Source organism: Rhizobium sp. NLR16a, from assembly GCF_017948245.1.
In the GTDB taxonomy this organism is placed as follows: Bacteria; Pseudomonadota; Alphaproteobacteria; order Rhizobiales; family Rhizobiaceae; genus Rhizobium.
In genome coordinates, this window is sequence record NZ_CP072865.1 from 286,066 (window position 1) to 392,500 (window position 106,435).

Genomic DNA, 106,435 nt, shown 5'->3' on the forward strand with positions numbered 1-106,435 from the left:
GCCGAATTTCGCGCCAACCGGCTGGAAGAGGTCAATCGTGAGGTATCGCGGCGGCTGGTGACGGCCATGGAGACGATCCGCGCGGTTCTGGACCGCTGATGAGAGAGAATTTGATATGGCGCAGGTGACGGTAACGATCGACGGCAAGGCCTATCGCATGGCCTGCGAGGAGGGGCAGGAGGATCATCTGACCGATCTCGCCACGCGTTTCGACCGCTATGTCGGCCATCTCAAGGGCCAGTTCGGAGAGATCGGCGATCTCAGGATCACCGTCATGGCCGGCATCATGATCATGGACGAGATTGCCGAGCTGACGCGCCGCATCGCCGGGCTGGAAACCGAGCTCGAGTCGCTGCGCGGCAACCGCGACACCGTGCTTGCCGCGACCGCCCGCACCGAGGAAACGTTGGCGGCAGCGCTCGGCGAGGTTTCGAGCCGTATTCGCGGCATCACCGACAAGCTGAATGGCCGGGCCGCACCCGAACTCAATTGATGTCAATTAAATAAAAACGGCTGGCCGTCGCCACTGGCGCGTCGATGCAAACGGCCTTATATATCGCGATGCGGTCTGCGCCTCTCGACAGGAACCACAATCCCTGGGGCCATACTCGATCCAAAGGGAGCTGTCCCTGTCCGGGCTCGTGGGCCTGGACACACGGTGCCCACCTACGTTTGTAGGCGCCCAGGATCGTAAACATCCATCGGTCGTCGTGGATCGCACCTTTTCCTTTCATCGTTGAAGACGAAGCCGGGTGTATAGGGCGAACGCGGCTTGCGCGTCCGCCCCTCGTGGCGCGCAGTTACTTCTTCAAGCCGGGAAGCGTCACCTGGAAGACCTGGAACATGGTGTCGACATCGGCGCCGCCGTCAGCCTTATAGGCTGCGCCAACCTGGAAGCCATCCTGCGTCAAGAAGTCGTTGTCGTTGGCGACGAACAGGAAGTAATCGTCCGGCAGCTTCGTGTCGAGGACACTTGCCAGACCCATCGCTTCCCATTTTTCCGATAGATCGTTCCTGTCGTTCGGCGCACCGTTGTGCAGGCCGAAGCGGCCAAGCTCGGCCTCGTCGTTGAGGTCGATGAACGGTGTCAGCGTAGCCGGTGTGAGCGACGGGTCGAGGACACCTTTCGGTGCAGCCGCCTTGCCGGCGTCGAAATCGCTGCCGGCGATATCGGTTGCGGCGGATAGGTCGACGATGTCGATCTTGCGATACAGAGACGTGTCGCCCTTCACGCCCTGGCCGTTGCCGCTGTCACGGGCAAGCATCAGGAAGGTCTTGTCGGAAAGGGCGACGATCTCGCTCTCGGCGGCGATCGTCGTCTTGCCCTTAGCGTCCTTGAAGATCGGCAGCGGCACGACATATTCGTGCACCAGCTTCAGATGATCGGGATCGGCGGCGTCATAGATCATGGCGCGGGTATTCTGGCGGGTCGAGCCGGAATCGCCGCCGTCCTGGCGGGCCGCCGACTGCAGTACGGCAACGATAAACTTGCCGTCGGGCGTCATTGCCATGCCTTCGAGGCCCTGGTTATTCTGGCGGCCGGTTTCGGGGTCCTTCGGATCGGGAGCGGACCCGCCGGGACCGGGATTGTTTGAAGCGAAGCTCAGCGCGCCCTTGCGCATCGGCAGAAGCGCCTTGGGCGGCTGGGTGGCTGAAAGCAAGTGGCCATCGGCGGAGAAGCGATAGATATAGGGGCCGTATTCGTCGCTGACGAACATAGTGCCGTCGGCCATGCGGATGATCGCCTCATCGTCGAGGGCGATCTTGCCGTTCGCCGCCTGCGGCAGCGGCGGGAAGTTGCCGGCAGCGGCGCGGACGCCGGATTCCGGGTCGAGACCGGTCGTGTCCGCGCCCTTGTCGTCAACAAAGAGCATGGACTCGACGAGTTTCGCCTCGACGCCCGATTGCTCATTGCCGGCCTCGGGGGTCGCGCCTGGCGCTGTCGGGGTCAGAATGATCGAAAGGGTGTTCAGGCGCGGGCGGTAGTCGACAGTGCCGGCGGCATTGTAACCGCGGTCGGGCAGCAGGTAGAGCGTGCCCCTATAGCTGGCGCCATCCCGAGTCCAGGCGGCGGGGTCGATCGCCATCCCGGAGCCGGAGCCGAAGGTTTCACCGAATTTGTCGCGCTGGTTGGCCGGAATGCGGCCGACGCCGACCAGGCCCTTATTGACGAAAGTGGCGGAATTCTCCGACCTTGCCAAGGCGGGAATGGCGGCGGATGCTGCGAAAACTGCGGCGAACAGCCGCGATGCATATGATCTGACGTTCTTCATGAAATAGCCTCTCGGTCAAAAGCGTTCCTGCAACGGTTCCCGCCCGCAAGCTGGACACCGTTTCGAATGACATTCCTCGGCTTTGGGATCGATTCCTCAGAACCGAACACACCCGGATTTCGCCCCTATCCCGGCTAAACGTCTAGGATGGGATCGTGATAACTGGATGACACCCTCGGAGCCTGCAATCAGCTCATTGCCTAATCGACCGGATAGGGTCCTTCGGCGAATACTTCCTCGTGGTAGCCCTTGGAGCCGACATCGATCGCCAACGGGCTTCGCCATTCGCGACACTCGCGCAGGCAATCGAGCACGAAGCGGAAATCATAGCGCGGCCGCCAGCCAAGTTCGCGCCTTGCGCGTTCGTTGACGTAGACGCGATCGAGCGTCGGGAACATTTTCCAGCCGCGTTCGGCGTAAAGCGTGTTTGCACCTGGAAACAGCCGCTCGACGACAGCAGGCGCATCACGCCTGAGCTCTGCGCGATCGCCCGGTAGAAAGGGCGTCGTGGCCGAGATGATATAGCGGCCGAAGCCGATTGCCGGCGCCTTTTCGAGCGCCAGAAAATGGGCGTCGACCACGTCGCTGATATCGACGCGGCGATGAAGCAGCTCGTTGGCCTGCGCATTTCCCGCCGAATAGCTGTTGCGAATCTCGGGATCATCATCACTTTCGGGAAAGAAGCGCGACGTCCTGAGGATGACGACAGGCAGGCGGGATTTGCGGGCGAAGAGTTCCGAAATTCCTTCGGCAGCGAGCTTTGTCACGCCGTAGATATTCTTCGCGACAGGAAGCACGTCCTCGGTGACCCACGCTGCGGGCTCGCCGGCCGCCGGCGTCAACGCCGCGCCGAAAGCGCTGGTGGTGCTGGTGAAGACGAAGCTTGCAACGCCCGCGGCAGTCGCCTCTTCGAGCAGGTTCAGCGTGCCGCCGACATTGGTGTCGAGGAAATCGCGATTGCCGTGGGTCGCCACATGCGGCTTGTGGAGCGTGGCGGCATGGATGACTTGGCTGATGCCCGACATCGCTCGCCTGATAAAGCCGCGGTCACCGATGGAGCCGACCATATCGGTAAAAGCCGAAGGCTTGATGTCGATGCCGCGCGCCCACCGGCTCTGAGCACTCAAGCTGCGCATCAGCGCCTCGCCGAGGTGGCCGGCGCTTCCCGTCACCAATATCGTCATCGCGTCGTCTCCTGACTGCGTTGGCGGCGGACGCTATAAAGACCGGTGTCGTGGGACAACGCATAAATTATGCATGGGCATGCAGGAAGGCTGCAGGCTCAGCGGATTGTGGTGACGAGGCGGCCAGCGGTGCCATCGGAAAGCCTGATCCGCTCCCAAGTGACGCGGCCCGGGGTAATCGGCAGGCGCACATTGCCGTTGGCGCCGGTATCGAAGGTCAACGATAGCAGCCTGTCCTCATGCCAGCCGCGCTCCTCCAGAGACAGTTCGGCGGCGGCGATCTCGGCGGAGGCGTAGGAAAAAAGAGAGCGGCCGAGAAAAGCGCCGAGCGGTGCACGCCATTCCGCCTGCCGCGGTCGGGAAGCAGACAGAAGCCGATGCGTGCTATCGCAGATCAGATGCACAGACCGGACGGAATCCTCGACCAGCCGCTTTAAGGCCGCATCGGCCGCAGCATGTTGCGGCGTGGCGAAAATCCGTTCCAGCTTGACGGCTTGGTTGGGCGAGGGATCAAGCTGGCCGCGCTCCCAGCGCGAAACGGTCGCCTGGTTGACGCCGAGGAGTTCCGCGAGGTGTTGCTGCTTCATGCTGCGCAGCAACCGCATGCGGCGTATGCCGGCTCCTGATATCGTCATTTGTCCTGAGCTCCCACGCTTCTTTTGCCAGGATAGGAGTTCGGCGGGCCGGAGGGCAAGCCGATCCTCACGCCGGTCATTGTTCCGGCTAGCCTTCGAGGTCGCTTCTCAGCCGATCAAGGATCGACAGGGCATGACCTGCATAGGCGCTGATCCAACGGTCGTAGATGTGTTTGATCGGCAGACTGTTCAGGTGGTTCCAGCGTTCGCGGCCCTCCTTTCTGGCGACGATCAGCCCCGCTTCCTCAAGCACCTTCAGATGCTGCATCACCGTGCAGCGGTCCATCCCGGAAAACATCTCGCAGAGCGCGCCCGTTGTGCGGGGGGCCTCCTTGAGCAGGTCGAGGATTTCGCGGCGGCGATGATGCGCCAGTGCCTTGAAGACAGGGTCGTCGGTTGATTCGCTTGACATGTTATATTTTTATAACATAATGGCCTCAGGCACAATGGAGAAGAGGAGAAGTGCAATGTCTCTCGGAATCCGCGTTTCCGGCCGGATCGGCCGTCCTGTTGCCGAAGTGTTCGATGCCGTCGTCAACCCGAAGAAACTCAGCAGCTATTTCACCACGATCGGCGGGGCGAGCGCCCCGCTCGTTCAAGGCACGACAGTAACCTGGTGGAAGGATGCGCCGGTCGAGGTTGTCGAGCTTGTGCCGGAAAGCCGCATCGTGCTTCGCTGGGACGGCGGCACTGCCGAGGACAAGACAAGGTATAAGACGCTGGTGGAAATGAATTTCAAGACGCTGGAGGATGGCGGCACGCTGGTGACGATTGCCGAGAACGGCTGGCGCGAGGACGAGGCCGGCCGGCGCGGCACCTATCTCAACTGCGAAGGCTGGACACAGATGCTTTGCAGCATGAAGGCCTTCGTCGAATACGGCATCAATCTGCGCGAGGGCATGTATCTCAGCGAGATGAAAGGCGAGCCGGCCAGCGCCCCGGATGTTTGACGAGGCCTGTCTCGAAGGAGATCGGCGGCCCATCGCCAGACTTTGCTTGCCTGTCACACTGCGGGTGCTAGTTTCCGGAGTCGATACTTCATCTCGGTTTCCAGGAGATTCATTATGCAGCTTGGTATGGTCGGTTTGGGCCGAATGGGCAATTATATGGTCCAGCGCCTGATGCGGGGCGGTCACGAATGCGTCGTCTACGACACCAGGCCGGAAAGCGTTGCTGAGCTCGCAGGTCTCGGCGCGACCGGCAGCGCTTCGATGGAGGAATTCGTCTCCAAGCTCACGCATCCGCGTGCGATCTGGCTGATGCTGCCGGCGGCGATCGTCGACAAGGTGCTGGCCAGCCTGGTGCCGCTGCTTCAGAACGGCGATATCGTCATCGACGGAGGCAATTCCTATTACCACGATGACATCCGCCGTGGCGCCGAACTCATCACCAAAGGCATCCATTATGTCGATGTCGGCACCAGCGGCGGCGTCTTCGGCCTGGAGCGCGGCTATTGCCTGATGATCGGTGGCGAGAAGGGCACCGTCCAACATCTGTCTCCGATTTTTGCGACGCTCGCCCCCGGCGTCGGCAAGACGGAAGCATCGCCGAACCGCACCGCCGAAGCGGCGGCGGCCAGCACGGCGGAGCAGGGTTATCTGCATTGCGGCCCACACGGCGCCGGACATTTCGTCAAGATGGTGCATAATGGCATCGAATACGGCCTGATGGCTGCCTATTCCGAAGGCCTCAACATTCTGAAACACGCCAATATTGGCGCCGCCTCGCACGATGCCGATGCGGAAACCGCGCCGCTCGCCCATCCCGAACATTTTCAATACGACTTCAATCTGCCGGATGTCGCGGAAGTCTGGCGCCGCGGCAGCGTCATCACCTCCTGGCTGCTCGATCTCACCGCCGATGCCCTGCATGTCGACCCCGCACTTTCGAAATATGCCGGCCGCGTCTCGGACAGCGGCGAGGGCCGCTGGACGATCATGGCGGCAATCGACGAAAGCGTGCCGACACCGGTGCTGAGTGCGGCGCTCTACGGCCGCTTCTCCTCGCGCGACAATGACGAGTTCGCCAACAAGGTGCTGTCGGCAATGCGCGCGGGTTTCGGCGGCCACGTGGAAAAGCCGGCGCCGAAATCCTGAAGGCCAGGTCACTCCCTTCACTGAGCAGAAGGCGACCGTCACCCGTAAATGGCGGGCTTGACGGCCGGCCTCGGTAGGCGGCGCCAGCGGTCTTTCCTGGCCATCGGTATGGCTTTCCTACCGCTTGCTGGCGGCAGCAGTCGCGAGTATCCAATGCAAGATGTCAGCCTTGTTTTGTGCAAGCGCGACACTTGATTGGAGGGCGGTCGTGAAGCGTGACAGGGCAGGAGGCTTGAAGGCCGCCATATCGGGCATATTCATTGTGCTTCTTTCCGCGGCTTCGCCCAGCTTTGCCCAGACGCAGCCGGCACAAGCGCAGGCCGCGGCCGCTCCGCCGGCCCAAGTGCGTGAGATGATGCAGCTCATGCAGACGCCCGAGGTCAAGCAATGGATGTCGGCCCAGATGGCGGCGACGTCTGCGGGCGATACAGCGGTGGAAAACCCAGATGTCTATCCTGTCGGGTTTGCTGCAGCATGCCCGTCGTCATGTCTCGATGGTTTCCGATGCCGCGATGACGCTGCCCTTGCAGATCAACAATGCATTCTCGCTGCTTTTCGGCGAAATCGCGGCCACCGGCCGAATGCGTATGGCCGGCCAATTCCTGGCGATCTTTCTGCTGGGCGCGATCATCGAAAGCATTGCCCGCTATGCCTTCCGTCGCCGCCGTCGCCGTCTGGCTGCGATGGCAGGCATGCATCTGGCGCCGCGTGTCATCCCGGCGCTGATCTTCGCGGCGGCGACGGTGCTGACGCTGCTCAGCCTCTACTGGCCGCCGATCAGCCAGAGCATCGCCATCGTCTGCGTCGTCGCACTGATCGTCCAGCGTTTCACGATCTGCCTCGGCGGTGTGCTGGTCGATCTCATCGCACTGGCGCGGGCCGAGGAAGAGCGGCAGGGCATCCCCGCGCCGACCATGCCGGGCCGTGCCATCGCACTCTTCTGGTATCGCCGCTCTGCAACCTTCATCATCTACTTTATCTTCGGCTGGGCGGCCATTCAGTCGATGGAGCCGCTCGGCCTTTCCCCGAGTGCCCGCCTGTTCGTGGGTTACATGCTCGGCATTGGGCTGCTGCTGATCGCGATCGAGGCGGTCTGGTCGCGGCCTCATAAGGACGAGAAGCGTGGTCACGAAATTTCCTGGGCGCTCACCGTATATTTTCTTCTGCTCTGGGGCCTCTGGGTCACCGGCTTCAACTGGCTGCTCTGGCTCGGCATCTATGTGTTGATGCTGCCGCGGGTACTCGCCGTCGCGACGATCGCGGTGAAATCGCTGCGGCAGACCGAGGCGAGTTTCCTTGCCACGCGCCGCATCGCCACCGTGTTGCTCGACCGCGGCGTTCGGGCGCTGATCATCGCAATCGCGGCAATCTGGCTTGGTCGACTGCTTGGCGTCGGGGCCGATACAATGGCCGCCGGCGACAAGATGGTCGACAAGATTGCGCGCGGGGTCATCGGCGGCATTGTCATCCTGCTTGCGGCGGATCTGCTCTGGCACGTCGTCAAAGCCTATATTGACGGCAAGCTGCTCGATTCACCTCTGGACGGTACCGCGACGGACGAGGAGAAGGCCAAACACGCGCGGATCCAGACGCTGCTGCCGATCTTCCGCAATATCCTCGCCGTGGTCATCGCCGTCATCGCGGTTCTGATGGTGCTCTCCGGGCTCGGCATCGAGATCGGGCCCCTGATTGCCGGAGCCGGCGTTGTCGGCGTTGCCGTCGGTTTCGGCGCCCAGACGATCGTCAAGGACGTCATCAGCGGCATGTTCTACCTCTGGGACGATGCTTTCCGTGTCGGCGAATATATCGAAAGCGGCAGCCACAAGGGCGTCGTCGAAGCCTTCAGCCTGCGATCGGTGAAGCTCAGGCATCATCGCGGACCGCTGACAACAGTGCCGTTCGGTGAACTCGGCGCGGTGAAGAACTTGAATCGCGACTGGACGATCGACAAGATCAGCCTCAACGTCAAATACGACACTGATCTCGTCAAGGCCAAGAAGGTGATCAAGCAGATCGGCCAGACACTGCTCGAGAACCCCGAATTCGGCCCGCACATCATCGAGACGCTGAAGATGAAGGGTGTCGAGCAGTTCGGCGAATTCGCGATCGAGATCCGCCTGTCAATGATGACGAAGCCCGGCGAACAGTTTGTTATCCGACGCAATGCACTGGCGATGATCCGCAACGCCTTCAAGGAAAACGGCATCGAGTTCGCCGTGCCGACGGTGCAGGTGGCGGGCGATCGCGAGGCCGATTTGGGGGCTGCCGTCGCGCCTTATGCCTCCCATATGCGAGCCAACGGCGAGCCGGCTGCATGAATGCCGCCACCTGAACCTCATTATCGCTGCAAGGCATTCGCAAGCTTACGAAAATGCAATGTGCCATCACGTATTCCTGCGCAAATTCGCCCCAATTGAGGATGATTGAGGCGCAGGCGGCGGGGTTGGGTAGCGTCGGCATGGCTTCATAGAGCGTATATGCCCGTCATGTTACGTCTTCGAAAAATGATTCCCGCCGAATTGGAAGCTGCGCAGGTACGAGATGTCGGATCACGGCAATTTGGAAGAGATGGAAGCGACGGACGGTTTTTCTTTTCGCACGCTTTTCAGACGTTACAGGACGCCGCTTACGGCAGCCGCGACGCTCATCGTCTTCTGTCTCGTCGGTTATGCGATCATGCAGCTCACGAACGAGGTGCGCTATGACGATGTCGTCGCAGCGCTGGCGGCGACCAGGCCGAGCGCGATCCTGCTTGCTCTGTTCTTTACGGCGCTGAGTTTCCTCTCGCTGGTCTTCTACGATCTCAATGCGATCGAATATATCGGCAAGAAGCTTCCCTTTCCGCATGTGGCGCTGACGGCATTCAGCGCCTACGCGGTCGGCAACACCGCCGGCTTCGGTGCGCTGTCGGGCGGCGCAATCCGCTACCGCGCCTATACGCGTCTGGGGCTCTCACCCGAGGACATTGGCCGGATCATCGCCTTCGTCACGCTCTCCTTCGGCCTCGGGCTCGCGGCCGTCGCATCGATCGCCCTCATCATCATCGCCAGCGAGATCGGTCCGCTGATCGGTGTCAGTCCGTTCCTGCTCCGGCTGGTTGCCGGCTCGATCATCGCCATTCTCGGGGCTGTAATGATTATCGGCCGCGAGGGTCGTGTGCTCGATTTCGGCGCCGTGGCGATCCGCCTGCCGGACTCGCGCACCTGGTCGCGCCAATTCCTCGTTACCGCCTTTGATATTGCCGCCTCCGCGTCGGTGCTCTACGTGCTCTTGCCGCAGACGGCTATCGGCTGGCCGGTCTTCCTCGCCGTCTATGCGATCGCCGTCGGTCTCGGGGTGCTCAGCCACGTTCCGGCCGGGCTCGGCGTCTTCGAGACCGTGATCATCGCTTCGCTCGGCAGCGCGGTGAATATCGACGCGGTGCTGGGATCGCTGGTGCTTTACCGGCTGATCTACCATGTATTGCCGCTGTTGATCGCCGTGCTCGCGGTCTCGGCGGCGGAGTTGCGCCGTTTTGTCGACCACCCGGCCGCCTCCAGTGTCCGCCGTATCGGCGGACGGCTGATGCCGCAGCTGCTGTCGACCCTGGCGCTGCTGCTCGGCGTGATGCTGGTGTTTTCGAGCGTCACGCCGACGCCGGACCAGAATCTGGAATTCCTCTCCAACTATCTGCCGCTGCCGCTGGTCGAAGGCGCGCACTTCCTCTCCAGCCTGCTCGGGCTTGCGCTGGTGGTCGCGGCGCGCGGCCTCGGTCAGAGGCTCGACGGCGCGTGGTGGGTGGCCGTATTCTCGGCCGTTGCCGCATTGACCCTGTCGCTTCTGAAGGCGATCGCCCTTGTCGAAGCTGCCTTTCTCGCGTTTCTCATCTTCGGGCTCTTCGTCAGCCGGCGGCTCTTCACCCGGCATGCGTCGCTGCTCAACCAGGCGATGACGGCGTCCTGGCTGATGGCGATCGCGGTCATCGTCGTCGGCGCCATCGTCATCCTGCTCTTCGTCTATCGCGATGTCGAATACAGCAACGAACTCTGGTGGCAGTTCGAATTCACCGCCGAGGCGCCGCGGGGACTGCGCGCCCTGCTCGGCATCACCATCATCTCCTCGGCGATCGCCATTTTCAGCCTGCTCCGACCGGCGACTTTCCAGCCGGAGCCGGCGACGGAGGAGGCGCTGACGCGTGCCATCGAGATCGTCAGGAAGCAGGGCAATGCCGATGCCAATCTGGTGCGCATGGGCGACAAGAGCATCATGTTTTCGGAAAAAGGTGACGCCTTCATCATGTACGGCCGGCAGGGCCGTTCATGGATCGCGCTGTTCGACCCGGTTGGCGATCATCGTGCCGTGCAGGAACTCGTCTGGCGCTTCGTCGAAGCGGCGCGGGCCGCCGGCTGCCGCGCCGTCTTCTACCAGATCTCGCCGGCGTTGCTTTCCCATTGCGCCGATGCCGGCCTCCGCGCCTTCAAGCTCGGCGAACTGGCGGTGGCCGACCTCCGGACCTTCGAAATGAAAGGCGGCAAATGGGCGAACCTTCGCCAGACGGCGAGCCGAGCCCAGCGCGACGGGCTGGAATTCGCGGTGGTCGAACCCGAGGACGTGAGCGGGATTATCGATGATCTCGCCGCCGTTTCCAAGGCCTGGCTGGAACATCACAATGCCAAGGAAAAGGGCTTCTCCCTCGGTTCCTTCGATCCCGATTACGTTTCCTCGCAACCGGTCGGCATCCTCAAGAAGGATGGCAAGATCGTCGCCTTCGCCAATATCCTCGTCACCGAATCCCGCGAGGAGAGCACGATCGATCTCATGCGCTTCTCGCCGGACGCGCCGAAGGGCTCAATGGACTTTCTCTTCGTGCAGATCATGGAATATCTGCGTAACCAAGGTTTCACGCACTTCAATCTCGGCATGGCGCCTCTCTCCGGCATGTCGAAACGCGAAGCGGCGCCCGTCTGGGACCGTATCGGCAGCACCGTCTTCGAACACGGCGAACGCTTCTATAACTTCAAAGGCCTTCGGGCATTCAAATCCAAGTTTCATCCGCACTGGCAACCGCGCTATCTTGCGGTTTCCGGAGGAGGCAATCCGATGATCGCGTTGATGGACGCGACATTTCTGATCGGGGGCGGATTGAAAGGGGTAGTGAGAAAATGATCAGGACAATCCTTCTTGCCACGGCATGCGTCTGCATGCTCGCGGCCGCACCGGCTAATGCCGCCGAGGAAACCACGCAAAGATTCGAAAGCGGCCTCATCCCATCGCCGCACATCTTCCTGCCGGAAGGGGAGGTGAAGGGCACCGTGATGCTGATCTCGGATGCCGCCGGCTGGGGCGATTATGAGAAGGCCGAGGCGGACAGGCTGGTCGCCGAAGGCGCTGTCGTCATCGGCGTCGACTTTCCCTCTTATATCCAGGCGCTCAGCCGCTACGACGTCAGCCTCAACGACGGCTGCATCTACATGGTCTCGGATATTGAATCGCTGAGCCAGCAGGTGCAGCGCGCGACCGGCAACAATGCCTATCATTTGCCGATCGTCGCCGGCATCGGCGAGGGCGGGGCCCTGGCGCTGGCGATCGCCGCTCAGACGCCGGATGCGACGATCGGTCAGACGCTTGCTGTCGATCCGCTGGCCGGTATTCCGCTGACCAAGGAGCTTTGCACGCCGGCTTCCAAGAAGGTGATCGGCCAACGCACGGTGTATGGTCTCAGCGACGGCGCCCTGCCGGATCCGATCATATCAGTCTTCACGCCTAAGGCTGACAAGGACGGCCGGGCGCATGTCGAGGCGCTGCAGAAAGCCCATTCCGAGATCGAGATCCGCGATTCCACAGACGATGCACAGACGGTATTCGGCGATACGCTCGACGACCTCGTCACCGCTTCCGGCGCCTTCGGCAATCCGCTTGGCCTGCCGCTGGCGGTGCTCGAGGCAACGCCTGCCTTCGATACGATGGCGGTGATCTATTCCGGTGACGGCGGTTGGCGCGACATCGACAAGGAGGTCGGCGGCACGCTGCAGAAGGAAGGCATTCCCGTCGTAGGCGTTGATTCACTTCATTATTTCTGGTCGGAGCGCAAGCCGGAGGAGACGGCCAGCGATCTTTCAAAGATCATCGATTTCTATCGTAAGCAGTGGAAGGTGAAGCATGTTCTGCTCGTCGGCTACTCTTTCGGCGCGGATGTCGTACCCGCAACCTATCAGTTGCTCAAACCGGCCGAGAAGTCCTCGGTGGTGCAGTTGTCGCTGCTGTCGCTCTCGCACCAAGTGGACTACGTCATCTCCGTTCTTGGTTGGCTCGGTCAGAAGACGGAAGGGGCGGGGGGCGATCCCGTCGCCGATCTGAAGAACGTCGATCCGAAGCTCGTGCAGTGCGTCTATGGCAAGGACGATGACGACGATGTCGCCTGTCCGGCGTTGAAGGATAGTGGTGCTGAAGTCGTTGAACTGCCCGGCGACCATCACTTCGACGAAAATTACGACCTTCTCACCAAGACGATCATCGACGCGCTGAAGAGACGTCTGCAGGATTAAGCGCTGCTGCCTTGCGGTATGCTTTGACAGTTCGATTGGCGCATAACCCCAAAATCGATTTCGATTTCGGGTTATGCGTTTAATGCATCAGCTTTTCTTCGCGCCAGCCGAGTTCGGCGAGTTCCTTGCCGCGAAACCGCGCGTCGTCGGCGACGATGAATTCGTCGAGCTGCGGCGGGGCAATGCTGGTGCCGGCAAGCATCGCATGGACCTGGCCGCGATGATGGGTCTGATGCTGGAAAAGATGGGCGAGCACGTCGTCCATCCGCTCCTGCTGAATACGATTGCCGCGATGGAGATTTACGATCGAGATCAGCCTTTCCGGCGTCAGGGCTTCGCAAAGGTCGATCAGGCGCTGATCGACCTTTGCCTGTGCTTGCATCAGTGACTCGACGTCATCGAAGGGTTCGTCCACCTCGAAGGCCTGGAAGCCGAGCGTGCCGCCTTCCATGCCGTCGACATAGAACCAGTCGACCGTGATGATATGATTCAGCGTCTCCTTGATCGACGGAAAGAAGCTCGTGCGCGGCGCTTCGAATTCGCCGGGCTTCAATGCCGCGCAGGCGTGAAGCAGCCGGTGATTGGCAAGGGCGTTGTTATAGGCAAGCTTGCGAAAGGCCCTGGCGGGATCGAAGGTCGACATCGGCGGCTTTCCTCTTCCAGCATTCCGGTGTTTTCAGTCATCGAGATTACCGTCGCGCCAGGCGAGATGACATTGTAGCCCGGGCAGGTTCTCGATTTCATCAGCGATGAAATAGGGCGGGATGTCGAGCGCGGTCAGGGCCGCGCGCGTTGTCGGCACCCATTTGAATTCGAGATGGTTGTCGCCATCTTCGACGCGGTGGATAATTTCATATGGCTGAAAGGGGAAATTCCGGCGGAATTTCCAATCAGCGTTTCCTCCGACGTCCCGCCGATTTCCGCCCGACCGCCAGGAAAGATCCAGAAGGGCTCGTGCACGGCGCGATGAACAAGCACATGCCCATCGCGAAAGCCGAGGCCGGCAATGCGATAGTTGAAACGCGCAGCGCCCTGAGTCAGGCGGATAGGAGTGCGCTTGCTCATGTCGTGCTTATCCGAGATCGATCACGACGATTTCCGGCGGGACGCCGAAGCGCACCGGTGCAATGGAGCAGCCGAGCCCGCCGGAGACGATGATGTTACGCCCCTCCTCGACGATATGGCCATAGGCGTAGCGATTGCCGTAACGCGAGGGGACGATCGGCGATCGGCCGAGGAAGCGGATCTGTCCGCCATGGGTGTGGCCCGACAGCGTCAGCGAGACACGCTCGGGCACGCGCGGAAAGATATCGGGCTCATGGGCGAGCAGGATAACCGGTGCATCGTCGCTAATCTGTGCCATCGTTCCATCGAGGTCGTCGAGGCCGAGCATGTGCGTGCGGTCCCACTTCCTGCCGGGCAGCAGCGCCAGCTGATCTTCGAGGCCTGCGAGCCAGAAGCCGCGGCCGTCCTTTTCGAGCCGAACGGCGCGGTTGCCATAGACCGGGATTCCGACATCGGCGAGCGCCCGATGGCCGAAGGTTTCCATTCCGCCGTTCTTCTGGGCCGTCCTGTCCTCCCACCAGTCGTGGTTGCCCATGATCGCATGGACGCCGAGCGGGGCCTGCAGGGTGGCGAGCGCCTTCGACCATTGGCTCGAATGCACATATTGCGTCACCATGTTCATGCCGGAGGCATAGTCGCCGAGCAGAACGGTCACGTCGGCTTCGAGTTCATTGGCCCGGCGGCAGATCGCGGCAATGCGGCTTGCCGACATCCAGGGTTCGCAGGCATGGATATCGGCGAGCGCGACGACGCGGAGCTTCAGTCCCGGTGTCCATCCCGGCGGCGTCAGCCGGTAACGGGCGATGCCGAACCGCGCCAGCGGTTCATAGGCAAAGGCATAACCGCCGAGCGCCATGACGCCTGCGAAACCGCCGCCAAGAACCTTGAAAAATCCGCGGCGGGTGATCACTCAGTCGTCCTCCTGGAACAGCCGGAACTGCGCAGCCTCCATTTCCTTGGGCGGTTGCATTCCCAGATGTTTCCACGCGATTGCGGTGAGAACACGGCCGCGCGGCGTGCGCTGAATGAAACCCTGCTGGATCATATAGGGCTCGATGATATCCTCGATCGCGTCGCGCGGCTCGGAAAGGCCGGCGGCGATGGTTTCGATGCCGACCGGGCCGCCGCCGAAATTGACGGCGATCATGTTGAGGTAGCGTTTGTCGAGTTGATCGAAGCCGACATTGTCGACCAGCAGGCGGGTCAGCGCTTCGTCGGCGATCTCGCGGGTGACGGCCTCGGCCCGTGCCACCTCGGCGAAATCACGCACGCGCCGCAGCAGCCGGCCGGCGATGCGCGGCGTGCCGCGGGCGCGCCTGGCGATCTCGCGGGCGCCCTCTTCGGTCATCGGCAGGTTCATCAGCCGTGCGCCGCGGCGCACGATCAGTTCCAGTTCCTCGACGGTATAGAAGCTGAGCCGCACCGGGATGCCGAAACGATCGCGCAGCGGCGTCGTCAGCAGGCCGAGGCGGGTGGTGGCGGCGACAAGCGTGAATTTCGAGAGGTCGATCTTCACCGAGCGCGCGGCAGGGCCTTCCCCGATGATGAGGTCGAGCTGGTAATCCTCCATGGCGGGATAGAGGATTTCCTCGACGGCCGGATTGAGGCGGTGGATCTCATCGATGAAGAGCACGTCGCGCTCCTCGAGATTGGTGAGGAGCGCGGCGAGATCGCCGGCCTTGGCGATGACAGGGCCTGAGGTTGAGCGGAAGTTGACGCCGAGCTCCTTCGCCATGATCTGCGCCAGCGTCGTCTTGCCGAGGCCGGGAGGCCCGACGAAGAGCACGTGATCCAGCGCCTCGCCGCGGTTCTTCGCCGCCTCGATGAAGATCTTGAGATTGGCGCGCGCCTCCGCCTGGCCGGTGAATTCGTCCAGCGATTGCGGGCGCAGCGTCACATCAAGATCTTCGCCCCGCTTTTCCGGCGATATCAGGCGGGCGGGCTCACTCATGCTCTCATTCCGTTTTGAAACCTGTTACAGCAATACACCAAACGTCGGGTGCCTCGACACCCATTCATTGGTTTTCCGGTTTTCACCGTGCCAGCTCTTTCAATCCGAGCCTTATCAGCTTGGCGCTATCGGCGCCGTCGCCGGCCGTCTTCATCGCCGCGGCAACGGCATTTGCCGCCTGGTCTCTGCTGTAGCCGAGATTGGTCAGCGCGGACACTGCATCGGCAACCGGTGCGGCGGCGACGCCTTCGCCGAGTTCCTGCTTGAGGCCGATGTTGATTGCCTCGCCGGCATGGGCCGGTGCGCGGTTCTTGAGTTCGGTCACGAGGCGCATCGCCACTTTCGGGCCGACGCCCGGTGCGCGCGAGACGGCGGCGCGGTCCTGCAGGGCGATCGCATTGGCAAGCTCGCCCGGCGTCAGCGTCGAGAGCACGGCGAGCGCCACCTTGGCGCCGACGCCCTGGACGCTCTGCAGCAGGTTGAACCATTCCCGCTCCAATGCGGTCATGAAGCCGAAGAGTTTCAGTTGATCCTCGCGCACATAGGTTTCGATGAAGAGCACGCAGGCTTCGCCCGCCGATCCGAGCTTTGACAAAGTGCGGGCCGAGCAATAAGCGACGTAACAGACGCCGTGCACATCAACGAGCACATAATCTTCGCCGATCTCGTCTATGGTGCCTTTCAGCTTGCCGATCATGAGTCGCGGTCTTTCAAGGGTGCGTTTCGGGCGTAATGAGTTCAACGGAAGGAAAATAGGAACGATAACCGCCGGCATCGCGGGTTAAAATTCTGTAGCCCCTTATCGCCGCATGCGCGCCGATGAGGAAATCCGACAATATCCGTTCGCGTCCTCCGCCCGCGCGGCGGTAAAGCCGGAAGGCTTGAGCCGCGGCAAATGCGGCCGGCCACGGCAGGTTCTCGCGGCGGAATTCATCCTGCGGAAGCAGGCGATCGACTTCATCCACATCGTCATACCGAACGGAAAATTCGGAATAGATGATCGGATTTATAAGGACCGGTCCATCTCTGAAGATATCGAGTATCTTCCGGCGCGACCAATCGTGCCAGTCCGAGCTGATCATGGCCAGATCGACGAGGACGTTCGTGTCGACAAGCGTCGCCATCAGCGATCACGCGTCATCGACATGAGATCTTCGGCATCGATTTCCTGATCGCCGGTTCCCTCCAGACGACGGATCGTCTCGATGAAACGGTCCAGCCGACCTCTATCCTCGACTTCCTGCTTGCCGTTCTTCGGCGAGAGAACGAGCTTGCCGCCCTCAATCGAGAAAATGACCTCGCTGTTGGTCTCGATGCCGGCAAGCTCCCTGAGATCGCGGGGAATAGTGACCTGACCTTTGGATGTGACACGCATTAGAGGCTCCTTCAAAGTAAGAATTATCCTTACCGCAGGAACATGTCAAGAACGCGTTATCCTGCCAACGCTTGGCGCATCCGGTGGCCGCCGCGATTGTGGGCATGGCAAATGGCGATCGCCAAGGCGTCGGCGGCGTCATCGCCCTTGAACTCGGCCTTCGGCATCAGAATCTTCAGCATCATGTGAATCTGCTGCTTTTCTCCGTGCCCGACGCCGATGACCGCCTTCTTCACGGCGTTGGGCGCATATTCAGAGACCGGCAGTCCCGCGCGTGCAGGTACCAGCATGGCGATTCCGCGGGCCTGGCCGAGCTTCAGTGTCGCCACGGCGTCCTTGTTGACGAAGGTCTGTTCGACGGCGGCTTCATCGGGCCTGTGAGCGTGGACGATATCGGCGAGCCCGTCATGCAGCTGGCAGAGGCGGGAGGCGAGGTCCGTGTCGCCATCGGAGGTCACCGTTCCCGATGCCACGAATTTCAGGGAATTGCCTAAAGTGTCGATGATTCCCCAGCCTGTGCGGCGGAGGCCGGGATCAATGCCAATGATGCGAATCGTATTTTGCATGGTTCAACCTATAGCGATTGCGAAATAAGTGCCATCGATATGTGAACAAACCGAAAACACCTGCGGTTTTAGAGCGCGCATTTACCGCGAATTAAAAGAGATGCCTGAATTCTAGTTCATCGAATGTGCGAGGGGCTTCGTTCCACAAGAATAAGTCCCCGATGTTCTGTTGACAGGTCAGCCGGCCGGGGATGCACCGCGTGCCCAGGCTGGCAGGCGCCGTTCAGAAGGGTTCATTGTATATGGCTCAGAGATTTCAGTCCCTGTCCTTCAAGGTCATTGCCACTTTCATCCTGCTGACCGTGCTGTCGATCGCGGTCATCGACGTGCTTGCCTATTTCGCCAGCAGCCGCATATCCGACGAGCAGGCGCTGAAGGCCAAGGAAAGCGTGCTGATCTTCCGTGGCGACATGTTGCAGGACCAACTGGCGCAGCTTGAGAACCAGGCCAATTCCATCGCGCGCATCGAGGCGCTGCAGATGTCGATCACCAGCTTGAAGAGCGGCTGGAAGACAATCCAGAAGACTTCGGGGGATGCCCGCGCCGAGCTGAAGAAGGTTTTCATCACGGGCAATCCCAACCCGGCCGACCAGCGCGAGAAGCTGATGAAGCCGGAAGGGCCGAGCGGGTTCTATTATTCAAACCATGAGCAGACGCAGGGCGAAGTTGCCCGCGACCTCGAAAACACCGCTTTCAGCGATCTGCTGATCGCCGATCTCGACGGTAGCGTGCTCTATTCCTACAAAAAGGACGACGACTTCGCGGAGAATCTGAAGTCGGACGCCTGGAAGACAACCGGCGCCGGCATCGCATTCGCCAAGGCGGTCGAGAATACCGCCAAGGCGACGGATGACGCCGCGCCGACGGGCTTCTCCGGCCTTCGTGTCGATGCGGCAAGCGGTAAACCCGCGATCTTCTATGCCGTGCCCATCGTCAAGCTCGGGGCCGCCAAGGGCATCATCCTGTTCAAGGTGCGCGACGACATCATCTCGAGCATTCTTGCCAAGGGCATCGTGCAGGGCAGCACCGCGCGGGCTGCGATCGTCTCCAGCGATGGCTCCGCTATCGCCCTCGATGCCGGGGGGAAGCTTGCGACCCTCGATGCCACCCCCTTCACTTTCATCAAGGACGCGCTTGCTAGCTCCGCGATGATCGTGGCTGATTTCGACCGGGCGGATGGCGCGGCCCGCGCCTATGTCCGTGGCATCGACTATCGCGGCGACCGCTTCCTCGTGGTCGAGAGCGTCCTGCTCAGCGAGCTCAATGCCGGCTCGATCGAGATCGCCACTTTGCTGACGATGATCGGCATCGGCGTGCTCGTCGTCATGGCCATCGCGACCGGGCTCGTCACCAATTTCCTGTTTTCGCCGCTGGCGCGGCTTGCCGGTGTGACTCGCGACGTCGCCGACGGCAAGCTCGACAGCGAGATCGGCAGCCTGAACCGCAAGGATGAGATCGGCACGATGGCCAACGCACTTGCCCGCTTCCGCCAATCGCTGATCGAAAGCCGCGCACTCGAAGCCGCCAGCGAAGAGACGCGCCTGCAGGCCGAGCACGACCGTCAGCAGAACCTCGCCCATCGCGAGGCCGAAGCGAGGACGCTGCAGCAGGTGGTCGAGGCGATTGACGAGGGGTTGCATCATCTGGCGAGCGGCGATCTCGCCTATCAGATCGATACGCGCTTCCCGAACGAACTCGAAAGCCTGCGCATCAATTTCAACGAGGCACTCGCCACGCTCAGCGAAACCATGACGGCGATTGGCGGTAACTCGATGGCGGTACGCGCCGGCTCCGAGGAGATGCGCACCGGCGCCGACGAGCTTGCCGGGCGCACCGAGCGTCAGGCCGGCTCGATCACCGAGACGGCGAATGCGATCAGCGCCATCACCCAGTCCGTTCGCCGCCAGATCGAGCGGGCAGAACAGGCCGAGCGCATCGCGCGCGACGCCAAAAAGGAGACGACCGGCTCCAGCCAGATCATGCGCGAGACGATCGCGGCGATGGAGGCGATCCAGACCTCCTCGCGCCAGATCAACACGATCATATCGGTCATTGACGACATCGCCTTTCAGACCAATCTCCTGGCGCTCAACGCCGGCGTCGAGGCGGCACGCGCCGGTGAATCGGGCAAGGGCTTCGCCGTCGTCGCCATGGAAGTCCGGGAGCTCGCCCAGCGCTCATCGAGCGCGGCCAAGGAAATCTCCAGCCTGCTGCAGAAATCGACGCATGAGGTCGAAAGCGGCGTTGCACTTGTGGAAAGGGCCGGCGTTGCCCTGACCGGCATCGGCGCCCATGTCGAGGCGATAAACGGGCAGATCAACGAGATCATGGAGTCGACCCGTGAGGAAGCCAGTACGTTGCGTGAGATCAACAGCGCCGTGTCCGAACTCGACGCGATGACGCAGCAGAACGCCTCGATGGTCGAGGAGACGACGGCGGCGATCCACCGGCTGGCGACGGAAGCTCTGGAAATGGACCGCCAGCTCGGCAATTTCACGCTGCCGCAGGGGCAACACAGGCCAAGTGCCGAGGTGCATGTGTTGCGTCGTCACCGCTGAGATGTGCTTTCGCTATTCGACAAGGGCCGCCATCGCGCGGCCCTTTTGTTTGCGTGCACGGTTTGGAATGGGTCAGGCGCCAACCTACATAGACGGCATCGTTCAACAGCCCGGCAGGTTTCCATGGTTCCCTTCTCCATACTCGACCTTTCTCCCGTTGCCGAAGGCAGCACCGTGCGCCAGTCGCTCGAAAGCTCGGCGCGAATGGCTCAGAAGGCTGAAGAATTCGGCTACAAGCGCTTCTGGCTCGCCGAGCATCACGGCATGCCTGCCATTGCCAGTGCGGCGACCGCCGTTGTCATCGGGCATGTCGGGGCTGCGACAAAACGCATCCGCATCGGTTCCGGCGGCATCATGCTGCCCAATCACTCGCCGCTTGTCATCGCCGAGCAGTTCGGCACACTGGAGGCGCTTTTTCCCGGCCGCATCGATCTCGGCCTGGGACGGGCTCCGGGGACGGACATGCGCACGGCACAGGCGCTGCGGCGTAACCTCGAAGCCGGCGCGAACAGCTTCCCGAATGATGTGGTGGAATTGCAGCAGCTTCTCGGTACCCCGCTCGAGAATCAGGCGATCCTTGCGGTTCCAGGCAATGGCTCGCATGTGCCGATCTGGCTGCTCGGCTCCAGCCTCTACAGCGCCCAACTTGCGGCGATGCTTGGGCTTCCCTACGCCTTCGCCTCGCATTTTGCCCCCGACATGCTGCTCGACGCCATCGCGATCTACCGCGAGCGCTTCCAGCCCTCGGCGACTCTCGACAAGCCCTATGTCATGGTCGGCGTCATGGGCGCGGTGGCAGCGACGGACGAGGAGGCGCGCTACCATTTCACGTCCGCCCAGCAGCAATTCGTCAACCTGCGGCGCAATGTGCGCGGTCCTTTCCCGCGCCCTGTCACCGATATGGAGAGCTTCTGGTCGCCGATGGAGAAGATGAACGTCGAACACACACTGCGCTACGCCGTGGTAGGGTCGCCGGCGACGACTGAGGCGAAACTGGCGGAGTTTCTCAAGGAAACGGCGGCCGACGAGGTGATCATCTCGATGCCGATCCATGATGTCGAGGCGCGGCTGAAGTCGGTGGAACTGTTCGCAGGTCTTGGAAATTTCATGCGGGTCGCTGCGTAGGATTGTAAGCGGCGCCCGAGAGACAAAAAACCCGGCGTCGCGGCCGGGTTTTTATGGGCGATCGCTGCAAGGTTCAGGCTGAAAGCTTCGCCAGAACCTCTTCCGAGACCTCGAAGTTGGAATAGACGTTCTGTACGTCATCGTCGTCTTCGAGCGAGTCGATGAGTTTCATCAGCGACTGGGCTTTTTCCTCGTCCACCGGCACGTTGTTCTGGGCGCGCCAGACAGCCTTGACGGTTTCGGCTTCGCCGAGGCTAGCCTCCAGGGCTCTCGATACTTCGCCAAGCGCTTCGAAAGCGCAGGTAATGTAATGGCCTTCCTCGTCGGTCTCGACGTCATCGGCGCCGGCTTCGATCGCGGCTTCCATCACCTTGTCGGCGTCGCCAGCAGAAAGCTTATAGGTGATTTCCCCGACATGGTCGAACGAGAAGGAAACGGAACCGGTTTCGCCGAGGGCGCCGCCGGCCTTGGTAAAGATCGAGCGGACGTTGGAGGCAGTGCGGTTGCGGTTGTCGGTCAGGGCCTCGACGATGATCGCCGTGCCGCCCGGACCATAGCCTTCGTAGCGGACTTCATCATAGTTTTCGCCGTCGGCGCCGGCTGCCTTCTTGATGGCGCGGTCGATATTGTCCTTCGGCATGGACTGGGCCTTGGCATTCTGGATCGCCAAGCGAAGACGGGCGTTCATCGTCGGGTCGGGCAGGCCGGCCTTGGCTGCCACGGTGATTTCGCGCGCAAGCTTGGAGAACATTTTCGACCGCACGGCGTCCTGACGGCCCTTGCGGTGCATGATGTTTTTAAACTGTGAATGGCCAGCCATGGCACCCCTGTTCACGTCTCATTGTTCGGAATGGGCCGCCTTATAAGAGCGAAACGACACCCATTCAAGGAAAAAGCAGTTCGGAACAAAGGCAGGAGGATGACGTTTCAACCGAACTCCACCCAACGGAAAGGAACGGTCATGGCAAGTCTCAGCGAGGCGCGGGAGCAACCAGCTCGTCAGCTTTGGGATCAGGTCAACGATGTTCATGCCGGCATGCTCGGAATTTCCGGGCTTGATATGCACATGCAGCCGATGGCGCCGCATGCCGATCCGACCACCAACACGATCTGGTTCTACACCAAGACCGACGCCGACATCGTGCGCGCCATCAAACCCGGCAGTCGGGCGCATTTCTGCGTCATCGGCAAGGATCACGACTATCACGCCTGCCTTTCCGGCGTCATCGAGGTACGCCCCGACCCTTCCAAGATCGAGGAATATTGGAGTTCGATGGTGGCGGCATGGTATGACGGCGGCAAGAAGGACCCGAAACTTACCATGCTTTCCCTGCATGTCGATGATGCCGAGATCTGGGTTTCGACAGGCAGCACGCTAAAATTCGGTTGGGAGATCGCCAAGGCCAATCTCGATGACGACAAGATGCCCGAGGTCGGCGTCAAACGTCACCTGCAATTTGCTTGATCAGCAAGGTTTGGAGGGACCCGCCGGGCTTTTGCTTTTACTGCGCGCCTTTCATCACATAGATCAGCGGCTTCTTGGGAAGCGTGCGCATGGAGACGGTGAGGCTGTCATCAGGCGCATAAGTGATATCGAAGCCCTTTCCGAACATGGAGACGAAGGCATTGACCGGCGGACCACGGCGGTGCATCGGCAGGATCAGCGACGAGCGCAGCCGCTTGATAACGCGGCTCATGCTGTCGGCGCCCATGGTCAGGCCGCCGTCGACGGGCACCATGACGACGTCAAGGCGGCCGATTTCGGTATAATGGCTATCCGTCAGCTCGTAGTGCAGATGGCCGAGATGGCCGATGCAGAGACCGGCAATTTCGAAGATGAAAATCGAGTTTCCATCCGCCTGGGAGCCGCCGAGGCCGTAGCTGAAGCGGATGTCCGTGGTAACATTGCGGATATAGGCATCGCCGACGACGAGATTGATGCTGGCCTTCTCGCCCGGCACGTCGCTCCAGCCGTGGAGCACATGCTTGATGTCGGGCTCAGGCGTTAGGGTGAAGTGGGTCGTATGAGCTTTGTTCATCGTGACGACATCGGGCGTCGTCGCCGGCCTGTACCAGCCATTATAATCCGTCGCGATGATGATGCCGCCGGGTGTCTCGATTTCGAAGGTGGAATGGCCGAGATAGGTGAATCTAACATCCTCGCCCTCGGACACGGCCGGCACCAGCGCCGGGACGCCAGAAAAACTGGCGAAGGTTACATTGGGCATTTTCTCGGCGATCGCGTGGCACTGGCTGGCTCGCTGGCGCTGCTCCTGTGCCTGGGCAGGATCTGATGCGGGGAAGGCCGCCAGGCATGTGATAGCGAGGATAAGATAATGCGGCTTCATGCCACCCCTCCGGCGCTTTCATTTAGCGGCGGAGGATGCGTCATGAGGTCGCAGCGGTCCAGAGCAGCGATGCTCACAATTGCGTGTTGGAGCGGCTGGATTACCTCCAGAACTCCGGTACCGTCTCCGCCAGCCGCGGCCCGAGCCGCAGCGGCGCGATCTTTTCGGCCAGTCCGGTGGCATCGGAAATCTCCACGCCGACGCCGCAGATCGTCGCCGGCCCGCTCGCCGCTTCCATGCGGCCCTTCGGCATCTTGGAGATGAAGCGGTTGAGCGGCTCCTCCTTGTCCATGCCGAGGGAGGAATCGTAATCGCCGCACATGCCGGCATCCGACATATAGGCGGTGCCGCCGTTCAGGATCTGCGCGTCGGCGGTTGGCACGTGAGTGTGGGTGCCGACGACGAAGCTGGCGCGGCCATCGACGAAATGTCCGAAACATTGCTTCTCGCTGGTCGCTTCCGCGTGGAAATCGAAAATGATCGCATCGGCCTGCTCCTTCAGCGGGCAGGCGTCGAGGATCACTTCGGCCGATTTGAAGGGGTCGTCGAGCTCCGGATGCATGAACACCCGGCCCATGACATTGGCAACGAGCACGCGCGCGCCGTTCCTGGCATAGAAAAGTCCGGAGCCGCGGCCGGGTGTGCCTTGCGGATAATTGGCCGGCCGCAGGAACTGATCATGCCGCCCGGCAAAAGCGACGGCCTCCTTCTGGTCCCATACGTGATTGCCGGTCGTCACCACATCGGCGCCGGCATTGATCGTTTCGAGAAAGATGTCCTCGGTGATGCCGAAACCGCCGGCGGCATTCTCGCCGTTGACGACGACGAAATCGAGCCTGAGGTCGGAGATCAGACCGGGTAGCCGGTCCCAGACCGCCGTGCGTCCCGTCTTGCCGACCATGTCACCCAAAAAAAGCAGCCGCATTCCCTATCCAATCCAAGAGGCAAAAAAGCGAAGGCCGCTTTCTGTCAGGATGGCATCCAGGCTTATGTCATGCGGCTCGTCGGGCACATGTGCCACTTCCTGGCAGTCGAATGCAATGCCGATCAGCTTGGGATGCAGGTCTTTCTCTCTTAGCCGGCTGATGGCGCGGTCGTAGTAGCCGGCGCCGTAGCCGATGCGATGGCCTCTGACATCGAAGGCCGAAAGCGGCACGAGCATGATCTCGGGATCGAGGACGGCCGCGTGTTCGGTGGGGCCGACCGTGCCGAACCCGGTCGCGACAAGCGGTGCGTCTTCCGCCAGTTCGCGAAAGACGATGGTCTGCTTGTCGAGGATCGCCGGCACGCAGAGCCGCGCACCGCGTGCTGCAAAGCGCGCCATCAGCGGCCTGAGATCGGCCTCCGATCGGATCGGCAGGAAGCCGGAGATGATGGTGCCTGGCTCGAAAGCAACCGCCTCGCCGGCGTGATCGGCCATTGCGAGGCTTTTGGCGGTGCGCTCTTCAGGAGTGACGGCATCGCGGGCGGCCAGGCGTTCGTTGCGCAGCTGCGCTTTCAGTTCTTTTGCGGTCATACGATCTGCCGGATTGAGAGGTTCGACCGAGCATAACCGGCCGGAGACCCGATGCAAATGCCGGCTGCGACAGGGCTGCGCCCGTTTCACGTCGTATCGGTCTGCGGTTGCCGATCGTCAGACGAGGATGTCCATCGACTCGGCGCAGATTCGTGTCACGGCGACACCGGCAAGGCAGCCGCCAGCCGCCGCATCGTTTCCTCGAACAAGGGGGCTCCACCTGGCATCCAGCCGAGAGCGCGGATTTTTGCAGTGCTCATCGGATTAAGGGCAGCCTTGTCGGCGGGAGGCGGCAACGCGTGACGACAGCCCGTTTCACGGCGGATAGGCGCAAGAATGTCGCGTGTGTCTACCGATATGTCCGATATGTTAAAGACCTCGCCCGAGATGCGGGTGCTTTCCGTCTCCAGCATCAGTCGCACCGCGCGGCCGATGTCGCGGCCATGAACCTCCGTCCCGGCGCGCGCAGCAACCGGCCGACCGGCGAGATAATCGGCGATGAGACCATCCCATTTGTTCGGCGTGAGATCGCCATAGACACCGGTCGCCCTCAGGCTTACGCCGGCAAAACCCGGCGTCGAGAGATGGCTAAGCGCACCTTCGGCGTCGAATTTGATCTGGCCGTAGAGCGTCTCCGGCTTTGGCAGCATCGTTTCGACAAGCTCGGTTCCCGGTGGGTGGTCGCCATAGGCAGCGCGGCTGGACAGGAAGACGCAACGGCGCGTGCCGGCGCGTTTGGCCGCTTCGAAAAGTCGGACGGTGCCGTCGAGGTTCAATCTCTGGAAGCTCTTGGGATCGTCGCCCTCGCCGCCGCGATATTTGCCGGGAACATGGCTGAAGGCGGCGTGGACGAAGAAATAAGCGTCGTCGAAGACGTCGATCTGATCCTTTTCGGGGTCGAGGGGGAGTGCTGTGAATTCGACCGGGCGGGAGAAGAAGCGCGGCAGCGGCGCCCGGCGCCCGCCGACAATCACGTGATAGCCGGCGGTCAGCAGCTCCTCGACGACGTACCGGCCGACGAGACCCGTTCCCCCGGATACCAATACTTTCATGCCGTCCCTTCCGGATTTCTCAGCGCCGTGATCTCGGGCATATCGCCGCTCTCGTGTATACGGTGCCATAGATCGATTAAAGGTTGTAGCTGTTTTGCCTTGGAATGATCCTTTTCCCACGGTTTCTCATACTGGTAGTGCAGGATCGAAATGCTCTTCCAGTCCCAAAGCTCCGGCATGGTGAACCAGACATATTGCAGCATGTTGAAATAAACCGGCAGGCCGTGCCATTCGGGGAAGAACGTCTCAAGAAAGGTCTGATCGGTGCGTCGCCAGAAGGCCTCCGGCCTGTCGAGGCGTTCGAGCATGTGCCGGAATGTCTCACGCGAGGGCGTGGCGACGAAGACGCCGGAATTCATGCGGCGAAAATCGGCAAGGCTCTCATAGACGTTGGGAGCGGCAGAAAGTTCCGGATAGAGGAAGAGCCTGTCGACGTTCTTCAGCACGAGGGCGTCGGCGTCGATGAAGACGCAGCGCTCATATTCCACCAGCTGCCAGAGCCTGAGCTTGCAGAAATTGTCGAGTGGCGAATGGAAGTCCGGCTTGCGGCCTTTGGTGAAGGGGGCCGCGGCATGGAGATGGCCACGGGCGTGGCGCTCGTTGAAGGTATCGGAGAGGGGCAGGTGCTCGACTTGGATCAGGCGACAGTCGAGGGTCTTGAGCGGGGCGAGGGCGGCCGCGTCAACGCCGCCGGTGTGGAGGACGACGATATCGGCGCCGGTGCCGGTGCGGCGCAGGGAGCGGGCGAGGGCGGTGGCGCCCATGGCATAGTCGGCGTTGGTGACGAGGGTGACGTAGGCTAGTTTCGAGGTAGAAGTCATCGGCGTCGGCCGCTTCCACCCACGCCCTCGTTCCTGTGCCTGTCACAGGAATCCAGCCACGGCGCGTCCGCGCCGTGAATGACTCTCCTGCGCCCAATGACCTGGGCGCGCTGGATTCCTGTGACGTCCCTCGGGCTAAGCCCGAGGAAGGGAATGAGGGGGAGATCGTGGGACTGGCAGGGCTTCAATAGTAAGCCCTCACTCACGATACCGACTTCAGCCGCTTGCCTTCCGGATCGTGATCAATCGTCGCGGCTATGTCCCTGGTCCAGGCGGAGACGGCCGGCACGCGGGAGCGGTCGACGCGATAGGCGAATTTCTTCGCCACGTCGACGATTTCGCCCAGCAGCCCGGCTTCCAGCGTGGTCGGTTCGAGGCCAAGGTCGAGGAACTTTTCGTTCCGGACGATCAGCTCGTTTTCGGCGGCCTCCTTGCGCGGGTTGGGCAGCCAGGCGATCTTGGCGCCGCTCATCCTGGCGATCATCTCGGCGAGGTCGCGCACCCGGTGGGTTTCCGTCATTTGATTGAAGATCTCGACGCGGGCGCCACGGGCGGGCGGGTTCTTCAGCGCCAGCTCGATGCAGCGCACGGAATCCTGGATGTGGATGAAGGCGCGGGTCTGGCCGCCGGTGCCATGCACCGTCAGCGGATAATCGATCGCTGCCTGAATGAGGAAACGGTTCAGCACCGTGCCGTAATCGCCGTCGTAATCGAAACGATTGATCAGCTGAGCGTGGCGGCGCGTCTGCTCGGTATGCGTTCCCCAGACGATGCCCTGATGCAGGTCGGTGATTCGCAAGCCGTCATTCCTGGCGTAGAACTGGAACAGAAGCTGATCCAGGCACTTGGTCATGTGGTAGATCGAGCCCGGATTGGAAGGGTAGAGAATTTCCTGGCTTACCGTCTCGCCCGTCGGCGTTTCGATGCCAACCGGCAGGTAGCCTTCAGGGATTGCCGCGCCGACCGTCGAGTAGCCATAGACGCCCATGGTGCCGAGATGGATGAGGTGGGCGTCGAGATTGAGCTCGGTCAGCGCGTTCAGCAGGTTATGCGTGGCGCTGACATTGTTGTTAACCGTGTAGTTCTTGTGGCGGTCGCTCTTCATCGAATAGGGCGCGGCGCGCTGTTCGGCGAAATGGATGATGGCATCCGGCCGGTGTTCCGAAAGCCATTTCTTCAGAAGTTCGTAATCCTTGGCGAGATCGATCAGATTGAAGTGGATACGGCGTCCGGTTTCGGCATGCCAGATGCGCGTGCGCTCCTGGATCGAATCCATCGGAGTGAGCGACTGAACGCCGAGTTCGGTGTCGATCCAGCGGCGCGAGAGATTGTCGAGAATATGGATATCGTGACCGGCATCGGAAAGGTGGAGCGAGGTGGGCCAACCAATGAAACCGTCTCCGCCCATAACCGCAATCTTCATCGCATCGTCTCCTGATCGGTCGCTTATTATCGGGAATAGTTAGGAATTATGACAATCATTCAATGCCTGCCGGCGGCGCATTCAATGGCTGCCGGCCGGGCATTCAATGCTTGCCTGCCGCGAAGCGTTGCGCCAAAGAGGGCACCTCACTTTGGAGAAAATTATGACGGAACGCCCTTTTTCCATTTCGGGAGAGCTGACGGAGGCTGGACACCGCCTCGTCCAGCGGGTCTATTATGAAGATACGGATTTCTCCGGCCTGGTCTATCACGCCCGCTACCTGCACTTCCTCGAGCGCGGCCGTACCGACTATCTGCGCTGCCTCGGTGTCGAGCAGCGCGAACTCGTCAGCGCCGACGAGGAAGGCCTCGTCTTCGTCGTTCATCGCATGGAGATCGATTTCAAGAGCCCCGCGCGCATGGATGACGTGCTGACGATCCTGACGCATACGGAAAAGGCCGGAGGCGCCAAGATGGTGCTCAACCAGCAGATCCGTTCAGGCGAAAGCCTGCTGATTGCAGCCAGGGTGATCATCGCCGTCATCAACGCCAAGGGGCGGCCACGGCGGCTGCCGGAAACGCTGGCGGCAAAATTCCTGGAAGGCAGCCATCCTTTGTAGTGCCGAACCAGGCCTTGTCAAAACTTGAACTTTATGTGAAGGAATTCCCGCGCCGCAGGATGAGCGCTCTTTCGGCAGCCGGCCCATGCTCCGGTCAAGTAATCCACGGAACAAAATCTTCCGAACGCAGGCTTGCTGTCATAGTCCGGCACTAACGATCTATTAACCATAATAGTGTCTTACTGGGAAAGTCGGAGTTTGTGCGGTGCACGCCTTCCTTTGACCAAATTTGACGGCAAGAAGGCGGAAGAAGAGCTTGGAAGCTTGACCAGGGCTTTGGGCGGCGGTCGCCGGACACTTCTTGCGAGATCATTTTGTGCCGCCCGGTCCAGCGCCGGGCGTTTGGATTCGGGGATTTTGGATCAATGGAACAAGTAGGATTGGCAGCAGCCACGACGGACGTCAGCCTCTGGTCGCTTTTCATGCAGGCCGGCATCGTCGTCAAGCTCGTCATGCTCGGGCTCATCGCAGCCTCGGTCTGGACGTGGGCGATCGTCATCGACAAGTATCTGGCCTATGGCCGCGCACGGCGCCAGTTCGACAAGTTCGAACAGGTTTTCTGGTCAGGCCAGTCGCTGGAAGAACTCTACCGCTCGCTGTCGGAACGCAACAATACCGGCCTGGCGTCGATCTTCGTCGCGGCCATGCGCGAATGGAAGAAATCCTTCGAGCGCGGTGCGCGCTCGCCGATCGGCCTGCAGATGCGTATCGACCGCGCCATGGACGTGACGCTCGCCCGCGAAACCGAATATCTCGGCGCCCGTTTGGGATCGCTCGCGACCATCGGTTCGGCCGGTCCGTTCATCGGTCTCTTCGGCACGGTCGTCGGTATCATGACCTCATTCCAGGCGATCGCCGGCTCGAAGTCGACGAACCTCGCGGTCGTCGCACCCGGTATCGCCGAAGCGCTGCTCGCCACAGCGATCGGCCTCGTCGCCGCTATTCCGGCCGTTATCGCCTACAACAAGTTCTCTGCCGATGCCGGCAAGCTTTCGGCCCGCATGGAAGGTTTCGCGGACGAATTCTCCGCCATACTTTCGCGCCAGATCGACGAGAAGCTGCAGCCGCGCGCTGCCGCTCAGTAACCAACGGAGTATTCTCAGATGGGTATGGCTGTTGGAGGCAATGGCGGCGGGGGCGGCGGACGCCGCCGTCGCGGCGGTCGGAATAAGGCCGTCATTTCTGAAATCAACGTGACGCCGCTCGTCGACGTCATGCTCGTGCTTTTGATCATCTTCATGGTCGCCGCACCGATGATGACCGTCGGCGTGCCGATCGACCTGCCGGAAACGCAGGCCAAGGCGCTGAATTCCGAGACGCAGCCGATCACGATCTCGGTCAAGAACTCCGGCGAAGTCTACCTGCAGGAAACGCCGATCCCGGCCGCCGAGATCGCCGCCAAGCTCGAGGCGATCGCTACCACCGGCTACAATGAACGCATCTTCGTGCGCGGCGACGCGACGGCGCCTTATGGTGTCATCGCCGACGTGATGGCTCGCATCCAGGGGGCCGGTTTCAAGAATATCGGCCTCGTGACGCAGCAGAAGAAGGACCAATAGCGTTCAAGATGAAGACCAGCGTCGTCACATCTGCTGTTCTGCATTGCCTGGTGCTCACCTGGGCGATGGTGTCGCTGAGTGCGCCAGAATCCTTCAAGGTCGAGGATTTCGAGGCGATGCCGGTCGATCTCGTGCCGGTGGAATCGATCACCCAGATGCAGCAGGGCGACAAGAAAGCTCCGAAGAAGGAGACGTCCGCGCCCGTGCCGACGACACGGCCGCCGATCGCGCAGCCGTCTGAGAATGCCGGCGACAACAATGCCGACCTGAAGACGCCGCCGGTCCCGAACGCCAAGCCCAGCAACAGCGAAGCTGCGGCGGCGAATTCGAGCGAGAAGCCACTGCCGACGATCGATCCCAAGCCGAACGACGTCAAGGAAGTCAACAAGGAAGAGACCGAGGTCGAGCAGCCGAAGGAGGTTGCCTCCATTCCGCCGCCAAAGCCCGTCGAAGTGACGCCGCCGCCGAAGCCGGAGGAAAAGCCGCCGGAAGAGCAGGCCAAGCCGGAGGAGCCGCCGAAGCCGGATGCCGAGGCGTTGCCGGACAAGGTACCGACACCGGTCGTCAAGCCGCAGGTAAAGCCGCCTGAGCCCCAAAAAGCCGCCGAGAAGCCGCCTGAGAAGCCTGCGGACGAACCCAAGGCCGCCGACAAACCGACGGACAAGAAGAAGGCCGACAAGAAGCAGGAAGTGGCGAAATCGGCCTCGACGATGAAGAGCGATTTCAATGCCGATGAGATTTCGGCTCTGCTGAACAAGACCGATCCTTCCGCCGGCGGCGCCAAGCGCTCGACGCAGGAGGCCTCGCTGGGGAACAAGAAGAGCAACAGCGGAACCAAACTCAGCCAGAGCGAGGAGGATGCTGTAAAGGGCCAGATTTCGAGCAACTGGAGTGTTGTTTCAGGGCTAGCAGGTGCTAGCGAAGTGCAGCTTAAGGTTCGTTTTCAACTCGATCAGGCCGGCAATGTGGTTGGCGATCCAGAGGTCATTGCGACAGGTGGGCCGGATTCGACACGTCAAGCTCTTAAGAGCAGCGTTTATCGCGCTGTCATGAAATCATCTCCTCTCAAGAACTTACCAGCAGATAAGTATGAGGGCGAGAACGGCTGGAACGAAATGCTTCTTACCTTCGACGCAAGCGATTTTGGAATCTAGATGCTGAGAAGCTTATGCCATCTCCCGAAAGCCATTGGGATACTGACGATGTTCATCGCCACTTTTGCGCTTCCGCTCAGCGTGTATGCCGAGACGAAAAGCGGTGAAGAAAGCGATCAAAAAGCACCGATTTTAACCGTGGCAGTTATCAATGCGATGCGAAATGCCATTCAAAATCGTTTTTTCCTTCCCGGCGACCTAAAGGACGCGGGAACCGTTCATCTAAGCTTTCATGTGCACCTTGATAAGGACGGTCGCGTTATAGGCACTCCTGAGACGGAGGTCAGTGGCGGTAGCGAGCGCACACGGAAAATCATTACCGACGCCGCTCTTCGCGCAGTTACCCGCGCAGCTCCTTACACGATGTTTCCAAAAGACAAATACGATGCCTGGGAGGAAGTCATTTTGAACTTCGACGCCAGCCAACTGAACCTATAAAGTGCTGAAAGGCTTGTTTGACATGGTCAAGTGTTCCCTCATCCGCGCCCTGATGGTCGTCGCCGGTCTAGTCGGGGCCGCAGCCTTTACGACTCCGGCCAACGCTCTTGTCGAGCTCAATATCAACAAAGGTAATATTCAGCCGCTGCCGATCGCGGTGACGGACTTCCTGCAAGGTGATATGGGCGCGCAGGTTTCGCAGGTTATTGCTGCCGACCTGCAGCGATCCGGTCTGTTTGCACCGATCAACAAGACGGCCTTCATCGAGAAAATCTCCAATCCGGACGCGGCGCCTCGCTTCGAAGACTGGAAGGTCATTAATGCTCAGGCTTTGGTGACCGGCCGCGTCACCCAGGAAGCGGATGGCCGCCTTCGTGCCGAATTCCGTCTCTGGGATACGTTTGCCGGGCAGCAGATGACCGGGCAGCAGTTCTATACGCAGCCGGAGAATTGGCGCCGTGTGGCCCACATCATCGCCGACGCGATCTACAAGCAGATCACCGGCGAGGAAGGCTATTTCGACACCCGCGTCGTCTTCGTCTCCGAATCCGGCACCAAGCAGCAGCGCAAGCGCCAGCTGGCGATCATGGACCAGGACGGTTTCAACGTGCGGACGCTGACCGACGGCAGCGATCTCGTGTTGACGCCGCGCTTCTCGCCGAGCCGGCAGGAAGTCACCTACATGTCCTTCGCCAACCAGCAGCCGCGCGTCTACCTGCTGCAGCTCGAAACCGGGCAGCGTGAAGTCGTTGGCAACTTTCCCGGCATGACCTTCTCGCCGCGTTTTTCGCCTGATGGCCAGAAGGTGATCATGAGCCTCCAGCAGGAAGGCAATTCCAACATCTATACGATGGACCTGCGCTCGCGCACGACGACGCGGCTGACCTCGACGGCGGCGATCGATACCTCGCCCTCCTATTCGCCTGACGGTGCACGCATCAGCTTCGAAAGCGACCGAGGCGGCAAGCCGCAGATCTATGTGATGAACGCCGATGGCTCGGGCCAAACCCGTATTTCCTTCGGGGACGGCTCCTATTCGACGCCGGTTTGGTCGCCGCGCGGGGATCTCATCGCCTTCACCAAACAGTCCGGCGGCAAGTTCTCGATCGGCGTGATGAAGCCGGATGGCTCGGGCGAGCGCATCCTGACGTCCGGCTTCCACAATGAAGGCCCGACCTGGGCGCCGAACGGCCGTGTGCTGATGTTCTTCCGCCAGGCGGCAGGCGCGGGTGGCCCGCAACTCTATTCGATTGATCTGACCGGTTATAACGAGCAGCTGGTGAAGACGCCGAGCTATGCTTCCGACCCGGCATGGTCGCCGCTGCTGGAGTAGCGAGTGCATCAATGCCTTTATGTCGCCTCAAAGTCGTGGAAACCGGGCGACACGGGACAAATCAGTAAATTGTTAACCATAATCTTTGAGGGGCGGTTAACCGAGTGCGGTTACTGTCCGGAAACCCTGATGAACTCGCAAGGAGACCGGCCATGAGCCGAATTCATACCCCGGCAATGAGCCGTATGCAGAATTTTGCCCGCAACCCCGTCATGATCGCGCTTGTCGCCGGTCTCGCGCTTGCAAGCTGCGCGAACAAGAAGAACGGCGGCATGCCGAACAGCGCCGGCGACATGGGTCTCGGCGCAGGCGCCGCGACGCCGGGCTCGACCCAGGACTTCACGGTCAATGTCGGTGACCGCATCTTTTTCGATACCGACTCCACGTCGATTCGCGCCGATGCCGCTCAGACGCTCGACCGTCAGGCACAGTGGCTCGGCCGTTATCCGAACTACCAGATCACCGTTGAAGGCCATGCCGACGAACGCGGCACCCGCGAATATAACCTCGCCCTTGGCGCCCGTCGCGCTGCTGCCACCAAGGACTACCTCGCTTCGCGCGGCGTTCCGGCGCAGCGCATGAAGACGATCTCCTACGGCAAGGAACGGCCGGTCGCCGTCTGCGACGATATTTCCTGCTGGTCGCAGAACCGCCGCGCGGTCACCGTGCTCGGCGGCGCCGGCATGTAATTTCCAGTTATAATTGGTTTTACGGAGGCGGTCCCATCCGGGGCCGCCTTTTCTTTTTGACCACACTTTGGCCAGACTCCGTTGCTTTTTGACAGCAATTGGAAAAATCTCCTGTTCGTGCCTCACGGCGCGAAGAATCACTGGGACAGGACGATACATATGAAGAAACTTGTCGTGGCAGGCATGCTGTGCCTGGCGGCTATGACCGGGAGCGAACGAGCGGCTTACTCGGCCTCGTTCTTCGGGCTGCATCTTGGCGGCCGATCCGCGGAACAGCAGCCGGCCCCTCCCGTCGTCAGGGTGCAGAGCGGGGACGCGGAAATCCGTGTGCAGCAGCTCGAAGAGCAAATGCGGCAGCTGAACGGCCGAATCGAGGAGATGAGCTTTCAGCTCCTGCAGATGCAGGAGACGATCCGCAAGCAGCAGGAAGACAATGAATTCCGCTTCCAGCAGCTCGAAAAAACCGGTAGCGGCGGCGGTGGCGCCAAGGCTCCGGTCAAAAAGAGCGAGACCGATGTCGCTCCGGCAGCGTCCGGGAGCGACGACGTCGCCAGGGTGATCCAAGCACCGCAGGGGGCCGAAACGGCTCCCTCCACCGATGTGCCCAGTAATACCGGCCTCGGCCAGCCTCCGAAGCAGCTCGGCTCGATCGACTTCGATCAGAACGGCAACGCGATCGGCGGAAGCGTCGACGAAAACGCCACTATCGGTTCCGCCCCGATTCCCAATGCCAATAGCGGGACGCCGCAGCAGACGGCCTCGCTCGGCAACGAGGCGGATCAGTACAAGTCAGCCTACGGCCACGTATTGTCAGGCGATTACGGCACGGCCGAGCAGGAATTCAACCAGTACATCGCCCGTTACCCGAGCAGTGCGCGGGCGGCGGACGCCAATTTCTGGCTCGGCGAGGCGCTTTATTCACAGGGCAAATACAACGAGGCGGCCAAGACTTTCCTCAACGCGCATCAGAAATACGGTAGCTCGGAAAAAGCGCCGGAAATGCTGCTGAAGCTCGGCATGTCGCTTGCGGCCCTCGACAATAAAGAGACGGCCTGCGCGACCCTGCGCGAAGTCTCGAAGCGTTATCCCAAGGCGTCACGCGCCGTCATAAGCAAGGTTGCGAGCGAACAGAAACGCCTCGCCTGCTGAGGTCTTCCGGAATGTCTCCGGAAGCCGCATCGCCTCGAGAGGCAATCCTTCAGTTTCTCGCATCGCTTCGAAGTCCTGCGCGTATTCTCGTCGCGATCTCGGGCGGCAGCGATTCCAGCGGCCTGCTTCTCCTCCTCGATGAAGCCGTGAAGGCCGCGCCCCATCTTGAAATTTCCCTTTGTGCCGCGACGGTCGACCACGCGCTACGCGCCGGCTCCGCAGACGAGGCGCGAGAGGTCGCAGCCCTCTGTGCATCCCTCGGCATTCCCCATATTATCTCGACATGGCAAGGCGAAAAGCCGAAAACCGGCATCATGGCTGCGGCCCGCGAAGCCCGTTACAGCCTTCTGGCCGAGGCAGCGGAAGCGTTCGGCGCCAATCTTATCGTCACCGGCCATACGCTGGACGACCAGCGTGAAACGCTGCGGATGCGCGGGATGCGAACAGAGCAACTTTCGAGCGGTATCGCCGACGCCGTGCTCTTCGACCGGCGCCTCTGGATCCTGCGGCCGCTTCTTTTTGTCGCGCGGGCGGATATACGCGCTTTCCTGCGGGCGCGGGGCGTGCGGTGGATCGACGATCCGAGCAATGAGGATACCAAGTACGAGCGTGTGCGGATGCGCCGGCAGCTGTCTGCCGGTCCTGCGGCGGAGACGGATATTCGCGCAGTCTGGGAAGAAAGGCTGGCCCTGTCGTCTCGAGCCGCCGAGTGGCTGGATTGTCATTTCCAGCTTCACGGCGGCGTGCTTGGGCAGGTAATGCCCGACGGGTTGCGGCAGGACCATGCGGTCCTCGACTATACGCTCGGCCGCCTGACAGCCGTGTTCGGCGGGCAGCCATTCGCGCCGGGCAGGGTGCAGATGGACCGTGTTCTCGCATTCGCCGCCGGCAGCGAGCCGGGACGGATGACCACCGGCCGAGTGGTGTTCGATCTCAGGTGCGATGGGCTTTATCTGGCGCGGGAGAACCGGGGGATAATGCCGCTGGTGTTGCGGCCGGGGGAGGCTGGGGTTTGGGATGGGAGGTTCCGTGTTGAAAACCGGCTACGAACGACCATGAGGGTGGAAGCTCAGGCCACGCGCTCCGCCCTCATTCCTGTGCCCGTCACAGGAATCCAGCCGCCGCGGGTCGGCGCGGCGAATGACTCATCGATGCGTAACAAGTCTTCTGCGCCCAAGGACTTGGACGCGCTGGAATCCTGTGACGGGCACAGGAATGAGGGAGGGCGGGACAGGGGGCTTCCCAAATCCGCATGGAAACGCGTAATCGAGTCGGCGCCCGCCTTATCCTCAGATGGAGCCTATTTATCTCCAGAATCCGCTTCAATGGTTGAATTGACGCCCTATTTCGCACCCTTCGACCGCTTTTTGACACGATTTGATTTCATCTTTGCCGACAGGCTTTCGGCGGTTTTCGCGATGGCGCCCTATGCGGGGCTGCCTTTAAGAAGTATTGACGGAAAAACCATCTGACTTGGGGGATTGCCTTGGCAATAGCGCGGCGCAACCCTATGTTAGAACCTAATTAAGACGGTCGCCATGAGGCGGCTGTTGCAGTGCTGGGGAGTTCAATGAACCCTAACTTACGTAATTTCGCATTGTGGGCGATCATCGCGCTTCTGCTGATCGCCCTTTTCAGCATGTTTCAGACGGCGCCGGCGCAGACGGGTTCCCGCGATATCCCTTATTCGCAGTTTCTGCGTGAGGTTGATGCGGGCCGTGTGAAGGAAGTCGTGGTCACGGGCAACCGTGTCTCGGGAAGCTATGTTGAAAATGGCTCCACCTTCCAGACCTATTCGCCTGTCATCGACGACAGCCTGCTTGATCGCCTGCAGCAGAAGAATGTGCTGGTTTCCGCCCGTCCAGAAACGGATGGTTCTTCGGGTTTTTTGAGCTATCTCGGCACGCTGTTGCCGATGCTTCTCATTCTCGGCGTCTGGCTGTTTTTCATGCGACAGATGCAGGGCGGCTCCCGCGGCGCGATGGGTTTCGGCAAGTCCAAGGCCAAGCTGCTGACGGAAGCGCATGGCCGGGTGACCTTTGAAGACGTCGCCGGCGTCGACGAGGCCAAGCAGGATCTCGAGGAAATCGTTGAATTCCTGCGTGATCCGCAGAAGTTCCAGCGTCTCGGTGGCAAGATCCCGCGCGGTGTGCTGCTGGTCGGCCCTCCGGGCACCGGTAAGACGCTGCTCGCCCGCTCTGTCGCCGGCGAAGCCAACGTGCCCTTCTTCACCATTTCGGGTTCCGACTTCGTCGAAATGTTCGTCGGCGTCGGTGCAAGCCGCGTGCGCGACATGTTCGAGCAGGCGAAGAAGAATGCGCCCTGCATCATCTTCATCGACGAAATCGATGCCGTCGGCCGCCATCGCGGCGCCGGTCTCGGCGGTGGCAACGACGAACGCGAGCAGACGCTGAACCAGTTGCTGGTCGAGATGGATGGTTTCGAGGCGAATGAAGGCGTGATCCTGATTGCCGCCACCAACCGCCCCGACGTCCTCGACCCGGCGCTGCTGCGTCCCGGCCGTTTCGACCGCCAGGTCGTGGTGCCGAACCCCGACATCGTCGGCCGGGAGCGCATCCTCAAAGTGCATGCCCGCAACGTTCCGCTGGCGCCGAATGTCGATCTCAAGGTTCTTGCCCGCGGCACGCCCGGTTTCTCCGGTGCCGATCTGATGAACCTCGTCAATGAAGCCGCCCTCATGGCTGCCCGCCGCAACAAGCGTGTCGTCACCATGCAGGAGTTCGAGGACGCCAAGGACAAGATCATGATGGGCGCCGAGCGCCGTTCCTCGGCAATGACCGAAGCGGAGAAGAAGCTCACCGCCTACCACGAGGCCGGCCACGCCATCACCGCGCTTAACGTCGCTGTTGCCGATCCGCTGCACAAGGCGACGATCATTCCGCGCGGCCGTGCGCTCGGCATGGTCATGCAGCTTCCCGAGGGCGATCGCTACTCGATGAGCTACAAATGGATGGTCTCGCGCCTCTGCATCATGATGGGCGGCCGTGTCGCCGAGGAACTCACCTTCGGCAAGGAGAACATCACTTCAGGCGCGTCTTCAGACATCGAGCAGGCCACCAAGCTTGCCCGCGCCATGGTCACGCAGTGGGGCTTCTCCGATCAGCTCGGTCAGGTCGCTTATGGCGAGAATCAGCAGGAAGTCTTCCTCGGTCACTCGGTTTCGCAGTCGAAGAATGTTTCAGAGGCGACCGCGCAGAAGATCGACAACGAAGTGCGCCGCCTGATCGACGAAGCCTATTCGCAGGCCCGAACGATCCTGACGGAAAAGCACGACGAATTCGTCGCCCTTGCCGAAGGTCTGCTCGAATACGAGACCTTGACCGGTGATGAGATCAAGGCGCTGATCCGCGGTGAGAAGCCCTCCCGCGATCTCGGCGACGATTCGCCGCCGAGCCGTGGATCGGCGGTTCCGAAGGCCGGCGTGCGGCCTGCCACCAAGGGTGATGAGCCCGAAGCCGGTCTCGAACCGCAGCCGCATTGAAGCTGTGACAGCATCTCGAAAACAGGCCGGATTTCCGCTATGGGAGATCCGGCCTTTTTTATTGGTAACGGGATATAATCATTTTTCTCGCTAATTTACGTGCCGATTGCCGCAATTTGTGGCATTCCGCTGAAGAGAAGCAAGCATGAATCACGCTCCTGGACTGACGACAATCCACTGAAGCCGGATTTGCTTGGAACGATGCGCTGCCTGGAATGGCGCGCCAAAGCGCAGGAGTGCAGATGAAAAGACGCTATTTCGGTACGGACGGTATTCGCGGTCAATCCAACGTCTTCCCGATGACGCCGGATCTCGCCATGCGGGTCGGCATCGCCGCCGGCACGATCTTCCGCCGGGGCAACCACCGTCATCGCGTTGTCATCGGCAAGGATACGCGCCTTTCCGGCTATATGCTTGAGAACGCCATGGTGGCAGGCTTCACGGCTGCGGGCCTCGACGCCTTCATTCTCGGCCCGATTCCGACGCCTGCCGTCGCCATGCTGACGCGTTCGCTGCGCTGCGATATCGGCGTGATGATCTCCGCTTCGCACAATCCTTATGAAGATAACGGCATCAAACTGTTCGGCCCCGACGGCTACAAGCTTTCGGACGACATCGAGGCCGAGATCGAGGACCTGCTCGAAAAGGATCTGAACGCGCAGCTTGCCAAGTCCGACGATATCGGCCGCGCCAAACGCGTCGACGGCGTGCATGATCGTTATATCGAACATGCCAAGCGCACACTGCCGCGCGACGTGACGCTGCAAGGGCTGAGGGTCGCGATCGATTGCGCCAATGGTGCTGCCTACAAGGTGGCGCCCGCCGTGCTCTGGGAGCTCGGCGCCGATGTCGTTACCATCGGCAACGAACCGAACGGCACCAATATCAATCTCAATTGCGGTTCCACCAGTCCCGTCGCATTGCAGAAGAAAGTCGATGAGGTTCGCGCCGATATCGGTATCGCGCTCGACGGCGACGCGGACCGCGTCATCATTATCGACGAGAACGGTTCGATCGTTGACGGCGACCAGCTGATGGCCGTCATCGCCGAGAGCTGGGCCGAGAGCCAGCAGCTGCGCGGCAACGGTATCGTCGCCACTGTCATGTCCAATCTCGGCCTCGAGCGTTTCCTCGACGAACGCGGCATGGCGCTTGCCCGCACAAAGGTCGGCGACCGCTACGTTGTCGAGCATATGCGCCAGCACAATTACAATGTCGGCGGCGAGCAATCGGGACACATCGTGCTTTCGGATTACGGTACGACAGGCGACGGTCTGGTCGCAGCGCTGCAGATCCTTGCCGCGGTCAAGCGCACCGGCCGCACCGTCAGCGAAGTCTGCCGGCGCTTCGAGCCGGTGCCGCAGCTCCTGCGCAATGTCCGCATCAGCGGCGGCAAGCCGCTGGAGGATATTCAGGTACAGAAGGCGATTGCCGATGCCGAAGCCGAGCTCGCCAGAAACGGCCGCCTCGTCATCCGGCCTTCGGGCACCGAGCCGTTGATCCGCGTCATGGCCGAGGGCGACGACCGCACTCAGATCGAGCGCATCGTCAACGAGCTGATCGGGATGATCTCGAATGTCCGGACCGCTGCCTGACACTCTGTGTGAACAGATAATCAAAAGGCCGGTGCGTGAGCGCCGGCTTTTTTGTTGTGCACGTCGGCGGCATGTATCTCTGCTCAAACCATTTTCCGACGCAGTCGATCTTCTGTTTCATGCGACTTCGATGCTTGAAATCAAAGTAAATAAGCGTGGTTAAGCAGCTTTTAACGTTTTCAATTCATTATCCATGCCAAGCGTATCAGATTGGCAGCGACTGAGCCTGCCGACGCAACGGGATTTTGGAGTGAAATCCATGAAGAGAAGCTTGTCCGGCATCCTCGCAGCATTGTTGATAGCGACAAACGCCTATTCCGCGGATCTCGCCCCTGCCGAACCCATCCCTGAACAGCCGCCGGAGGTGGCGGTTGCCGAAGCGACCGGCTGGTATCTGCGCGGCGACGTCGGTTATGCCTTCACCGATCTGCGCGGCGCGCGCTATTTCCAAGGCAGCAACGCCACGGAGGTCGATTTCGACGACGCCGATGTCGACGACGCATGGACGGTTGGCGGCGGTGTCGGTTATCAGATCAACAGCTATCTGCGCACCGATCTGACCTTCGACTATCTCACCCAGGCGGATTTCAATGGCTCGACATCCGGGCAGTGCGGCTTCCCGCTGGTGGATTGCACCTCGCGCGACCGCTCTTCGCTGACCGCCTATACGCTGCTGGCCAACGCCTATGTCGATCTCGGCACCTACGGCTATGTGACGCCGTATGTCGGCGCCGGTATCGGCGGCTCCTACGTCAAGTGGAAAAACCTGCGCAATGTCGCCTGCGCCGATGACGGCAGCTTCTGCGACGACGAGGTCACCCACGGCGGCAAGGGCAACTGGCGCTTCACCTACGCCCTCATGGCCGGCGCCTCGGTCGACGTCACCTGCAACTTCAAGGCCGATGTCGGCTACCGATACCTGCATATCGATGGCGGCAACATGTTCGGCTATGCCGAAAATGGCGGTCCGGGCCGCGACAGGGGCCTCAGCGCCCATGAAGTCCGCGTCGGTGGCCGCTACCTCTTTGGCGGATGCGCTCAGCCGGTCGCCTACGAGCCGCCGGCAATCCCGCTGCAGCAGCCGGTCTACAAGTAAGCCTCTCAAGCCATCGCATCAGAAGCCGCCCCCGCTCCGGGCGGCTTTTTCATTTTTCGCCACCCTGCCTGCGTCAAAATATCTACAGCTTGCGACACTTCGATCTTGACTATGAAGCTTCCGATCCATACACACGGCGGCGGGACACCCTTCCCCAACGAAGGGCTTTCTATCTGAGAGGATAGCATCATGGCGAAGACCGCAAAGCCGGACATCCGTCCGCACAATACCCATTTTTCTTCTGGCCCCTGCTCGAAGCGCCCCGGTTGGTCGCTCGAAGCCCTTTCCGACGCGGCCCTCGGCCGTTCGCATCGTGCGAAGGTCGGCAAGGCCAAGCTCAAGCAGGCCATCGACCTTACCCGTGAAATTCTCGAAGTGCCGGCGGATTACCGCATCGGCATCGTTCCGGCCTCCGACACCGGCGCCGTCGAAATGGCGCTCTGGTCGCTGCTCGGCGAACGCGGCGTCGACATGCTCGCCTGGGAAAGCTTCGGCGCCGGCTGGGTAACCGATGTGGTCAAGCAGCTGAAGCTCAAGGATGTGCGCAAGCTCGAAGCGGGTTACGGCGAGCTTCCCGATCTTTCCGCCGTCGATTTCGACCGCGACGTCGTCTTCACCTGGAACGGCACGACCTCGGGCGTGCGCGTCCCGAATGCCGATTTCATTCCTGCCGACCGCAAGGGTCTGACGATCTGCGACGCCACCTCGGCCGCTTTTGCCCAGGAGCTCGATTTCGCCAAGCTCGACGTCGTCACCTTCTCCTGGCAGAAGGTGCTGGGCGGCGAAGGGGCCCACGGTGTCATCATTCTCTCGCCGCGTGCCGTCGAGCGTCTCACCACCTACACGCCGGTCTGGCCGCTGCCGAAGATCTTCCGCATGACCTCGGGCGGCAAGCTGACGGAAGGCATCTTCCAGGGCGAGACGATCAACACGCCGTCGATGCTCTGCGTCGAGGACTATATCGATGCGTTGCTTTGGGCCAAGGAGCTCGGCGGTCTTCAGAGCCTGATCGCTCGTGCCGATGCCAATGCCAAGGTCATCCACGATTTCGTCGCGGCAAACGACTGGATCGCCAATCTCGCCGTCAAGGCGGAAACGGCCTCCAACACCTCCGTCTGCCTGAAGATCGTCGACAAGGACATCACGGCGCTCGATGACGACGGCCAGGCGAATTTCGCCAAAGGCCTCGTCGGCCTCCTGGAAAAGGAAGGTGTCGCCTATGACATCGGTCATTACCGCGACGCGCCGTCGGGCCTGCGCATCTGGGCCGGCGCCACGATCGAGGCGTCCGACATGCAGAAGCTGATGCCCTGGCTTTCCTGGGCCTTCGAAACGCAGAAGGCGCAGCTTGCTCAGGCCGCCGCCTGACGTGATCGCGTCCGGCTTCGCCACGTCCGGCGGAGCCCAGCATTCCATTTTCATTCATCGCTGAACACTTTTGAAGGAGGCCACAATGGCACCTCGCGTTCTCGTATCCGACGAATTGTCGGAAACCGCCGTCCAGATCTTCCGCGACCGCGGCGTCGAAGTCGATTTCGAACCGCAGCTCGGCAAGGACAAGGACCGTTTGCTCGCAGTCATCGGCAAATATGATGGTCTGGCCATCCGCTCAGCCACCAAGGTGACGGAAAAGATCATCGAAGGGGCGAAGAACCTCAAGGTTGTCGGCCGCGCCGGCATCGGCGTCGACAATGTCGATATCCCGGCCGCCTCGCGCCGCGGCATCATCGTCATGAACACGCCTTTCGGCAATTCGATCACGACCGCCGAACACGCCATCGCCCTGATGCTCGCCGTCGCCCGCCAGCTTCCGGCCGCCGATGCCTCGACGCAGGCTGGCAAATGGGAGAAGTCGAAATTCATGGGCGTCGAGATCACCGGCAAGACGCTCGGCGTCATCGGCGCCGGCAATATCGGCTCGATCGTCTGCTCCCGCGCCATCGGTCTGAAGATGCATGTCGTCGCCTATGATCCGTTCCTTTCCAAGGAGCGCGCGGAGGAGATGGGCGTCACCAAAGTCGAGCTCGACGAGCTTTTCGCCCGCGCCGATTTCATCACACTGCACGTGCCGATGACCGACAAGACGCGCGGCATCCTCAACAAGGAAGCGCTGGCAAAGACGAAGCCCGGCGTGCGCATCATCAATTGCGCCCGCGGTGGCCTGGTCGATGAAGCGGCACTTGCCGAAGCCATCAAGTCCGGCCACGTCGCCGGTGCCGCCTTCGACGTCTTCGAAGTCGAGCCCGCCAAGGAAAGCCCGCTCTTCGGTCTGCCGAACGTCGTTTGCACGCCGCATCTCGGCGCTTCGACGACCGAGGCGCAGGAAAATGTCGCGCTGCAGGTTGCCGAACAAATGTCGGACTACCTTGTCAACGGCGCGGTCTCCAACGCCATCAACATGCCGTCGATCACGGCTGAGGAAGCGCCGATCCTGAAGCCCTTCATCCGTCTTGCCGACGTTCTCGGCGCCTTTGTCGGGCAGGTCACCGAGGAGCCGATCAAGGAAATCGAAATCCTCTATGATGGTGTGACCGCCAATATGAACACACGGGCGCTGACGAGCGCGGTTCTTGCGGGCCTGATCCGCTCGCAGGTCGCCGACGTCAACATGGTTTCCGCGCCGATCATGATCAAGGAAAAGGGCATCGTGCTTTCCGAGGTCAAGCGCGACAAGACGGGCGTCTTCGATGGCTATATCAAGCTGACGGTGACGACCGAAAGCATGACGCGCTCCGTCGCCGGCACGGTGTTTTCGGATGGCAAGCCGCGCTTCATTCAGATCAAGGGCATCAACCTTGATGCCGATGTCGGTTCGCACATGATCTACATCACCAATACCGACGTCCCCGGCATGATTGGCTTCATCGGCACGACGCTCGGCACTGCCGGTGTCAATATCGCCAACTTCCAGCTCGGCCGCGACAAGCAGGGTGGCGACGCAATTGCGCTGCTCTATGTCGACGGCGAGGTGGATGATGGCGTGCTCACGCAGTTGACGGCGCACCAGGCGATCCGCCAGGCAAAGCTGCTGACCTTCAATATCGACTGAGTTTCCTTCCTCCAAGGAAAACAAGAGCCCGGCGCAGGAAACGGCACCGGGCTTTGCTGCGTCAGGAACAGGTTTCAACGGTGCCGACGCCGCCGGACGATCCTGCCGAGACGGGCGGCTTCGTCCTGCGCCTTCGTACGGTGGAGGAAGGCGAGCCTGCTGCCGTCGAAACCCTGGAAGAACTCGTCCCAGGAAATCTCTTCCAGTGGCTCGGAGGAGAAATCGACGCGGACGGTTTCGCTGTCACGCGCGTCCTTTATGCGGGCGGGATGGCCGCCGCGCGCTTCGATCCAGTCTCTGATCCTGGTGTAATCCGTCGTCGTGCCGAACCTGGCCATGAAACCCTCCGCAGCATTCGATTGCGACATTGATCTTCGGCAACGCGTATCCGGCAGAATAGTTCCATAGGGCGAAATTATTTTTTTCACTGTTTGCAGTTGTGCCGGTCAGGCATTCGTTATTTTGAGAATGGCGGCCGGGAGCTGCGTAATTCGCATGGGCTGAAGGAGGATGACATGAAACACTATTCATTCTCGATAATCGGACTGGCGCTGGCGGCTGTCGTCATCGCCAATCCAGGCATCGCATTCGCCTGCAACAAGCTGATCGGCGCCTGAGCAGTACCCCCCCGCTTCCAAGGCGTGGCTTCAGCCGCGCTTGCTTTCTCACGCGATTGCGAGCTGTCCGCCGCCGCCCCTTGCGTCGCGATACAATCCTTTCTATATCGGTCACCTACCGAAAAAGGCGGCCGATCCCGCCTGAGATCAGCAATCCGCCGCAATTGCAGCGCAAGGGCGGGTTATGAGCGCGCAGAATTTGGCACCGCCGTTGAACACACTGGATTTTGACAAGAAGCCGGAAGAGACCCGCGTCGTCGTCGCCATGTCGGGCGGCGTCGATTCCTCCGTCGTGGCCGGCCTTCTCAAACAGCAGGGTTACGACGTGCTCGGCATCACCCTGCAGCTTTACGATCATGGCGCCGCTGTTCACCGCGCCGGCTCCTGCTGCGCCGGCCAGGACATCGACGACGCCCGCCGCGTCTGCGAAACGCTGGGCATTCCGCATTACGTACTCGATTATGAAAAGCGTTTTCGCGAGACGGTGATCAATCCTTTCGCCGAAAGCTACGTGGCGGGCGAAACACCGATCCCTTGTGTTTCCTGCAACCAGACCGTCAAGTTTGCCGATCTCTTGGCGACCGCCAAGGAGCTCGGCGCCGATGCGCTGGCGACGGGTCATTATATCCGCTCGCGACCGAACCCTTCGGATGAGAAGCCCGGCCGCCGCGCGCTTTTCCGGCCGGCCGACGCCGACCGTGACCAGAGCTATTTTCTCTTCGCCACCACGCAGGAACAGATCGATTATCTGCGCTTTCCGCTGGGCGGCCTGCCGAAGGCCGAAACACGCAGGCTCGCCGAAGAGATGGGGCTCGTTGTCGCGAAGAAGGCCGACAGCCAGGACATCTGCTTCGTGCCGCAGGGCAAATATTCCGACATCATCACCAAGCTGAAGCCGAATGCGGCGCTCGCCGGCGAGATCGTCCATCTCGACGGCCGCGTATTGGGAAGCCATGAAGGCATCCTGCACTTCACCATCGGCCAGCGCCGCGGCATCGGCATCGCCACGGGCGAACCGCTTTATGTCGTCTATCTCGATGCCCGCTCACGCCGCGTCATCGTCGGGCCGAAGGAAGCGCTGGAAACGCACCGCGTCTATCTGCGCGATGTCAATTGGCTGGGCGACGTTCCGCTCGCGGAGGCCGCTTCCGGCTGCGGTTTTGCCTGCTTCGCCAAGGTCCGTTCGACGCGGGCACCGGCGCCTGCCGTACTGCATGTTGATGCCACCGGCACCTATGTCGATCTGACCGTCGGCGAGGCGGGTATCGCGCCCGGCCAGGCCTGCGCGCTTTATTCGGCGCCCGGCGACGACGCCCGTGTCTTCGGCGGCGGTTTCATCGAACGCTCCGAACGCGAACCTTCGGCCGAAGCTTCGCTCAAGGCCTTGCTGGCCGGCCCCGTCGCTGCCTGAAACCCATCAGAAACGATGGGCGGCAAAGCTCAGCGTTTTTCTCCATCCTGCGCTTGACACAAAGCCGAAGCGCACCTTATAAGCCGCTCATCCCACGAGCCCGCAGCGCTTCGCGAGCAGGTATCGTTTGACCAGTGGCGGAGTAGCTCAGTAGGTCAGAGCAGAGGAATCATAATCCTTGTGTCGGGGGTTCAAATCCCTCCTCCGCTACCACTTCAACAGCCGACAATTCCGGTCCGGTAATTTCCCTCCAGCGGCGGAGGCGATGACCTCAAACGCGGGGTTCGAGCTGTTCCGGGCGTTTGCTACAATTCGATGACAATCCCTAACGATAAAGCGCGTCGAAGAAAGCAACCATTGGCTCGCAATCAGCACGAAGAGTGAGTCCTTTTATCGCACTGTCGGAGACGGGGACGAAGCTTTGGGCGAAGTAGGTCCAGTTGTACAACCGGTCCCCCTCATCATGCCTGACCACGAGCACTGCGTGAAACGCGAACTGGTAGTCAGTGGAACCACCGCCATTTGTAAACGGTGTCCGCATCCTCAACCCCCCCAATTCAGCCCGTCGGGTTACTGCCTTGTACTGCCCGAGATAATCCTTGGGCACCTGCACGCAATAGGGATGTGAACCGGAGACCGCGAGTGCACGCCACTCCACAATCTTGATGTTGAGGGCGGACCAAAGAAAGAGGGCGGCAATAGGTCCTGCAACCGACGACACAACCACCATGTGTAGCAGTTTGACCGCTCTCTGGCTATCGATCCGGCCTGGCGCGAGCGCAAGGATCGGCAGATCGACCAGCGCAGCCAGCAACAACCAGATGGCGGGACCAAACTGATCTGTCAACAATACCACTAGGCCAACAGCCAGACTTACCCCGAAGTGCACAGCGGCGGCTCGCTTCATTAGGCGAGAAGCCGGTTGATCCAGAATAAGTGCACCGGCCGAAATGGCAAAAGCCAAAAGCGGACCCGAAAACCACAACAAACTAATAAGGACAGGGGTGATGTGCCAACTGTCGTAGGCGATCGGATGGAGTGACCATAGTAAAATCCCTGCCATCAAAGAGACCCAGCCGCAGAGCAGGATTAAGCGGAGTACCGGCAATGGGCTTCGCCATGAAGATATCCCGTGCAAGTCCTGACCAATGGTCATTTGGCCCATCAAGCTTCCCCATCCCCTTCGCCATTGCGTCCAGCTCATACATCGGCAGATAGGTGTTCTACTTCATCCACTCCCGTACGACATACCTGATCGCGTCCTAGCGCGTCAGCACCAATTCACTGCATAGATTACGAATCGCCTCAAGTCGTCGTCGAGGGCGATTGATCCGGCGTTGCGCAGCCGCAAAGCTGCCCGCCGAAGCATGATCTGCAGGTCAGCACGGAAATATCCGCGATCGGATCGGCGGCGTACTCGAGGAGAGTGGGGGGTGTCAGGTGCGCCGAGGACAGCTCTATCTGTAGAGCGCCAAATGCAATATCGGCATCTTCATCGCCCAAAGATGGGATGCGGCAGCGATGATAACGGCCCATGCGGCCAGCGAAAACATGACCGCCGCTAACTTGATCCCGACTGGCTGCATCATTTCCTCCATCCCAGCATGATCGTGCTCCTCCGCACGATCGAAAGCTAGCAGGGTGCAGGTCGATCAGCTATCGCAAGAAATTGCTACCGGATGCCGCTGCGGTGCGCCGGAAAGATGCAAAGTTTTCGTGATGCGACGCTTCTCTCTATCCCTCAAACGACAAAGTAGAAACTGTCGTATTGCGCGCCGAAATAATCGGGACCGCTGTTTTCCGTGACGATCGGTTCGCTGTCGAGCAGGAGGTAATCGATATCGCCGTAGGCGCTGAGGTCGATCAGCTGGGGATTATCGATGCTGTCGGCGGTTATGGTCACGGTTGTGGAGAAGACGATGTTGCCGTTCAGCTGCCCTTCGATCGTCAGGACGTTGTCATAGTTCGATGTTCCGTTGGCAACTTCGAACTGCTTGATCTGGAAGGGGCCGCCATCCGCTGAATAGATGGGGGTCCAGAAGACGCCCCCACCCAGGTAGTGGTTGCCGTCGGCGTCCTCGCGCACTGTCGCGTCGTCGCCGTCTCGCCAGGCGCCCCAATCGAAGCCTTTGTAGCCGGTGGGAAAGTCGCTTTGGCCGACATCCTCGAAATTGACGAAGACGTCGCCGCGTTCCGGCAGATCGATTGCGATACTGAACGCACCGACATCGGTGGCGCCTTTGCCGTCGGATATCTTGAAAGTGAACTTCTCGACGAGCTGATCTCCCGGCCCGAGGGCGGCGACCTCCGGCTTGGAGTGATCGAGGGCGTAGGTGTACGTCCCGTCGGAAAAAATGGTGAGTGTGCCGTATTTTCCTTCGATGATGGTCTTTGTCGGCTGGCCTTCAGGATCGGCCGGCTGCTTGATGCGCTGCCCGTTGACGAAATTCAGGCGCACCGAATCTCCGTCGGTATCGTAGGAGTTTTCGAGAACATCGCCGCTGATCGGATCGTCGAGATTGAAAACAGGCAGGTATACATTGCCCGCGAATGGTTTGTGGTTTGCCATTTCTACCTCCCGGCTAATGTGCTATGTGACTATGCAACCCTATCTGGTGTCTGGCAACGAAAATTGAAGGAGCGTCAGATCAACTCTACCTGTTTAATTCCAGCAGATCTAAATCGCCTGCTGAACAAATATCCAGATAAAGAGATCCAACCGGCACCGACCCTGTCTATCGCCAAGATTTTTTGGCATGCCTTGCGATCACGGCGCTTCGTTCGCTCATGATGTTCATCGCCTCTTGAGGCGATCTCTTGGTTTCTCGCGGACAACCCGTCTTTTCCGGAGAATAATGGTGGGTCAATGATGACATGGTCATGACGATATACTGATTCGCTGCTGGGGGACCTCAAACCAATCCTGGGGGGCGCTTTGGATCCACCGGCAATGCCGCTGGCTCTGCCTCCAACGGGCTCAGTACTAGCTCCAGGCGTCAGTGCAAGCCGCCGACCCCGAGCAGGCTTTCGACCGTTTGATGATCTCTCGACAGGCGTTCCGGCGTGCCTGTCCAGGCCAGTCGGCCGCGTTCGAGGATGATGACGTGATCGGCGAAATCGAGCGCGCTCTGGATGCGCTGTTCGACAAGAAGGATGGTCATATCGCCCTTCTTGGCGAGATCGGCGAAGGCAGCCATCAGTTCCTCGCAAATGACAGGCGCTAGGCCCTCGAGCGGTTCGTCGAGCAGCAGAACGGACGGGCGGCCGAGAATGGTGCGGGCTGTTGAAAGCATCTGCTGCTCGCCGCCGGAGAGCTGGTTGCCGAGGTTTCGGCGGCGCTCCTTCAGGCGCGGGAACATGGCATAGGCTTCCTCCAGCGCCGTCTTCGGCCGCGCCTTCAGACCGACGAAAAGGTTCTCTTCGACCGTCAGCGTGGGAAAGACGCAGCGCGTCTGAGGCACATAGCCGAGGCCCCTATGGGCGCGCATTGCGCTCGGTGCTGCGGTGACATCCGAACCACCGAGGTGGATCTGGCCTTGATACCGCCTGGTCTGGCCGGCAAGCGTTGCCAGGAGCGTGGTCTTGCCCATGCCGTTACGGCCGAGCACGGCTAGACGGGCGCCTGCCGGCACGGTGAAGGAGATGCCTTCGAGCACCCGCGTCGGCCCGTATCCGGCCGACAGGTTTTCAACCTCAAGCGACAGGGCTGGCATTGGCATAGCTCCCGAGATAGGCCTCGCGCACGCGGGCATCCTTGGTGACATCGGCCGGCAGGCCGTCGAAGATGATCGCGCCGGCCGCCAGCACGATGACGCGCTTGGCAAAACGGAAGACGAGGTCCATGTCGTGTTCGATCATCAGGACGGCGAGATCGGCGGGAAGGTCGGCCAGCGCCTGTTCGATTCGGCCGGTATCGCTTTGCGGCACGCCGGCCGCAGGCTCGTCGAGCAGCAGCACCTTCGGCCTCAGCGCCAGCGCCACGGCGATTTCGAGGAGCCGCTGCTGGCCATAGGCGATCTCGCTGACTCTGCGATGCATCAGCGAGGCCAGCCCGAGTTTACCCAGGAGATCGTCGACCTCCGCCATGACGTCGGGCATGGCGAGGAAATTCCCGAACATCTTGCGGGTCTTTCCGTCACGCTGAAGGACGGCGAGCCCCACATGTTCGGCGGGCGTCATATCCTGAAAAAGCCGCGTCACCTGAAAGGATCGGACGAGGCCGCGTTTGACCCTGCCGATCGCATCCACCTTCGTCACCGCCTCGCCGCCGAGGCGAACCTCGCCGGAATCGGGGGAGAGATTGCCGGTGACGAGGTTGACGAAGGTGGTCTTGCCGGCGCCGTTCGGGCCGATCAGCGCGATGCGGTCGCCGGGCGCCATTGCCAGCGAGACATCATTGGTGACGGCAAGGCCGCCGAAGGCTTTCCTGAGATTGGTTACTTCGAAGACCGGGCTCATGCGCGCGTCTCCTTCCGGCGGCAGATCAAGGCGGCGGCCGTTCCGTAGAGGCCTTTCGGCGCAAACAGCACGACGGCGATCAGCAGGGCGCCGACCATGGTCAGCCAGTGAAAGGGGTTGGCGGCCGAGACATAATCCTCGAAGAACATGAAGATGACGGTGCCGGAGAGCGCGCCGAACAGGGAACCGGTGCCGCCGAGCACGAGCATGACAAGCGCTTCGGCCGATTGCGTGAAGGACAGGCTGTCGAGCCCGACGACCTGGGTCGAGATCGCATTCAGCGCGCCGCCGACGCCGGCAACGGCGCCTGAGATCACGTACATCTTGATGAGAGCGGCCTTCGGCGAGCCGCCCATGGCGCGGATGCGCAGCGGGTCTTGCCGGATGCCGCGGCAGAGCATGCCGAAGGGTGAGCGAACCAGCAATCGCAGCAGCATGAAGACGATGACGAGCAGTGTCGTTCCGAAGAAGAAGGCGGTATGGCCGTAGAGATCGAATTCGAAAATGCCGAATATCGGGTCCGGCGCAATGCCGGAAAGCCCGTCGCTGCCTCCCGTCCAGGAGGAGGCCTTGTTGGCAAATTCATGGAAGAGGTGGATGAGCGCAATCGACAGCACGAGTTGCGGCAGCCCATGCGCGCGCAGGATGATCGCGCCGCAGAGCAGCCCGGCAACCGCGCCCCCTGTTATGCCGGCAAGCATCATCAGCAGCGGGTCGTTGATGCCGTAATGCGCCGACAGGATCCCGGCGGCATAGGCGCCGGAGCCGAAGAGCGCGGCATGGCCGAGCGTTGCGACGCCGCAATAACCGGTCACGAGATCGAGCGACAGGACGAGCAGGGCGATCGTGATCATCCGCGTCAGAAGCGCCAGATTGTCGGGTAAGGCGAAATAGCCGATCGCGGCGATGGCCGTGATGGCCGCTACTCCGAGAAGATCGGCATTCACTGCGCGCCGATGCCGGAGGCGTTCGGTTTCGTTGTTCATGACGAGCGTCATCCTATTTCATCCTTCCGGCAAGGCCGCGCGGGAAGATGCAGATGATGGCGATCACGGCGAGATAGAAGAAGAATTCCCCGAATTCCGGCATCAGATAGCGTCCCGTCGTATCGATGGCGCCAAGCAGCAGGCAGGCAATCAGCGCGCCCGGAATGGAGCCGGCGCCGCCGACGGAGACGACGACGAGGAAGGTCACCATGTAACGCAGCGCATAATAGGGCTCGACCGGCAGGAGTTCGGCGCCGACCACGCCGCCGAAGGCGGCAAGCCCGACGGCAACGGCAAAGCTCACCGCATAGATGATCTCTGTGCGCACGCCGAGTGCGGCAGCCATCGCCGCATCGTCGACGGAGGCGCGCAGCTTGACCCCGAAGCTCGTTCGCTCGATCGCGAACCACAGGGCGAGCGCAACGGCGAGGCCGCAGAAGATGACGAAAAGCCGGTGCACGGGAATGGTGCGGAATCCGAGATCGGCCGATCCCTGCAAGGTGCCGGCAAGCGGTATCGTCTTCAGCGTCGGTCCCATCACGTAGTTCGCGATGCCGATGACGCAGAAAGTGATGCCGATTGTCATCAGCACCTGGGTCAGTTCAGGGGCGCCATAGATCCGGCGGTAGAGAAAACGCTCGAGCGGAATTGCGATGATGATCGTGACGACGACGGCCGCGACGACTGCGACAGCATAACTAAGACCGAGGTCACGGGCGGCATAGGAGGCGATGTAGCCTCCGATCATGGCGAAGGCGCCATGAGCCAGGTTGACGACACGCATCAGCCCCATGGTCACGGAAAGGCCGATCGAGATCACGAAGAGCGCCATGCCATAGGCAAAGGCGTCGACGGCGATGCTGAAGACTGTCTGCATGAAGTTACCTTACTTCGATGCGGCGGCCGCGATGCGCGAGACCCCGCCGCCGGTCCGGATGCCGCAATCTTACTTGGCCGCCGCAAGGCCCGGGTCGCTCTGTTTCTCGAACGTCTGGATCTCCTTGTTGAAGTACGTCCCGTCATCGGCCTTGGCGACTTCGCGCAGATAGATGTTCTGAGTAATATGCCGGCTTTCCGGATCGATCGAGACCGGGCCGCGCGGGCTCACCCACGCAAGGCCCTTGACCGCGTCGACCGCTTTCTCGGCGTCCTGCTTGCCGCCCGTCGCCTCGATCATCTTGTAGATGACATACATGCCGTCATAGGCGCTGACCGCAGGGAAGGAGATTTCGGCCTTGTTGCCGATCGCCTTGGCGGCAGCCTCGACAAAAGCCTTGTTCTCGGGCGAGTCGTGCGACACGGCATAGTGGAAGGTCGTCTTGATGCCGAGTGCGGCGTCGCCGAGCGCCGGCAGATCGGATTCCTGCGTCAGATCGCCAGGCGCGAAGAACTTGATGCCGGCGGCCTTCAAGCCGTTCTCGTTATAAGCCTTGACGAAGCCAAGCGTCGTCGGGCCCGATGGCAGGAAGGCGAAGACGCCCTCGGCGCCGGAATCCTTGATGCGCTGCATAATCGGGCTGAAGTCGTTGGTCGCGAGCGGCATGCGGATCGCCTCGACCACCTGACCGCCGGCCTTCTCGAAACCGGCCTTAAACGCATTCTCGGCGTCGATACCCGGGCCGTAATCGCTGACGACCGAAATCACCTTCTTGACGCCGGTGTCGAAGGCAACCTTGGCGATCGGCGTCGAGGTCTGCCATGTTGTAAACGAGGTGCGTACGACAAGCGGGCTCTTGGTGACGATCGCCGAGGTGGCGGCGTTCATGATGACCATCGGCACGTTGCCCTGCTTCAGGATCGGCGTCACCGCCATGGCGTCGGGGGTGAAATAGAAGCCGGCGAGATACTGGACCTTTTCCTTGACGATCAGTTCCTGCGCCAGCGCCTTGGATTGAGCCGGATCGGCCTGCGGCACGTCGCGGTAGACGATCTCGACCGTGTCGCTGCCGACCTTGTTGCCGTTGACAGCCATATAGGCGTCGATGCCGGCCTTGAAGTTCTTGCCCTGGAGCGCGAAGGGGCCGGAGAACGGCCCGATGACGCCGACCTTGATGGTGTCGGCACAGGCGCTGGTGCCCATAAGGATTGCCGCAGCGGCGGCCAGAAACAGCTTCCTCATTCTTCTCTCTCCCTTTTCGGCGTACTCCAGCGCCGTATTGAATTTCAGGTTAGCTTGTCATGCGAAATGGTGATGTAAAATGAAATAAATCCCCAAACACATGATTTGCCGGTTATGGTTCTGTATCGTCCCGACTCTCGCTGTTCACCGGCGTATCGCAGCTTTCATCCCGCAATCTTCGTGTCAGAACGGCAATCCCACGTAGTTTTCCGCGAGCACCGTGGAGGCTGCACGAGAATGCGTGAGATAGTCGAGTTCGGCTTCCTGGATCTTCTGATCGAAATCGCCTGTATCGGGGAACCGGTGCATCATCGTCGTCATCCACCAGGAAAACCGCACGGCTTTCCACACGCGGGCGAGCGCCGTCTGCGAATAAGCGTCGATGCCGCTGTCGGAACCTTCGCGGTAATGTTCGAGGAGCCCGCGGAAGAGGTAATGGACATCGCTTGCTGCAAGGTTCAGCCCCTTGGCGCCGGTCGGCGGCACGATATGGGCGGCGTCGCCGACGAGGAAGAGCCGGCCGAAACGCATGGGCTCGGTGACGAAGGAGCGCAACGGCGCGATCGATTTTTCGAAGGATGGGGCGGTCCTCAATGCCTCGGCGTGATGAGCCGGTAGGCGCCGTCTCAACTCGTCCCAGAAGCGCTCGTCGCTCCAGTCTTCGATCTTCGCGTCGAGCGGGCACTGGATATAGTAACGGCTGCGCCTGGCCGAGCGCATCGAACAGAGCGCGAAGCCCCTCGGGTGGTTGGCGTAGATCAGTTCATGGCTGACGGGCGCCACGTCGGCAAGCAGGCCCAGCCAGCCGAAGGGATAGACCTTCTCGAAACTTCGGATCGCCCGTTCGGGAACGGCTCTGCGGCTTATTCCATGAAAGCCGTCGCAGCCGGCGATGAAATCGCAATCGATGCGGTGGCTGATGCCATCCTTCCGGTAGGTGACGAAGGGCGAGCCAGCGTCGATAGCATGCGGAGCCACATCGGCGGCGTCATAGATCGAAAGGGCGCCACAAGCTTCCCGCCGCTCCATGAGATCGCGCGTCACCTCGGTCTGTCCATAGACGGTCACACGCCTGCCGCCGGTCAATTCGTGAAGGTCGATGCGATGATCGCGTCCGTCGAAGGCGAGCGAGAAGCCGTCATGCGGCAGGCCTTCGGCATGCAGCCTCGCTCCAGCCTTGGCTTCATCCAGCAGCCCGACAGTGCCTTCCTCGAGAACGCCGGCGCGGACGCGGCCGAGGATATAGTCCTTGCTCACGCGGTCGAGGATGACGTTGTCGATTCCAGCTTCGGTCAGAAGTTGGCCGAGCAGCAGGCCGGATGGTCCCGAACCGATGATGGCGACCTGGGTTCGCAAATGCTTCCTCCCTTGCATTTTTGCGTTTTGTCAGATTCTGCCGCGCTGGCCGGATCGCCACAATGGACATTCCAGCCTAAAAATTGCACTAATCGAACATTGGCGCAGGAGGGAGCCGATGAGCAGACACATACCGACCTACGAACTCTACGGCGAAAACATCGGGCGGTCACCGGAATTCTGGTTGCATTGCGAAACAATCCGCTCCCGCAGCAGCCTGCATCAATGGGAGATTCGGCTTCATCGCCACGAGAGCTTCTTTCAGATATTATACATCGAAGCCGGCTCGGGCGATGCGATCTTCAGCAAGAGGAGCCATGCCATCCGTCCGCCGGCGGTCATCACGGTTCCCCCTGGGCTCGATCACGGCTTTCGCTTCTCACGTGATATCGACGGCCTCGTGATCACTATATTGAGGTCCCATCTCAGCCACCCGCCCGGCGAGCGAAGCCATCTCGGCGAGTGGCTGGCGATGCCGCATCTGACGCCGCTCGATCCCGGAAATGCCGAGGCTGCCTATGTCATGCAGACGCTGAGGCGGCTCGGCGACGAATTCGAAAACCGCCGCGGTGGCCGCAACGAGGTCTTGGCCGCCTATGTCGGGTTGGCGTTGCGGCTGACGGCGCGGATTTCCCATGAAGGATATGCGCAGGAGCTTCCGTCAAATGAGAACGAGCGGCGGATGGAGATGCTGGACGAACTGATCCAGCGGCATTTTCGATCGCACAGGCCGGCTTCCTTCTACGCCAGGGAACTTGGCATTTCGTCGACGCATCTCACCCGTATCGTTCGCTCGATGACGGGAAACACCCCGCATGAACTGATCGCCGGGAAACTGATCGAAGAGGCGAAGCGCCAGCTCGTCTTTACCATCGGCAGCGTTCAGGAGATAGGATTTCGCCTCGGCTTTGTCGATCCCGCCTATTTCTCGCGTTTCTTCCTGAAATATACCGGCGAAACGCCGCGGATTTGGCGGATGAACGAAAAAGCTCGGCTTGACCGGCCATAGGGCATTCGGTCATCTCACATCGCGCGCGTCAGTCGCGAATGGCTCACGCCGCCGGCCACGTCCAGTCCCGCACCTCCGGCATGTCCTTGCCGTATTCCCTGACATAGTCGTGATGCTCCGCGAGCTTGCCGTGGAAGGCGGCAAGCGCGTCTTTCGCCTTCTCCTTCAGGCCCGGCACGCGCTCGATGGCTTCGATGGCGAGATGGTAGCGGTCGAGTTGGTTGAGCACGGTCATGTCGAATGGCGTGGTCGTCGTTCCCTCCTCGACAAAGCCGCGGACGTGGATGTTCTCGTGGTTGGCCCGCTTATAGGTCAGACGATGAATGAGATAGGGATAGCCGTGATAGGCGAAAATGACCGGCTTGTCGGTGGTGAAGATCGCGTCGAAGGCCTCGTCGGAAAGGCCATGCGGATGCTGGTCACTGGATTGCAGCGCCAGGAGGTCGACGACATTGACAGTGCGGATCTTCAGCTCTGGAATGGCCTTGCGCAGGAGATCGACGGCGGCGAGCGTTTCCATCGTCGGGACATCGCCGGCGCAGGCCATGACGAGATCGGGCGAGATCGTGTCCTCCTCGTTGCTTGCCCAGTGCCAGATACCGATGCCGGCTTCGCAATGTTTCACCGCCTCGTCCATCGACAGCCATTGCGGCTCCGGCTGCTTGCCGGCGACGATGACGTTGATGCGGTCATAGGTGCGCAGGCAATGATCGCCGACCCAGAGCAGGGTATTGGCATCCGGCGGCAGGTAGATGCGGACGACGTCGGCCTTCTTGTTGGCGACGAGATCGACGAACCCCGGATCCTGGTGGCTGAAGCCGTTATGGTCCTGGCGCCAGACATGCGAGGTCAGCAGGTAGTTCAGCGATGAGATCGGTTTGCGCCATTCGATCTCGCGCGTCACCTTCAGCCATTTGGCGTGCTGGTTGAACATGGAATCGATGATGTGGATGAAGGCCTCATAGCAGGAAAAGAGGCCGTGCCGCCCGGTCAGCAGATAACCCTCCAGCCATCCCTGGCAGAGATGTTCGGAAAGCACCTCTACGACGCGTCCATCGCGGGAGAGATGGATATCATATGGTTCGATATCCTCCATCCACACGCGGTTGGTGACCTCGAAGACGCTGCCGAGGCGGTTCGACTCCGTCTCGTCGGGACCGAAAATGCGGAAGTTTGCCGCCTCCGCGTTGAGCTTCATCGTATCGCGCAGGTAATGGCCGAGGATCTCGGTCGATTGGGCGGCGACGCTGCCGCGCCTGCCGACGTCAACCGCATAGTCGCCTATGGCGGGAACATCGAGCTCCCGGCGCAACAAGCCGCCATTGGCATGCGGATTGGCGCCCATGCGGCGTTTGCCGACGGGGGCCAGCGCCCGCAGGTCGGTTTTCAGCCGGCCGTCGGCATCGAACAGATCTTCGGGATCGTAGCTTTGCATCCAGTCCTCGAGAATCCTGCGATGGCCCTCATTCTCGCGGCAGTTGGAGACCGGCACCTGGTGGGCTCGCCAGAAACCTTCCACCTTCTTGCCGTCGACCTCTTTCGGACCGGTCCAGCCCTTGGGGCTGCGCAGCACGATCATTGGCCAGCGCGGGCAGCCCGCCGCAGCCTTGCCGCTGCGGGCTTGCTCCTGAATCCCACGGATGCGGTCGAAGAGCTGATCCAGCGTCGCAGCCATCTGTTGATGCATGTCGCGCGGCTCATGGCCGTCGACGAAAAACGGCTCGTAGCCGTAGCCTTCGAAAAGACGTTTGAGCTCGTCGTCACCGGCCCGGCCGAGAATGGTCGGATTAGCGATCTTGTAGCCGTTCAGATGCAGGATCGGCAGAACGGCGCCGTCGCGGGCGGGATTGAGGAACTTGTTGGAATGCCAGCTGGCGGCGAGCGGCCCGGTTTCGGCCTCGCCGTCTCCGACGACGCAGGCGATGGTGAGGTCGGGGTTGTCGAAGGCGGCGCCATAGGCATGGACGAGGGCGTAGCCGAGTTCGCCGCCCTCGTGGATCGATCCCGGTGTTTCCGGCGCCGCATGGCTCGGAATGCCGCCCGGAAAGGAAAATTGGCGGAAGAGCCGGCGCATCCCTTCGGCGTCTTCGGTAATATCGGGATAGATTTCGCTGTAGGTGCCTTCGAGATAGGTGTTGGCGACCATTCCCGGCCCGCCGTGACCGGGGCCGCATATGTAGATGATGTCGAGATCGCGGGCGCGGATGAGGCGGTTCAGATGCGCATAGATGAAGTTGAGGCCGGGTGTCGTGCCCCAGTGGCCGAGCAGGCGGGGCTTGATGTGCTCTGACTGCAGCGGCTCGCGCAGCAGCGGATTGGCAAGCAGGTAGATCTGGCCGACCGACAGATAGTTGGCCGCCCGCCAGTAGCGATCGATCAGGGTGAGTTCAGCATCGGTCAGGGCGGCGGCGGTCGAGACATGCTTTTCCATGGGGCTTCTCCCGTTCGAAAACGCGTTCAACGTCAGTTCTAGCCGTTAGCGCGAGCGCGCCATTGATCTGGATCAGCGGACGCGGAGAACGGACAGCGCCTCGTCGGCGATCACCTGTTCTTCGTCCGTGGCAACGACATGGGCGGCCATGCGGCTTTCCCCGGTGCTGATCGTGAATCTGTGGGCGGCGTTGGCCTTTTCATCAATCGAAAGGCCGAGCCAGGACAGGCGTTTCGCCACGCCGGCGCGGATTTCCGGCTGATGCTCGCCAATGCCGGCGGTGAAGACGACGGTATCGAGGCCGCCGAGTGTTACCGCCATGCGGCCGATCTCGCCGGCAATGCGCAGGATGAACAGATCGATCGCCTGGCGCGCTTCCGGCCGTCCGTCCGTCAACAGATCGCGCGTATCGGCGCTGATGCCGGAAACGCCGAGCAGGCCTGAGCGTTGATAGAGCAGATCCTCGATCTCACCCAGCGATCGTTTTCTCTCTCCTGCCAGATGCAGGATCACGCCGGGATCGAGCCAGCCCGGGCGTGTCGCCATCGGGATGCCGTCGAGGGTGGAAAAGCCCATGCTGCAATCGCGGCTGATGCCGTTTTCCATCGCACAGAGGCTGGCGCCGCTGCCGAGATGGGCGACCACAGCCTTTGCCGCATGCGGCGCCTTGCGCGCGAGTTCACTGGCGATGAACTTGTAGGAAAGTCCGTGGAAGCCGTAACGCTTGATGCCCTCCTCATGCAGGGAACGGGGTATGGCGAGGCGGCGCACGAGATCGTCCTGCGTGGCATGGAAGGCCGTGTCGAAGGAGGCTGTCTGGACAAGATGTGGCTTCAGATGGCGGAGCGCGCGGATGAAGCGCAGCGCTTGCGGTTGGTGCAGGGGTGCGAGCGGGATCAGCGCTTCGATCCCATCGGTGGCGGCGTCATCAAGCGCGACGGCGCTCGTGAAGCGCTCGCCGCCATGGACGACGCGGTGGCCGGCCGCGGCTGCGGCCGCCATATCGAAATGATCGGCGAGACGCGTGAAGGTCTCGTCGATGACTCCGTGCAGATCGTCCGTCACCTCCGCCTTCAGCGGCATGTCGAATGTCTGCGATCCCTTGGTCAGGTCAAGCGAGAGCGGCTCGGCGCGGAGATCGATGACGCCCTTGCCGAGGCGTCGTGCCCCGGCGTCATCAATTGAGAAGACCCCGATCTTCACAGTCGATGAGCCGGCATTGAAGGTCAGGAGAAGGTCGGGGAATGACATGTCTTCAGAGAGCCCGCGCAGTCGTCACGATGGGCGAACCTAGCGCCGAAACTCCCGCTGGAAAGGCATCATTTGGCGGTTGCCTTTGCTTCGGTCGATCCCCACGCCTGTCAACCTCGCACGTGCGGTCATTGAGCATTGGCGGCACAATGGCGGCAAGAGCTCCAGCTGCAATAGCCCCCCGTGCGCAACAAGACGGTGCGTGGCGGCCGATCGGGACGCAAAAGCTTGGGTTCTGTTGAAATAAGCTGGGGTCAGGCCGTTGACGCCAGATTGACGTTGCGATCGCGGATGAAGATGCTCGCCTCGGCGGCGGGCATCGCCTTGCCGAAAAGGTAACCCTGGCCGATGTCGCAGCCGAGCTGCAGCAGGAAGGCAAGCTGGCCATGCTCCTCGACACCTTCCGCAGTCGTCTTGATATTGAGGCTTCTGCCGAGGCCAAGCATGGCGCGGACGATTTTTTCCTGGCGTTCGTCATCGCGATAGGTGGCGATGAAGCTTTTGTCGATCTTGATCTTGTCGAAGCGGTAGCGGGCGAGCTGGGCGAGGCTCGAATAGCCTGTGCCGAAATCATCGAGAGCGATCTGAATGCCGGCCGCGTGCAGCTCTTCGAGAATGACGGCGGCGATAGCGGGATCCTGAATCAGCGCGTTTTCGGTGATCTCAACTTCCAGGCGTTGCGGCGGTAGCCGGCTTGCCGAAAGGACCTTGAGGATGCGTGACGTCAGCAGCCTGTCTTCCATCTGCACCGGCGAGACGTTGAAGGACAACGTGACATGCTCCGGCCAGGTGAGCGCATCGCTGCAGGCCTGCGCAAGGAGATCCTCGAACAAGGCGGTGATCATCCCGGTTTCCTCGGCAATGTCGATGAAAACAGTCGGCGGAATGTTGACGCCATCCTCGCCGATCCAGCGCGCGAGGGCTTCGAAACCGCAAAGCTGGCCGGTCTTCAGATCAATCAGCGGTTGATAGAAAGGCTTGATCGCCTTATTGGCGATCGCGGCGCGCAGTCTGGTTTCCAAGGAGGCGCGTTCCGTTACCCTATCCTGCATCGAATTTTCGAAGACGAGATGATGGTTGGGGCCGCGTGATTTGGCCTCATACATGGCGAGATCGGCACGGTGGGCGGCGTCTTCCAGCGGCTCGCTGCCCTCGACCCAACGATCGTAGCCGACGCTGGCGCCGACTTCGACGGCAAAACCATCGATATGAATCGGGCGGGTGACGGCCTGGATCAGCAGCTTGGCGAAGCGCTCCTCGCGTTGTGTCGTCAGGGCAAAGGCGACGACGATGAATTCGTCACCGCCGAAGCGGTAGACGCAATCGGCATTGCCGAGCGCGCAGATGCGTTTGGCAACTTCGACCAACAAGACGTCGCCGCCCTTGTGGCCGACGAGATCGTTGACCTTTTTGAAGCCGTCGAGGTCGACGGAGAAGATGGTGACGTTTTGGTTCCATTCCTCGATTTCGGCCTCGTCGCTTCTGACCGGCCGTGAGAGGATTTTGCGCTCGAAGGCATAGCGGTTCGGCAGCTTGGTCAGATGGTCGTGCGTTGCCGTCCAGTCGGCCTTTGCCTGGGCGGCGGCGCGCAGTTCCATTTCCTTGCGCAGATCGGCAATACGCAGCACCGAGTAGATGAAGCTCATGGTGCCGGCGATGCCGAGTCCCAGAACGAGCTTGTCGGCGCCGTATTCACGGAAAGCGGTCATGAAGGAAACCAGGCTGTCGTCGAACCGCAGCAATGTAGCTAGGAGCCAGAGGGTAATCCCCAAACCGACGATCGACATGCATTGCCTTCCGGCTCTGCTCTGGAAAAACACCGGCATTATGCCTTCTCCAACTCCACCCGCGCCGAGATATCACGAAAGTCTGAAATGTTCGTTGAAACCAGAAGGCGAATTATCGGAGGGGGCGGTTTGCGGTGAGCCGCCGGCAGACGGATAGCGTTGCGATGCGGCCAGGACCGGCACTGCGGCTGTTTCGCCGGTCCCGTTCAGGAAGAATGTTGCTACAGGTGATTGGGCCGAAAAGATGCCCAGAAGAACGAAGGCGAGCGTGCTGACGCATCGCTCGCCTTTTCCAGTGCTTCAGGCGGTGACGATCAGCAGCGGAACGCTGAGGATGAGACCGGCCAAAACCGTGAACGTGGCGACGCGCATCAACCGCAGGCGCCGTGTACGCTCTCCACTCCAATCATATGTCATTCTTCCATCTCCTTGGGACAAGGAAGTAGTCCCCGCAAAACCGGGTTCAACAGCAATGACGCGATTTGCTTGTGCAAGGCTGGATAAAATAAGGAATCTCTAATGCTGGAAGCGCAGCGACCAGCGGCTTCCGTTGCTGGTCATCCGAAGGATGGCGAGTGGCTCGACGTCGCTCAGCCAGAAGGAGGAGGGTGGCGCCTGAAGCACGTGGGCGACTGCAGCCCGGATGACGGCCGCGTGGCTGATGGCGATCACGTGACCGCTTCGGGCGGACTGGGCATCCATCCAGCCAGCGACGCGCTTTCGCAGGTCGAAAACACTCTCGCCGCCGTGAGGGGCCACCCCCGGCTCGGTCATCCAGGCCGTGAGGTTTTCCGGCTCTTCCGCCTCGATCGCCTCGATCGGCCTGCCAGCCCAGCGGCCATGGTCGCAATCTCGAAGCGACGGATCAATCTGCGCTTCGAGACGGAGCGCCTCAGCCGTCTGGAGGGCGCGCATGGCGGGGCTTGTGACAATACGATCGGCGTGGGGGAGGGCGGCCATCCTGGCTGCTTCTTCCACGGCCTTTTCTTCCAGCGGTTCGTCGAGCGGAAACTGGGCCTTGCGGTTCGCCGACGTCGCGCCGTGGCAGATCCAGGTGAGGCGCATATTCACGATTGTTCTGATCTCCGATGACGGGATGGGGACGGCCTTTGCCGGCTTCGTGAAGTTTCGTTGACAGTCTCTTCGGCGTGCAGATATAACCGTGCTGTTGCGGGTTTGGAAGCCGGTGGAAATCCGGCGCGGTCGCGCCACTGTGACCAGCGTGTCGAAACTTCTTCACGCTGGAAGTCAGACCCTGCCGCACAACACTCTTTCGACTGAACGCGTCATTCCGGAGGAATACATGTCTGACACCACTTTCGCGCCTGTCGCGGCGCCGGCGCCGATCCCTGTAGGGGAAATCCTTCCCTGGGCGATCTTCGGCGGTCTGCTGATGCTCATCGTTCTTTATTTCGTCGGCACCGAGGAGGGCGCGATGGCGCTGTTCAACGGCATGTATGTGCACGAATTCGTGCATGACGGCCGCCATCTCCTCGGATTTCCCTGCCACTAAAGCGCATCGCGATCTTTCGGATTCGCTTCTCGCGCTTTAGGTCTTTGTTTTACGCATGTCGTTATCGCAAAACCGCTGCACAGTTTTGCGCGACAAGGGGGAATACTGACATGGTTGGAAAGCTTCTGCTTCGCGGCATGCTCGCGGGCCTGATTGCTGGCATCCTCGTTTTCGCCTTCGCCCATACCTTCGGCGAGCCGCTGGTCGATGCGGCAATCGCCTTCGAGGAAGCGAGCGCCCAGGCGGCGGGCGAAGCTGCCGAACCTGAAATCGTCAGCCGGGCCACGCAGGCCGGCCTCGGCCTTTTCACAGGCGTCATGGCCTACAGCATCGCCGTCGGCGGGCTTTTTTCGCTCGCCTTCGCCTTCGTGCACGGCCGCTTCAGCAGCCTATCGGCGCGCGGCACCTCGGCCGTCATCGCCATTGCCGCCTTCGTGGCGGTCGTGCTCGTTCCCGCCATCAAATATCCGGCCAACCCGCCGGCTGTCGGCAATCCCGATACGATCGGCGCCAGGACCGAACTGTTCTTCCTTATGATCGTTGTTTCGCTCGCGTCGCTGATTGCCGCGATCGCGCTGTCGCGCCGCCTTGGCGAGCGCTTCGGTCGCTGGAACGGCGCGATTATCGCCGGCGTCGCCTATCTCGTCTTCATCGGCTTCGTGCTTTATCTGCTGCCGCCGATCAATGAGGTGCCCGAGAATTTCTCGGCGATGGTGCTCTGGCGGTTCCGCACGACCACGCTCGGAATGCACGCGATCCTTTGGGCAACGCTCGGTCTGGTTTTCGGAGCGCTGGCCGAAAGACGTCTTGCCGCCAAGAGCGGTCTGCGGCCGGCGTTCCGGTGATGCGGCATATCGGCAGGTTTGCTTTTCTCGGTCTCATCGCGAGCCTGTTGCCAATGTTTATCGGAAATGCTCTCGCCCATGGGAGCAACTCTGGCGGCTCTCATCCCGGGCTCGATATTCCGGCAATTTCCCACGGCGAGATGGCGGTCATTTCGGAGTATCGCAGCAGCATCAGCATGCTGGCGTCGCGGGCGGCCGATACGAACGAATCGTTCCGGCGTGTCCTGAACTACTCGGAAATCCAGTATTCCTATTGCCTCTGGGGCCGGATGCCGGGCAGCGTGACGGACGAGGAAAGCCCTTTCAACGAATGCGCCCATGCCTATCTCGCGGCGACGAAAGCCGTGCTGATGGCGATGCGTGAGATGCCGCGAGAGGCACCCGCGGCGGGCGAAATCATCTCGGCCATCGACGCCGACATGGCGGGCCGCGGACTTGCCTTCATCACCTGCCAGTTCAGCGGTGAGGCTTTCAACACCGCCGATATTATCAAGCCGAGCTGGAGCAAGGTGCCGCTTCATCCTGCCAGCATGGCGTCACTGACGGGGTTGGCCGCTCTGTTCGGTCTGGCCGTTCTCGCGCTTCGTCGCGTCTCGCGGCCGAAGGCTCAGTCGTCGGAATAGCGCTGCTCGCGCCACGGATCGCCATACATATGGTAGCCGTTCTTTTCCCAGAAGCCGGCCTCGTCGGCGGCGATCAACTCGATGCGGCGCAGCCATTTGGCGCTCTTCCAGAAATAGAGATGCGGCACGACGAGCCGCAACGGGCCTCCGTGCTCCGGTGTCAGCGGCAGGCCTTCCCAGGAGGTCGCCAGGATCGCATCCTCGGCGGCGAAATCGGCGAGCGGCAGATTGGTGGTGTAGCCGTCGTAGCTCGTCAGCATCACGTAGGCTGCTTCCGGCCTCGGCATGGCGCGATCGAGCAGATCCCGCGTCGAAACGCCGTTCCATTTGTTATCGTAGCGCGACCAGGTGGTGACGCAGTGGATGTCGCTGATCCTGGTGCTCTGCTCGATCGCCTGGAATTCCGTCCAGGTGAGGGTGAGTGTCGTTTCGACCAGGCCGCGTACTTCAAGCCGCCAGCTCCCGGTTGAAATGACCGGTTGCTGGCCGAGATCGAGCACCGGCCAGTTCTTGACGAGGTGCTGGCCGGGCGGCAGGCGCTCGGCCTCGGGACGGCTGATGCGGCCGGTCAGGAACTTGCCCTCGGATGCCCAGCGGCGCTTGGAGTTTGTGAGCTTGCTGTCGGCGGGCGTCTGGTCGTCGCTCATGAACGGGTCTCCTTGCGGTGCAGCAATAGGACATCCGTCCCTGCCGAGTGTCAAGTTTCGGCGAGCTCTTGGAAATCTTCGCTTGCCTCATTAGACTGGGCCGTCGGGCATGCCTTGCTGGGGAGTGAAGGCAGAAAGGGAGGAGCCGGATCTGTCTTCGAGATATCGTGCTACCGCGGCGCTGCTGCTGGTGCCGCTCGTCATCTTCGCCTTCTTCACCTATGGAAGCGCGATTGCGACGCGCGCCTATATGGAGGAGGCTTCCGCTCAGGCGGGAACGGCGCTACGCCTTGCCGTCTCGGCGCTCAGCGGCCACCTCAACCGCTACGAGGCGCTGCCGGCGCTGATCGCCGATCACGACGATATCAAGGAACTGGTCAGCGCGCCCGACGACATGGCACTGCGTGATGCGGCCAATCTCTATCTCAAGGAGATCAACGGGCTCTTAAAATCTTCCGACATCTATGTGGTGAAGCCGGACGGGGAGACGATCGCGGCGAGCAATTACGATGGACCGGGGAGCTTCGTCGGCCAGAATTTCAATTACCGGCCTTATTTCCAGGAGGCGATCGAAGGCCGGCAGGCGCGGTTTTATGCTCTCGGCACCACATCGCTAAAGCGCGGCTACTATTTCTCTGCCCCGATCAGGGTCGGCGCGGATATTCGCGGTGTCATCGTCTTCAAGGTCGATATCGACATGATCGAATCCTCCTGGAGCGGCGGCGAATACAAGATCTTCGTCTCCGATCCCGAGGGCATCATCTTCATGTCCGGCAGCCCGGAATGGCTCTATGGCGCGATCCTGCCGCTGACGGCCGACCGTATCGCCCGCACCGAGGCGTCGCGGCGCTATGCCAATGCGAAGCTGACGGCGCTGCCGGTGACGCGTCATCGCTTCGAGCCGCATGATCTGATGACGCTTGCGAGCGATCGGGGCGCAAGCGAGTATCTGGTGCTGTCGCATTATATGCCGGCCGAGGACTGGACGGTGAATGTGCTGATGGAGACGAGTTCCATCCGCGCCCAGGCGCGCACCGCGCTTGTCGCCGTCTTTCTCATCCTTTGCATCGCAGGCCTTGCTGTGGCGGTCATTCGCCAGCGGCGGGCGCGGCTTGCCGAGCGCATGTTGATGCAGGCCGAAGCGCGGGGCGAGCTGGAGCGGCGGGTGGAGGAGCGCACGGCGGATCTTGCCCGCGTCAACAGCCGCATCGAGGAGGAGATCGCCGAGCGGCGGTTGACCGAGCAGCAGCTTCGCCAGACCCAGGCCGATCTCATCCAGGCGGGCAAACTCGCCGGGCTCGGGCAGATGTCGGCTGCCCTTTCGCATGAATTCAATCAGCCGCTCGCCGCCGCCAAGACCTATACGGACAGCGCTGCCGTTCTGATCGATCGAGGGCGAACGGAGGAGGCGCGCGACAATATAAGGCGGATCGGCGGGCTGATCGACCGCATGGCCTCGATCAGCCGGCACCTGCGCAACTTCGCCCGCAAACCGAATGAGAAGCTCGGGCCGGTCCCCCTCGACGAGGCGATGCGCGACACGCTGGAGATCATCGCCTGGCGGCTGAAGGCGGCGGACGCCGAGCTCCGGCTCGATCTCGGAACGCGGCCGCCGGTGGTGCGCGCCGGTTCGGTACGGCTGCAGCAGGTGCTGGTGAATGTGATCTCCAATGCGGCCGATGCGGTTGAAGGACTGGATGACAGGCGCATCGAGGTTTCGGCCTTCGAGGCGGCCGGCAAGGTGGTGCTGACGGTGCGCGATCACGGACCCGGGGTGCCGGCGGCAATCGCCGAGCGCATCTTCGACCCCTTCTTCACGACCAAGGGTGTGGGCAAGGGGCTCGGCCTCGGGCTTTCGATCTCCTACAATATCATCAAGGATTTCGGCGGCAGCCTGACTGCCGCCAATCATCCTGAAGGGGGCGCGGTGTTCCGCGTCGAGTTGCAATCGGCGGCTGGGCTGATGCCGGAGGCAGCCGAATGAACGAAGCCAAGATCCTGCTTGTCGACGACGAGGAGGAACTGCGCCGCTCGACGGCGCAGGCGCTGGAGCTCTCCGGCTTCAGCGTCGAAACTTTTTCGAGCGGCGATCATGTGCTGGAACTGATCGGCTACAGTTTTCCCGGCGTCGTCGTCAGCGATATCCGCATGCCCGGCATGGACGGCATGACTTTGATGCAGAAGATTCGTGAAATCGATCAGGAGGTGCCCGTTATCCTCGTCACCGGCCACGGCGATGTACAGCTAGCGGTCAAGGCGATGCGTGAAGGCGCCTATGATTTCATCGAGAAGCCGTTCACGACTGAAATGCTCGCCGGCGTCATTCGCCGGGCGATGGAGCGGCGCGGTCTCGTGCTTGAGAACCGGCTGCTGAAGGCGGTCGCCGGCAAACGCGACGATATCGAGGCGCGGCTGCCGGGGCGCACCCAGGTAATGGTGGATCTGCGCTACCGCATCCGCGCAATCGGCGCCAGCGATGCCGATACGCTCATCGTCGGCGAGACCGGGGCGGGCAAGGAGGTCGTGGCGCGTGCACTTCACGATATCAGCGCCCGGGCGAGCCGGCCGTTCATTGCGATCAATTGTGCCGCCCTGCCGGCGAACCTGATCGAGAGCGAGCTCTTCGGCCATGAGGCCGGCGCCTTTCCCGGCGCTGTCAGGCCGCGTTACGGCAAGTTCGAACATGGGCGCGGCGGCACCATCCTGCTCGACGAGATCGGCTCGATGCCCTTCGACCTGCAGGCGAAGTTCCTGCGGGTGTTGCAGGAGCGGGTGATCTCCAGGCTCGGATCGAACGAGGTCGTGCCGCTCGACGTGCGCTTCATCGCGACGAGCAAGGTGGATCTGGAGGCGGAGGTAGCCGCTGGCCGCTTCCGCGCCGATCTCCTCTACCGACTGAACGTCGCAACGCTGCATGTGCCGTCGCTATCGCAGCGGCGGGCAGACGTTCCGCTGCTCTTCCTGCAGCTGGTGCGGGAAGCGGCCGCCCGCTACGGCCGCGACGAGGTGGCCGTGCTGCCGGAGGTGATCTCCGACATCGCCCAGCGCGACTGGCCCGGCAATGTGCGTGAGTTGAGGAATGCCGCCGACCGTCTGGTCCTTGGGCTCGACAATGGTGGACGGCAGACCGAGGAGGCAACCGGGCTTGCGGAGCGGGTTGCCGAATTCGAGCGAGGGATTATCGCCAGCGCGCTGGTGGCGCATGGCGGCAGCCTCAGGCCGGTTTATGAATCCCTCGGCATCTCCCGCAAGACCCTGTACGAAAAGATGCAAAAATACGGCCTCGATAAGCGGATACTGACCACCGAAAGCTGAGTTCGGGTTCCGGTGATTCTCCGGGGCAACGGTGCCGCAGCCCTGGAACGTTGCGCGTTGGGTGGAAATCCACCCATCACCCATGCCGTTTGTTTCCAAATCGACCCATGCTGCATTGCACTGCCGCAGAATCATCTTGCGGAAGCGACGGTAGTGATTGCGGCTCGATTTCTCCCGGCGGCAAATAGGTCATCCCCGGCGCGGAGGATGTGTCGGCGGGCTTGCTGTTTCATCAGGGAGGAAACGATGAAAATCCTGAAGGCCGTGCTCGGCCTGACCGCGGCTGCCGCGGTTTCTCTTCTCGCCGGTGTCGCATCGGCGCAGACCTATCCCGAGCGCACCATCACCATGGTCGTCCCCTTTGCGGCGGGCGGCCCGACCGATACCGTCGCGCGGCTGGTGGCTGAATCGATGTCGAAGGATCTCGGTCAGCAGATCGTCGTCGAAAATGTCGGCGGTGCCGGCGGCACGCTCGGCGCCGGCCGGGTGGCGAACGCTGACCCCGATGGCTACACCATTCTTTTGCACCATATCGGCATGGCGACAAGCGCCACGCTCTACCGCAAGCTCGCCTACGACACGCTCGGCGCCTTCGAGTATGTCGGCCTTGTCACCGAGGTGCCGATGACGATTGTCGCGCGCAAGGATTTCGAGCCGACCGATCTCAAGGGCCTGATCGATTACGTCAAGGCCAACAAGGACAAGGTCACCGTCGCCAATGCCGGTATCGGTGCGGCTTCGCATCTCTGCGGCATGATGTTCATGAGCGCCATCCAGACGCAGCTCACGACCGTTCCTTACAAAGGAACCGGCCCGGCGATGACGGATCTGCTCGGCGGCCAGGTTGATATTATGTGCGACCAGACCACCAACACCACGAAACAGATTAAGGGCGGCACGATCAAGGCCTATGCGGTGACTTCGCCGAAGCGCCTCGACGTGCTGAAGGATGTACCGACGGCTGTCGAAGCTGGCCTGCCGGGCTTCGAAGTCGGCATCTGGCACGGCATCTACACGCCGAAGGGTACGCCGGCCGCGATTAACGAACGCCTGTCGAAGTCGCTGCAGCTGGCGCTGAAGGATCCGAATGTCGGCGCCCGCTTCGCCGAACTCGGCACGGCGCCGTCCTCCGATGCAGATGCAACGCCTGCTGCTTTGAAAGCCAAGCTCGAAAGCGAAATCGCCCGCTGGAAGCCGGTGATCGAGGCCGCCGGGGAATACGCGGACTAGTGAGGGATGTGCCAGGAATAGCCCCTCATCCTAACCCTCTCCCCGAAAACGGGGAGAGGGGACCTGCCCTGAGCAATTGCGGAAAAGGCGAGAGGCTTGCGGCATGTTCCCTTCTCCCCGCAAGCGGGGAGAAGGTGCCGGCAGGCGGATGAGCGGCAATCGCGGCAGCAGCGCGTCACGTGAACCATCTCCAACTCCAGGAGACACTATGAAATCCATCAGTCTCGATAGCACCAATGCGATCTGCGGCGCGCTTTTCGTCGCGACCGGCACTTTCTTTGCCTATCAGTCGGTCGGGCTCGACCTGGGTACGGCTTTGCGGATGGGTCCCGGTTATTTCCCGTTTATCCTTGCCTGCGCACTGATACTTCTCGGCGCGATCATCTTCTTTCAGGCGCTGCGTGTGGAAGGGGAGCCGGTCGATCCCTTCGCCTGGCGCGGCATGCTCTTCATTCTGCCGGCTCCCGTCTTCTTCGGATTGACGGTGCGCGGGCTTGGATTTGCGCCGGCGCTGTTCTTCACAGCCTTCATCGCCTGCTTTGCGTCGCGCAAGATGAACCTGGTATTCGCGGTCATCCTGTCGCTGCTGCTGACAATCTTTTCGGTCGCCGTCTTCAGCTATGGGCTCGGACTGCCGTTCGAACGCTTCGGCCCCTGGGTCCGGTTCTAGGAGGCGATGGTGGATCTTTTCAGCAATCTCGCGCTCGGCTTTGCGACGGCGGCAACGTTCGACAATCTTCTCTTCTGCCTGATCGGCGTGCTGCTCGGCACGCTGATCGGCGTGCTGCCCGGCATCGGCGCCACGGCGACGATCGCCATGCTCTTGCCGATCACCTTCCAGCTCGAGCCGGTCTCCTCGCTCATCATGCTCGCCGGCATCTATTATGGCGCGCAATATGGCGGCTCGACAACGGCGATCCTCATCAACATGCCGGGCGAATCCTCCTCTGCCGTCACCGCGATCGACGGCTACCAGATGGCGCGCAAGGGCAGGGCGGGGGCGGCGCTGGCGATCGCGGCCCTCGGCTCGTTCTTCGCCGGAACGGTCTCGACCTTTCTCGTTGCGGTCTTCGCGCCGCCGCTGACCGACATCGCACTGCAATTCGGATCGGCTGAATATTTCTCGTTGATGATCGTCGGCCTCGTTTCCTCGATCGCGCTGGCGCACGGCTCGGTCGTCAAGGCGCTGGCGATGGTGGCGCTCGGGCTGCTGCTCGGCCTTGTCGGCACCGATATCTATACCGGCACGCCGCGTTTCACGCTCGGAATCCGTGAATATGCGGACGGCCTGAATTTTGTGGCGCTCGCCGTCGGCGTCTTCGGCGTCGCTGAAATCCTGCGCAATCTCGAGGGAGAGTCGACACGCACGGTGCTGATGGCCAAGGTATCGGGTCTCTTGCCTTCGCGCCAGGAATTCAAGGAGATGATTGCGCCCATCATCCGCGGCACCGCGATCGGTTCGGCGCTCGGCATCCTGCCCGGTGGTGGGGCGATCCTCGCTTCCTTCGCCTCCTATACGGTGGAAAAGCGCTTGTCGAAGACGCCGAAGGAATTCGGCCAAGGCGCGGTCGCCGGCGTCGCAGGGCCGGAATCGGCCAATAATGCCGGAGCGCAGACCTCATTCATTCCGCTGCTGACGCTCGGTATTCCGGCCAATCCCGTCATGGCTCTGATGATCGGCGCGATGATCATCCAGGGCATCGTGCCGGGCCCGAACGTCGCCACCGAGCAGCCGGCGCTGTTCTGGGGCATCATCGCCTCGATGTGGATCGGCAATCTGATGCTCGTCATCCTCAACCTGCCGCTGATCGGGCTCTGGGTGAAGCTTTTGACGGTGCCTTATTACGTACTCTTCCCCATCATCATGGCCTTCTGCTCGATCGGGGTCTACAGCGTCAATTCCAACGTCTACGACCTCTATGCCGTCGCCTTCTTCGGCCTCATCGGCTACGTGCTGGCAAAGCTGCGCTGCGAGCCGGCGCCGCTGCTGCTCGGTTTCGTGCTCGGGCCGCTGCTGGAAGAGAACCTCAGACGCGCCATGATCCTGTCGCGCGGTGACCCCAGCACCTTCATCACGCGGCCGATCAGCGCCACGCTTCTGGCAATCGCGGTCGCCGTACTGATCGTCGTCTTCCTGCCGAGCGTCAGGAAGAAGCGCGAGGAGGTGTTCGTCGAAGAAGCTTGAGGGTTGAACTCGCGAGTTGTTTGATGAACAACGAATGATCTGACGCGGGCGCCGTTCGGGCGCCCGTTTCACATGGAGGGATATCCAGGCCCATGAGCATTCCTGCCCGGATCAAGGACGATCTGCCGTTCCTCACCGCCTTGCGCCGCGATCTGCACGCGCATCCGGAACTCGGTTTCGAGGAGGAGCGCACCGCCGGTATCGCCGCAAAGCTTCTCGAGGAGGCCGGCATCGCCGTGCATCGCGGGCTTGGCGGCACCGGCGTGGTCGGCACCCTGCAAGTCGGCAACGGCACGCGCAGGATCGGGTTGAGAGCCGATATGGATGCGCTCGCCATGCCTGAGATGGCGGAGCGGCCCTATAAATCGACCGTACCGGGAAAGATGCATGCCTGCGGCCATGACGGCCATACGGCAATGCTGCTTGGCGCCGCGCGGCATCTGGCGGCGACGCTGAATTTTTCCGGCACCGTGCATTTCATCTTCCAGCCGGCCGAAGAGGGCCGCGGCGGGGCGAAGCGCATGGTCGAGGAGGGGTTCTTCCGGCTTTTCCCCTGCGATGCCGTCTATGGCCTGCACAATATGCCGGGGCTTGCGGTCGACGAGATCGCCGTCGTCGAGGGACCGCAGCTCGCCTCCTCCGACAGCTGGCGCATCACCTTTCGCGGCGTCGGCACGCACGGCGCCAAGCCGCATCTCGGCCGCGATCCGATCACGGCAGCCGGTACTTTCCTGTCATCGCTGCAGACGATCGTCGGCCGTGTTGTCGACCCGCTGCAGCCGGCGGTCGTCAGCGCCTGCTTCCTGCAGGCGGGCGATACGAAGGCGTTGAACGTCATTCCCGATATTGTGGAGATCGGCGGAACGGCACGGGCCTATTCGCCTGAGGTGCGCGACCAGCTGGAGACCGCGATCGCCCGGTTGGCGAGTGGGACGGCTGCGATGTATGGCATATCGGCCGACTATCATTTTGAGCGGCGGATACCGCCTGTCGTTAATGATGCGGATGCCACATCACGGGCGCTTGCCGCCGCCGGCACCGTCTTTGCTGAAAACGTGCGGAGGAGTTTTCCGCCGTCGACGGCTGGAGATGACTTTGCCTTCTTCGCGCAGAACGCGCCGGGCTGTTATGTCTGGCTGGGCAACGGACCGGCGGTTGACGGCGCGCTACACCACAACACGACTTATGATTTTAACGATGGGGCGCTTGGATACGGGGCGGCTTACTGGGTGGCGTTGGTGGAGGGGGAGTTGAAGGTTTGAGCGATGTCCATTGGTCCGTTTTCACTGTTTTGCGGCGCTGTGGCAGTGATGCACGACTTTCCGGAAGTGAGACGTCGTTCCACACTAGTTGACGGGCCAGACAAATAGCAGCGCCGGCACGCTAACGAGAATAATCAACGCCGACAGCGGCAAGCCGAGACGCGGATAATCGGAAAACTTGTAACCGCCGGGACCGAAGACGAGCGTGTTGCATTGATGGCCGACAGGCGTGAGGAAGTCGCAACCCGCGCCAATGGCTACCGCCATCAGGAAGGCTTCCGGTCTGAAGCCTAGACCCGTTGCAAAGCTGGCGGCGATCGGCGCCATGACAAGGACCGTCGCGGCGTTGTTGAGGAAGGGCGTAACGGCCATGGCGGTCACCAAAATCAGGCCGAGCGCACCCCATGCCGGCAGATTCATCGCCGCCCCACTCAGCCAGCCGGCAATCAAATCGCTGCCGCCGGAGGTGCGCAAGGAGTCCGAGACGGGAATAAGGGCCGCGAGCATCACCAGGATCGGTCCATCAACCGATTTATAGACATCCGCGAGTGGAACAGCTCGAAAAACGACCATGCCCAGGGCGGCTGCGAAGAAGGCCACCGGAACCGGCGCGAGACCGACCGCGGTCGTTGCCATCGCGAGCGCCAGGATAAGAAGCGGAATGAAGGCGCGGCGGCGGGTGCCGAGCAGCACCTCTCGCTGGGCGAGTGGCAGCAGGCCGAAATCCTGCAGAAGGGCAGTCAGGCTTCCCCGGCTGCCTTGCAGAAGGAGCACATCACCGGTGCTGATGGTCAAGCTTCCCAGCCGTTCCTTGAGGCGTTCACCGCGCCGGCTAATCGCCAAAAGGTTGACCCCGCGCGTATAGGAAAGCGCCAATTCTTTGGCGGAAAGGCCAGCGAGGGAGGATCCCTGACTAACGATTGCCTCAAGCGAAATGATGTCCGCCTCCGGGTGGCCGCCTTCTGCCAGAGGCTTGCCGGAAAGCTTCAACTTCCCCTGGGACACAATCCGGTCCATCGCTGCCGAAGGACCTTCCAGCAGGACAATGTCGTCAGAGCGGAGCGTGAGATCGGGGAACGGAGCCATTCGGGTACCGCCACGCAGTACGGCGGTGGCTATGACCTCACCATCACCGAGATTCAGGAGGTCACTCAATGCCTGCTCAAGCAGTGCTGACTGGGCCGTGATCGCGACTTCGCTGGTGTAATTCTTGATTTCGATCGCATCCTCGATCGAGCTGTTCTGCTTGGTGCGACTTGGCACCAACCAGTGGAAGAACAAGAGAAAGGTGATGCCGACAACCGTGAGAACACCGCCCATAGGCGTGAAGTCGAACATGGTGAAGGAGGCTCCTGTCATCTCCTCCCGCAGCCGCGACACGACGATATTGGGTGAGGTGCCGATCTGCGTCATCAATCCGCCAAGTAAAGCAGCAAACGACATCGGCATCAGGTATTTTGAGGGAGAGGCACCGGATTTTTTCGCGAACTTGAAGGCGACCGGCATCATGATGGCAAGCGCGCCGATATTTTTGATGAAAGCAGAAAGCATCGCCACCGCAATCATCAAGAGCGCAAGCTGCGTGTAAAGCGTGTTCAGATTCGGGAAAAATCTCTTAATGGCCGAATCCACAATGCCGGAGCGCGCTACGCCCGCGCTGACGACCAGCGCGCTGCCAACGATGATGACGATGTCATCCGAAAACCCGGAGAACGCTTTTTCCGGTGGCACAATGCCGGTCCCGACTGCCAATACAAGCGCACAACACGCGACAACATCATAGCGGAAGCGATCCCAAATAAAGACTGCCATCATGAGAGCGATAACAGAAAATGCGATTATCTGTTGTGTTGTCATGCGGACCTGGGAACGAGGCTGGGGTGTCGCCGACAACCGAGCGGAAGACGATATTCAGAAACGCTGTAACGTTGCGCAAGTTCCTCGGCACCACACTTCAGGGGCTTCGAACCTCCGGATCCAGCATCTGCGGTAGCCTCGACAGACCTGCAGCATGAAGTTGCATCATCCCACCCCTGAGCTCTCCAAGGATGATGGCTGAAATCTCGCCTTCGACCGGCGCCGAAGACACGCTGCGACCCATCGACCGTGCAGCGAGCTGACAGACTTGCGATGTGTAAGGATGTCATCCTGCAGCTGTGAGCTTTGACCAGATCAGAGCATAACGATGCAGATCAGGCGGCGATCACGAGCGCAATCATCGCGATCGCACATGCGATACCCAAAACGTTGAAGCCCAACGAAACGAATTCGCTGAGTTGGTGCAGGTGATGACGAGGGTGCTCGGCAGTGCCCAGCACTGCAACAGCTCCTCCCATCATCCAACATGTCAATGTCAACGCACCGAAAAGCAGAGCCAGATTCATCACGACACTCATTCTAATCTTTACGGTCCTTCGAACCGGCGCATCCTCGCTTTGTTCCCGCCTCAGCGTGTCATCCGATTTTGTACAACGCGTGAAAATTTGCCGGACGCGAACACGACCTCGACGGCAGGGCGCGGCGAGGGCGCAATTTCTCCGTGAAGGTTCTGAGTCTGCGCTGAAAAACTCAACCTTTGATAATCTTCCCCAGGCGTCAGCACCTCACCCATTTTGGTGATGGAACCAAACTGCTTAGCCGTGGTTCGGCGGGCTTTCACGGTCTCGAAGCATAAGGGAAATCCTTTGAACGAGCTGCACCATGAATTCCAGCTGCGAAGAGATTTTCTGCCGAGAGCCGAGGAGGACGGGTGGCCTCAACCTGGACCCGCGGCATTGCCGGTGGACAGCCCACCGGTCCTGCAAACACCGCTGTCGCCCCGCCCGTTAGTGGTTGATCTCGACGGCACCCTCGTTCGATCGGACCTGCTGATCGAAACTGTCTTCTCGGAGCTTAGCCGTCGGCCCCTTTCCATCGTCGATTTCGTCAGTTCGCTGTCCGCCGGAAAAGCGTGTCTGAAGCACCGCCTTTCTCAACCAGCGGATTTCGACCCGGCTATTCTTCCCTATGACGCGGAAGTGCTGAACGTCATCAAGGCCGCACGGGAGGAGGGACGATCGGTTTACCTCGCTTCTGCAACCCACGAACGCCTGGTTTGCACGGTTGCCGACCACCTTGGCCTTTTCGCCGGCTGGTTTGCAACGAACGAGACGATGAACTGTGTCGGCGAGGCGAAGGCGGCAAAGCTCGTCGCCGCCTTCGGGGAGGGGGGCTTCGACTATATCGGCAATGACCCGGCCGACTTGTCAGTCTGGCGCCACGCCGCAAAGTCCTATGCCATAAGGACATCGGCGGCAGTTGCTCGAGAGCTTTCGCGCCAATGCGACAACGTCGAGCACCTTAGTCACGACAGACCGACATGGCGGATTTGGACGCGCTCGTTGCGGGTGCATCAATACGTCAAGAACGGGTTGGTTTTTATCCCGCTACTGACAAATCAACTCTTTGACCTCCATAGCCTTACGAATGCCGGCCTGGCTCTGGCGGCTTTTTCGCTTTGTGCCTCGGGCGTTTATCTCCTGAACGACTTGGTCGATCTGCAGGACGACCGCCGTCATAAAACCAAATGCCGCAGACCGCTTGCCTGTGGCGAGATCCCGCTGTTGCACGCTCTGTTGGCAATCCCGATCCTGCTTTTGCTGTCGCTTACGGTGGCCGCCATGGTGTCGCCCGTCTTCGTGCTCGTACTCGCGGGTTATTTCGCCTTGACCACCGCCTACTCGTTCTTCCTCAAGCGGAAGATGATCCTGGACGTGGTGGCTCTCGCCTCTCTTTACACCACGCGGGTGATCGGCGGCGCTGCCGCCGTCTCGGTGTGGCCATCTCCCTGGCTGCTTGCCTTCATGATGAGCTGGTTTCTCTCGCTCGCTTTGGTGAAGCGATACACCGAGCTCATTTCACGCCGCGCCGCGCACCTGCCGGATTCCAAGAGCCGCGACTACAGGAAGGCGGATATTGGGATGGTGGGCGCCCTGGCAGCTGGAGCGGGAATGAACGCGCTGACGTTATTTGCCCTCTATGCCGCAAGCGACAGTGCCCAAGACATCTACACCAGGCCAGCCATGCTGTGGTTGGCCGGACCGATCCTTGCCTGCTGGATTGCCCGCATCCTTATGCTCGCCCACCGGGGACAGATGCATGACGATCCAGTCGTCTTCGCGATCAAGGACAAGGTCAGCCTCGTCACGCTCGGCGTCGCCGGCGTACTTGTCATTGCCGCAATGTGAGGTGGCCGAATGGCTCGTCAGTCCTCAGAGCGAAGCACTTCCGCGGGCCTCGCAACCCGCTACCTCGCCTTCGCCATGCTCTCCACCGCCGCCAACTTCGCGGTCCAGGCCACTGTCATGCAGCTGGCGCCGTCGCCGAACCTTATGCCTTCGATGCTCGCAGGGACCGCTGCCGGCTTCGGCTTGAAATATCTCCTCGACAAAAAATGGATATTCTTCGACGGCTACACGTCGCACGGCGACGAGATGCTCAAGGTGGCGCTTTACGGCCTGTTCAGTGTTCTGACGACGCTCATATTCTGGGGGTTTGAAATTACTTTTTGGACGGTGTGGAAGACGGAGCTCGCAAAATACACCGGCGGAGCGCTCGGCTTGGCGATCGGCTATATTTCCAAATACGCGTTGGACCGGAAATTCGTCTTCAAACCAGAGGAGGCGTAACAAACTCATGGAGGGCTGGGGACGCTATCCGCGCCATGAAAGCCAGGCAATCGACTGCAAGCGGCCGGAGGCGCTTGCAGGCACCGTGGCCGCCCGCATGGGACTGATCGGCCGCGGAAATGGGCGTTCATACGGTGACGCGGCGATCGGCGAACACTCCACCCTGATGTGCCGTGGACTGAGCCGAATGCGGAGCTTCGATCCGAACGATGCGACGCTGACCGTGGAAGGGGGCGTAATGCTCTCGGATATTCTGCGCGCTTTTGTTCCGAGAGGCTATTTTCCGCCTGTGGTGCCGGGCACGAAATATGTCACGGTCGGCGGGATGATTGCCTCTGACGTGCACGGCAAGAACCATCATCGCGACGGCGGGTTCGGTGACCATGTCAGCGAGATCAAGCTGGTGGTCGCCAGCGGAGAGACCCTCACCTGTAGCCGCGGGCGCAACGCCGATCTTTTCTTCGCGACGGTCGGTGGTATGGGTATGACCGGGATCATCGCGGAAGCGACTTTCCGTTTGAGACCGATTGAATCCGCCTGGATCGCGCAAAAGACGATCGTCACGGAAAATCTTGGCGAGGCGTTGAAGGCGCTGCAGCAGACCGAGGATGTCACCTATTCGGTCGCCTGGATCGATTGCCTTTCGCAAGGCGCCTCTCTTGGACGCTCGCTGATCTTTGCCGGCGAACACGCGACGCTGGACCAGGTCGGCGGCATGCCGGGCGTAGATCGCTTTGCAGCGAAAAACGCAGGGATGTTTTCACTGCCATTCGATCTGCCGCAATGGGTGCTCAACAAAACAAGCGTAACAGCCTTCAACGAGATCTATTTCCGGGCGGGAGCGCGAAAGGCGGCCAAGACCTCGCTGGTCCACTGGGATAAATACTTCTTTCCACTGGACGGCATCCTCGAATGGAACCGGCTTTATGGCAGGCGGGGCTTTCTGCAGCATCAGTGCGTGGTTCCAGCCGAGGACGCGCTTCCAGTCCTGAGCGGCATGCTCGAGCGTTTTGCGCGTTCGGGAAAAGGCTCCTTTCTTGCCGTTCTGAAGAAGCTAGGGGGCGGAAGCGGGCTGCTGTCCTTTCCTGCGCCGGGCTACACGCTGGCACTCGACCTTCCCGTCACGCAGGAGGTGTTCCGGCTGCTCGACGAAATCGATGAGCTGGTTGTCAAGGCAGGAGGGCGGCTCTATCTCGCCAAGGATGCACGACAGTCACGTCACACATTCGAGGCTGGCTACCCTCGGTTGGCTGCGTTCAAGGAGCTACGCAAGGCAACGGGCGCCGATCGTCACTTTAATTCCCGCTTGGCAAAGAGGCTCGGCATATGAAGGGGATCGGCAAGACCCTGCTCCTGATAGGCGGGACATCGGATATCGGTCGCGCGACGGCGCTGATCTATGCCGAGGCGGGATGGGACGTGCTTCTGACCGGACGAAAGCGCTCTGCCGTACAACGCGAGGCCGACGACATCAGCGCGCGGACCGGCGCTAATGTCCTAGTTCACGAACTCGACATCCTCGCTACAAGCCGCTTTGAAGATTTCGTGGGCGCCGTTTCGCCTCTGCCCGACACGGCGGTCTGCGTCGTTGGCGAACTGGGCGAGCAGTCTCGCGCCGAACGGGAACTTGAGCATGCCGCCATGATCATGCGGACGAACTTTGAAGGGCCAGCTTTGCTTCTTGGCCTTCTGGCGGAACGTTTTGCGGCGAGAGGATCCGGAACCATCGTCGGCATTAGTTCCGTCGCCGGCGATCGCGGACGCGCGTCCAACTATGTCTATGGCGCCGGCAAAGCCGGGCTGACCGCCTTCTTGTCCGGCCTGAGGAACCGGCTGTCCGGGTCCGGGGTGCGCGTGCTCACCGTGAAGCCCGGTTTCGTTCGGACACGCATGACGCATGGCATGAAGCTCCCGCCGCTTCTCACCGCCGAACCTCGGGAGGTCGCGCAGAAGATCTTTACTGTCGCCGAGGGAAGCAGAGGCGGGGACGTGGTCTATGTCAGACGAATATGGCGACCGCTGATGACGGCGATCCGGTCAATCCCGGAGCCGATCTTCAAGAGGTTGCGGCTGTGACGGAACCAGGCAATCACGCCGCGTACGCGGCCATCGGAACGGGAGCAGGCGCCAGCAAGCGACCGGCGGCGAGGATACGGCGGCTGCGCGCGGCGGAAGGTTTGATCATCCTGACAGCATTGGTCTCTGCGGCCATGCTTGCCTTGCCGGGAAGGACCATCAACGCCGCCTTTATCAATGACGTGCTGGTCTTTATCGACGGTGCGCACCGCATCACATTCGGTCAGGTGCCGAACCGCGATTTCCACACGGCGCTCGGGCCACTCGTCTTTTATCTTCCGGCGGCTGGATACCAACTGACGGGGAATTTCGGCGCTGCGATACCGGTTGGAATGGCTATCGTTGTCGTCGCCTTCATCCCCGCAATGATCCGCATTCTTGTGTCTCGCCTCAACCCGTCATTGGCGGCCGCGCTCGGCATATTCCTCATTCTCATCCTCGCGGCGCCTATCAATCTCGGCAGTTCCATCTGGTATCCTTCGTTCGCGATGTTCTATAATCGCATCGGTTGGGTCGCGCTCGGCTTGCTGCTGGTGATGTATCTGACGCCGCAGCCCGCGCGCGGGCGCAACGATGCCGCCGATGCTCTTGCCGCTGTCTTTCTTCTGCTCGTCTCATTCTACATCAAGGCGACTTACGGGCTCGCCGGAACCGCCTTTCTCCTTGTCATCCTGTTGGATCGGCAGCAGCGCCGCTGGGTCGTGACTGCCCTGCTGCTGACGGGGCTGGCCATGATCGCCATCGAGTTCTTCTGGCGCGGAACCATTCAGCATATAGAGGATCTGCGGGCGGCGGCGCGTGTCAGCGGCGGCCATGACGTCGCCAGCATCCTGAAGAACCTGCGTGAGAACCTTTCCGACCTCATCGTGTTTGCGGCCTTCGCCTTGGTCGCCATCTGGCAAACCGGCAGCTTCCGCGATTTTCTCTTCTCCGGGTTCTGCATAGGCGCCGGCCTGGCGATCATCAATCAGAACGCCCACAGCTGGGGCATTATCACGCTCTACTGCGGCGCAGTCGCTCTGGTGCAGAAAGCCGCCTGGCCTCAGCAAGGCGATGACGGGAGAAGGACAGGAGGCTTGGCTCTTCCTGCCGGGGCTCTTCCGCTGCTCGCGGCCTTATTCCTGTCGCCGCCGATCGTACATCACGCCGCTGCCCTCATTCTGCATACATCGCTTGCGGCTGAGAAAGCTGGTCAATCGCTCGGGCTGCCACGTTTTGACGATGTTCGGGAAATCGATCCGCCTGGCGGCGAACCTGACTTCATAAGGCGCTATCTCGACGACATCGTAACCGGGGGGGCGCTGCTGCAGGCGTTGCCCGTACTACCCGAACGCGTTTTTGTGCTTGATTTCGTCAATCCATTTTCAGCCGGCCTCGGAATTCGCCCGCCTACCGGTGACTCCGCCTGGTTTCACTGGAACCGCAATATCAACGAGAAGGCCTACATCCCACCGGAAGTGCTCTTTGCGGATGTAAAGATCGTCATGGTGCCTAAAACCGGTATCAACAGCCTGCCCTTGCAGGAGCTGTACGGCCCATTTCTTTCGGCTCGGTTCGAGGTCGTTCAGAAGACATCGGAGTGGACGGTCTACCAGTGGCGTCAGGCGAAGGTGCAAAGCGAGGTGAAGTGACTGTGCAAGCGGGAGACGGCGCATCGCGCCCGGCGTCACGGTTGAGTTGGTCGCAGGCTGTCATCTTCGGCACGGGTTTCGTTCTCGCCTGCCTTCTCGCTCTGCCCGGCCAAACGGCGACGACCAAGTACGTCAACGACCTCTTCGTTTTCCTGGATGGTGCTCATCGCATCGTACATGGCCAGGTGCCGAATGTGGATTTCCATTCGCCACTCGGGCCGCTGACATTTTACATTCCCGCCGCCGGCTATGGCTTGTCGGGCAATATGGGCGGCGCGATGCCGGCTGGAATGGCGATAGTGGTTCTCCTGCTTGCGGCTATCGCCGCGGAAATCGTGGGCAGCCGGATGCATATGGCGTTCGGACTGCCGCTTGCGATCTTCCTGCTCTTGATAGCTGCGGTTCCCGCAAATCCGGGCGAGCGGATAGGGGAGCTGACCTTTGCCATGTTCTACAACCGGATTGGATGGGCGTCGCTGGGCTTACTGCTGGTGATGTATTTGCCTCGCTTGCCGGCCTCCGGGAGTAGCAAGGCCGTCGACGCCGCATGCGCCAGTCTCCTTGTGTTGCTGATGCTCTACACCAAGATCACCTATGGCGTCGTAGGGCTTGGCTTCCTTTTGTTCATGCTTTTCGATCGTCGCCAGATCGGTTGGGTGAGGTTGGCGCTCGGGATGATCGCTTTCAGCGTTATCGCGACTGAAATCATCTGGGGCGGCGGGTTCAACTACCTTGCTGACCTTGGCCTTTCAGCAAAAAACAGCGGCGGCGTTCTCACGTTGACCGCCCTCGGTCACTTGGTACGGAACAATCACGCCGACCTTCTTGTCTATCTGACGGTCGTGCTCGTCGTTCTCAACCTGACGCCGAGTTATCGGCATTTGCTCTTCGTTGCCTTCTGCGGCACAACCGGAATCCTCTTGATCGGGCAGAATTTCCAGACCGTCGGGATTCTGACGTTGGGTGCGGGCGCCGCCGTCATTACGGAAAGCCTCTTTCGCGCCAAGCTGCTCTCCCGATACGGGAAGGCGCGGTTCGCCCTGCCATTACTCCTAGGGTTCCTGTTGTTGCCCTCCGCCGTCTGCAACGCTGCATCGCTCGCAATTCATGCCTATTATGCTGCCGGCGGCCGAGGCAAACCGATCCCGCTGCCGGCGTTTTCTGAGATCGGGCTCGTTGAGATGTGGAGCGCCGGCCAATACGAATACTTCGAGAGATACAACAGGACATTGGCTGACGCTTCGGCTGCCCTGTCGCAACTGATGTCTGCTGACGAGCGCGTCGCGGTTCTCGATTTCGTCAATCCCTTCTCCGCCGGCATGGGGCTGACACCGCCGGTGGGCGACAGCGTGTGGTATCATTGGGGGCGAACTCTTGGACCGGATGATCATCCGGCCGCGGAAGAGATGTTCGCCGACGTTGACCTTATCCTCGATCCGAAATGGCCGATCGAAATCTGGACGGGTAACGGCCTGCGCGACCTTTATGCCCACTATATCGCCCGCCACTATGTGCTGGTGCGGGAGACGGCCGATTGGCGCATTTATCGGAGAAAGGCTTTCTGAGTCGGTGCGGTCTGTTGTTTCAGCTCCGCGATGATTAGGCCGATGAGCATCAGCACGAGCGCCCAGGCGTAAATGGATCCTGCCGTCAGTTGGCCCAAGCTGGGAGCCCCAGCCAGGGCAAAGGCCTAGATCGCCAGCAGCGGGAGCTCCAAACCGCCGGCCGGTCTGTAGCAGCGCGGCCCGGTCGTCGCGACTTACGACAGCCTCCTGATGGTGGCGTAAATAATGTTGCGATTGGCCCCGAACCAGACTGTCTTTTCAACCGTATTTTCCGCCGCACCGGCATTGGCTATACGCCACATGTCGGCATTGGATCGCTGGAGGAGCTCCCAGTTCATGTAGGATTCCATGTATCCGTCATCCGCCATCTCATCGGAGAAGTTGGCAAATAGAAAGACGCCGCCCGGTTTCAGCATTTCCATGCAAATCTGCGTGAGCCGGATTGCCACTTTATCGGCAAGGTAATCGTACAGCCCTGCTGCGTAGATCAGATCGAAGGTGCCAAGCTGATGCTTTCGCGCGAGCAAGCCGCGCACGGATCCGTCGATAGGCTCTACAGAAGTCCCATGGAATTGACTGGCGATCGAGCCAATACTTTGGGGGTCCTGATCAAGAGCAACCCAGCGTTTAAGGCGGCCTTCTGCCAATGCTTTTGATGTCTCCGCCTCCCGGAGGTGGCCGGCGGCGATGGCCAGCACCTCGGTATCCGAACCCGTTCGCGCAGCGGTGTCATCGACGTAGCGGGTCAGGATGTCGCGACGTTCCCTGACCGCTACCGGGCCGGGCGCGTTGATCGTGTATTCAAAGATATCCAGCCCGAGAAGGGTGGATCTGGCCACTTGTTCGGCCACCGCCGGATGGCCATAAATAAAGTCGATAAGACCGGCATCACCGGAATAGCCGCGAGGTTTTTCAAAGGACCAACGAGTGAACGGGCACTGCTGCAGGATCTTTGCCGAGGGATGGGCCTGAATAAATGGGATGAGCTTCTGCCATACAGCAGCACCGAATTTTTGACGGACGTCATGAAGCTGACCAATTAACCACTTGACTGCGCCAGGCAGGTCTTTCCCGGCACCGAACCGCTGCATTGCAATGTTGATGACAATCGCAAACTCAGCTTCTGCAGTTCGCAGCAGGTCCTTTTCATTATCGTGGTGAGGTGAGGGGAACTGATTGCTAACGGACTGCGGTGTAATCAAGCTTTGGCCATCAAGGGAAAAGAGGGGCTGAGCCACGGAAACCTCATTGGGGATAAAGATCTAAACATTGAATAAAATCTTCATCATTCTTTTAAGGTCAAGCGTCAAGGTTGGAACGCGGCCTCAGCGCACGCTTTAATTTTAGAAAATATTAGTGAACCCGACAGATACTCTGCCCGCTTGTGGCTCGGGGGAGCCTTATCGGTTGATGTGGAGTCTGCGCAGGGCTATCCAGCATCAGCCAGCAGTCTGCGTAGGGCAACTGTGGCAATATGTTGGGTGGCAGGGGCATGATGCACGTGTTAGCCGAGACCGCAGTCGCCACAATAAGGCCGATGCTGTCGCCAGAACAGTTGCGCCGTCTTTATAAGCAGAAGAGCGAGAGCGGCCGAAAGACCGCTACGCGCAACGGCCTCTGGATAGCGGTGGCCGCTTACCTTGCATACTCTTTCACCGATTATCTCTTTATTGGCGACGTGGTCCGGTACACGATCGCCGGTCGATTGGCGGTTGGCGCCGGTGCGCTGTGCGTGTTGGAACTCTTGCTCTACTGCAAGGCAAAAGCCGATACGGTCGATATGGCTGCGGCGGTGTCCGTGCTGGCAGCTTATCTTGTCTGGCTTCTCACCGCTCAGATGACCACGGTCACGGACGCCTTTTCATACTATATGGTTTTTGGCTCGATCTTTATGATGAGCGTCAACCTGTTCTTCAGTTTCCGGTTTCCGCTAGCTCTTGCGGCCTCCGTAACGAACATGCTCATCTTCATCGGCGCCCTCTGTTTGTTCGCGCCGATGCTGCTTCTTCATAAGCTGATCCTCGGTGCGTTCTGCATTTCTTGCTTTATTTTTACCTCTTACGTGAACCTTCAACTCAACAGAGAGCGCTATAAAGTCTTCCTGAATGCTCTTGAAGCGAGTTTGCAGCAAGCTGCTGCCGACGAAAGAGGTAGGGCCCTTTTGCATCTCTCGAACACCGACTCGTTGACCGGGCTGGAAAATCGCCGGGCGATTGATCAACGTCTGCGTGACTACTGGCAACGCTGGCAGGACCATAGGGCGCCCTTTGCCGTCCTGCTTATCGATGTCGATTATTTCAAACACTATAACGACTGCTACGGCCATCAAGAAGGTGACCGGTGCCTTGTCGCTGTCTCGCAGCTTCTCCAAAGCGTGGCCTCGTCCTGGGGCTCGATTATCGGGCGATACGGAGGTGAGGAATTCATCGTCATCACGCCAATGCCGAATTCGCAAAGAGCGACCGACCTGGCAGAAGCAATTTGTGCTGACGTCCGAGCGTTGGCCTGGCCACACGAGCACAGGCGGGACGGGACCGCCGTAATCACCGTGAGTGTCGGCGTGTCCTATACGCGGGATGAGACCAAACAGGTCGACAAGGTCGTCCATGAAGCCGATCGCGCGCTTTATGCCGCCAAGGCAACGGGTCGCAACACCCTCGTGGTCTTCGATCCCGAAGACCCGCAGAGTAGCGATGACAGCGAGGATATAGCCGCGACGTTGAAAATTGCGATTGAACACGGGCTTGTCTCACTCGTCTATCAGCCGATCCGCAACATTCAGACAGGCAAGACGGACGGCGTTGAAGCTTTGATGCGTTTGAGGATGTTGGACGGGACGCAGATACCACCTGCTATGTTTATTCCAGTTGCGGAAAGGACAGGTTCGATTGTTGAACTCGGCCGGTGGGCAATCCGCACTGTTTGCCGAGACCTGTTGGCAACCGGCTTGGTGCAAGTTGCCAGCGTCAACGTTTCGCCGATTGAACTTAAACTGCCAGGTTTCGCCAGCTATGTCGCTGCGACGCTCGCAGAATTCGGCGTGACGGGTGCTCGGCTTGCTTTCGAAATTACAGAAGGCGTTGAGCTGGAAATCGACCAGACCGTGGTTCGTTGCATCAGCGACCTGAGAAAGCTAGGCGCTCAAGTCTGGCTGGACGACTTCGGCACAGGGTTTGCCGGGCTCTCGTGGCTTCGCCTCATAGAATTCGACACAGTCAAGATCGATCGATCCTTCCTCCATGATTGCAACACGGAAAAAGGGAAGCGGATGTTGCTTGACATCATCAGCCTGCTGCGCAATCGCGGCGTAAGGATACTCATTGAAGGCGTTGAGACCATTGAACATCAGCGGCTGATGCAGCAGTACGGAATCAACCAGATCCAAGGATATTACATCGGACGGCCCGCGTCGGCAGCTCAGCTTGAATCTGACAACGTGCTGCCGTTCGGCCTGGTCAGGAAGGTTTGATTCCGAATGTCTATTTCGGAATAGGCCATATGTTATGTTGGTCACGGCGGCAGACGCCCGTGGGCGGATGGAGGGCTGCACGGCACTCCCCTCGCTTTGAGATGCGCTCGACCTAGAAAATCTCCAGCACCGGACTTTCCACCACCTTCCCCGTCACCACATCCGCAATCCCCCGGTCCGTTAGGTGCGGACCCGCATTGCAGGCGAGTGTTGCGCCGAAACAGGCCTTGAAGACGCGGTAGGGTGGCTTCCAGTCGACGATTTTGTCCATGGCCTTGCGGATTTCGGCAAAGGCTGAGGCGGTGTCCTTCAGTGAGGCGTCGGTGACGAGGCCGGAGAGCGGGAGCGGCAGGATCGACTGGATTACGCCGTCCTTGGCGACTGCCATGCCGCCGCCGGCTGCTATGACGGCGTTGGCGGCGAGCGCCATGTCGGCCGCATTGCCGCCGAAGACGGTGAGGTTGTGGCTATCATGCGAAACGGTGGTGCAGAAGGCGCCGCGCCATTCGCCCCAGCCGGTGAGAAAGCCGATGCGCGGGGTGCCTCCGGCCTTTCCGTGGCGATGGGCGACGGCGATCATGGCGCTGCCGGCCGGCGGCACGACGAAGCCGTCTTGGACTTCCGTTTCGGCTTCGCCCCATTGCGTGAAGCGCGGACGGTCGATGGTAGCGATGCGGACGCGCGCGCCCTTCGCAGGGACGCGGAAATCATTCTCCGTCAGCGGCGGTAGCTTGATGGAGTTGACGAGCGGCGCCGTATCGAACGGCTGAACGGCCGCCTCCATGCTGCCGTTGCGGGCGACGATGCGGCCGTCTGATATGACGAGGCGTGCTCGGAATTCCGTGAGATCCTCGAAGAGAACGAGATCGGCGCGGCGGCCCGAGGCGACAAGGCCGAGATCGGAACGCTTCAGCCGCTCAGCGGCGTTGAAGGTCGCGGCCCGCAGTGCCCATTCCGGTTTCATGCCGTAGCGCACCAGGCGGCGGGCGACATCGTCGAGGCCGCCGCTTTGGTAGAGTTCATCGGGAAAGACGTCGTCGGTACAGAGCGTAACGGTGGGGGGCAGCTGGCCGAGACCGTTCAGCACCTCGACGAATTCCTGCAAGAGATGATCGTGAGAGCCGCGCAGCTCGATCGTCAGGCCGGCGGAAAGCTTGGCGGCGAGATCGGCGCCGGAGGTGAGTTCGTGGTCCGAGGTGACGCCCGCTGCCATGAAGGCGTTGAGGTCAGCGCCTTCGAGGCCCCGAGCATGGCCGCAGACGAGCTTGCCGGAGGCAAGGCCAGAGTTGACGATAGCGCTCATGCGTGGATCGCCGTCGATGACGCCGCGCATGTTCATGACTTCGGCAACGCCGCCGACAGCGGGTGAACGCAGCATCTCGGCAACGACGGCGGCATCGAAATCGGCGCCGGCAAGTTCCAGGCCCGGTGCAGACGGCACGCAGGAGGGGGCGAGCAGGATCATGCGCAGCGGCAATGCACGTGCCGCCTCGATCGCCCAGCGCACGCCGTCGAGGCCATGGACGTTGCCGAATTCATGCGGATCCCAGACGGCCGTCGTGACACCGCGCGCCAGCACGGCGCTTGCATATTCTGCCGGTGTCACCATCGAGCTTTCGACATGCATGTGCGTATCGATCAGGCCCGGCGTCAGGGTGGCGCCGGTCGCATCGATGATCTCGATGGCATCCGTTCGGCTTGCCGGCGTATGGACGCTTGCGATGAGCGCGCCGACGAGGCCGATATCAGCCTCCCGGATCAGGCCTGTCACCGCATCGAGCAGCCGGCCGCCGGTGATGAGCATATCAAAGGGAGCGTCGCCGCGGGCGGCGGCAACTGCCCGGGCGCGCAATTCGGGATCGTTGAGATCGAAAGGTTCCTGACGAGGAATGGCGTTCATTTGCGGGCCTCGTTGACCAAAGCGGCGAGAATGATGGTACGCGCCTTCTCGACGTCGATATCGGCGGCGAATTGGGCGTTGAAGGTCGCATGCGTGGCGCGGGTCTCGACGACGGTGCGGCCACGGGTGAGGGCGCCCTGCAGTTCGACGTCGATGCGGGCGGGGCGGAAGCTAACGATATCGGGGGCGACGAAAGCCACGGCGGCTGAGGGATCGTAAATTGCCATGCCGGGACGACCACGGCTGGTGCCGATGCCTATATAACCGGCGAACATGTCGGCGATCAGTTCGGCATTGGCGCCGCCGGCACTGCGCACCGGCTCGGCATCTTCGGGCCTTGCAACTATCTTGCGGCAGAGATCGAGATCGACCATACGCAACGGCAGGCCATGGGCGATAACAATTGCCAGCGCCTCGGGATCGGCGAGCGCGTTGAACTCGGCAGAGGCCGTATGGTTGCCCGATGTGACGCCGCCGCCCATCCAGACGATGTCGGTGATGCGCGCGGCAAGATCGGGGCGGGCGAGCGCCACGGCGGCGATATTGGTGAGCGGCCCGAGCGCCAGGATGCGGTGGGGTCCGTCGCCGTCGAGCCAGCGGCAGAGCGCGGTGAAGGCATCGCTCTCGGCACTGGGAGGGGCCTTCGGCAGACTGGTGCCTGACGTCGGAATGCCGGTTTCGCCGAGGATCGCCTGGGCGGTTTCGGGCTTGCCGAGAACAGGTGCTGCACGACCGGTATGGACGGGGAACGTCCAGCCGAAGGCGCTGGCGGCGCCTGCGGCATTCGCCCGCACCTGCGGCAGCGGCGTATTGCCGAAGACCAGCGAGACGCCGTCGATCTGATATTTCGACTGCGCCACCACCAGAATGGCGGCGATGTCGTCGAAGCCCATGTCGGTATCGATCCATGCACCCATGATGTCACCCGAAGCGCTTGAGGTTGGCCGCTCTGGCGACCGGCAGATTGAAGGCGAGCTCACTGCCGATCTCGTGCGGCGGCAAGCTCGCGTCGATTTCAGCCTTTATAGGCCCAAGCGGCGTTTGGAGGAGGTATTCGCGTGTATTGCCGGCGAAAGACGTGCCGCGCACCGTACCTTGGAACGGACCGGAGCCGATGGTCACCGTACGCGGGCGCCAGGCCAGGCCGGCCACAGCCTGGGGCGGCGGTTCGGAGAGTGCTGCGGGGCCGTGCGGCGTCACAAGTTTTCCGTCCTTCAGAGCGAAGACATTTTCGAAGCCGACGAAATCGGCGACGAAGGCGGAGGCGGGATTGTTATAGATCTCCTCCGGCGTGCCGATCTGTTCGATGCCGCCGTTCAGCATCACGACGATGCGGTCGGCGAGGGCCAGGGCTTCCACCTGATCGTGAGTGACGAAGATCATGGTGACGCCGGTCTCCTTCTGCACGCGCTGCAATTCCGCGCGCATTTCGAGACGAAGCCGGGCGTCGAGGTTGGAGAGCGGTTCGTCGAGCAGCAGCACCTTCGGCTCCATCACCATGGATCGCACCATTGCGACGCGCTGCTGCTGGCCGCCGGACAGTTCGGCAGGCTTTCGGCCGGCGAAGCTGGTCAGGCCGACGGATTTCAGGCCGGCGCCGACGCGGGCATCGAGGTTCGCGCCCGAAATGCCCTTGAGGCGCAGGCCGAAGGCGACGTTTTCGTAGACCGTCAGATGCGGGAAAAGCGCGTAGGACTGGAAGACGAGGCCGACCGCGCGTTTGTTGGCGGAGACGCGGGTTATATCGGCGCCGTCGAGGCCAATGCGGCCGGAAGCGGGCTTCAGCAGGCCGGCAATGGCGCGCATCGTTGTCGTCTTGCCGCAGCCGGACGGGCCGAGAAGAGCGACGAGCTCGCCCTTGGCGATCGCAAGGTCGAGATCCCTGACGGCGACCGTATCACCATAGCGAAGCGTCAGCTTGTCGAGTTTGAGATAGGCATCAGACATAACGCGAGAATCCCAGGAAGCGTTCGGCGAGGAAGACGATACCGATCGAGAGGAAAGCGAGAAGGGCGGAGAGCGCCGCGATCGAAGGATCGTAGGTGGTTTCCATATAGCCCAGCATGTCGATCGGCAGTGTCCGCACACCCGGGCCGGAAAGGAAGAGCGAGACCGGCACCTGATTGAAGCTGGTGACGAAGCCGAGGATGAAGGCGGCCAGGATGCCGCCGCGGATATTCGGCATCACCACGCGGAAGAAGGCACCGAGCCTGGAGGAGCCGAGCAGGACGGCTGCTTCCTCGATATCCGCGCGCAGATTGTCGAGGCTCGCCGAAACGACGCGCACGGCATAGGGCAGTACGAGGGCCGCATGGGCAAAGAACAGCGCAAGCGTGATGTTGAAGCCGAAGGGCACGACGAGATAACGCAGCAATGCCAGGCCGACGATGATGCCGGGGACGATGATCGGCAGCGAGACGATGGTGCGGACGGTTTCGGCGGCGGGCATTGGGTAACGCGACAAGGCATAGGCGGCCGGGATGCCGAGGATGAGGGCTGCGAGCGTTCCGAAGACGGCAAGGAACAGCGACATGGCGAAGCTGTCGCGGAAGCTTTCGATGGTGAAGACCTTCATCACCCAGCGCAGCGACAGGCCTTGCGGCGGAAAGGCCAGCGTATCGCCCGCCGAGAGCGAGGCGGCAATGATGATCAGGAACGGGCCGATCAGGAAGATCAGCAGCAGGAGGAGCACGACAGGCGAAAGGAGACGGATGCTCATCTGCGGCTCCTCGCCGTCGCAAGGCGTTTCAGCAGGATGTTGGCGGCAAAGCTCATGACGATCAGGATGAAGGCGATGACGCTTGCCGAGACGAAATCATTGGCGACGGACACCTGCTGATACATCAGCGTTTCGAGCATCAGCACCTTGGAACCGCCGAGGATGGCCGGCGTGATGTAGGCGGTGAGCGAGCCGGTGAAGACGAGCGTGCCGCCGATGACGAGACCCTCGCGCGTCAGCGGCAGGACGACTTTCCAAAAGGCCTGCAACCAGTTGGCGCCGAGCACGCGGGCAGCCGGGATCGCATCCCTCGGGATGTTTTCGAGCGCACTGATCAACGACAGGATCATCAGCGGCAGGAATAGCTGCAGGAGGCCGATGAAGACGGCGGTCTCGGTGAAGAGCAGGCGCAGCGGTTCGGCGCTGAAACCGAGGCCCGTGATCGCCTGGTTGACGATACCGGTGCGGCCGAGAATGACAATCCAGGCATAGGTGCGGGCCACCGGCGAAATCATCAGCGGTAGGGTGATGAGGCCGATCATGCGGCCTTTGCCGTTCGCCGGCAGGTTGACGATGGCAAAGGCTGCGGCGTAGCCGATGACGGCCGAGACGGCGGTGACCTCGAGGGCGAGCCGGAAGGAGCGCAGGAAAACGGTGCGGTTCAGCGTCTCGGAAAAGAAGCCGGTATAGGCCGACAGCGTCCAGGCACCATCGGCGCGGAAACCCTCCGACAGCAGGATTGCGACGGGCAGCAGAAAGACCACCGTCGCAAAGACGGCTGCCGGCAAGGCAAGCGCCAGGGCTTCCGCGCGGTTCTGGAACATGAGACGCCTTTCGAGGAGAGGAGATGGCCCCGGCGAGCGGCCGGGGCGGGTTCATGCGGGCTCTACTGGCCGACCTTCTCGTTCCAGGTCTTCAGCCAACCGGCGCGGTTGTCGAGGGCGATGGCGGAAGGGATCAGTTTGAGGCTCTTGGCCGTTTCCTCGCCATAGGTGAGGTTGCCGGCCGCAGCTTCCGAAAGCTTGACCTCGCTATTGGCGGGGCTGTCGATCAGCTTTTCGGCGAGCTTGGTCTGGATCGCGGTCGAAAGCCAGAAATCCATGAACTGCATGGCGAGATCCTGGTTTTTCGAACCCTTGGTCAACACCAGCACGTTCATGCCGCCGGTCTGCCCCTCCTTCGGCGTTGCCCAGGCGACGGGAAGGTCGAGCTTGGTCAAGCCGGCCCAGGAGAAACGGCCGATGGGGGCTGCCCAGATTTCCTCCTGCTGCATGAGCTGCACGAGCTGCGAGGACTTTTCATAGAAGGTGACGATGTCGTCCTTCTTTTCGCCCAGCGCCTCAATCGGGCCTTGCAGATCAGGCGTATCCTTGCCGAGCGACAGGCCCAGCATATAGAGCGCCGGCGGGCCCTGATTGGTTGTGACGTTCGGGAAGGCGACATGGCCGACATATTCCGGCTTCAGAAGATCGGCCCAGGACTCGATTTTCATCTTGTCGGAACGATAAGCGATCGACGTGGCATAGAAAGTGTACCCGACGCTCATGCCGTCGCCGTTCGGGTCCTTGGCGACGTCGTAGAGCTTGTCGAAATTGGCAAGTTTCGTCGTATCGATCTTGTCGGTCAGTCCGGCGCGCGATGCGGCAAGCGCATCCGCCATCGAAACGGCGGCGAGATCGACCACGGGGTTGGCCTTGTTCGCCTCCATCTTGGCCAACCGCTCGACGCTGTTGCCGGTCTCGACCACCAGCTTGCAGCCGCATTGGGCTTCGAACGGATCATAGACCAGCGTCTTGAAGTCGTCCTGGGCGAAGGCATAGACGGAAATGGTCAGCGTTCGTTCGGCTGCGGAGGCGGCAAACGGCGACAGTGCGGCGAGTGCCGCCGACGCCATGAGAGCTTTTTTCATCTTACATGTTCTCCATCTCTGAGGTTTTTGTTGCCGGACTCGCAGGCCCGGATGATTGGCGGACAATCAGCTGCATTGCGACGCGTTCGATTTCCGCGGTAACGAGCACGCCTTCCCGGACGCGGCTTTTTCTGATGGTATCGGCCAGCGCCGATACGGCAATTCCGGCAATTCTATCCATGTCCATCCTTACCGTCGTCAGCGACGGTGTGACAACAGGCGACCAGATGAGGTCGTCGAAGCCGGTGACGCTGACATCGCCGGGAACGCTGATGCCGGCCTGCTGCAGCTCGGTCAGCGCGCGCAACGCCTGCAGATCGGAGAGAGCCGCGAAAGCGGTAAAACCCTCCCGCACCTTTTCGGCGAGGCCGAGCGGACAGCCGCTGCCGCCATCCTGCTCCACCTTCCCGATCCACAGCGTTTCGGCATGCATGCCCGCGTGCATACCGGCGCGAATCCCATCGGCGCGGTCGTTCTGAACGCTGGATTCCTGGTTGTTGCCGATGATGAGGATGCGCTGGTGGCCGAGGTCCGCGAGATGGAGAGCAATTTCGCGGCCGCCCTGCCAATGGTCGGCTGAAACGGTGTTGCCTGGCGTCGAGGGGGTGTCGATGAGAGCGACTGGGCAAGCGGCGGACGAAATGCGGGTGGCGCGGCGGGGAACAATGATCAGGCCGTCGACGCCGCGTTCGACGAGACGATCGATCGCCTCGGTCTGGGCGGCAGCATCGCCACGGGAGTCGGCGATCAACACGCCGTAACCGGCGATGGAGGCGGCAAATTCGATCGCCTGTGCGATCTTCGGAAACAGAGGATTAGCGATATCGGGCAAGACCAGGCCGAGAACGCCGCTGCGGCCGGTCCTAAGCGCTCGGCCGGCCTGGCTCGGGACATAGCCCAGTTCGGCGGCATGTTCGCGGATCCGTTCGACCAACGGGCCGGAGACCCGACCTTTACCGGAAAGCGCATTGGAGACCGTGGCAATGGAAACGCCGAGGGAGGTCGCAATCCTGCTGAGGTTCGGTCCGGAGCGCGATGACGCCATGATCTAGCATTCTGATTAATCGTTTAATCAGTCCTATAGCAGCTCCTTCTGCTTGTCGAATCCAAATTCGTCTGGGGCGCGAGTATTCCGGGATATTGCCGGCAATGAAAAACCCCGCGAGGCAATCGCGGGGTTTGGTAATTTCAGAATGGCGAAAAGCCGCTCAGCTCTTGGCCTTTGCCGGCACAGACGCCACCGTCGCGGTGGTCTTGCCGCCGGGTGCGTAGCCCCCGCCGACCGCGATGTTCAGCGAGACGTAATCCTTGGCCATCTGCTGGACCGCCTGGGCAAGGCTTGCCTGGGCAAGCGAAACCTGGCGCTGCGCATCGAGAACGTCGAGCAGCGACGAGGCGCCGTCCTTGTAGGACGCGGTCGATAGTTCGAGCGTTTCCTGAGTGGTCTTCACCTGGGCCTGTAGGGCGGCGACCGTTTGGGCGTCGCGCCGGACAGCCGCGAGTGCGTTCTCGACCTGTTCGACCGCAGACAGCACCGTCGACTTCCAGTTGAGATAGGCGGTCGCGGCAGTGGACTGGGCCGACTTGACGTTGGCGCGCAGACGGCCGCCATCGAAGATCGGCAAGTTGAGGGTCGGACCGAAGGACCAGGGGGTCAGGTCGCCATGGATGCCGCGCTGGTTGATGTAGGACGGCGAGATCGAGCCGCTGAGCGAGATGCTCGGATAAAGCTGGGCCTCGGCAACACCGATATTGGCCGTTGCGGCGGCGAGATCGCGCTCGGCGACGCGAATGTCGGGACGGTTGCGGATCAGGTCCGCAGGGATGCCCGAGTTGATGCCGCCACGGAATACTGGCTGACCGCGGCCCTTCAGCAGCTCATTGACGAGGGCCGAGGCCGGTAGGCCGAGCAACGTGGCGATGTGATGGGCCGATATGCGGATGTTGGTTTCGAGGCCGGGAATTTCAGCGAGCGTCGACTGTACGAGGCCTTCGGCCTGAACGACGTCGAGACGCGAGGCAGCGCCGGCTTCCAGCTGGAACTTGGTCAGTTCGTAGGTTTCCTGACGAGACTTCAGGTTGGCCCTCGAAAGCGCCAGACGCTGCTGATAATAGCGGACGTCGATATAGCTGGAGACGAGATCCTGCACGAGGGTCAGCTTAGCAACGTCAGCCGACGCGTAGGCGGAGTCGAGCGAAGCGAGCGCGCTTTCGGTGCTGCGCTTGTAGAGCCCGAAGAGATCGAGCAGCCAGCTCAGCTGGACGTCGCCGGCGCTGGTGTTGCGCGTGTCGAACTGCGTGCGCAGTTCGCCCCTCTGGCCGCTGACCGTGTGAGAGGCGCCGACGTTCAGGTTCGGCAGGGCGCCCGCTCCGGCGACAGTGACGTTTGCGGAGGCCGCATTGATACGTTCGATCGCCTGCTGGACCGTCAGATTCTGATCAAGGCCGGCCTGAACATAGCCATTCAGTTTGGGGTCGTTGAAGGCGGTCCACCAGGCTGCGGTAGCAACGTCGCCTATACTTTTTGTTCCGCCTTCTCCGAATTTAGCGGGCAGCGGCATTTCAGGAGGAGCATGATCCGGGCCAACAACGCAGCCCGACAGTAATAACAATAATGCCGGTGTGGCAAAACGAAGAGATACCATTCATTTCATCCTGTACTCGAGCAAGTCAATTCTTGTCCGAAGCTTCATGCTTCACTATCGCAGCCGCGCCTCGTCCAACCGCAAACACACACACCGAAGCAGTCGGGCGCAATGTAGCAATCGGAACAGCATTATCACAGTGCATTTATATCACACTCCTGCCGCATTTTTGTCGCGTGTGGCAAAGATGCGTCGAATGACGACGTAGAAGGACGGCACGAAGAAAATTCCGAGCATCGTTGCCGACAGCATGCCGCCGAGAACGCCGAGGCCGATAGCATTCTGGGCCGCCGAGCCCGCGCCCGTAGCGATCGCCAGAGGCACGACGCCGAGAATGAAGGCAAGCGATGTCATGATGATCGGCCGCAGGCGCAGCCGCGCCGCCTCCAGTGTCGCCTCGAAAAGCCCCATGCCGCTTTCCGTGCGATCCTTGGCGAATTCGACGATCAGGATCGCGTTCTTCGCCGCCAGGCCGATCGTGGTGAGCAAGCCGACCTTGAAATACACATCGTTGGACTGGCCGAAGAGTGTTGCCGCCGCCAGAGCACCAAGGACGCCGACCGGCACTGCCATGATTACCGAGAAGGGGATCGACCAGCTCTCGTAAAGCGCTGCCAGGCAGAGGAAGACGACGAGAACCGAGATTGCATAGAGCATCGGCGCCTGTGAGCCGGAAAGGCGCTCCTGGTAGGAAATGCCCTGCCAGGCGACGGTGTAACCGCCGCCGAGTTGCTCGGTCAGCGCTTCCATTTCGTTCATGGCATCGCCGGATGACACGCCGGGCGCGGCGGCGCCATCGAGCGGAATGGCGCTGACGGCGTTGAAGCGGGCAAGCGAAGGTGCGCCCTTCACCCATTCGGTTTTGGTGAAGGCGGAGAAGGGCACCATCTCGCCGGCCGTGTTGCGGGCATACCAGTGATTAAGATCGTCCGGCTGCATGCGGAAGGGCGCGTCGCCCTGGACGTAGACCGGCTTGATCTCGCCGTTCAGGGTGAAGTCGTTGACGTCGCGGCCGGTGAAGATGATCGACAACATCGAATTGACCGAGGCGATGTCGACGCCCATGGCGCCGATCTTCTCCTGATCGAGCACGATGCGCATCTGCGGCTCGACTTCCTTGTTGCTGCTGCGCAGCGCCACGATTTTACCCGAGCTGTTGCCCATCTGGATCAGCCGCTTGGAAGCAGCCGTCAGCGCGTCGCTGCCGTGGCCGCCGGTATCGACGAGATACATGGAAAAGCCGCTCGACACGCCGAGGCCCTGAATCGCCGGCGGCAGGAGCGCGAAAACCTGTGCCTCGCGCATCGCAAAGAAGCTGCGCAGGGCCCGGTTGACGACCGACTGGGCGCTCAGATTTGGATCGGTGCGCAGCGAAAAATCCTTGAGCTTGGTGAAAACGATGGCGCTGTTCTGGCCGGAGCCGCTGAAGCCAAAGCCGAGTGCGCCGAAGACGGACTCGACGGCATCCTTCTCCTTCTCGCGATAATAGTGCTCCACCTTCTCGACGACGGCCTGCGTCTGCTGCGTCGTCGAGCCTGGCGGCGTGGTGACGATGGTCAGCAGCACGCCCTGATCTTCCTGCGGCAGGAAGGAACTCGGCAGCCGGGTGAAGAGATAGGCACAGCCGGCGCCGACGAGAAGGAAGACCAGCATGACGCGGATCGGCCGCTTCAAGAGATAGCCGATAGTCCAGACATAGCCGTTGGTCGAGCGCGTGAAGTTGCGATTGAACCAGTCGCCGACGCGGTGTTTCCCGTGTTCGCTGACCGGCTTCAGCATCGTGGCGCAGAGCGCCGGCGTCAGCACGATGGCGACGAGCGCCGACAGCAGCATGGCCGAGACGATGGTGATCGAAAACTGGCGATAGATGATGCCGGTCGAGCCGCCGAAGAAGGCCATCGGAATGAAGACGGCGGTCAGCACGAGCGCAATGCCGACGATGGCGCCGGTGATCTCGCCCATCGATTTCTCCGTCGCTTCGAGCGGCGAAAGCTTCTCTTCGGACATGATGCGCTCGACGTTTTCGACGACGACGATCGCATCGTCGACGAGAAGGCCGATCGCCAGAACCATGGCGAACATCGTCAAGGTATTGATGGAATAGCCGGTGGCCGCCAGCACCCCGAAGGTGCCGAGCAACACCACCGGAACGGCGATGGTCGGAATGAGCGTGGCGCGCAGATTCTGCAGGAAGACGAGCAGCACCACGAAAACGAGCACGATTGCCTCAATCAGTGTATGCACGACCTTCTCGATCGACAGCTCCACGAAGGGCGTCGTGTCATAGGGATAGGTGATCTTCACACCTTCCGGCAAGGTGCGGCCGATGACATCGAGCGCGGATCGAACGCGTGCGGCGGTATCGATGGCGTTGGCGCCGATTGCGAGGTTGACGGCGAAACCGCTCGAAGGCAGGCCGTTGTAGCGCGAACTGCCGCCGTAGCTTTCCTGACCGATCTCGATGCGCGAGACATCGCTCAGGCGCACGGTCGCGCCGTCCTTTTCGACCTTCAGGATGATGTGCTCGAAGTCGGCGACGGTGGTGAGCTGGCTTTGCGCGGTGATGGTGACATTGAGCTGCTGACCGGGGATCGTCGGCTGGGCGCCGAGCGAACCGACGGAGACCTGGGTGTTCTGCGCCTGGATCGCTGCTGTGACGTCGCTCGGCGTCAGCTGGTATTTCACCAGCTTGAAGGGATCGAGCCAGATGCGCATGGCGTATCCGGAACCGAAGACGTTGATGCTGCCCACGCCTTCCAGGCGCTGGATCTGGTCCTCGATGGAGGTCGACATGATGTTGCCGAGATCGACCGAATTGCGCTTGCCGTCAGTTGAAACGAGCGAGCCGACGAGGAGAATGCTCGAAGTCGAGCGCGTCACGCTGATGCCGGCATCGATAACGTCGCCCGGAAGCTGCGACTGGACCAGCTGCAGCTTGTTCTGCACCTGCACCTGGGCGATGTCGGGATCGATGCTGGTTCCGAAGGTGAGCTGGATGCTGGCCGATCCGGTCGACGAAGTCGAAGTCATATAGGTGAGGTCGTCCAGGCCGGTCATGCCGTCTTCGATGATCGTCGTTACCGATTTTTCGACGGTCTCGGCGCTGGCGCCGCGATAGGTGGCGTTGATGCGCACCGTCGTCGGGGCGATGTCGGGATATTGCGAAATCGACAGGGTGAAGATCGCCAGCAGGCCGGCGAGCATGATGGTGATCGCAATGACCCAGGCGAAAATCGGACGTCGGATGAAAAACTTGGCCATTGGTTGTTCCTGTGCGGCTGAGACGGTGACGATGCGGCCTCGCAGCGATTACTTCGCTGCGGGCTTCTCAGCGTCACCGGCCGCGGGCTGCTCGGCAGCCACGACCACGCCATTGTCGTTGATCTCCATCGGAACCGGCTTCACCGGCATGCCCGCCGTGACCGACTGCAGACCGGTGACGACCAGCTGATCGCCGTCCTTGATGCCTTCGGTTACCAGCCAGGAATTATTAGAGGGCGAGCTGTTCTCGAAGGCGCGGGTTTCGACCTTGCCCTCGGCGGAAACGAATTGCGCCGTCAACCGGCCGTTGGCGTCACGGCTCGTCGCCAGCTGCGGCAGCGCATAACCGGTTTCGGCGCCGAGCGCGACCGTGGCGCGGACATACATGCCGGGCAGGACGATGCGATCGGGATTGGGGAAGAGCACACGGATGATGAAGGTGCCTGTGGTCTCGCTGACCACCTGCTTCGACATGTCGAGCTTCCCCTGCTGATTATATTCCTTGCCGTCTTCAAGGATCAGGTGGAAGGCGACATTCTCCGCGCCGTTGATATCGCCGGCGGCCATCGCATCGCGCAGCCTCAGCAGGTTGGTGCTCGATTCCGTCAGCGAAATATAGATCGGATCGAGCTGCCGGATCGTCGTCAGCGCCGTCGTCTGGTTGGCCGAGACGACGTTGCCGATATTGTAGGCGGTCTGGTCGATGACGCCGTCGAAGGGCGCGACGATCTTCGTATGGTCGAGGTCGATCTGTGCCGCGGAAAGGGCAGCCTTTGCCGCCTCGACCTCGGCCTTCGCCTGGAGAAGCGTCGTTCTCGCCGTCTCGTATTCGATCTGGGTGGCGCCGCTGCCGACGAGGCGCTGGTAGCGTTCGAGATTGCTTTCAGCGCTCGGCACGCTCGCCTCGGCCTTGGAGATGGCCGCCTTAGCCTGCTCGACGGCGGCGACATAGGGCGCATCCTCGATCTGATAGAGAAGGTCGCCCTTCTTGATCTCGCCGCCTTCCTTGAAGGCGATCTCGCGGATGATGCCGCTCACCTGCGGCCGGATATCGGCCGTCTGGAAAGCTTCGGCGCGGCCAGGAAGAATTGTCGTGATCGGGAAATTCGCCTTCGTCAAGGCGATCACGCCGACGGGGATCGCCTGCTGCGCGGCCGCGCCGGCATTGCCCGCGGGCTTGCCGGCATTGTCGCTGCAGGCGCCAAGCAATGCGCCGGCCAGCAGGGCCGAGGAGATGAGGACGGCACGCCGAATCATTCTGAATTCCCTCATGCGGTGGCAATCGCCGTTCGATCCACGGGCCCGGCCGGGCCGAGCGCAGGCTTATGTAAGCGTCAGGATGAGCTTGGCCTCAAATGCCATAATCCCGAGTCTAACAAAAGCTTTACGAAGTGACGTAAGTCAGCAACCGTCACTTAGCAAGCGCTATTTTGCAGTGCGGCATCGACGAAGCCGACGATTTCCTCGGCACGATGCACCAGCGTCTCCTTGTCGTCGCGGACGATGAGGACAGGGTGCAGCACGCAGGCAAGCACATCGGCGACGGTCTGCGCCGCACGCTCGGGATCGCGGCAATGATAACGTCCTTCCACCATGCCTTTGCGGATGATCTCGCCGATTTTCTCCTCGATACGGGCGCGATAGCGATTGCCGGCTTCGAGTTTGGCTTCGATGGTCGAAAGCACCATTTCGAAGATGTAAGGGCTCTTCTGGATATCCTGCAGATGGCCCTCCAGCAGGCGCAGGACGAAGCGAAGCAGTTGCTCTTTCGCGGGCATGGTCTGGTCGAGAGGGACAAAACGCTCGGCGGCATTGTCGAGATGTCGCCCGGCGATGGCATCGACCAGTGCCACCTTGGAACGGAAATGCTTGAAGACATTGGCGGGCGACATGTGCAGCGCGCCTGATATATCGGCGATCGACACCGCGGCGAAGCCACGTTCGCGAAACAGCATCTCCGCCATGGAGAGGATGTCCTGTCGCGTTTCCTCGGCCTTGCGTCTCGGCCTTCTTACCATCCGTCCCCCGCCGGGCCGCGCCCGGTATCCCTTTTTGCCGATGCTAGCGCTATTCAGCGAAAACTGCCAAGCCGATGCAAGGCCCGGCGGCTCTCGTGTCGCCTTTTCAAGGGAAATAGCGGGCGAGATTGTTTCGGACACGGGCAAGCGGCGTCTCGCCGCTATTGTCGGGAACAAAGCGCTCGCCGGTTATCGCCTCGTAGGCCCTGATATAGACGGCCGAGGTCTGCTCGATCAGTTCGGTGGGGATTTCAGGGATTTCATCCTTGTAGGGGTCGCAACGCTCCGCCACCCAGGCGCGGACGAAATCCTTGTCGAAACTTTCCGGCCGCTTTCCGGCGGCAAAGCTTGCCGGGTAGCTGTCGGCAAGCCAGTAGCGGCTGCTGTCCGGCGTGTGGATCTCATCGGCGAGGATGATGTTGCCGTCGCCATCGGTGCCGAATTCATATTTGGTATCGACGAGGATCAGGCCTCGCTTCGCGGCCATTTCCTGGCCGCGGGCAAAGAGCGCAAGCGCATATTTCGACAAGGTTTCCCACTGGTGGCTGGTCAGAAGTCCTCGCGTGACGATTTCGGCACGCGTCAGCGGTTCGTCATGGCCTCCGTCGAATTCCTTGCTGGTCGGCGTAATGACCGGTTCCGGCAGGATCTGATTGTCGCGCATACCCGCCGGCAGACGCATGCCGTACATCTCCCGCTCACCCTTCTTATAGAGGGTCAGGATCGAGGTGCCGGTGGTGCCGGCGAGATAACCGCGCACGACGATTTCAACCGGCAGGATGTCGAGCCGCTTGCCGATGACCACGTTCGGATCGGGATAGTCGAGCACATGGTTCGGGCAAATGTCCTTCGTCGCCTCGAACCAGTAACGTGCGGTCTGCGTCAGCACCTGGCCCTTATAGGGAATACAGGTAAGAATACGGTCGAAAGCGCTGAGGCGATCAGTGCTGACGATGATGCGGCGTCCGTCGGGAAGGTCGTAATTCTCGCGCACCTTGCCGCGATAGTAGTTCGGCAGTTCCGGGAAATGGGCTTCGGAGAGGATTCGCACGGCGTTCGACTGTCCTTGTCTTTGGCTGATGGCTTCCTGCTCTAGTTTCATTACCGGCGAAGTTCAAGCCGAGCCGACTATGGCATCACAGCCAGAACAGAACCAGAAGAAACAGAGCGAGGCCGTAAGTTGCGACGGCAAGCGGCCAGCCGGCCCGCGGGAAGTCGCTGAAGCGGTAGCCGCCGACGCCCATCGCCAGCGTGTTGTTGTGATGGCCGAAGGGCGTCAGAAAATCGAGCGAGGCTCCGACGGCGACCGCGATCAGATAGGCGTCGGGTGCGTGCCGCCCGATCTTCGCAAATTCGAGTGCGATCGGGGCGAGCACGATTGCGACGGTCGCGTTGTTGACGAAGGGCGTCAGCGCCATCGCGAGGAAGAGGATGAGGGCGATGCCGGAAAGCGGATGGTTAACCGGCACGATGAGGCTCAGCCAGCCGGCAATGGCTTCGGCCGCCCCGGTGCTGGCCACTGCCTGGCCGATCGGAATCATCGCCGCGAGCATGATGATGATCGGCCAGTTGAGGTCGGCCATCCCCTGCCGGATGTTGAGATGATTGAGCAAAGCGAGGACGAGGACGACACCCGCAAACGCGACCTCGGGATGCAGGCCCGCCGCCGACGCCGCGACGCCGCAGGCAAATAATGCGAAAGGCCGCCAGGAGAGGAGGGCCGGTTCGGCTGACGCTGTCGGAGCAAGCGGCAGGCACTCGCTTTCCTCCAGCGCTTCGGCGATTGCCGTGCGCGGCCCTTCCAGCGTCAAAATATCGCCGATCGACAGTTGCAGATCGAGAAAGCGGCCTTCGATGCGCGGTGTGCGCATGGAAAGAGCAGTGACTGCGATGCCGCGATGGTGGAAGACTTCGAGCGAGCTGATGCGCGAACCCACCAGCGTGCTTTCGGGCATGACGACGGTTTCGACCCGGGTAAAATCCGGCGGCGGACCGTCCAGATGGGCATCAGCCACCAGCGATTGTGTGGCGGCAAGGCCGGCAAAGATGTCATCGGCGCCTTCGGCAAGCAGCACGTCGCCCGCGCAGACCATCGACTGGTCGAGCGGGCCAAACACAAAATTGCCGTTACGGATCAGCGCGTGCGGTTTGATGCCGAAGCGGGTCAGACACTCGGAAAGCCGTGTGCCGATCAGCGGCGAAGCATCCGGAATGCGACGTTCGACGACGATGCGCCGCGAGCCCTGGGCGAGCGTTGCCGGCACTGCGTCAGGTTCCGGAAACAAGTATCGGACCCGAACGGCGATGAGCAGGATGCCGGCGATTGCGACTGGCAGCCCGACATAGCTGAAATCGAAGAAATGAAAGCGCGCACCGGACGTCTTGGCAAGCGCGTCGCTGACGAGCAGGTTGGCCGGCGTGCCGATCAGCGAGACGAGGCCGCCGAGCAGGGCGGCAAACGAGATGGGCATGACGAGCTGACGGCGGGGGATTGAGAGTGCCACGCCGAGCCGCAGCGCCACCGGCAAGGTGATTGCAAAGGCGCCGATATTGTTCATGAAGATGGAAAGAACGCCGGCAAGCGAGGAAGCGCCTGATATGATCTTGAAGTTCGAGGGTCTTGCGGCCGCGACACGCGCAGCGAGGTTGTTGAAGAGTTTGGCGCGCGCCAGCACCTGAACGATCAGCAGGATTTCGATGACGGTGATAACGACGGGGCTGGCGAAGCCCGCGAAGATCTGGTCGGCCGGATAAAGTCCGAGCGCATATCCGGCGAGCAGGCCGGCAATCGCAGTCACCTCGATGCGTATGCGCTCGAGCGAGAAGAGAATGAGCATCGCCAGCAGAAGGATCAGCAGGGATGCTTGCTCGAACGACATGGGCGGATCCGGTGTTTCATCGATGGGGGTATGTCGCTGTACCGGAACCGCTGCAGATTTCCGGGTGACTGCCTTGGGCGGACTGTAGTCGTTCCTCATCTGCTGTACAGAGGCGCCAGCCGGCAAAAATTGAACAATCTCATGTCTTCGATCGGGCCGAAACCTGCCAGCGACCCCCGGCATTCCGCTCCAGCAGGGGCGTTGCGAAGACACCGCGGATGCGCGCGACCCACTGCGGCCCGGCGGCTGCGAGGCTATCGCGCCACCGCTCCGATTGCAGCATGGCCGCGCCGATAACGACAGGTTCGATGCCGCAGGCCGTCAGCAGGTCAAGGCCCGAGACGATCGAGGCGCCGCTGGAAATGACGTCGTCAATCAGGGCGACGCGCCGTCCGGTCAGCAGCGGCAGCATGCGCGGATCGATATAGAGGCGCTTGTCCTGTGTCGGGGTGGTGATCGAAGACAGAGGAACGGAGAGTTCGTCGCGGTACCAGAACTTGCGCGAGGTGCCGAGAGGGACGTAGCGGCCGTGGCCGAGCTTCTGCGCAACGGCGGCGGCAAGCGTCAAGCCGAGCGTCGGCAGGCCGGCGACGACATCGACGCCCATGGGTCTGATCTTTTCGGCGAGACCGTCGGCCAACGCGTCGAGGACGGCGAAGCTCGCCTGGTTGACGATCAGCGAAGCGAGGGCGTGATCGCCATCTGCCAACACGCGTATCGGCAGGCGAAGCTGGCGGCCGTCTTCCAGCGTGGCGACATAGAAGGTGGTGAATTCCCGATCGTCGGGAAAGGTGCCGGGCGGATGGATCTCCTGCCAGAATTCATGCGGCTCGATCTCCGGCACATCGGTCAACGTCTCGCCCTTTCCATGCCGGCTCGTCGACGCAACCCCTGCAACTCTGCCTCTGTCAACGCACGCACGGCGCCCTTTGGAAGTTCCCCGAGTTCGAGCCCGCCGATGGCGACCCGCACAAGGCGCAAGCATTCGGTGCCGAGCGCCTCCAGCATACGGCGGATCTGGCGATTGCGGCCTTCATCGAGCTCGACCTCGATCCAAGAGTTCCTGTCGCCCTGGCGCAGGCGTCGTGTGGCGGTTGCCGTCAGCAACTCGCCGTCATGGCGGATGCCGGATGTCATAGCGGCAATTTCCTCGTCGTCCATGAGGCGGTCGATCTGGACATGATAGGTTTTCGTCACATGGGTGATCGGATCGAGCAGGGTCTGGGCGAACTCGGTGTCATTGGTGAAAAGCAGCAGGCCTTCGCTTGCCTTGTCGAGCCGGCCGACCGGAGAGAGGTGCGGGATGTCGAAATTCTTGAGGCAATCATAGACCGTCGGCCTGCCCTCGGGGTCATGGCGGGTCGTGACGAGCCCGCGTGGCTTGTTGAGCATCAGATAGATTTTCGCCTCTGCAGCGATGACAAGTCCGTCGACACTGATCCTCGCCGTCGAAAGATCGACCCATGCAGAGGCATCGCTGACGATACGGTCGTCGACGGCCACGCGGCTTTCGGCAATCAGCCGTTCGGCCTGGGTACGGGAGCAATAGCCGAGTTTGGAAAGGGCGCGCGGAAGGGTGACCCGCTTGCCTGCCGTGTCGGCGGCAGGCTTCAGCCGCTCGCGCGTCTTATGTGATGGGCGCCGATCCCGCATCTGCCATCCCTGTCCAGCCTCGATGCCGCTTCTTGGCACGAACCGCACAACGATGCCAGCATGACAACTAAAACCAGGGAATGATGGGGTTGCAAAAACGACGTCAGCGCCTCGGATAAAGCGCCGTCTGGGCGAAAAACCTGTCGCTCGCGCCGCCTTAGCGGCAGGCCATGAAGCCGGCGAGCTCCTTGCGGCTGACGACGATGCCGGCAGCGGCTTTCGCCGGGTCGGGATGAGTATAGGACAGGCTTGGCATTTCCGGCAGCTCGAGCGCCTGACGCATATTCATGATGCCGACCGCGT

92 protein-coding genes, 1 tRNA gene, 1 other RNA gene, 3 pseudogenes and 1 riboswitch (2 of these 98 running past the window's edge) are annotated in these 106,435 nt (G+C 61.2%); of the genes and pseudogenes, 44 read left to right on the forward strand and 53 right to left on the reverse strand.

Annotated features, from left to right (window positions below):
* From J7U39_RS01285 to ssrS, 3 genes are all read left to right on the forward strand, one after another.
* Positions 1 to 99, forward strand: partial view of a DUF4164 domain-containing protein gene (locus J7U39_RS01285; protein WP_184455048.1) — the final stretch only. It extends 177 nt beyond the left edge of the window; 99 of the gene's 276 nt are visible here — the last part of the coding sequence; its start codon lies beyond the left edge, outside the window; the stop codon is at positions 97 to 99.
* A 16-nt stretch (positions 100 to 115) separates the two neighbouring features.
* Positions 116 to 493, forward strand: coding sequence for a cell division protein ZapA (locus tag J7U39_RS01290; protein WP_064811285.1), 378 nt, complete (start codon positions 116 to 118; stop codon positions 491 to 493).
* Positions 494 to 562: 69 nt separating this feature from the next.
* Positions 563 to 721: non-coding RNA, 6S RNA (ssrS, locus tag J7U39_RS01295), on the forward strand.
* Positions 722 to 800: 79 nt separating this feature from the next.
* On the opposite strand, the gene J7U39_RS01300 is transcribed toward ssrS, so the two are convergent.
* The 4 genes from J7U39_RS01300 to J7U39_RS01315 form a co-directional block, all read right to left on the reverse strand.
* Complete coding sequence (locus J7U39_RS01300) at positions 801 to 2,273, reverse strand: esterase-like activity of phytase family protein (protein WP_210629915.1); 1,473 nt, start codon at positions 2,271 to 2,273, stop codon at positions 801 to 803.
* 200 nt (positions 2,274 to 2,473) lie between these two features.
* Complete coding sequence (locus J7U39_RS01305) at positions 2,474 to 3,457, reverse strand: NAD(P)-dependent oxidoreductase (protein ID WP_210629916.1); 984 nt, start codon at positions 3,455 to 3,457, stop codon at positions 2,474 to 2,476.
* A gap of 98 nt (positions 3,458 to 3,555) precedes the next feature.
* Positions 3,556 to 4,092 carry a helix-turn-helix transcriptional regulator gene (locus tag J7U39_RS01310; protein WP_210629917.1) on the reverse strand — a complete coding sequence of 179 codons (537 nt, stop codon included), beginning with the start codon at positions 4,090 to 4,092 and terminating at the stop codon, positions 3,556 to 3,558.
* Positions 4,093 to 4,180: 88 nt separating this feature from the next.
* On the reverse strand, positions 4,181 to 4,504 hold the full coding sequence (locus tag J7U39_RS01315; RefSeq protein ID WP_210629918.1) for a metalloregulator ArsR/SmtB family transcription factor: 324 nt from the start codon (positions 4,502 to 4,504) through the stop codon (positions 4,181 to 4,183).
* Between the two features lie 55 nt (positions 4,505 to 4,559).
* On the opposite strand from J7U39_RS01315, the gene J7U39_RS01320 reads away from it, so the two are divergent.
* The 5 genes and pseudogenes from J7U39_RS01320 to J7U39_RS01340 all read left to right on the forward strand — a co-directional run bounded on the left by J7U39_RS01320 (position 4,560) and on the right by J7U39_RS01340 (position 12,712).
* Entirely contained in the window at positions 4,560 to 5,042 is a 483-nt protein-coding gene (locus tag J7U39_RS01320; protein ID WP_210629919.1) for an SRPBCC domain-containing protein, read from the forward strand.
* A 114-nt stretch (positions 5,043 to 5,156) separates the two neighbouring features.
* A complete protein-coding gene (gene gnd / locus J7U39_RS01325) occupies positions 5,157 to 6,188 on the forward strand; it encodes a phosphogluconate dehydrogenase (NAD(+)-dependent, decarboxylating) (protein ID WP_210629920.1) in 1,032 nt (343 codons plus the stop codon).
* Between the two features lie 208 nt (positions 6,189 to 6,396).
* Positions 6,397 to 8,506, forward strand: a pseudogene (locus J7U39_RS01330) (mechanosensitive ion channel family protein).
* A 223-nt stretch (positions 8,507 to 8,729) separates the two neighbouring features.
* Positions 8,730 to 11,333 carry a bifunctional lysylphosphatidylglycerol flippase/synthetase MprF gene (gene mprF / locus J7U39_RS01335; RefSeq protein ID WP_210629921.1) on the forward strand — a complete coding sequence of 868 codons (2,604 nt, stop codon included), beginning with the start codon at positions 8,730 to 8,732 and terminating at the stop codon, positions 11,331 to 11,333.
* Positions 11,330 to 12,712, forward strand: coding sequence for an AcvB/VirJ family lysyl-phosphatidylglycerol hydrolase (locus J7U39_RS01340; protein ID WP_210629922.1), 1,383 nt, complete (start codon positions 11,330 to 11,332; stop codon positions 12,710 to 12,712). Before mprF ends, J7U39_RS01340 begins: the two co-directional genes overlap by 4 nt.
* Positions 12,713 to 12,791: 79 nt before the next feature.
* On the opposite strand, the gene J7U39_RS01345 is transcribed toward J7U39_RS01340, so the two are convergent.
* From J7U39_RS01345 to ruvC, 8 genes and pseudogenes are all read right to left on the reverse strand, one after another.
* A complete protein-coding gene (locus J7U39_RS01345; RefSeq protein WP_210629923.1) occupies positions 12,792 to 13,355 on the reverse strand; it encodes a DinB family protein in 564 nt (187 codons plus the stop codon).
* A gap of 33 nt (positions 13,356 to 13,388) precedes the next feature.
* A pseudogene (locus tag J7U39_RS01350) lies at positions 13,389 to 13,777 on the reverse strand (DNA mismatch repair protein MutT).
* A gap of 7 nt (positions 13,778 to 13,784) precedes the next feature.
* Complete coding sequence (locus tag J7U39_RS01355) at positions 13,785 to 14,687, reverse strand: metallophosphoesterase (protein ID WP_210629924.1); 903 nt, start codon at positions 14,685 to 14,687, stop codon at positions 13,785 to 13,787.
* Complete coding sequence (ruvB, locus tag J7U39_RS01360) at positions 14,688 to 15,728, reverse strand: Holliday junction branch migration DNA helicase RuvB (protein WP_184455061.1); 1,041 nt, start codon at positions 15,726 to 15,728, stop codon at positions 14,688 to 14,690. It lies immediately after the preceding gene.
* Positions 15,729 to 15,810: 82 nt separating this feature from the next.
* Positions 15,811 to 16,425 carry a Holliday junction branch migration protein RuvA gene (ruvA, locus tag J7U39_RS01365; RefSeq protein WP_210629925.1) on the reverse strand — a complete coding sequence of 205 codons (615 nt, stop codon included), beginning with the start codon at positions 16,423 to 16,425 and terminating at the stop codon, positions 15,811 to 15,813.
* Positions 16,426 to 16,438: 13 nt separating this feature from the next.
* A complete protein-coding gene (locus tag J7U39_RS01370) occupies positions 16,439 to 16,852 on the reverse strand; it encodes a type II toxin-antitoxin system VapC family toxin (RefSeq protein WP_210629926.1) in 414 nt (137 codons plus the stop codon).
* A complete protein-coding gene (locus tag J7U39_RS01375; protein WP_184455063.1) occupies positions 16,852 to 17,103 on the reverse strand; it encodes an AbrB/MazE/SpoVT family DNA-binding domain-containing protein in 252 nt (83 codons plus the stop codon). The genes J7U39_RS01370 and J7U39_RS01375 overlap by 1 nt, the downstream gene beginning before the upstream one ends.
* Before the next feature lie 56 nt (positions 17,104 to 17,159).
* Positions 17,160 to 17,669 carry a crossover junction endodeoxyribonuclease RuvC gene (gene ruvC, locus J7U39_RS01380; protein ID WP_210629927.1) on the reverse strand — a complete coding sequence of 170 codons (510 nt, stop codon included), beginning with the start codon at positions 17,667 to 17,669 and terminating at the stop codon, positions 17,160 to 17,162.
* A 242-nt stretch (positions 17,670 to 17,911) separates the two neighbouring features.
* Here ruvC and J7U39_RS01385 point away from each other — a divergent pair, with 242 nt between their 5' ends.
* Both J7U39_RS01385 and J7U39_RS01390 read left to right on the forward strand, forming a co-directional pair.
* The gene (locus J7U39_RS01385; protein WP_210629928.1) at positions 17,912 to 20,227 is read left to right on the forward strand and encodes a methyl-accepting chemotaxis protein; all 2,316 of its coding nucleotides are present in this window, start codon (positions 17,912 to 17,914) and stop codon (positions 20,225 to 20,227) included.
* Between the two features lie 123 nt (positions 20,228 to 20,350).
* Complete coding sequence (locus J7U39_RS01390) at positions 20,351 to 21,352, forward strand: LLM class flavin-dependent oxidoreductase (protein WP_210629929.1); 1,002 nt, start codon at positions 20,351 to 20,353, stop codon at positions 21,350 to 21,352.
* A 73-nt stretch (positions 21,353 to 21,425) separates the two neighbouring features.
* Here the strand turns inward: J7U39_RS01390 and J7U39_RS01395 are convergent, their stop codons facing one another.
* Positions 21,426 to 22,172: a YebC/PmpR family DNA-binding transcriptional regulator gene (locus J7U39_RS01395; RefSeq protein ID WP_210629930.1), complete on the reverse strand. Its 747-nt coding sequence runs from the start codon at positions 22,170 to 22,172 to the stop codon at positions 21,426 to 21,428.
* Positions 22,173 to 22,313: 141 nt separating this feature from the next.
* On the opposite strand from J7U39_RS01395, the gene J7U39_RS01400 reads away from it, so the two are divergent.
* The gene (locus J7U39_RS01400; RefSeq protein ID WP_210629931.1) at positions 22,314 to 22,817 is read left to right on the forward strand and encodes a pyridoxamine 5'-phosphate oxidase family protein; all 504 of its coding nucleotides are present in this window, start codon (positions 22,314 to 22,316) and stop codon (positions 22,815 to 22,817) included.
* Between the two features lie 37 nt (positions 22,818 to 22,854).
* On the opposite strand, the gene J7U39_RS01405 is transcribed toward J7U39_RS01400, so the two are convergent.
* The 6 genes from J7U39_RS01405 to J7U39_RS01430 form a co-directional block, all read right to left on the reverse strand.
* Positions 22,855 to 23,700 carry an MBL fold metallo-hydrolase gene (locus tag J7U39_RS01405; RefSeq protein WP_210629932.1) on the reverse strand — a complete coding sequence of 282 codons (846 nt, stop codon included), beginning with the start codon at positions 23,698 to 23,700 and terminating at the stop codon, positions 22,855 to 22,857.
* A 100-nt stretch (positions 23,701 to 23,800) separates the two neighbouring features.
* Complete coding sequence (locus tag J7U39_RS01410) at positions 23,801 to 24,625, reverse strand: TIGR00282 family metallophosphoesterase (RefSeq protein ID WP_088677967.1); 825 nt, start codon at positions 24,623 to 24,625, stop codon at positions 23,801 to 23,803.
* A 3-nt stretch (positions 24,626 to 24,628) separates the two neighbouring features.
* Positions 24,629 to 25,216 (reverse strand): 5-formyltetrahydrofolate cyclo-ligase, encoded by a 588-nt coding sequence (locus J7U39_RS01415; RefSeq protein WP_210629933.1) that lies wholly within the window; start codon positions 25,214 to 25,216, stop codon positions 24,629 to 24,631.
* Between the two features lie 155 nt (positions 25,217 to 25,371).
* A complete protein-coding gene (locus J7U39_RS01420; protein WP_210629934.1) occupies positions 25,372 to 26,268 on the reverse strand; it encodes an NAD(P)-dependent oxidoreductase in 897 nt (298 codons plus the stop codon).
* The gene (locus J7U39_RS01425; RefSeq protein WP_210629935.1) at positions 26,265 to 27,089 is read right to left on the reverse strand and encodes a glycosyltransferase; all 825 of its coding nucleotides are present in this window, start codon (positions 27,087 to 27,089) and stop codon (positions 26,265 to 26,267) included. The genes J7U39_RS01420 and J7U39_RS01425 overlap by 4 nt, the downstream gene beginning before the upstream one ends.
* Positions 27,090 to 27,291: 202 nt before the next feature.
* The gene (locus J7U39_RS01430) at positions 27,292 to 28,512 is read right to left on the reverse strand and encodes an NAD-dependent epimerase/dehydratase family protein (RefSeq protein ID WP_210629936.1); all 1,221 of its coding nucleotides are present in this window, start codon (positions 28,510 to 28,512) and stop codon (positions 27,292 to 27,294) included.
* 163 nt (positions 28,513 to 28,675) lie between these two features.
* Between J7U39_RS01430 and ybgC the strand changes: the two genes are divergently transcribed.
* The 14 genes from ybgC (at position 28,676) to serA (ending at position 44,695) form a co-directional block, all read left to right on the forward strand.
* A complete protein-coding gene (gene ybgC, locus J7U39_RS01435; RefSeq protein ID WP_210629937.1) occupies positions 28,676 to 29,131 on the forward strand; it encodes a tol-pal system-associated acyl-CoA thioesterase in 456 nt (151 codons plus the stop codon).
* Between the two features lie 365 nt (positions 29,132 to 29,496).
* On the forward strand, positions 29,497 to 30,216 hold the full coding sequence (gene tolQ / locus J7U39_RS01440) for a protein TolQ (RefSeq protein WP_004671617.1): 720 nt from the start codon (positions 29,497 to 29,499) through the stop codon (positions 30,214 to 30,216).
* Between the two features lie 18 nt (positions 30,217 to 30,234).
* Positions 30,235 to 30,690 (forward strand): protein TolR, encoded by a 456-nt coding sequence (tolR, locus tag J7U39_RS01445; RefSeq protein WP_008536277.1) that lies wholly within the window; start codon positions 30,235 to 30,237, stop codon positions 30,688 to 30,690.
* A gap of 8 nt (positions 30,691 to 30,698) precedes the next feature.
* Positions 30,699 to 31,844, forward strand: a complete 1,146-nt coding sequence (locus J7U39_RS01450; RefSeq protein WP_210629938.1) for a hypothetical protein — start codon at positions 30,699 to 30,701, stop codon at positions 31,842 to 31,844.
* A 48-nt stretch (positions 31,845 to 31,892) separates the two neighbouring features.
* Entirely contained in the window at positions 31,893 to 32,282 is a 390-nt protein-coding gene (locus J7U39_RS01455; protein ID WP_247241701.1) for a hypothetical protein, read from the forward strand.
* 22 nt (positions 32,283 to 32,304) lie between these two features.
* Positions 32,305 to 33,615, forward strand: a complete 1,311-nt coding sequence (gene tolB / locus J7U39_RS01460; protein ID WP_210629940.1) for a Tol-Pal system beta propeller repeat protein TolB — start codon at positions 32,305 to 32,307, stop codon at positions 33,613 to 33,615.
* Between the two features lie 152 nt (positions 33,616 to 33,767).
* On the forward strand, positions 33,768 to 34,304 hold the full coding sequence (gene pal / locus J7U39_RS01465; protein ID WP_210629941.1) for a peptidoglycan-associated lipoprotein Pal: 537 nt from the start codon (positions 33,768 to 33,770) through the stop codon (positions 34,302 to 34,304).
* Between the two features lie 159 nt (positions 34,305 to 34,463).
* Positions 34,464 to 35,453, forward strand: coding sequence for a tol-pal system protein YbgF (gene ybgF / locus J7U39_RS01470; RefSeq protein ID WP_210629942.1), 990 nt, complete (start codon positions 34,464 to 34,466; stop codon positions 35,451 to 35,453).
* Between the two features lie 11 nt (positions 35,454 to 35,464).
* A complete protein-coding gene (gene tilS, locus J7U39_RS01475; RefSeq protein WP_210629943.1) occupies positions 35,465 to 36,925 on the forward strand; it encodes a tRNA lysidine(34) synthetase TilS in 1,461 nt (486 codons plus the stop codon).
* Between the two features lie 98 nt (positions 36,926 to 37,023).
* Positions 37,024 to 38,955 carry an ATP-dependent zinc metalloprotease FtsH gene (gene ftsH, locus J7U39_RS01480; protein ID WP_210629944.1) on the forward strand — a complete coding sequence of 644 codons (1,932 nt, stop codon included), beginning with the start codon at positions 37,024 to 37,026 and terminating at the stop codon, positions 38,953 to 38,955.
* A 242-nt stretch (positions 38,956 to 39,197) separates the two neighbouring features.
* Positions 39,198 to 40,550 carry a phosphoglucosamine mutase gene (gene glmM / locus J7U39_RS01485; RefSeq protein ID WP_210629945.1) on the forward strand — a complete coding sequence of 451 codons (1,353 nt, stop codon included), beginning with the start codon at positions 39,198 to 39,200 and terminating at the stop codon, positions 40,548 to 40,550.
* A 259-nt stretch (positions 40,551 to 40,809) separates the two neighbouring features.
* Positions 40,810 to 41,646: an outer membrane protein gene (locus J7U39_RS01490; protein WP_210629946.1), complete on the forward strand. Its 837-nt coding sequence runs from the start codon at positions 40,810 to 40,812 to the stop codon at positions 41,644 to 41,646.
* A 189-nt stretch (positions 41,647 to 41,835) separates the two neighbouring features.
* Positions 41,836 to 43,014 carry a phosphoserine transaminase gene (locus J7U39_RS01495; RefSeq protein WP_210629947.1) on the forward strand — a complete coding sequence of 393 codons (1,179 nt, stop codon included), beginning with the start codon at positions 41,836 to 41,838 and terminating at the stop codon, positions 43,012 to 43,014.
* 85 nt (positions 43,015 to 43,099) lie between these two features.
* Positions 43,100 to 44,695 (forward strand): phosphoglycerate dehydrogenase, encoded by a 1,596-nt coding sequence (serA, locus tag J7U39_RS01500; RefSeq protein ID WP_210629948.1) that lies wholly within the window; start codon positions 43,100 to 43,102, stop codon positions 44,693 to 44,695.
* A gap of 74 nt (positions 44,696 to 44,769) precedes the next feature.
* Here the strand turns inward: serA and J7U39_RS01505 are convergent, their stop codons facing one another.
* The gene (locus J7U39_RS01505) at positions 44,770 to 45,033 is read right to left on the reverse strand and encodes a hypothetical protein (protein ID WP_210629949.1); all 264 of its coding nucleotides are present in this window, start codon (positions 45,031 to 45,033) and stop codon (positions 44,770 to 44,772) included.
* Positions 45,034 to 45,523: 490 nt separating this feature from the next.
* Here J7U39_RS01505 and mnmA point away from each other — a divergent pair, with 490 nt between their 5' ends.
* Positions 45,524 to 46,723, forward strand: coding sequence for a tRNA 2-thiouridine(34) synthase MnmA (gene mnmA / locus J7U39_RS01510; protein ID WP_210631563.1), 1,200 nt, complete (start codon positions 45,524 to 45,526; stop codon positions 46,721 to 46,723).
* A 136-nt stretch (positions 46,724 to 46,859) separates the two neighbouring features.
* Positions 46,860 to 46,936: transfer RNA gene (locus J7U39_RS01515), tRNA-Met, on the forward strand.
* A 112-nt stretch (positions 46,937 to 47,048) separates the two neighbouring features.
* Here J7U39_RS01515 and J7U39_RS01520 read toward each other — a convergent pair.
* The 9 genes and pseudogenes from J7U39_RS01520 to pobA all read right to left on the reverse strand — a co-directional run bounded on the left by J7U39_RS01520 (position 47,049) and on the right by pobA (position 55,642).
* Positions 47,049 to 47,888, reverse strand: a complete 840-nt coding sequence (locus tag J7U39_RS01520) for a hypothetical protein (protein ID WP_210629950.1) — start codon at positions 47,886 to 47,888, stop codon at positions 47,049 to 47,051.
* Positions 47,889 to 47,946: 58 nt separating this feature from the next.
* A pseudogene (locus J7U39_RS31645) lies at positions 47,947 to 48,163 on the reverse strand (CopG family transcriptional regulator).
* Positions 48,164 to 48,464: 301 nt separating this feature from the next.
* Positions 48,465 to 49,292 (reverse strand): VCBS domain-containing protein, encoded by an 828-nt coding sequence (locus J7U39_RS01525; RefSeq protein WP_210629951.1) that lies wholly within the window; start codon positions 49,290 to 49,292, stop codon positions 48,465 to 48,467.
* Between the two features lie 427 nt (positions 49,293 to 49,719).
* Positions 49,720 to 50,436 (reverse strand): ABC transporter ATP-binding protein, encoded by a 717-nt coding sequence (locus J7U39_RS01530; RefSeq protein WP_210629952.1) that lies wholly within the window; start codon positions 50,434 to 50,436, stop codon positions 49,720 to 49,722.
* Positions 50,417 to 51,181 carry an ABC transporter ATP-binding protein gene (locus J7U39_RS01535; RefSeq protein ID WP_085779309.1) on the reverse strand — a complete coding sequence of 255 codons (765 nt, stop codon included), beginning with the start codon at positions 51,179 to 51,181 and terminating at the stop codon, positions 50,417 to 50,419. Before J7U39_RS01535 ends, J7U39_RS01530 begins: the two co-directional genes overlap by 20 nt.
* Positions 51,178 to 52,179, reverse strand: coding sequence for a branched-chain amino acid ABC transporter permease (locus tag J7U39_RS01540; protein WP_210629953.1), 1,002 nt, complete (start codon positions 52,177 to 52,179; stop codon positions 51,178 to 51,180). The genes J7U39_RS01535 and J7U39_RS01540 overlap by 4 nt, the downstream gene beginning before the upstream one ends.
* Before the next feature lies 1 nt (position 52,180).
* Positions 52,181 to 53,044: a branched-chain amino acid ABC transporter permease gene (locus J7U39_RS01545; protein WP_210629954.1), complete on the reverse strand. Its 864-nt coding sequence runs from the start codon at positions 53,042 to 53,044 to the stop codon at positions 52,181 to 52,183.
* A 69-nt stretch (positions 53,045 to 53,113) separates the two neighbouring features.
* On the reverse strand, positions 53,114 to 54,286 hold the full coding sequence (locus J7U39_RS01550; protein ID WP_210629955.1) for an ABC transporter substrate-binding protein: 1,173 nt from the start codon (positions 54,284 to 54,286) through the stop codon (positions 53,114 to 53,116).
* A 183-nt stretch (positions 54,287 to 54,469) separates the two neighbouring features.
* Positions 54,470 to 55,642, reverse strand: coding sequence for a 4-hydroxybenzoate 3-monooxygenase (gene pobA / locus J7U39_RS01555; RefSeq protein WP_210629956.1), 1,173 nt, complete (start codon positions 55,640 to 55,642; stop codon positions 54,470 to 54,472).
* Between the two features lie 118 nt (positions 55,643 to 55,760).
* Here pobA and J7U39_RS01560 point away from each other — a divergent pair, with 118 nt between their 5' ends.
* Complete coding sequence (locus J7U39_RS01560; protein ID WP_210629957.1) at positions 55,761 to 56,651, forward strand: helix-turn-helix domain-containing protein; 891 nt, start codon at positions 55,761 to 55,763, stop codon at positions 56,649 to 56,651.
* A gap of 43 nt (positions 56,652 to 56,694) precedes the next feature.
* On the opposite strand, the gene J7U39_RS01565 is transcribed toward J7U39_RS01560, so the two are convergent.
* The 4 genes from J7U39_RS01565 to J7U39_RS01580 all read right to left on the reverse strand — a co-directional run bounded on the left by J7U39_RS01565 (position 56,695) and on the right by J7U39_RS01580 (position 63,191).
* Entirely contained in the window at positions 56,695 to 59,082 is a 2,388-nt protein-coding gene (locus J7U39_RS01565) for a phosphoketolase family protein (RefSeq protein WP_210629958.1), read from the reverse strand.
* A 72-nt stretch (positions 59,083 to 59,154) separates the two neighbouring features.
* On the reverse strand, positions 59,155 to 60,333 hold the full coding sequence (locus J7U39_RS01570) for an acetate/propionate family kinase (protein ID WP_210629959.1): 1,179 nt from the start codon (positions 60,331 to 60,333) through the stop codon (positions 59,155 to 59,157).
* 254 nt (positions 60,334 to 60,587) lie between these two features.
* Entirely contained in the window at positions 60,588 to 62,159 is a 1,572-nt protein-coding gene (locus J7U39_RS01575) for a bifunctional diguanylate cyclase/phosphodiesterase (protein ID WP_210629960.1), read from the reverse strand.
* A gap of 477 nt (positions 62,160 to 62,636) precedes the next feature.
* On the reverse strand, positions 62,637 to 63,191 hold the full coding sequence (locus J7U39_RS01580; RefSeq protein WP_210629961.1) for a histidine phosphatase family protein: 555 nt from the start codon (positions 63,189 to 63,191) through the stop codon (positions 62,637 to 62,639).
* A gap of 56 nt (positions 63,192 to 63,247) precedes the next feature.
* Positions 63,248 to 63,398, forward strand: a riboswitch (cobalamin riboswitch).
* Positions 63,399 to 63,423: 25 nt separating this feature from the next.
* Here J7U39_RS01580 and J7U39_RS01585 point away from each other — a divergent pair.
* The 3 genes from J7U39_RS01585 (at position 63,424) to J7U39_RS01595 (ending at position 65,101) form a co-directional block, all read left to right on the forward strand.
* Positions 63,424 to 63,633, forward strand: a complete 210-nt coding sequence (locus J7U39_RS01585; RefSeq protein WP_011426664.1) for a CbtB domain-containing protein — start codon at positions 63,424 to 63,426, stop codon at positions 63,631 to 63,633.
* Positions 63,634 to 63,743: 110 nt separating this feature from the next.
* The gene (locus tag J7U39_RS01590) at positions 63,744 to 64,478 is read left to right on the forward strand and encodes a CbtA family protein (RefSeq protein WP_210629962.1); all 735 of its coding nucleotides are present in this window, start codon (positions 63,744 to 63,746) and stop codon (positions 64,476 to 64,478) included.
* Positions 64,479 to 64,531: 53 nt separating this feature from the next.
* Complete coding sequence (locus J7U39_RS01595; protein ID WP_247241703.1) at positions 64,532 to 65,101, forward strand: hypothetical protein; 570 nt, start codon at positions 64,532 to 64,534, stop codon at positions 65,099 to 65,101.
* Here the strand turns inward: J7U39_RS01595 and J7U39_RS01600 are convergent.
* Positions 65,086 to 65,748: a sulfite oxidase-like oxidoreductase gene (locus tag J7U39_RS01600; protein WP_210629964.1), complete on the reverse strand. Its 663-nt coding sequence runs from the start codon at positions 65,746 to 65,748 to the stop codon at positions 65,086 to 65,088. The genes J7U39_RS01595 and J7U39_RS01600 overlap by 16 nt on opposite strands.
* Before the next feature lie 109 nt (positions 65,749 to 65,857).
* On the opposite strand from J7U39_RS01600, the gene J7U39_RS01605 reads away from it, so the two are divergent.
* The 6 genes from J7U39_RS01605 to J7U39_RS01630 all read left to right on the forward strand — a co-directional run bounded on the left by J7U39_RS01605 (position 65,858) and on the right by J7U39_RS01630 (position 73,740).
* Entirely contained in the window at positions 65,858 to 67,732 is a 1,875-nt protein-coding gene (locus tag J7U39_RS01605) for a sensor histidine kinase (protein WP_259665206.1), read from the forward strand.
* Complete coding sequence (locus J7U39_RS01610; protein ID WP_210629965.1) at positions 67,729 to 69,063, forward strand: sigma-54 dependent transcriptional regulator; 1,335 nt, start codon at positions 67,729 to 67,731, stop codon at positions 69,061 to 69,063. Before J7U39_RS01605 ends, J7U39_RS01610 begins: the two co-directional genes overlap by 4 nt.
* Positions 69,064 to 69,309: 246 nt before the next feature.
* Entirely contained in the window at positions 69,310 to 70,293 is a 984-nt protein-coding gene (locus J7U39_RS01615) for a tripartite tricarboxylate transporter substrate-binding protein (protein WP_210629966.1), read from the forward strand.
* 208 nt (positions 70,294 to 70,501) lie between these two features.
* On the forward strand, positions 70,502 to 70,963 hold the full coding sequence (locus tag J7U39_RS01620; protein WP_210629967.1) for a tripartite tricarboxylate transporter TctB family protein: 462 nt from the start codon (positions 70,502 to 70,504) through the stop codon (positions 70,961 to 70,963).
* Between the two features lie 9 nt (positions 70,964 to 70,972).
* Positions 70,973 to 72,478 (forward strand): tripartite tricarboxylate transporter permease, encoded by a 1,506-nt coding sequence (locus J7U39_RS01625; protein WP_064804722.1) that lies wholly within the window; start codon positions 70,973 to 70,975, stop codon positions 72,476 to 72,478.
* 92 nt (positions 72,479 to 72,570) lie between these two features.
* Positions 72,571 to 73,740, forward strand: coding sequence for a M20 aminoacylase family protein (locus J7U39_RS01630; RefSeq protein WP_210629968.1), 1,170 nt, complete (start codon positions 72,571 to 72,573; stop codon positions 73,738 to 73,740).
* A gap of 84 nt (positions 73,741 to 73,824) precedes the next feature.
* Here J7U39_RS01630 and J7U39_RS01635 read toward each other — a convergent pair whose 3' ends face one another.
* Together J7U39_RS01635 and J7U39_RS01640 are read right to left on the reverse strand one after the other, a co-directional pair.
* The gene (locus tag J7U39_RS01635) at positions 73,825 to 75,597 is read right to left on the reverse strand and encodes an SLC13 family permease (RefSeq protein ID WP_210629969.1); all 1,773 of its coding nucleotides are present in this window, start codon (positions 75,595 to 75,597) and stop codon (positions 73,825 to 73,827) included.
* Positions 75,598 to 75,932: 335 nt separating this feature from the next.
* The gene (locus tag J7U39_RS01640; protein ID WP_210629970.1) at positions 75,933 to 76,136 is read right to left on the reverse strand and encodes a hypothetical protein; all 204 of its coding nucleotides are present in this window, start codon (positions 76,134 to 76,136) and stop codon (positions 75,933 to 75,935) included.
* A 288-nt stretch (positions 76,137 to 76,424) separates the two neighbouring features.
* On the opposite strand from J7U39_RS01640, the gene J7U39_RS01645 reads away from it, so the two are divergent.
* Genes J7U39_RS01645 through J7U39_RS01670 form a run of 6 tightly spaced genes read left to right on the forward strand, consistent with a single transcriptional unit; the run spans position 76,425 to position 83,679 of the window.
* Positions 76,425 to 77,966 carry a UbiA family prenyltransferase gene (locus J7U39_RS01645; protein ID WP_210629971.1) on the forward strand — a complete coding sequence of 514 codons (1,542 nt, stop codon included), beginning with the start codon at positions 76,425 to 76,427 and terminating at the stop codon, positions 77,964 to 77,966.
* Between the two features lie 9 nt (positions 77,967 to 77,975).
* A complete protein-coding gene (locus tag J7U39_RS01650; RefSeq protein ID WP_210629972.1) occupies positions 77,976 to 78,407 on the forward strand; it encodes a GtrA family protein in 432 nt (143 codons plus the stop codon).
* A gap of 7 nt (positions 78,408 to 78,414) precedes the next feature.
* Entirely contained in the window at positions 78,415 to 79,737 is a 1,323-nt protein-coding gene (locus tag J7U39_RS01655) for an FAD-binding oxidoreductase (RefSeq protein ID WP_210631565.1), read from the forward strand.
* Entirely contained in the window at positions 79,734 to 80,483 is a 750-nt protein-coding gene (locus tag J7U39_RS01660; protein ID WP_210629973.1) for an SDR family oxidoreductase, read from the forward strand. Before J7U39_RS01655 ends, J7U39_RS01660 begins: the two co-directional genes overlap by 4 nt.
* Positions 80,417 to 82,114 (forward strand): hypothetical protein, encoded by a 1,698-nt coding sequence (locus J7U39_RS01665; protein WP_247241705.1) that lies wholly within the window; start codon positions 80,417 to 80,419, stop codon positions 82,112 to 82,114. Before J7U39_RS01660 ends, J7U39_RS01665 begins: the two co-directional genes overlap by 67 nt.
* A 41-nt stretch (positions 82,115 to 82,155) precedes the next feature.
* The gene (locus J7U39_RS01670) at positions 82,156 to 83,679 is read left to right on the forward strand and encodes a hypothetical protein (RefSeq protein ID WP_247241706.1); all 1,524 of its coding nucleotides are present in this window, start codon (positions 82,156 to 82,158) and stop codon (positions 83,677 to 83,679) included.
* 194 nt (positions 83,680 to 83,873) lie between these two features.
* Here the strand turns inward: J7U39_RS01670 and J7U39_RS01675 are convergent, their stop codons facing one another.
* A complete protein-coding gene (locus J7U39_RS01675; protein ID WP_210629974.1) occupies positions 83,874 to 84,917 on the reverse strand; it encodes a class I SAM-dependent methyltransferase in 1,044 nt (347 codons plus the stop codon).
* Between the two features lie 257 nt (positions 84,918 to 85,174).
* On the opposite strand from J7U39_RS01675, the gene J7U39_RS01680 reads away from it, so the two are divergent.
* The gene (locus J7U39_RS01680) at positions 85,175 to 87,148 is read left to right on the forward strand and encodes a GGDEF domain-containing phosphodiesterase (RefSeq protein ID WP_210631568.1); all 1,974 of its coding nucleotides are present in this window, start codon (positions 85,175 to 85,177) and stop codon (positions 87,146 to 87,148) included.
* 112 nt (positions 87,149 to 87,260) lie between these two features.
* Here the strand turns inward: J7U39_RS01680 and J7U39_RS01685 are convergent, their stop codons facing one another.
* The 16 genes from J7U39_RS01685 to J7U39_RS01760 all read right to left on the reverse strand — a co-directional run.
* Positions 87,261 to 89,048: an adenine deaminase C-terminal domain-containing protein gene (locus J7U39_RS01685; protein WP_210629975.1), complete on the reverse strand. Its 1,788-nt coding sequence runs from the start codon at positions 89,046 to 89,048 to the stop codon at positions 87,261 to 87,263.
* The gene (locus J7U39_RS01690) at positions 89,045 to 89,965 is read right to left on the reverse strand and encodes a nucleoside hydrolase (RefSeq protein WP_210629976.1); all 921 of its coding nucleotides are present in this window, start codon (positions 89,963 to 89,965) and stop codon (positions 89,045 to 89,047) included. Before J7U39_RS01690 ends, J7U39_RS01685 begins: the two co-directional genes overlap by 4 nt.
* 4 nt (positions 89,966 to 89,969) lie before the next feature.
* The gene (locus tag J7U39_RS01695; protein WP_210629977.1) at positions 89,970 to 90,995 is read right to left on the reverse strand and encodes an ABC transporter ATP-binding protein; all 1,026 of its coding nucleotides are present in this window, start codon (positions 90,993 to 90,995) and stop codon (positions 89,970 to 89,972) included.
* The gene (locus J7U39_RS01700; RefSeq protein WP_210629978.1) at positions 90,988 to 91,767 is read right to left on the reverse strand and encodes an ABC transporter permease; all 780 of its coding nucleotides are present in this window, start codon (positions 91,765 to 91,767) and stop codon (positions 90,988 to 90,990) included. The genes J7U39_RS01695 and J7U39_RS01700 overlap by 8 nt, the downstream gene beginning before the upstream one ends.
* On the reverse strand, positions 91,764 to 92,591 hold the full coding sequence (locus J7U39_RS01705) for an ABC transporter permease (RefSeq protein ID WP_210629979.1): 828 nt from the start codon (positions 92,589 to 92,591) through the stop codon (positions 91,764 to 91,766). Before J7U39_RS01705 ends, J7U39_RS01700 begins: the two co-directional genes overlap by 4 nt.
* Before the next feature lie 62 nt (positions 92,592 to 92,653).
* Positions 92,654 to 93,676, reverse strand: coding sequence for an ABC transporter substrate-binding protein (locus tag J7U39_RS01710; RefSeq protein WP_210629980.1), 1,023 nt, complete (start codon positions 93,674 to 93,676; stop codon positions 92,654 to 92,656).
* 1 nt (position 93,677) lies between these two features.
* On the reverse strand, positions 93,678 to 94,721 hold the full coding sequence (locus tag J7U39_RS01715) for a LacI family DNA-binding transcriptional regulator (protein WP_210629981.1): 1,044 nt from the start codon (positions 94,719 to 94,721) through the stop codon (positions 93,678 to 93,680).
* 163 nt (positions 94,722 to 94,884) lie between these two features.
* Positions 94,885 to 96,321, reverse strand: a complete 1,437-nt coding sequence (locus J7U39_RS01720; RefSeq protein ID WP_210629982.1) for an efflux transporter outer membrane subunit — start codon at positions 96,319 to 96,321, stop codon at positions 94,885 to 94,887.
* A 150-nt stretch (positions 96,322 to 96,471) separates the two neighbouring features.
* Positions 96,472 to 99,582 carry an efflux RND transporter permease subunit gene (locus tag J7U39_RS01725; protein ID WP_210629983.1) on the reverse strand — a complete coding sequence of 1,037 codons (3,111 nt, stop codon included), beginning with the start codon at positions 99,580 to 99,582 and terminating at the stop codon, positions 96,472 to 96,474.
* A 48-nt stretch (positions 99,583 to 99,630) separates the two neighbouring features.
* Positions 99,631 to 100,839 (reverse strand): efflux RND transporter periplasmic adaptor subunit, encoded by a 1,209-nt coding sequence (locus J7U39_RS01730; protein WP_210629984.1) that lies wholly within the window; start codon positions 100,837 to 100,839, stop codon positions 99,631 to 99,633.
* A 158-nt stretch (positions 100,840 to 100,997) separates the two neighbouring features.
* A complete protein-coding gene (locus J7U39_RS01735; protein WP_210629985.1) occupies positions 100,998 to 101,600 on the reverse strand; it encodes a TetR family transcriptional regulator in 603 nt (200 codons plus the stop codon).
* Between the two features lie 106 nt (positions 101,601 to 101,706).
* On the reverse strand, positions 101,707 to 102,651 hold the full coding sequence (locus tag J7U39_RS01740) for a phosphoribosylaminoimidazolesuccinocarboxamide synthase (RefSeq protein WP_210631569.1): 945 nt from the start codon (positions 102,649 to 102,651) through the stop codon (positions 101,707 to 101,709).
* 85 nt (positions 102,652 to 102,736) lie between these two features.
* Positions 102,737 to 104,479 carry an SLC13 family permease gene (locus J7U39_RS01745; protein WP_210629986.1) on the reverse strand — a complete coding sequence of 581 codons (1,743 nt, stop codon included), beginning with the start codon at positions 104,477 to 104,479 and terminating at the stop codon, positions 102,737 to 102,739.
* A 139-nt stretch (positions 104,480 to 104,618) separates the two neighbouring features.
* Positions 104,619 to 105,332, reverse strand: a complete 714-nt coding sequence (locus J7U39_RS01750; protein WP_210629987.1) for a phosphoribosyltransferase — start codon at positions 105,330 to 105,332, stop codon at positions 104,619 to 104,621.
* Complete coding sequence (locus J7U39_RS01755) at positions 105,329 to 106,132, reverse strand: pseudouridine synthase (RefSeq protein ID WP_210629988.1); 804 nt, start codon at positions 106,130 to 106,132, stop codon at positions 105,329 to 105,331. The genes J7U39_RS01750 and J7U39_RS01755 overlap by 4 nt, the downstream gene beginning before the upstream one ends.
* A gap of 157 nt (positions 106,133 to 106,289) precedes the next feature.
* On the reverse strand, positions 106,290 to 106,435 hold the 3' portion of the coding sequence (locus tag J7U39_RS01760) for a hypothetical protein (protein ID WP_064804680.1). It continues 61 nt past the right edge of the window; 146 of the gene's 207 nt are visible here — the last part of the coding sequence; its start codon lies beyond the right edge, outside the window — the gene reads right to left on this strand; the stop codon is at positions 106,290 to 106,292.

Excerpts from the sequence above, each read along its gene's own strand:
- J7U39_RS01585 (WP_011426664.1), top strand. The coding sequence starts at position 63,424 with ATGTCTGACACCACTTTCGCGCCTGTCGCGGCGCCGGCGCCGATCCCT.
- J7U39_RS01430 (WP_210629936.1), bottom strand. The coding sequence starts at position 28,512 with ATGAAGATTGCGGTTATGGGCGGAGACGGTTTCATTGGTTGGCCCACC.
- J7U39_RS01395 (WP_210629930.1), bottom strand. The coding sequence starts at position 22,172 with ATGGCTGGCCATTCACAGTTTAAAAACATCATGCACCGCAAGGGCCGT.
- J7U39_RS01570 (WP_210629959.1), bottom strand. The coding sequence starts at position 60,333 with ATGTCATTCCCCGACCTTCTCCTGACCTTCAATGCCGGCTCATCGACT.
- serA (WP_210629948.1), top strand. The coding sequence starts at position 43,100 with ATGGCACCTCGCGTTCTCGTATCCGACGAATTGTCGGAAACCGCCGTC.
- J7U39_RS01455 (WP_247241701.1), top strand. The coding sequence starts at position 31,893 with ATGTTCATCGCCACTTTTGCGCTTCCGCTCAGCGTGTATGCCGAGACG.
- J7U39_RS01660 (WP_210629973.1), top strand. The coding sequence starts at position 79,734 with ATGAAGGGGATCGGCAAGACCCTGCTCCTGATAGGCGGGACATCGGAT.
- J7U39_RS01650 (WP_210629972.1), top strand. The coding sequence starts at position 77,976 with ATGGCTCGTCAGTCCTCAGAGCGAAGCACTTCCGCGGGCCTCGCAACC.
- J7U39_RS01680 (WP_210631568.1), top strand. The coding sequence starts at position 85,175 with ATGCACGTGTTAGCCGAGACCGCAGTCGCCACAATAAGGCCGATGCTG.
- J7U39_RS01425 (WP_210629935.1), bottom strand. The coding sequence starts at position 27,089 with ATGACTTCTACCTCGAAACTAGCCTACGTCACCCTCGTCACCAACGCC.
- J7U39_RS01620 (WP_210629967.1), top strand. The coding sequence starts at position 70,502 with ATGAAATCCATCAGTCTCGATAGCACCAATGCGATCTGCGGCGCGCTT.
- J7U39_RS01635 (WP_210629969.1), bottom strand. The coding sequence starts at position 75,597 with ATGACAACACAACAGATAATCGCATTTTCTGTTATCGCTCTCATGATG.
- ruvB (WP_184455061.1), bottom strand. The coding sequence starts at position 15,728 with ATGAGTGAGCCCGCCCGCCTGATATCGCCGGAAAAGCGGGGCGAAGAT.
- J7U39_RS01595 (WP_247241703.1), top strand. The coding sequence starts at position 64,532 with ATGTTTATCGGAAATGCTCTCGCCCATGGGAGCAACTCTGGCGGCTCT.
- J7U39_RS01710 (WP_210629980.1), bottom strand. The coding sequence starts at position 93,676 with ATGAAAAAAGCTCTCATGGCGTCGGCGGCACTCGCCGCACTGTCGCCG.
- J7U39_RS01685 (WP_210629975.1), bottom strand. The coding sequence starts at position 89,048 with ATGAACGCCATTCCTCGTCAGGAACCTTTCGATCTCAACGATCCCGAA.
- J7U39_RS01705 (WP_210629979.1), bottom strand. The coding sequence starts at position 92,591 with ATGTTCCAGAACCGCGCGGAAGCCCTGGCGCTTGCCTTGCCGGCAGCC.
- J7U39_RS01290 (WP_064811285.1), top strand. The coding sequence starts at position 116 with ATGGCGCAGGTGACGGTAACGATCGACGGCAAGGCCTATCGCATGGCC.
- J7U39_RS01640 (WP_210629970.1), bottom strand. The coding sequence starts at position 76,136 with ATGAGTGTCGTGATGAATCTGGCTCTGCTTTTCGGTGCGTTGACATTG.
- J7U39_RS01375 (WP_184455063.1), bottom strand. The coding sequence starts at position 17,103 with ATGCGTGTCACATCCAAAGGTCAGGTCACTATTCCCCGCGATCTCAGG.
- J7U39_RS01345 (WP_210629923.1), bottom strand. The coding sequence starts at position 13,355 with ATGTCGACCTTCGATCCCGCCAGGGCCTTTCGCAAGCTTGCCTATAAC.
- tolQ (WP_004671617.1), top strand. The coding sequence starts at position 29,497 with ATGGAACAAGTAGGATTGGCAGCAGCCACGACGGACGTCAGCCTCTGG.
- J7U39_RS01520 (WP_210629950.1), bottom strand. The coding sequence starts at position 47,888 with ATGGGCCAAATGACCATTGGTCAGGACTTGCACGGGATATCTTCATGG.
- gnd (WP_210629920.1), top strand. The coding sequence starts at position 5,157 with ATGCAGCTTGGTATGGTCGGTTTGGGCCGAATGGGCAATTATATGGTC.
- J7U39_RS01615 (WP_210629966.1), top strand. The coding sequence starts at position 69,310 with ATGAAAATCCTGAAGGCCGTGCTCGGCCTGACCGCGGCTGCCGCGGTT.
- J7U39_RS01610 (WP_210629965.1), top strand. The coding sequence starts at position 67,729 with ATGAACGAAGCCAAGATCCTGCTTGTCGACGACGAGGAGGAACTGCGC.
- J7U39_RS01405 (WP_210629932.1), bottom strand. The coding sequence starts at position 23,700 with ATGAAGCCGCATTATCTTATCCTCGCTATCACATGCCTGGCGGCCTTC.
- J7U39_RS01745 (WP_210629986.1), bottom strand. The coding sequence starts at position 104,479 with ATGTCGTTCGAGCAAGCATCCCTGCTGATCCTTCTGCTGGCGATGCTC.
- J7U39_RS01315 (WP_210629918.1), bottom strand. The coding sequence starts at position 4,504 with ATGTCAAGCGAATCAACCGACGACCCTGTCTTCAAGGCACTGGCGCAT.
- J7U39_RS01565 (WP_210629958.1), bottom strand. The coding sequence starts at position 59,082 with ATGGAAAAGCATGTCTCGACCGCCGCCGCCCTGACCGATGCTGAACTC.
- tilS (WP_210629943.1), top strand. The coding sequence starts at position 35,465 with ATGTCTCCGGAAGCCGCATCGCCTCGAGAGGCAATCCTTCAGTTTCTC.
- J7U39_RS01735 (WP_210629985.1), bottom strand. The coding sequence starts at position 101,600 with ATGGTAAGAAGGCCGAGACGCAAGGCCGAGGAAACGCGACAGGACATC.
- pal (WP_210629941.1), top strand. The coding sequence starts at position 33,768 with ATGAGCCGAATTCATACCCCGGCAATGAGCCGTATGCAGAATTTTGCC.
- J7U39_RS01320 (WP_210629919.1), top strand. The coding sequence starts at position 4,560 with ATGTCTCTCGGAATCCGCGTTTCCGGCCGGATCGGCCGTCCTGTTGCC.
- J7U39_RS01390 (WP_210629929.1), top strand. The coding sequence starts at position 20,351 with ATGGTTCCCTTCTCCATACTCGACCTTTCTCCCGTTGCCGAAGGCAGC.
- J7U39_RS01755 (WP_210629988.1), bottom strand. The coding sequence starts at position 106,132 with ATGCGGGATCGGCGCCCATCACATAAGACGCGCGAGCGGCTGAAGCCT.
- J7U39_RS01505 (WP_210629949.1), bottom strand. The coding sequence starts at position 45,033 with ATGGCCAGGTTCGGCACGACGACGGATTACACCAGGATCAGAGACTGG.
- J7U39_RS01300 (WP_210629915.1), bottom strand. The coding sequence starts at position 2,273 with ATGAAGAACGTCAGATCATATGCATCGCGGCTGTTCGCCGCAGTTTTC.
- J7U39_RS01415 (WP_210629933.1), bottom strand. The coding sequence starts at position 25,216 with ATGACCGCAAAAGAACTGAAAGCGCAGCTGCGCAACGAACGCCTGGCC.
- J7U39_RS01655 (WP_210631565.1), top strand. The coding sequence starts at position 78,415 with ATGGAGGGCTGGGGACGCTATCCGCGCCATGAAAGCCAGGCAATCGAC.
- J7U39_RS01695 (WP_210629977.1), bottom strand. The coding sequence starts at position 90,995 with ATGTCTGATGCCTATCTCAAACTCGACAAGCTGACGCTTCGCTATGGT.
- J7U39_RS01490 (WP_210629946.1), top strand. The coding sequence starts at position 40,810 with ATGAAGAGAAGCTTGTCCGGCATCCTCGCAGCATTGTTGATAGCGACA.
- J7U39_RS01730 (WP_210629984.1), bottom strand. The coding sequence starts at position 100,839 with ATGATTCGGCGTGCCGTCCTCATCTCCTCGGCCCTGCTGGCCGGCGCA.
- J7U39_RS01700 (WP_210629978.1), bottom strand. The coding sequence starts at position 91,767 with ATGAGCATCCGTCTCCTTTCGCCTGTCGTGCTCCTCCTGCTGCTGATC.
- glmM (WP_210629945.1), top strand. The coding sequence starts at position 39,198 with ATGAAAAGACGCTATTTCGGTACGGACGGTATTCGCGGTCAATCCAAC.
- J7U39_RS01630 (WP_210629968.1), top strand. The coding sequence starts at position 72,571 with ATGAGCATTCCTGCCCGGATCAAGGACGATCTGCCGTTCCTCACCGCC.
- mprF (WP_210629921.1), top strand. The coding sequence starts at position 8,730 with ATGTCGGATCACGGCAATTTGGAAGAGATGGAAGCGACGGACGGTTTT.
- J7U39_RS01305 (WP_210629916.1), bottom strand. The coding sequence starts at position 3,457 with ATGACGATATTGGTGACGGGAAGCGCCGGCCACCTCGGCGAGGCGCTG.
- J7U39_RS01690 (WP_210629976.1), bottom strand. The coding sequence starts at position 89,965 with ATGGGTGCATGGATCGATACCGACATGGGCTTCGACGACATCGCCGCC.
- ybgC (WP_210629937.1), top strand. The coding sequence starts at position 28,676 with ATGACGGAACGCCCTTTTTCCATTTCGGGAGAGCTGACGGAGGCTGGA.
- J7U39_RS01400 (WP_210629931.1), top strand. The coding sequence starts at position 22,314 with ATGGCAAGTCTCAGCGAGGCGCGGGAGCAACCAGCTCGTCAGCTTTGG.
- ruvC (WP_210629927.1), bottom strand. The coding sequence starts at position 17,669 with ATGCAAAATACGATTCGCATCATTGGCATTGATCCCGGCCTCCGCCGC.
- J7U39_RS01605 (WP_259665206.1), top strand. The coding sequence starts at position 65,858 with ATGCCTTGCTGGGGAGTGAAGGCAGAAAGGGAGGAGCCGGATCTGTCT.
- J7U39_RS01310 (WP_210629917.1), bottom strand. The coding sequence starts at position 4,092 with ATGACGATATCAGGAGCCGGCATACGCCGCATGCGGTTGCTGCGCAGC.
- J7U39_RS01540 (WP_210629953.1), bottom strand. The coding sequence starts at position 52,179 with ATGACGCTCGTCATGAACAACGAAACCGAACGCCTCCGGCATCGGCGC.
- ybgF (WP_210629942.1), top strand. The coding sequence starts at position 34,464 with ATGAAGAAACTTGTCGTGGCAGGCATGCTGTGCCTGGCGGCTATGACC.
- ruvA (WP_210629925.1), bottom strand. The coding sequence starts at position 16,425 with ATGATCGGCAAGCTGAAAGGCACCATAGACGAGATCGGCGAAGATTAT.
- J7U39_RS01410 (WP_088677967.1), bottom strand. The coding sequence starts at position 24,625 with ATGCGGCTGCTTTTTTTGGGTGACATGGTCGGCAAGACGGGACGCACG.
- J7U39_RS01590 (WP_210629962.1), top strand. The coding sequence starts at position 63,744 with ATGGTTGGAAAGCTTCTGCTTCGCGGCATGCTCGCGGGCCTGATTGCT.
- tolR (WP_008536277.1), top strand. The coding sequence starts at position 30,235 with ATGGGTATGGCTGTTGGAGGCAATGGCGGCGGGGGCGGCGGACGCCGC.
- J7U39_RS01535 (WP_085779309.1), bottom strand. The coding sequence starts at position 51,181 with ATGAGCCCGGTCTTCGAAGTAACCAATCTCAGGAAAGCCTTCGGCGGC.
- J7U39_RS01525 (WP_210629951.1), bottom strand. The coding sequence starts at position 49,292 with ATGGCAAACCACAAACCATTCGCGGGCAATGTATACCTGCCTGTTTTC.
- J7U39_RS01725 (WP_210629983.1), bottom strand. The coding sequence starts at position 99,582 with ATGGCCAAGTTTTTCATCCGACGTCCGATTTTCGCCTGGGTCATTGCG.
- J7U39_RS01715 (WP_210629981.1), bottom strand. The coding sequence starts at position 94,721 with ATGGCGTCATCGCGCTCCGGACCGAACCTCAGCAGGATTGCGACCTCC.
- J7U39_RS01550 (WP_210629955.1), bottom strand. The coding sequence starts at position 54,286 with ATGAGGAAGCTGTTTCTGGCCGCCGCTGCGGCAATCCTTATGGGCACC.
- J7U39_RS01560 (WP_210629957.1), top strand. The coding sequence starts at position 55,761 with ATGAGCAGACACATACCGACCTACGAACTCTACGGCGAAAACATCGGG.
- J7U39_RS01370 (WP_210629926.1), bottom strand. The coding sequence starts at position 16,852 with ATGGCGACGCTTGTCGACACGAACGTCCTCGTCGATCTGGCCATGATC.
- tolB (WP_210629940.1), top strand. The coding sequence starts at position 32,305 with ATGGTCAAGTGTTCCCTCATCCGCGCCCTGATGGTCGTCGCCGGTCTA.
- J7U39_RS01420 (WP_210629934.1), bottom strand. The coding sequence starts at position 26,268 with ATGAAAGTATTGGTATCCGGGGGAACGGGTCTCGTCGGCCGGTACGTC.
- J7U39_RS01720 (WP_210629982.1), bottom strand. The coding sequence starts at position 96,321 with ATGGTATCTCTTCGTTTTGCCACACCGGCATTATTGTTATTACTGTCG.
- J7U39_RS01450 (WP_210629938.1), top strand. The coding sequence starts at position 30,699 with ATGAAGACCAGCGTCGTCACATCTGCTGTTCTGCATTGCCTGGTGCTC.
- J7U39_RS01665 (WP_247241705.1), top strand. The coding sequence starts at position 80,417 with ATGGCGACCGCTGATGACGGCGATCCGGTCAATCCCGGAGCCGATCTT.
- ftsH (WP_210629944.1), top strand. The coding sequence starts at position 37,024 with ATGAACCCTAACTTACGTAATTTCGCATTGTGGGCGATCATCGCGCTT.
- J7U39_RS01530 (WP_210629952.1), bottom strand. The coding sequence starts at position 50,436 with ATGCCAGCCCTGTCGCTTGAGGTTGAAAACCTGTCGGCCGGATACGGG.
- J7U39_RS01385 (WP_210629928.1), top strand. The coding sequence starts at position 17,912 with ATGGCTCAGAGATTTCAGTCCCTGTCCTTCAAGGTCATTGCCACTTTC.
- J7U39_RS01545 (WP_210629954.1), bottom strand. The coding sequence starts at position 53,044 with ATGCAGACAGTCTTCAGCATCGCCGTCGACGCCTTTGCCTATGGCATG.
- J7U39_RS01495 (WP_210629947.1), top strand. The coding sequence starts at position 41,836 with ATGGCGAAGACCGCAAAGCCGGACATCCGTCCGCACAATACCCATTTT.
- J7U39_RS01600 (WP_210629964.1), bottom strand. The coding sequence starts at position 65,748 with ATGAGCGACGACCAGACGCCCGCCGACAGCAAGCTCACAAACTCCAAG.
- J7U39_RS01340 (WP_210629922.1), top strand. The coding sequence starts at position 11,330 with ATGATCAGGACAATCCTTCTTGCCACGGCATGCGTCTGCATGCTCGCG.
- J7U39_RS01575 (WP_210629960.1), bottom strand. The coding sequence starts at position 62,159 with ATGCCGGTGTTTTTCCAGAGCAGAGCCGGAAGGCAATGCATGTCGATC.